Source organism: Cryobacterium sp. TMT2-17-1, from assembly GCF_004402765.1.
Lineage (GTDB): Bacteria > Actinomycetota > Actinomycetes > Actinomycetales > Microbacteriaceae > Cryobacterium > Cryobacterium sandaracinum.
Genome location: NZ_SOGC01000049.1, coordinates 56952 through 170174 on the forward strand (window position 1 = coordinate 56952; position 113223 = coordinate 170174).

General features: G+C 68.2%; 109 protein-coding genes and 1 pseudogene (2 of these 110 running past the window's edge). 53 read left to right on the forward strand and 57 right to left on the reverse strand.

Annotated elements, in window-relative coordinates; all coding sequences use genetic code 11:
* Together E3O47_RS14510 and E3O47_RS14515 are read right to left on the reverse strand one after the other, a co-directional pair.
* On the reverse strand, positions 1-10 hold the start of the coding sequence (locus E3O47_RS14510) for a tetratricopeptide repeat protein (protein ID WP_104101156.1). The gene continues 428 nt to the left of window position 1, outside the view; the window shows 10 of its 438 coding nt (coding positions 1-10); its start codon is at positions 8-10; the stop codon falls past the left edge of the window.
* Positions 7-789, reverse strand: a complete 783-nt coding sequence (locus tag E3O47_RS14515) for a dihydrodipicolinate reductase C-terminal domain-containing protein (protein ID WP_134421031.1) — start codon at positions 787-789, stop codon at positions 7-9. Before E3O47_RS14515 ends, E3O47_RS14510 begins: the two co-directional genes overlap by 4 nt.
* 44 nt (positions 790-833) lie before the next feature.
* Here E3O47_RS14515 and E3O47_RS14520 point away from each other — a divergent pair, with 44 nt between their 5' ends.
* The gene (locus tag E3O47_RS14520) at positions 834-1400 is read left to right on the forward strand and encodes a GNAT family N-acetyltransferase (protein WP_104101151.1); all 567 of its coding nucleotides are present in this window, start codon (positions 834-836) and stop codon (positions 1398-1400) included.
* Here E3O47_RS14520 and E3O47_RS14525 read toward each other — a convergent pair.
* The 3 genes from E3O47_RS14525 to E3O47_RS14535 all read right to left on the reverse strand — a co-directional run bounded on the left by E3O47_RS14525 (position 1397) and on the right by E3O47_RS14535 (position 4669).
* Complete coding sequence (locus E3O47_RS14525; RefSeq protein ID WP_104101149.1) at positions 1397-1999, reverse strand: histidine phosphatase family protein; 603 nt, start codon at positions 1997-1999, stop codon at positions 1397-1399. The genes E3O47_RS14520 and E3O47_RS14525 overlap by 4 nt on opposite strands.
* Before the next feature lie 143 nt (positions 2000-2142).
* On the reverse strand, positions 2143-3498 hold the full coding sequence (locus tag E3O47_RS14530) for a pitrilysin family protein (protein WP_104101147.1): 1356 nt from the start codon (positions 3496-3498) through the stop codon (positions 2143-2145).
* 73 nt (positions 3499-3571) lie between these two features.
* Positions 3572-4669: an aldo/keto reductase gene (locus tag E3O47_RS14535; protein WP_104101299.1), complete on the reverse strand. Its 1098-nt coding sequence runs from the start codon at positions 4667-4669 to the stop codon at positions 3572-3574.
* Between the two features lie 242 nt (positions 4670-4911).
* Between E3O47_RS14535 and E3O47_RS14540 the strand changes: the two genes are divergently transcribed.
* On the forward strand, positions 4912-6531 hold the full coding sequence (locus E3O47_RS14540; protein WP_104101145.1) for a peptide chain release factor 3: 1620 nt from the start codon (positions 4912-4914) through the stop codon (positions 6529-6531).
* 183 nt (positions 6532-6714) lie between these two features.
* Here the strand turns inward: E3O47_RS14540 and E3O47_RS14545 are convergent, their stop codons facing one another.
* Both E3O47_RS14545 and E3O47_RS14550 read right to left on the reverse strand, forming a co-directional pair.
* Positions 6715-8757, reverse strand: a complete 2043-nt coding sequence (locus E3O47_RS14545; protein ID WP_166785408.1) for a transglycosylase domain-containing protein — start codon at positions 8755-8757, stop codon at positions 6715-6717.
* 135 nt (positions 8758-8892) lie between these two features.
* Positions 8893-10581, reverse strand: a complete 1689-nt coding sequence (locus E3O47_RS14550; RefSeq protein ID WP_233191417.1) for a ribonuclease J — start codon at positions 10579-10581, stop codon at positions 8893-8895.
* A gap of 332 nt (positions 10582-10913) precedes the next feature.
* Here E3O47_RS14550 and E3O47_RS14555 point away from each other — a divergent pair, with 332 nt between their 5' ends.
* Positions 10914-11417 carry a glutathione peroxidase gene (locus tag E3O47_RS14555; RefSeq protein WP_134421035.1) on the forward strand — a complete coding sequence of 168 codons (504 nt, stop codon included), beginning with the start codon at positions 10914-10916 and terminating at the stop codon, positions 11415-11417.
* Positions 11418-11694: 277 nt separating this feature from the next.
* On the opposite strand, the gene E3O47_RS14560 is transcribed toward E3O47_RS14555, so the two are convergent.
* The 5 genes from E3O47_RS14560 to E3O47_RS14580 are packed head-to-tail and all read right to left on the reverse strand — an operon-like array spanning position 11695 to position 18014.
* Positions 11695-12558 (reverse strand): CoA ester lyase, encoded by an 864-nt coding sequence (locus tag E3O47_RS14560; RefSeq protein WP_134421037.1) that lies wholly within the window; start codon positions 12556-12558, stop codon positions 11695-11697.
* A complete protein-coding gene (locus tag E3O47_RS14565; protein ID WP_134421039.1) occupies positions 12555-13040 on the reverse strand; it encodes a MaoC family dehydratase in 486 nt (161 codons plus the stop codon). The genes E3O47_RS14560 and E3O47_RS14565 overlap by 4 nt, the downstream gene beginning before the upstream one ends.
* A gap of 11 nt (positions 13041-13051) precedes the next feature.
* A complete protein-coding gene (locus E3O47_RS14570; RefSeq protein WP_104101134.1) occupies positions 13052-14218 on the reverse strand; it encodes an acyl-CoA dehydrogenase family protein in 1167 nt (388 codons plus the stop codon).
* On the reverse strand, positions 14215-16398 hold the full coding sequence (locus tag E3O47_RS14575) for a biotin carboxylase N-terminal domain-containing protein (RefSeq protein WP_134421041.1): 2184 nt from the start codon (positions 16396-16398) through the stop codon (positions 14215-14217). Before E3O47_RS14575 ends, E3O47_RS14570 begins: the two co-directional genes overlap by 4 nt.
* An 8-nt stretch (positions 16399-16406) precedes the next feature.
* A complete protein-coding gene (locus E3O47_RS14580) occupies positions 16407-18014 on the reverse strand; it encodes a carboxyl transferase domain-containing protein (RefSeq protein ID WP_104101127.1) in 1608 nt (535 codons plus the stop codon).
* A gap of 121 nt (positions 18015-18135) precedes the next feature.
* Here E3O47_RS14580 and E3O47_RS14585 point away from each other — a divergent pair, with 121 nt between their 5' ends.
* On the forward strand, positions 18136-18747 hold the full coding sequence (locus tag E3O47_RS14585; protein WP_104101126.1) for a TetR/AcrR family transcriptional regulator: 612 nt from the start codon (positions 18136-18138) through the stop codon (positions 18745-18747).
* Between the two features lie 207 nt (positions 18748-18954).
* Here E3O47_RS14585 and E3O47_RS14590 read toward each other — a convergent pair whose 3' ends face one another.
* From E3O47_RS14590 to pdhA, 4 genes are all read right to left on the reverse strand, one after another.
* Entirely contained in the window at positions 18955-19617 is a 663-nt protein-coding gene (locus E3O47_RS14590) for a VOC family protein (protein ID WP_104101125.1), read from the reverse strand.
* 185 nt (positions 19618-19802) lie between these two features.
* On the reverse strand, positions 19803-21266 hold the full coding sequence (locus E3O47_RS14595) for a dihydrolipoamide acetyltransferase family protein (RefSeq protein WP_134421043.1): 1464 nt from the start codon (positions 21264-21266) through the stop codon (positions 19803-19805).
* Positions 21263-22357: an alpha-ketoacid dehydrogenase subunit beta gene (locus E3O47_RS14600; protein WP_134416418.1), complete on the reverse strand. Its 1095-nt coding sequence runs from the start codon at positions 22355-22357 to the stop codon at positions 21263-21265. The genes E3O47_RS14595 and E3O47_RS14600 overlap by 4 nt, the downstream gene beginning before the upstream one ends.
* A complete protein-coding gene (gene pdhA / locus E3O47_RS14605; RefSeq protein WP_134421045.1) occupies positions 22357-23466 on the reverse strand; it encodes a pyruvate dehydrogenase (acetyl-transferring) E1 component subunit alpha in 1110 nt (369 codons plus the stop codon). The genes E3O47_RS14600 and pdhA overlap by 1 nt, the downstream gene beginning before the upstream one ends.
* A 133-nt stretch (positions 23467-23599) precedes the next feature.
* Here pdhA and E3O47_RS14610 point away from each other — a divergent pair, with 133 nt between their 5' ends.
* The 8 genes from E3O47_RS14610 (at position 23600) to E3O47_RS14645 (ending at position 32005) form a co-directional block, all read left to right on the forward strand.
* Complete coding sequence (locus E3O47_RS14610) at positions 23600-24067, forward strand: Lrp/AsnC family transcriptional regulator (RefSeq protein ID WP_104101121.1); 468 nt, start codon at positions 23600-23602, stop codon at positions 24065-24067.
* The gene (locus E3O47_RS14615) at positions 24064-24696 is read left to right on the forward strand and encodes an LON peptidase substrate-binding domain-containing protein (RefSeq protein WP_233191416.1); all 633 of its coding nucleotides are present in this window, start codon (positions 24064-24066) and stop codon (positions 24694-24696) included. The genes E3O47_RS14610 and E3O47_RS14615 overlap by 4 nt, the downstream gene beginning before the upstream one ends.
* 81 nt (positions 24697-24777) lie before the next feature.
* Positions 24778-25257 carry an oxidoreductase gene (locus E3O47_RS14620; RefSeq protein WP_198411414.1) on the forward strand — a complete coding sequence of 160 codons (480 nt, stop codon included), beginning with the start codon at positions 24778-24780 and terminating at the stop codon, positions 25255-25257.
* On the forward strand, positions 25254-27272 hold the full coding sequence (locus E3O47_RS14625) for a proton-conducting transporter membrane subunit (RefSeq protein WP_134421047.1): 2019 nt from the start codon (positions 25254-25256) through the stop codon (positions 27270-27272). The genes E3O47_RS14620 and E3O47_RS14625 overlap by 4 nt, the downstream gene beginning before the upstream one ends.
* Positions 27269-28219 (forward strand): NADH-quinone oxidoreductase subunit H, encoded by a 951-nt coding sequence (locus E3O47_RS14630; protein ID WP_104101118.1) that lies wholly within the window; start codon positions 27269-27271, stop codon positions 28217-28219. The genes E3O47_RS14625 and E3O47_RS14630 overlap by 4 nt, the downstream gene beginning before the upstream one ends.
* An 8-nt stretch (positions 28220-28227) precedes the next feature.
* Entirely contained in the window at positions 28228-28884 is a 657-nt protein-coding gene (locus tag E3O47_RS14635) for a hypothetical protein (protein ID WP_104101117.1), read from the forward strand.
* Positions 28884-30458, forward strand: coding sequence for a proton-conducting transporter membrane subunit (locus tag E3O47_RS14640; protein WP_134421049.1), 1575 nt, complete (start codon positions 28884-28886; stop codon positions 30456-30458). The genes E3O47_RS14635 and E3O47_RS14640 overlap by 1 nt, the downstream gene beginning before the upstream one ends.
* The gene (locus E3O47_RS14645; RefSeq protein WP_134416423.1) at positions 30455-32005 is read left to right on the forward strand and encodes an NADH-quinone oxidoreductase subunit C; all 1551 of its coding nucleotides are present in this window, start codon (positions 30455-30457) and stop codon (positions 32003-32005) included. The genes E3O47_RS14640 and E3O47_RS14645 overlap by 4 nt, the downstream gene beginning before the upstream one ends.
* Before the next feature lie 66 nt (positions 32006-32071).
* On the opposite strand, the gene E3O47_RS14650 is transcribed toward E3O47_RS14645, so the two are convergent.
* The 6 genes from E3O47_RS14650 to E3O47_RS14675 all read right to left on the reverse strand — a co-directional run bounded on the left by E3O47_RS14650 (position 32072) and on the right by E3O47_RS14675 (position 39453).
* Entirely contained in the window at positions 32072-32407 is a 336-nt protein-coding gene (locus E3O47_RS14650) for a metalloregulator ArsR/SmtB family transcription factor (RefSeq protein ID WP_104195301.1), read from the reverse strand.
* 216 nt (positions 32408-32623) lie between these two features.
* Positions 32624-34897: a polyribonucleotide nucleotidyltransferase gene (locus E3O47_RS14655; RefSeq protein WP_134421051.1), complete on the reverse strand. Its 2274-nt coding sequence runs from the start codon at positions 34895-34897 to the stop codon at positions 32624-32626.
* 257 nt (positions 34898-35154) lie between these two features.
* Positions 35155-36132: a dihydroorotate oxidase electron transfer subunit gene (locus E3O47_RS14660; RefSeq protein WP_198411610.1), complete on the reverse strand. Its 978-nt coding sequence runs from the start codon at positions 36130-36132 to the stop codon at positions 35155-35157.
* Positions 36132-37106 (reverse strand): dihydroorotate dehydrogenase, encoded by a 975-nt coding sequence (locus E3O47_RS14665; RefSeq protein WP_134421053.1) that lies wholly within the window; start codon positions 37104-37106, stop codon positions 36132-36134. The genes E3O47_RS14660 and E3O47_RS14665 overlap by 1 nt, the downstream gene beginning before the upstream one ends.
* A gap of 23 nt (positions 37107-37129) precedes the next feature.
* Entirely contained in the window at positions 37130-38236 is a 1107-nt protein-coding gene (locus E3O47_RS14670) for an LLM class flavin-dependent oxidoreductase (RefSeq protein ID WP_104101112.1), read from the reverse strand.
* 44 nt (positions 38237-38280) lie between these two features.
* Positions 38281-39453, reverse strand: a complete 1173-nt coding sequence (locus E3O47_RS14675) for an ROK family transcriptional regulator (RefSeq protein ID WP_233191414.1) — start codon at positions 39451-39453, stop codon at positions 38281-38283.
* Positions 39454-39670: 217 nt separating this feature from the next.
* On the opposite strand from E3O47_RS14675, the gene E3O47_RS14680 reads away from it, so the two are divergent.
* From E3O47_RS14680 to E3O47_RS14695, 4 genes are read left to right on the forward strand one after another with little or no spacing between them, the layout of a single operon-like run.
* Complete coding sequence (locus E3O47_RS14680; protein WP_241986219.1) at positions 39671-40930, forward strand: extracellular solute-binding protein; 1260 nt, start codon at positions 39671-39673, stop codon at positions 40928-40930.
* A gap of 3 nt (positions 40931-40933) precedes the next feature.
* The gene (locus E3O47_RS14685) at positions 40934-41869 is read left to right on the forward strand and encodes a sugar ABC transporter permease (protein WP_134343015.1); all 936 of its coding nucleotides are present in this window, start codon (positions 40934-40936) and stop codon (positions 41867-41869) included.
* Positions 41869-42777 (forward strand): carbohydrate ABC transporter permease, encoded by a 909-nt coding sequence (locus E3O47_RS14690; RefSeq protein ID WP_134343014.1) that lies wholly within the window; start codon positions 41869-41871, stop codon positions 42775-42777. The genes E3O47_RS14685 and E3O47_RS14690 overlap by 1 nt, the downstream gene beginning before the upstream one ends.
* A 23-nt stretch (positions 42778-42800) precedes the next feature.
* On the forward strand, positions 42801-44495 hold the full coding sequence (locus E3O47_RS14695) for an alpha-glucosidase (protein ID WP_134421137.1): 1695 nt from the start codon (positions 42801-42803) through the stop codon (positions 44493-44495).
* Here the strand turns inward: E3O47_RS14695 and E3O47_RS14700 are convergent.
* Positions 44483-44944 carry a VanZ family protein gene (locus tag E3O47_RS14700; RefSeq protein ID WP_104101106.1) on the reverse strand — a complete coding sequence of 154 codons (462 nt, stop codon included), beginning with the start codon at positions 44942-44944 and terminating at the stop codon, positions 44483-44485. The genes E3O47_RS14695 and E3O47_RS14700 overlap by 13 nt on opposite strands.
* 65 nt (positions 44945-45009) lie before the next feature.
* Positions 45010-46545 (reverse strand): amino acid permease, encoded by a 1536-nt coding sequence (locus E3O47_RS14705; RefSeq protein WP_104101105.1) that lies wholly within the window; start codon positions 46543-46545, stop codon positions 45010-45012.
* Positions 46546-46653: 108 nt separating this feature from the next.
* Here E3O47_RS14705 and E3O47_RS14710 point away from each other — a divergent pair, with 108 nt between their 5' ends.
* From E3O47_RS14710 to E3O47_RS14720, 3 genes are all read left to right on the forward strand, one after another.
* The gene (locus E3O47_RS14710) at positions 46654-47415 is read left to right on the forward strand and encodes an AzlC family ABC transporter permease (RefSeq protein WP_134421057.1); all 762 of its coding nucleotides are present in this window, start codon (positions 46654-46656) and stop codon (positions 47413-47415) included.
* Entirely contained in the window at positions 47412-47723 is a 312-nt protein-coding gene (locus tag E3O47_RS14715; RefSeq protein ID WP_134421059.1) for an AzlD domain-containing protein, read from the forward strand. The genes E3O47_RS14710 and E3O47_RS14715 overlap by 4 nt, the downstream gene beginning before the upstream one ends.
* Before the next feature lie 88 nt (positions 47724-47811).
* The gene (locus E3O47_RS14720; protein ID WP_104101102.1) at positions 47812-48000 is read left to right on the forward strand and encodes a DUF1508 domain-containing protein; all 189 of its coding nucleotides are present in this window, start codon (positions 47812-47814) and stop codon (positions 47998-48000) included.
* 290 nt (positions 48001-48290) lie between these two features.
* Here the strand turns inward: E3O47_RS14720 and E3O47_RS14725 are convergent, their stop codons facing one another.
* The 5 genes from E3O47_RS14725 to E3O47_RS14745 all read right to left on the reverse strand — a co-directional run bounded on the left by E3O47_RS14725 (position 48291) and on the right by E3O47_RS14745 (position 52394).
* Entirely contained in the window at positions 48291-49379 is a 1089-nt protein-coding gene (locus E3O47_RS14725) for an LLM class flavin-dependent oxidoreductase (protein WP_134421061.1), read from the reverse strand.
* Positions 49380-49504: 125 nt separating this feature from the next.
* Complete coding sequence (gene rpsO / locus E3O47_RS14730) at positions 49505-49774, reverse strand: 30S ribosomal protein S15 (RefSeq protein ID WP_104101100.1); 270 nt, start codon at positions 49772-49774, stop codon at positions 49505-49507.
* Between the two features lie 314 nt (positions 49775-50088).
* The gene (locus tag E3O47_RS14735; protein WP_104101099.1) at positions 50089-50508 is read right to left on the reverse strand and encodes a dihydroxyacetone kinase subunit L; all 420 of its coding nucleotides are present in this window, start codon (positions 50506-50508) and stop codon (positions 50089-50091) included.
* Positions 50505-51311, reverse strand: a complete 807-nt coding sequence (locus tag E3O47_RS14740) for an HAD-IA family hydrolase (RefSeq protein WP_104101098.1) — start codon at positions 51309-51311, stop codon at positions 50505-50507. Before E3O47_RS14740 ends, E3O47_RS14735 begins: the two co-directional genes overlap by 4 nt.
* Positions 51312-51401: 90 nt before the next feature.
* Positions 51402-52394, reverse strand: a complete 993-nt coding sequence (locus E3O47_RS14745) for an AI-2E family transporter (RefSeq protein WP_134421063.1) — start codon at positions 52392-52394, stop codon at positions 51402-51404.
* Positions 52395-52587: 193 nt separating this feature from the next.
* On the opposite strand from E3O47_RS14745, the gene E3O47_RS14750 reads away from it, so the two are divergent.
* From E3O47_RS14750 to E3O47_RS14795, 10 genes are all read left to right on the forward strand, one after another.
* Positions 52588-53178, forward strand: coding sequence for a TraG/TraD/VirD4 family protein (locus tag E3O47_RS14750; protein WP_277870378.1), 591 nt, complete (start codon positions 52588-52590; stop codon positions 53176-53178).
* A complete protein-coding gene (locus E3O47_RS14755; RefSeq protein ID WP_134421067.1) occupies positions 53171-53581 on the forward strand; it encodes a DUF4913 domain-containing protein in 411 nt (136 codons plus the stop codon). The genes E3O47_RS14750 and E3O47_RS14755 overlap by 8 nt, the downstream gene beginning before the upstream one ends.
* 183 nt (positions 53582-53764) lie before the next feature.
* Entirely contained in the window at positions 53765-54235 is a 471-nt protein-coding gene (locus E3O47_RS14760) for a hypothetical protein (RefSeq protein WP_134421069.1), read from the forward strand.
* Positions 54225-54554, forward strand: coding sequence for a transcriptional regulator (locus tag E3O47_RS14765; protein WP_104101093.1), 330 nt, complete (start codon positions 54225-54227; stop codon positions 54552-54554). Before E3O47_RS14760 ends, E3O47_RS14765 begins: the two co-directional genes overlap by 11 nt.
* Before the next feature lie 238 nt (positions 54555-54792).
* Positions 54793-56028 carry an MFS transporter gene (locus E3O47_RS14770; RefSeq protein ID WP_134421071.1) on the forward strand — a complete coding sequence of 412 codons (1236 nt, stop codon included), beginning with the start codon at positions 54793-54795 and terminating at the stop codon, positions 56026-56028.
* Between the two features lie 142 nt (positions 56029-56170).
* Entirely contained in the window at positions 56171-56437 is a 267-nt protein-coding gene (locus E3O47_RS14775; RefSeq protein ID WP_134421073.1) for a hypothetical protein, read from the forward strand.
* A 67-nt stretch (positions 56438-56504) separates the two neighbouring features.
* On the forward strand, positions 56505-56969 hold the full coding sequence (locus E3O47_RS14780) for a GNAT family N-acetyltransferase (protein WP_134421075.1): 465 nt from the start codon (positions 56505-56507) through the stop codon (positions 56967-56969).
* Between the two features lie 156 nt (positions 56970-57125).
* Positions 57126-58520 (forward strand): IS1380 family transposase, encoded by a 1395-nt coding sequence (locus E3O47_RS14785; protein ID WP_134421077.1) that lies wholly within the window; start codon positions 57126-57128, stop codon positions 58518-58520.
* Positions 58521-58865: 345 nt separating this feature from the next.
* A complete protein-coding gene (locus E3O47_RS14790) occupies positions 58866-59210 on the forward strand; it encodes a VOC family protein (protein WP_134421079.1) in 345 nt (114 codons plus the stop codon).
* A 196-nt stretch (positions 59211-59406) separates the two neighbouring features.
* Positions 59407-59907, forward strand: a complete 501-nt coding sequence (locus E3O47_RS14795) for a hypothetical protein (protein WP_134421081.1) — start codon at positions 59407-59409, stop codon at positions 59905-59907.
* Positions 59908-60329: 422 nt separating this feature from the next.
* On the opposite strand, the gene E3O47_RS14800 is transcribed toward E3O47_RS14795, so the two are convergent.
* A complete protein-coding gene (locus E3O47_RS14800; RefSeq protein ID WP_134421083.1) occupies positions 60330-61574 on the reverse strand; it encodes an IS256 family transposase in 1245 nt (414 codons plus the stop codon).
* Positions 61575-61626: 52 nt separating this feature from the next.
* Between E3O47_RS14800 and E3O47_RS14805 the strand changes: the two genes are divergently transcribed.
* Positions 61627-61938 carry a hypothetical protein gene (locus E3O47_RS14805; RefSeq protein WP_134421085.1) on the forward strand — a complete coding sequence of 104 codons (312 nt, stop codon included), beginning with the start codon at positions 61627-61629 and terminating at the stop codon, positions 61936-61938.
* Between the two features lie 241 nt (positions 61939-62179).
* On the opposite strand, the gene E3O47_RS14810 is transcribed toward E3O47_RS14805, so the two are convergent.
* On the reverse strand, positions 62180-63082 hold the full coding sequence (locus E3O47_RS14810; protein ID WP_134421087.1) for an LLM class flavin-dependent oxidoreductase: 903 nt from the start codon (positions 63080-63082) through the stop codon (positions 62180-62182).
* 253 nt (positions 63083-63335) lie between these two features.
* On the opposite strand from E3O47_RS14810, the gene E3O47_RS14815 reads away from it, so the two are divergent.
* A complete protein-coding gene (locus tag E3O47_RS14815; protein WP_134421089.1) occupies positions 63336-64517 on the forward strand; it encodes a M4 family metallopeptidase in 1182 nt (393 codons plus the stop codon).
* A 10-nt stretch (positions 64518-64527) separates the two neighbouring features.
* A complete protein-coding gene (locus E3O47_RS14820) occupies positions 64528-64797 on the forward strand; it encodes a protealysin inhibitor emfourin (RefSeq protein ID WP_104101085.1) in 270 nt (89 codons plus the stop codon).
* Positions 64798-64887: 90 nt separating this feature from the next.
* Here the strand turns inward: E3O47_RS14820 and E3O47_RS14825 are convergent, their stop codons facing one another.
* Complete coding sequence (locus tag E3O47_RS14825) at positions 64888-65151, reverse strand: hypothetical protein (RefSeq protein WP_134421091.1); 264 nt, start codon at positions 65149-65151, stop codon at positions 64888-64890.
* A gap of 39 nt (positions 65152-65190) precedes the next feature.
* On the opposite strand from E3O47_RS14825, the gene E3O47_RS14830 reads away from it, so the two are divergent.
* The 3 genes from E3O47_RS14830 (at position 65191) to E3O47_RS14840 (ending at position 67172) form a co-directional block, all read left to right on the forward strand.
* Entirely contained in the window at positions 65191-65781 is a 591-nt protein-coding gene (locus tag E3O47_RS14830) for an LPXTG cell wall anchor domain-containing protein (protein WP_134421093.1), read from the forward strand.
* A 112-nt stretch (positions 65782-65893) separates the two neighbouring features.
* The gene (locus tag E3O47_RS14835; protein ID WP_104101082.1) at positions 65894-66319 is read left to right on the forward strand and encodes a pyridoxamine 5'-phosphate oxidase family protein; all 426 of its coding nucleotides are present in this window, start codon (positions 65894-65896) and stop codon (positions 66317-66319) included.
* Between the two features lie 4 nt (positions 66320-66323).
* Entirely contained in the window at positions 66324-67172 is an 849-nt protein-coding gene (locus E3O47_RS14840) for an SDR family NAD(P)-dependent oxidoreductase (RefSeq protein WP_134421095.1), read from the forward strand.
* A 1350-nt stretch (positions 67173-68522) separates the two neighbouring features.
* Here E3O47_RS14840 and E3O47_RS14850 read toward each other — a convergent pair.
* Positions 68523-68942: a hypothetical protein gene (locus tag E3O47_RS14850; protein WP_104101079.1), complete on the reverse strand. Its 420-nt coding sequence runs from the start codon at positions 68940-68942 to the stop codon at positions 68523-68525.
* A gap of 56 nt (positions 68943-68998) precedes the next feature.
* Here E3O47_RS14850 and E3O47_RS14855 point away from each other — a divergent pair, with 56 nt between their 5' ends.
* Positions 68999-69307, forward strand: coding sequence for a DUF167 domain-containing protein (locus E3O47_RS14855; RefSeq protein ID WP_241986220.1), 309 nt, complete (start codon positions 68999-69001; stop codon positions 69305-69307).
* A gap of 51 nt (positions 69308-69358) precedes the next feature.
* Here E3O47_RS14855 and E3O47_RS14860 read toward each other — a convergent pair whose 3' ends face one another.
* The 3 genes from E3O47_RS14860 to E3O47_RS14870 form a co-directional block, all read right to left on the reverse strand.
* Positions 69359-69730, reverse strand: a complete 372-nt coding sequence (locus tag E3O47_RS14860; RefSeq protein ID WP_104101078.1) for an FKBP-type peptidyl-prolyl cis-trans isomerase — start codon at positions 69728-69730, stop codon at positions 69359-69361.
* Between the two features lie 165 nt (positions 69731-69895).
* Positions 69896-71125 (reverse strand): PrsW family intramembrane metalloprotease, encoded by a 1230-nt coding sequence (locus tag E3O47_RS14865; RefSeq protein WP_134421099.1) that lies wholly within the window; start codon positions 71123-71125, stop codon positions 69896-69898.
* Positions 71126-71147: 22 nt separating this feature from the next.
* Positions 71148-72539: an FAD-linked oxidase C-terminal domain-containing protein gene (locus E3O47_RS14870; protein ID WP_134421101.1), complete on the reverse strand. Its 1392-nt coding sequence runs from the start codon at positions 72537-72539 to the stop codon at positions 71148-71150.
* 135 nt (positions 72540-72674) lie between these two features.
* On the opposite strand from E3O47_RS14870, the gene E3O47_RS14875 reads away from it, so the two are divergent.
* The 4 genes from E3O47_RS14875 to E3O47_RS16695 all read left to right on the forward strand — a co-directional run bounded on the left by E3O47_RS14875 (position 72675) and on the right by E3O47_RS16695 (position 75790).
* Entirely contained in the window at positions 72675-74360 is a 1686-nt protein-coding gene (locus tag E3O47_RS14875) for an AlkA N-terminal domain-containing protein (RefSeq protein WP_277870377.1), read from the forward strand.
* A complete protein-coding gene (locus tag E3O47_RS14880) occupies positions 74357-75232 on the forward strand; it encodes a fumarylacetoacetate hydrolase family protein (protein WP_233199212.1) in 876 nt (291 codons plus the stop codon). The genes E3O47_RS14875 and E3O47_RS14880 overlap by 4 nt, the downstream gene beginning before the upstream one ends.
* Before the next feature lie 64 nt (positions 75233-75296).
* Positions 75297-75509, forward strand: a complete 213-nt coding sequence (locus E3O47_RS16690; RefSeq protein WP_166790110.1) for a glycosyltransferase — start codon at positions 75297-75299, stop codon at positions 75507-75509.
* 107 nt (positions 75510-75616) lie between these two features.
* Positions 75617-75790 carry a hypothetical protein gene (locus E3O47_RS16695; protein ID WP_241980864.1) on the forward strand — a complete coding sequence of 58 codons (174 nt, stop codon included), beginning with the start codon at positions 75617-75619 and terminating at the stop codon, positions 75788-75790.
* 112 nt (positions 75791-75902) lie between these two features.
* Here the strand turns inward: E3O47_RS16695 and E3O47_RS14890 are convergent, their stop codons facing one another.
* The gene (locus E3O47_RS14890; protein WP_134342063.1) at positions 75903-76184 is read right to left on the reverse strand and encodes an alpha/beta fold hydrolase; all 282 of its coding nucleotides are present in this window, start codon (positions 76182-76184) and stop codon (positions 75903-75905) included.
* A gap of 438 nt (positions 76185-76622) precedes the next feature.
* Positions 76623-78170, reverse strand: coding sequence for an amino acid permease (locus E3O47_RS14895; protein ID WP_104101074.1), 1548 nt, complete (start codon positions 78168-78170; stop codon positions 76623-76625).
* Positions 78171-78390: 220 nt separating this feature from the next.
* On the opposite strand from E3O47_RS14895, the gene E3O47_RS14900 reads away from it, so the two are divergent.
* The 5 genes from E3O47_RS14900 (at position 78391) to E3O47_RS14920 (ending at position 83565) form a co-directional block, all read left to right on the forward strand.
* Positions 78391-79758 (forward strand): glutamine synthetase family protein, encoded by a 1368-nt coding sequence (locus tag E3O47_RS14900; RefSeq protein ID WP_134342064.1) that lies wholly within the window; start codon positions 78391-78393, stop codon positions 79756-79758.
* The gene (locus E3O47_RS14905) at positions 79745-80566 is read left to right on the forward strand and encodes a gamma-glutamyl-gamma-aminobutyrate hydrolase family protein (protein ID WP_198411611.1); all 822 of its coding nucleotides are present in this window, start codon (positions 79745-79747) and stop codon (positions 80564-80566) included. Before E3O47_RS14900 ends, E3O47_RS14905 begins: the two co-directional genes overlap by 14 nt.
* Positions 80563-81924 carry an aldehyde dehydrogenase family protein gene (locus tag E3O47_RS14910; RefSeq protein WP_104101072.1) on the forward strand — a complete coding sequence of 454 codons (1362 nt, stop codon included), beginning with the start codon at positions 80563-80565 and terminating at the stop codon, positions 81922-81924. Before E3O47_RS14905 ends, E3O47_RS14910 begins: the two co-directional genes overlap by 4 nt.
* Before the next feature lie 35 nt (positions 81925-81959).
* Complete coding sequence (locus E3O47_RS14915) at positions 81960-82751, forward strand: 3-oxoacyl-ACP reductase (protein ID WP_166784834.1); 792 nt, start codon at positions 81960-81962, stop codon at positions 82749-82751.
* Between the two features lie 67 nt (positions 82752-82818).
* Positions 82819-83565, forward strand: a complete 747-nt coding sequence (locus tag E3O47_RS14920) for an FCD domain-containing protein (protein ID WP_104101273.1) — start codon at positions 82819-82821, stop codon at positions 83563-83565.
* A gap of 28 nt (positions 83566-83593) precedes the next feature.
* Here the strand turns inward: E3O47_RS14920 and E3O47_RS14925 are convergent, their stop codons facing one another.
* The 3 genes from E3O47_RS14925 to E3O47_RS14935 all read right to left on the reverse strand — a co-directional run bounded on the left by E3O47_RS14925 (position 83594) and on the right by E3O47_RS14935 (position 87192).
* Entirely contained in the window at positions 83594-83899 is a 306-nt protein-coding gene (locus E3O47_RS14925) for a hypothetical protein (RefSeq protein ID WP_233191409.1), read from the reverse strand.
* Positions 83900-84017: 118 nt separating this feature from the next.
* The gene (locus E3O47_RS14930) at positions 84018-85436 is read right to left on the reverse strand and encodes an NCS2 family permease (protein WP_241986224.1); all 1419 of its coding nucleotides are present in this window, start codon (positions 85434-85436) and stop codon (positions 84018-84020) included.
* A 226-nt stretch (positions 85437-85662) separates the two neighbouring features.
* Entirely contained in the window at positions 85663-87192 is a 1530-nt protein-coding gene (locus E3O47_RS14935; protein WP_241986221.1) for a carboxylesterase/lipase family protein, read from the reverse strand.
* 102 nt (positions 87193-87294) lie between these two features.
* Between E3O47_RS14935 and E3O47_RS14940 the strand changes: the two genes are divergently transcribed.
* Complete coding sequence (locus E3O47_RS14940; protein ID WP_134400810.1) at positions 87295-88575, forward strand: solute carrier family 23 protein; 1281 nt, start codon at positions 87295-87297, stop codon at positions 88573-88575.
* 265 nt (positions 88576-88840) lie between these two features.
* Here the strand turns inward: E3O47_RS14940 and E3O47_RS14945 are convergent, their stop codons facing one another.
* From E3O47_RS14945 to E3O47_RS14955, 3 genes are all read right to left on the reverse strand, one after another.
* Positions 88841-89170, reverse strand: coding sequence for a peptidase (locus E3O47_RS14945; RefSeq protein WP_134374666.1), 330 nt, complete (start codon positions 89168-89170; stop codon positions 88841-88843).
* The gene (locus E3O47_RS14950; RefSeq protein ID WP_134374668.1) at positions 89167-90369 is read right to left on the reverse strand and encodes an inorganic phosphate transporter; all 1203 of its coding nucleotides are present in this window, start codon (positions 90367-90369) and stop codon (positions 89167-89169) included. Before E3O47_RS14950 ends, E3O47_RS14945 begins: the two co-directional genes overlap by 4 nt.
* A gap of 89 nt (positions 90370-90458) precedes the next feature.
* Positions 90459-90932: an 8-oxo-dGTP diphosphatase gene (locus E3O47_RS14955; protein WP_104101066.1), complete on the reverse strand. Its 474-nt coding sequence runs from the start codon at positions 90930-90932 to the stop codon at positions 90459-90461.
* A 61-nt stretch (positions 90933-90993) separates the two neighbouring features.
* Between E3O47_RS14955 and E3O47_RS14960 the strand changes: the two genes are divergently transcribed.
* A complete protein-coding gene (locus E3O47_RS14960; protein WP_104101065.1) occupies positions 90994-91248 on the forward strand; it encodes a mycoredoxin in 255 nt (84 codons plus the stop codon).
* A gap of 89 nt (positions 91249-91337) precedes the next feature.
* Here E3O47_RS14960 and E3O47_RS14965 read toward each other — a convergent pair whose 3' ends face one another.
* The 5 genes from E3O47_RS14965 to E3O47_RS16090 all read right to left on the reverse strand — a co-directional run bounded on the left by E3O47_RS14965 (position 91338) and on the right by E3O47_RS16090 (position 96508).
* Complete coding sequence (locus E3O47_RS14965) at positions 91338-92366, reverse strand: 6-phosphofructokinase (protein WP_104101064.1); 1029 nt, start codon at positions 92364-92366, stop codon at positions 91338-91340.
* A gap of 112 nt (positions 92367-92478) precedes the next feature.
* Entirely contained in the window at positions 92479-94659 is a 2181-nt protein-coding gene (locus E3O47_RS14970; protein WP_134421107.1) for a DEAD/DEAH box helicase, read from the reverse strand.
* A gap of 204 nt (positions 94660-94863) precedes the next feature.
* On the reverse strand, positions 94864-95199 hold the full coding sequence (locus tag E3O47_RS14975; protein WP_134342074.1) for a DUF6804 family protein: 336 nt from the start codon (positions 95197-95199) through the stop codon (positions 94864-94866).
* Positions 95199-96326: a DUF2207 domain-containing protein gene (locus tag E3O47_RS14980; RefSeq protein WP_166785410.1), complete on the reverse strand. Its 1128-nt coding sequence runs from the start codon at positions 96324-96326 to the stop codon at positions 95199-95201. Before E3O47_RS14980 ends, E3O47_RS14975 begins: the two co-directional genes overlap by 1 nt.
* Positions 96323-96508, reverse strand: coding sequence for a cation-translocating P-type ATPase (locus tag E3O47_RS16090; RefSeq protein WP_166785411.1), 186 nt, complete (start codon positions 96506-96508; stop codon positions 96323-96325). The genes E3O47_RS14980 and E3O47_RS16090 overlap by 4 nt, the downstream gene beginning before the upstream one ends.
* An 89-nt stretch (positions 96509-96597) precedes the next feature.
* Here E3O47_RS16090 and E3O47_RS14985 point away from each other — a divergent pair, with 89 nt between their 5' ends.
* Positions 96598-96876, forward strand: a complete 279-nt coding sequence (locus tag E3O47_RS14985) for a metal-sensitive transcriptional regulator (protein ID WP_104101060.1) — start codon at positions 96598-96600, stop codon at positions 96874-96876.
* Positions 96877-96983: 107 nt separating this feature from the next.
* Positions 96984-97151 carry a hypothetical protein gene (locus E3O47_RS16095; protein WP_158252085.1) on the forward strand — a complete coding sequence of 56 codons (168 nt, stop codon included), beginning with the start codon at positions 96984-96986 and terminating at the stop codon, positions 97149-97151.
* Between the two features lie 655 nt (positions 97152-97806).
* Here the strand turns inward: E3O47_RS16095 and E3O47_RS14990 are convergent.
* The gene (locus E3O47_RS14990; RefSeq protein WP_134421111.1) at positions 97807-99366 is read right to left on the reverse strand and encodes an SDR family oxidoreductase; all 1560 of its coding nucleotides are present in this window, start codon (positions 99364-99366) and stop codon (positions 97807-97809) included.
* Positions 99367-99500: 134 nt separating this feature from the next.
* On the opposite strand from E3O47_RS14990, the gene E3O47_RS14995 reads away from it, so the two are divergent.
* Positions 99501-100361: a TOMM precursor leader peptide-binding protein gene (locus tag E3O47_RS14995; protein WP_134421113.1), complete on the forward strand. Its 861-nt coding sequence runs from the start codon at positions 99501-99503 to the stop codon at positions 100359-100361.
* A 177-nt stretch (positions 100362-100538) separates the two neighbouring features.
* On the opposite strand, the gene E3O47_RS16100 is transcribed toward E3O47_RS14995, so the two are convergent.
* The 4 genes from E3O47_RS16100 to nudC are packed head-to-tail and all read right to left on the reverse strand — an operon-like array spanning position 100539 to position 104153.
* Positions 100539-100703 (reverse strand): hypothetical protein, encoded by a 165-nt coding sequence (locus tag E3O47_RS16100; protein ID WP_158250268.1) that lies wholly within the window; start codon positions 100701-100703, stop codon positions 100539-100541.
* 9 nt (positions 100704-100712) lie between these two features.
* Positions 100713-101453 carry an SGNH/GDSL hydrolase family protein gene (locus tag E3O47_RS15000; RefSeq protein ID WP_134342083.1) on the reverse strand — a complete coding sequence of 247 codons (741 nt, stop codon included), beginning with the start codon at positions 101451-101453 and terminating at the stop codon, positions 100713-100715.
* A 25-nt stretch (positions 101454-101478) separates the two neighbouring features.
* Positions 101479-103194: an ATP-dependent helicase gene (locus tag E3O47_RS15005; protein WP_134421115.1), complete on the reverse strand. Its 1716-nt coding sequence runs from the start codon at positions 103192-103194 to the stop codon at positions 101479-101481.
* Positions 103185-104153 (reverse strand): NAD(+) diphosphatase, encoded by a 969-nt coding sequence (gene nudC, locus E3O47_RS15010; protein WP_104101054.1) that lies wholly within the window; start codon positions 104151-104153, stop codon positions 103185-103187. Before nudC ends, E3O47_RS15005 begins: the two co-directional genes overlap by 10 nt.
* Positions 104154-104242: 89 nt before the next feature.
* Here nudC and E3O47_RS16700 point away from each other — a divergent pair.
* Positions 104243-105004: pseudogene (locus E3O47_RS16700) on the forward strand (phosphotransferase); the annotation flags it as partial.
* Between the two features lie 284 nt (positions 105005-105288).
* Here E3O47_RS16700 and E3O47_RS15020 read toward each other — a convergent pair.
* Both E3O47_RS15020 and E3O47_RS15025 read right to left on the reverse strand, forming a co-directional pair.
* A complete protein-coding gene (locus E3O47_RS15020; RefSeq protein ID WP_134421119.1) occupies positions 105289-108723 on the reverse strand; it encodes an ATP-dependent DNA helicase in 3435 nt (1144 codons plus the stop codon).
* Positions 108720-112034, reverse strand: coding sequence for an ATP-dependent DNA helicase (locus tag E3O47_RS15025; protein WP_134421121.1), 3315 nt, complete (start codon positions 112032-112034; stop codon positions 108720-108722). Before E3O47_RS15025 ends, E3O47_RS15020 begins: the two co-directional genes overlap by 4 nt.
* Positions 112035-112132: 98 nt before the next feature.
* Between E3O47_RS15025 and E3O47_RS15030 the strand changes: the two genes are divergently transcribed.
* Entirely contained in the window at positions 112133-112357 is a 225-nt protein-coding gene (locus E3O47_RS15030; RefSeq protein WP_104101050.1) for a DUF3107 domain-containing protein, read from the forward strand.
* Between the two features lie 6 nt (positions 112358-112363).
* Positions 112364-112672 (forward strand): hypothetical protein, encoded by a 309-nt coding sequence (locus tag E3O47_RS15035; protein ID WP_134421123.1) that lies wholly within the window; start codon positions 112364-112366, stop codon positions 112670-112672.
* Between the two features lie 25 nt (positions 112673-112697).
* On the opposite strand, the gene E3O47_RS15040 is transcribed toward E3O47_RS15035, so the two are convergent.
* On the reverse strand, positions 112698-113223 hold the 3' portion of the coding sequence (locus E3O47_RS15040; protein ID WP_241976719.1) for a ferritin-like fold-containing protein. The gene runs 182 nt beyond the window's last position; only the last 526 of its 708 coding nucleotides appear in the window; the start codon falls outside the window, past its right edge — the gene reads right to left on this strand; the stop codon is at positions 112698-112700.

Below are 113223 nucleotides of genomic sequence, written 5' to 3' on the forward strand. Positions count from 1 at the left end.
GGCCCTTCATACGGCGGCCTCACCCGGGTGGGCAGTTGTGGCCGTCGTCGGCGCACCCAGTCCGAGATCGATGATCTGGTCGAGCCCGACGGTGACGCCGACGGCCGTGCGGGTGGCCGCCAGGGCCAGCAGGAGGCCACGTTCGTAGGATGCGGCCGACAGGGTGTTGTGGCTGATCGTGAGGGTCTCCCCCGCACCGCCGAAGAACACGTCCTGGCGGGCGAGCATGCCGTCGAGGCGCAGGCTGTGCACGGGAATGCTCGACACCTGCTGGCCACGAGCGCGCTGGTCGGTGTGCGGCGCCGACACCGGCCCGATTTCGGCCCTGGCCCGCCCGATCAGTTCGGCGGTGCGCACGGCCGTGCCCGATGGAGAGTCCACCTTGCCGGCCCGGTGGGCCTCGACGATCTCGATCGAGTCGAAGAAACGGGCGACGAGCACCGACAGGCCGGTCGCGATGACCGACGCCATCGAGAAGTTGGGGATGATGACGACGCCGATCTCATTCTGCCCTGCGAGGCGGGCGGAGAGGGCATCGATGCGGTACTGCGACCAGCCCGAGGTGCCCACGAGCACGCGCAGGCCGTGGTCCACCGCGAAGTCGACCACGCTTTGACTGACCCCGGGCAGGGTCAGGTCGATCACGATCTCCGCGCCGATCATCTCGGACAGGTCGCTCTTCGAGTTCAGGCCGGCGACGAGGACGTACTCCTCGGACTGCTCGACGAGACCCGAGACCAAGCGGCCCATCGTTCCCGATACGCCGACGATGGCCACCCGTGTTTTCATGGGTCCAATCTATCAATCGCGGGGCATCGAGTTAGCCTTGGGCCATGCCTGACTCCCCCGCCCTTGCCTTCACCGCTGTGTCGGTGACGGATGCCGGCTCCATCGTGCTGCTCACCCAGTACTTCAGCGATCGGGAGTCGGGCTTCCCGGCCGCGCAGGGCCGGTACCGCACCACGTTCCCCGATCCGGTCCAGTTCCTGCCGCCGTCCGGGGTGTTCCTGTTGGTCTGCGAGCAAATGGGACCGGCCGAACGAGCGTTTGTGGGGTGTGGCGGCATCCGTCGTCTCGAGGACTCCCCGACCGGAAATGTGCGGTTCGAGATCAAGCATCTCTGGCTGCAGCCGCAGGTGCGCGGGCGCGGATGGGGGCAGTCGCTGCTGACCGAGCTCGAACGACGCGCCCGGGAGTTCGGCGCCGACGACGTCGTGCTCGACACCAACGCGAGCCTGACCGCGGCCGGAGCACTCTACGCGCGGTCGGGCTACGAGTCCTGCGCGCCGTATAACGACAACCCGAATGCCACGACCTGGTATCGCAAGAGCCTCACCCGGAAGACGGACGGAGCCGGGCCAGCCGAGAGCCGGCCGCCCGGAACCCGCCTATCCACCTAGAACAGGAGCGGGTCCGGCAGACCGGTGCGCAGCTCCACGGGGAGGTGCCCGGTGTCGTTGTGGGTCAGCAGCGTCCAGGGCCGGCCCGGTTTTTGGTGCAGCACGGTGAGGCCGCAGTTCGCCTGGTTGATGCTGATCCACCGCCAGTCCGGGGCGCCCAGTACCTCCCGCACGAACCAAGCGATGACGAAGTTGTGGGTGATCAGCAGGTCGTGGCGTTCGCCGCGGCGCGGCTGGAGGAACTCGGCCACGGCGTCGCCCATCTGCGCGCTGCCGGCCTCGATGTCGGCCTCAGTGACCCTACCGAAGAACGGCGCATAGGCCGACGGCGTCTCCGGCGCCCTGCCGGAGGGGATGCAGTCGAAGAGCAGCGGGCTGGGCACCGAGGTCAGGGCCGGCAGTCGCTGCGCGATGATTTTCGCCGTGTCGGCGGCGCGCTGCAGCGGGGAGTGCCAGGCGTCCGTGAACGGCACGCCGCCGAGACGCTCGGCGATCAGCTGAGCCTGCCGGGTGCCGCGCGCGGACAGAGGCCCGTCGGGCATGCCGTGCTCGGCATCCTGCTGTTCACCGTGACGAACGAGGTAAATGTAATGGTGCAAGGGGATCTCTCTCAGTCAGGAGCCGCACATCAGCGTGTGGCCCCGGCTTTGGGTCTCGGTGGTTCTGGGCATTCAGTATCTGGGCACTGAGTTTTTGGGCTCCGAGTTTTTGGGTACCGAGTTTCTGGGCTCGACAGTTCTGCTCAGGAGGGCACAAAGGTCGGCAGGATCGCGGCGAAGACGTCGTCGTCGAGCGCGCCGACCGCGGAGATGGAGAGCGAGCCGGCGGCCAGTTCGGCGGCGAGGTTCTGAACGTCGTCGGCCGTGACGCGCGCGAGCCGGCGGAGGGCCTCGTCGAGGTCGATGAACTCGCCGAGGGTGATTTCGGCGCGGCCCAGCCGGGACATCCGGGTATCGGAGTCTTCAAGGGCGAGAGCGGATGCGCCGGACAACTGACCCGCGGCCCGCTTCATCTCGTCGGCCGTGACGCCGTTGTCGGCGAGTCGGTGCAGCTCGCCCAGCATCAGCTCGGCCACCTGGCCGGACTTCGCCGGGGTGCAGCCCGCGTACATGCCGAACAGTCCCGCATCCGAGTAGCCGGGCGCGAAGGAGTAGACCGAGTAGGCCAGACCGCGCTTCTCGCGGATCTCCTGGAACAGGCGCGAGGACATGCCCCCGCCGAAGATCGAGGTGAGCACGCTCATGGTGACGCGCCGCTCGTCGGTGGCCAGGAGGCCGGGGAAGCCCATCAGGATGTTCGCCTGTTCGAGCGGGCGGCGCACGATGGTGACCGGATCACCCTGACTGAGGGCGGCGGGGGCTCCGGACCGGCGGCCGACCGGGGGCGCGAAAACACTGAGGTCCCAGCCGGCGAGGGCGAGGGACCGGGTGACTGCTGCGACCAGCACGTCGTGGTCGACCGCGCCGGCCACGGTGACGACCAAGTCTTGTGGGCGGTAGTTCGCCCGGTAATGCTCTAGAACGGCGGCATGGGTGGCCGCACGGATCGTGTCGGGACTGCCGCCGATCGGGCGCCCGAGCGCGTGATCTCCCATGACCGCCTCGAAAAAGCGCTCATTGGCGACGTCGGCCGGGTCGTCGTCGGCCATGGCCAGCTCTTCGAGGATGACGCCCCGCTCGTTCTCAAACTCAACCGGGTCGAGCAGCGACGACGTGAGCATGTCGGTGAGCACCTCGACCGCCATCGGCAAGTCTTGGTCTTGCACCTTGGCGTAGTAGCAGGTGTATTCCTTGGCCGTCATCGCGTTGTGCTCACCGCCGACCGAGTCGAAGGCGATCGCGATGTCGAGGGCGGTGCGCTTGGCGGTGCCCTTGAACAGAAGGTGTTCCAGAAAGTGGGTAGACCCGAAGTGGCCGGGCTCCTCGTCGCGGGAGCCGACCGCGACCCAGTAGCCGATGGTCAGGCTGCGGCTGCCGGGAACGTGTTCCGACACGATGCGCACACCGCTCGGCAGCACGCTGCGGCGCACCAGGGAATCACCTGCCGCGCGGAACGAGAGTTCGGGCAGATCCAGAGAGAATTCGACGGCACCGTTCATGACTAGACCACCTTACGTCACGGCGCCGACGCGGCCCGGGTGCCGGCACCGGTGTTCGGCCGGCACCGGTGCGTCAGGCCGAGATCCGGTCGAGGTCCACCATGTCGCTGCGGGTCAGACGGATGCCGGCCGCCGTCACGAGGGCGTCGACCTGTTCGGGCTGGCTGGCACTGGCCACCGGCGCCACGACCGGCCCCCGTGCGAGCAGCCACGCGATCGCGATCGCCGCTGGCGGCGCCTCGTGCTCCTCGGCGATGCGGTCCAGCACCGCGAGCACGCGGAATCCGCTGCGGTTGCGGTATTGGGCGCCGCGGGAGCTGCGAGTGGTCTTCTCCAGATCGGCCTTCGACCGGTACCGGCCGGCCAGAAATCCGTGGGCGAGCGCGAAATAGGGGAGCACCGCCATTCCCTGGGCGCGGGTGACGAGGGCGAGAGAGGATTCGAATGCGGTGCGGTGCAGGAGGCTGTACTGCGTTTGCAGGGCAACGAAGCGGGGCAGGCCGTTCGCCGCGAGAACCCGGGCCTCCATCAGGCGTTCGGCGGAGAAGTTGGAGGCGGCGAGGTAGCGCACCTGGCCGCGGCGCATGAGCACATCGACGGCGCCGAGGCTCTCTTCCAGCGGCACTGTCGGGTCGTCGAAGTGGAAGTGCAGCAGGTCGATGTAATCCGTCCCCAGCCGGTCGAGGGAGGCGTGCACGGCGCCGATGATGCTGCGGGAGGAGAGCCCGGGGTTGTCGAGGTTCTTGCCGATCTTGGTGGCGATGACGGTGCTGTCGCGCGTTCGGCGCGAGCGCAGCCAGGACCCGATGATCACCTCGCTGCGGCCGGAGGTGTAGCTGTCGGCCGTGTCGAGGAAGTTGCCGGCCAGGTCGCGGTGGCGGTCGAGGATGCGGTGGCTCGTGGCGCCGTCTGCCGTCCACCCGAACACGCTCGTGCCGAGTGCCAGCGGGTGCACGGTGAGGTCGGTGTCGGCAATCGTGCGGCGGAGCGCCAGGGGTGACGCCCCGGTCGCGGGGGCGGCCTGCGGGACGTACAGATCCGGGATCGCGAGCGGGGGCGGGGGCAGAAAAACCGCCTGCGGGGCGGTCGGGATGGACGTCGAGATCGGAGCCGGGCCCTGTCCGGTCGGATGAGCGGGCAGGCTGGTGGTCGTACGGCGGGAACCATGCATGCCCGGACGCGGCATCCGTCGTCTCCCTTCGGTTGAGCCGAGGTTATCCCCGGGGCCGAACGTTGCGAAGGACACGCCTGGACCGTTACCAAACCGTGCGCGCATTGGGCCTGAACCCCGCCGCCGGAAGCGGAGAACCAGTTCCCAGAGTGTGAAGTTAGAATTGGGGGAACCGATTCCTGAGTAGCGGCCGCCCAGGCAACGCCCCCCGCCTGCCCGAATCATCCGCGAAAGAAGGATCCATGACGCAGCTCGCCGGCGTGTCCACGCCCGAGGTAATGAAAGAAGCGCGCAGGCGACGCACGTTCGCCGTGATTTCGCACCCCGACGCGGGGAAGTCGACGCTCACCGAGGCCCTGCTGCTGCACGCGCGGGCCATCACCACGGCCGGCGCCACACACGGCAAGGCCGGCCGACGCGGCACCGTCTCCGACTGGATGGCGATGGAGCAGGCCCGCGGCATCTCCGTGACCAGCGCGGCGATCCAGTTCGAGTACCGCGACACCGTGATCAATCTGGTGGACACCCCCGGGCACGCCGACTTCTCCGAGGACACCTTCCGCGTGCTCTCCGCCGTCGACGCCGCAGTCATGCTCGTCGACGCCAGCAAGGGTCTCGAGGTGCAGACCATGAAGCTCTTCGAGGTGTGCAAGCAGCGCGGCCTACCGGTGATCACGGTCATCAACAAGTGGGACCGTCCCGGTGCCGAGGCGCTGGACCTGATGGACGAGATCCGGGAGCGCACGGGACTCCTACCCACTCCCCTGACCTGGCCCGTCGGGATCGCCGGTGACTTCCGCGGCGTGATCGACCGGTCCTCGCACGAATTCATCCGCTTTCACCGCACCGCCGGCGGAACGAAAGCCGCCGAACCCGAGCGCTTGAGTGTGGCCGTCGCGGCCGCCGAGGAGGGCGCAGCCTGGGTCACCGCCACCGAGGAGTCCGAGCTGCTCGCCGAGGAGAGCCAGGACCACGATGAGGCCCGCTTCCTCGCGAACGAGACCACCCCGGTGCTGTTCGCCGCGGCCGTGCTCAACTTCGGCGTGCAGCACATTCTGGACACCCTCGTGGACTTCGCGCCGGCCGCGGAAGCCCGGGAGGACGCATCCGGTGGCCACCGCCCCGTGGACAGCGCCTTCTCCGGTTTCGTGTTCAAGGTGCAGTCCGGTATGAACGCCTCGCACCGCGACCACGTCGCGTTCGTGCGGGTCTGTTCGGGTCAGTTCCGGCGCGGGATGATCGTGACCCACGCGGCCAGCGGGCGGCCGTTCGCCACCAAGTACGCGCAGCACCTGTTCGGGCGCGAGCGGGAGGTGGCCGACGAGGCCTGGCCCGGCGACATCGTCGGCCTGGTCAATGCCTCCGCCCTACGGGTGGGCGACTCGATCTTCGAGATCGAACCGGTGGAATACCCGCCGCTGCCGATGTTCGCGCCCGAGCACTTCCGGGTGGTGCGGTCGGCGGACTCCAGCAAGCACAAGCAGTTCCGTCGCGGCATAGACCAGCTTGACCACGAGGGTGTCATTCAGGTGCTGCGGTCGGAGCTGCGCGGCGACCAGGCGCCGGTGCTCGGCGCGGTCGGGCCGATGCAGTTCGAGGTTGTGGAGGAACGGATGACCCACGACTTCGGCGCCGCCATTCGCACCGAGGCTCTGCCCTACCAGCTGGCCCGGCGCACCGACCGCGCGAGCGCCGAGATCCTCGGCCACGACCGCCAGGTCGAGGTGCTGATGCGCTCCGACGGCACGCTGCTCGCCCTGTTCAGCACTCCGTGGCGGCTGCGCAACACCGTGCGCGACCACCCCGAGCTGATGCTGGAAGACCTCGCCACGGGCAGCAACGAGGTTCCCGCCGCGTACTAGGCGAGTCGGTCCTGATTCGCAGGCCAGCAGCCCGAACGAATTCGACGGAGATTCTGCCGAAAACCGGCCCAAACCGGCCGGAAAACCGGATTCAGGCCAGAATCTCCGTCGCATTGGTTTGACGCCGCGAGGGCAGCGGCCAGCACGAGGGCAGCGGTCAGGCGGATGCCGTCGGGCATGGGGTCAGCGGGTCAGGTCGCGCGGCGGCTCCGTGAACTCGTCTCCGCCGTACTTTTCGTTGGCGACGCCCATCATCTCGGGCCACATCCGGTGCCGGGCCGTGGCCGCCTGCCCGCTCTCGAAATATGTCTCCCGCTGGTCTTCGCCGACCCCGGACACGTTCATGACGCCCACGATGGTGGCGACTTTCGTGCTCGCACCGGCCATCCAGGTGTCCCTGTTCTCATCGGTGGTGCCGGTCTTGCCGATCATCGGCACCTGCGGGTCGGTGTCGTAGTACGACGGGCTACCCGAGCCTCTGGTCATCACGCGCTCCATCGCGTAGCTCATGGCCGCGGCAACCTCGGGGGTGACGGACTGCGTGCAATTCGACTGCGGGGCGGGAAGTTCGGCTCCGTCGGGGCCGGTGATCCGGTCGATCACGATCGGCGTGCAGGTGACGCCATTGTTGGCGATCCCCGCGTAGGCGGCGGCCATCGTCAGCGGCGCGATCTCGTTGGTGCCCAGCACCGCGGACGCGCCCTGTTCCAGCGCGCCACCATCGGCGCGGTGCACGCCGAAGGCTTCGGCCGTCTTGCGGATGCCGCAGAGGTCGAGTTCCTTGGCCATTCCGATGAAGCCGGTATTGATCGAGTCGATGGTCGATTCCAGGGCGGAATAGGAGGAATCGTCATCCGAGGAGGAGTCGTTGCCGGGCGCAAAGCTCTCGCCGTAGTCCTGGGGACCGTTGCAACTGTCCTCGAAGGTTCCCCACTCGTCGCGTTCCCAGGCGCTGACCGAGTCGGCGAGCGAATTACCCTGAGTGAGCCATTCGGCGAGGGTGAAAACCTTGTAGATCGACCCGGTCTGGAATCCGTTGGAGCCGCCCTGGTCGAGATCGGTGTTGTAGTTGATGCCGGTGAAGTTCGCTCCGGTGTCGGCCGGGTCCTGGCTATAGTCCTTGTTCTGGGTCATGGCCAGCACCCGCCCTGTACCGACGCCCACGCTCGTGATCACGCCGCCGACATCCCAGTCCTCGAAGGTCTTGGGCACGTTCTCGGCCATGGTGCTCTCTGCCGCGCTCTGCAGGACGGGGTCGAGGGTCGTGTACACGTTGTAGCCGCCGAGCCGGAAGTTGGCCAGGCGGGCATCGGCATCCGCCCCGAAGGCCGGATCGTTCCGGAGGGTCTGGAGCACCAGGTCGCAGAAGTAGGCGCTTCCGCCCGCGGTGCGGCACCCCGTGCTCGGTTCGGTGATGGTCGGTTCGATCGGAGCGCTGATCGCGGCGTCGTGGTCCGCCGTGCTGATCTTCTCGTTCTCCTGCATCTCGTCGAGGATGTAGTCACGGCGTTCTTTGTTGGCCGCGTACCCGTTGGCGGCGCCGTTGGTCGTGCTGTCGGGTTCGTCGAGCTGGAACTTGACCGGGTTGTTCACGATCGCGACGAGGCTCGCGGCCTGCGGCAGCGTCAGCGCGGCCGCGGTCGTGTTGAAATAGTAGTTGGCGGCCGCCTCGATGCCGTAGACGGATCCACCGAAGCCGGTGATGTTCAGGTACTGCCGCAGGATGTCGTCCTTGGAGGACTTCTTCTCCAGACCGACGGCGAGGCTCATTTCCTTGAGTTTGCGCCACGGGCTGGTCTCCGTGGCCGCGTCGTAGCAAATCATGCGCTCGGCGTCATCGGAAAGGGCCTCGCACTGCTGCACGAGCACATTTTTCACGTACTGCTGGGTGATCGAGGATCCGCCGCGGACGTCGCCGGTGAACAGCGTGGTGACGGCGCCGGTGAGGCTGCCCCAGACGTTCACGCCGCCGTGCTCGTAGAATCCCGGGTCCTCGCCGGAGGTCGCCGCATCCTTCACGTACTGGCTGATCGCATCCGAACTCACTTCGACCCGGTTCTGGTCGTAGAAGGAGGCGAGCAGATAGGGCGAACCGTCACTCGCGGTGGCGTAGATGTTGCTCTTCTGCGACAACCGGCCGATTGACAGGTCGTCGGGCAGATTGACCACGGCCACGATCGCCGTCGTCGCCAGCAGGGCCACGATGACACTGAGCGCGATCAGCACACGCGAACGCCGTCGGGACCGACGGGCGTTTTTCCTACCGGACATTTCAGGGGTCATGAGCGCCGAGTCGTTTCTGGTTGCGAAGGAAGCGGGAGGGCCACCGGGCCGAACGGCCCGGCGGCCCGGCGGCTACAATCAGGCGTCGACGACGACCGAAGTGATGACCGGGATGCGGCGGTACTTGCGCTGCATCCAGCGGGTCAGACTCTGCGTGAAGATGTCTTCGAGCTCTGCGCCGTTGACGATCTTGACCTTGTTCGCGGCGCGCAGGGCGTCATCGATGGACTTGGTCGCGCCCTGGATCCACTCGTTGTCCTGCACGAAGCCGCGGGCGATGAACTCGACCGGCTCGGTGAGAAGCCCGGTTCGGGTGTCGAGGATGCCGAGGATCGTGACCGCGCCGTCGTTGGAGAGCTGCACGCGGTCGGCGAGAGCCTCCTCGGAGCCGCCGCCGCCGACCGTCATACCGTGCACGAAGACGAGCTCGGCAGCCACGCGGCCGGTGACTTTCGCGACACCGTCGACGAGGTCGACGACCACGCCGTCTTCGACGACGAGGACCTGGTCCTCGGGGACGCCCGTGCGGATGGCCAGATCGGCATTGGACTTGAGGTGGCGCCATTCGCCGTGGTACGGGATGACGTTCTTGGGTTTGACGATGTTGTAGACATAGACGAGTTCGCCGGCCGACGCATGGCCGGAGACGTGCACCTTGGCATTGCCCTTGTGCACGACGTTGGCACCCCAGCGGGTGAGGCCGTTGATGACCCGGTAAATCGAGTTCTCGTTTCCGGGGATCAGCGAACTGGCCAGCAGAACGGTGTCGCCCTCGCCGATCTTGATGGTGTGCTCGCGGTTGGCCATGCGGGCCAGCGCGGCCATGGGCTCACCCTGCGAACCGGTGCAGATCAGGACGACCTTGTCGTCCTTCATCCGGTCGAAGGCCTTGACGTCAACCAAAAGGCCCTTGGGCACCTGCAGGAAGCCCAGTTTCTCGGCGATGCCCATGTTGCGCACCATCGAGCGGCCGACGAAGGCCACCTTGCGGTTGTGGCGGGCGGCGGCGTCGATGACCTGCTGGATGCGGTGCACGTGACTGGCGAAGCTGGAAACGATGATCCGGCGAGGAGCGGTGCGGAAGACGGCGTCGATGGCCGGGCGGATGTCTTCCTCGGTCACCGTGAACCCGGGAACCTCGGCGTTGGTCGAGTCGGTCAGAAACAGGTCGACGCCCTCTTCTCCGAGCCGGGCGAAGCCGGGGAGGTCGGTAAGGCGGTTGTCGAGGGGGAACTGGTCCATCTTGAAGTCGCCGGTGACGAGCACGAGGCCGGCCTCAGTGCGGATCGCGACGGCGAGTCCGTCGGGGATCGAGTGGTTCACGGCGAGGAACTCGAGGTCGAACGGGCCGGCCTTGCGGCGCTGACCCTCCTTGACCTCGATCAGGCGCGGCGTGATGCGGTGCTCTTCGAGCTTCGCTGTGACGAAGGCCAGGGTCAGCTGTGATCCGATGACGGGGATGTCCTTGCGCTCGCGCAGCAGGTACGGCACGCCGCCGATGTGGTCTTCGTGGCCGTGGGTGAGCACGATGGCCTCGATGTCCTGGAGGCGGTCGCGCAGCGACGAGAAGTCGGGCAGGATCACGTTGATGCCGGGCTGGGTCTCTTCGGGGAAGAGAACGCCGCAGTCCACGATCAGGAGCTTGCCCTTGTGTTCGAAGACCGTCATGTTGCGGCCGATCTCGCCGAGACCGCCGAGCGGGGTGACGCGGAGGCCGCGCCTGGGCAGCTGCGGCGGCGTGGACAGGTCGAGCGGGTGCTTGGTCAAAAAAACTCATTTCTCAGTGTGAAAACGCGCGCGTCGCGGGCGTGTCTCGCGTAGTGGACCGTGGTCGGGTCCTGGTGAACGGATGTTCTGGTGAACAGATCGTGCAAAGTCTGGATTCGGGCGGCCGCGCCCGGGGCGGACGCTAATGTCCGATCGGGTCGGAGTCGAGGCTGAGTCCGAAGGCGGTGGCGTCAGGTCCGTGAAGTCATCGACACGGCAGTCGAGAGGGCACGGATGATGCTCATGACGCCTCATTCTATCGCAGCCTGGTCAGCCCCTTCACCGCTCCCCTGCCCAGCCTTCTCGAAGGCAGCACCGGTAGCGTCAGCCGCATGTCTGCCTCAGAGCTGTATTCGACCCCACTCACCCTCATCGACGGCACGGAAACGACCTTCGGCCAGTTCGGCGGCAAGGCCGTCCTGGTCGTGAACGTCGCCTCGAAATGTGGGTTCACTCCGCAGTACGCCGGTCTCGAAGCGCTCTACCAGAAGTACCAGAACGAGGGACTCGTCGTACTCGGCCTTCCCTGCAACCAGTTCATGGGACAGGAGCCAGGGGCCGAGGCGGACATCGAGTCGTTCTGCCAGAAGAACTACGGCGTCACCTTCCCGCTGAGCGTGAAGGTCGACGTGCGCGGCAGGCACCAGCACCCGCTCTACGCTCAGCTGACCAAGTTCAAGTCGGGCCTGCTGCCCGGTCTGATCAAGTGGAACTTCGAGAAGTTCTTGGTGAGTCCCGAGGGTGAGATCGTCAACCGCTTCGCGTCGACGGTCGAGCCGGAGTCCGACGAGATCGTGCAGGCGATCGAGAAGACCCTCGCGGCCAACGCCGCCTAAGAGCCCACCGAGCCGGTTGACGCCCCTGGCTCCCCCGGGGTGGATGGGTCCAGGACGAGCCCGCGCGTGTGGTCAACTCAGGACATCCGTCGCCCTCGTGAACCTGCCGCCCCGGACCAGTGCGGAACCGGCGTGGATGCCCGGCGTGGCCAGACGTATCTCCTGACTAAGCCACAAGGCGCCACGGATATGCCGCAGGGCTTACGCGGTTCGGGCAATCATCGGTCGCCCCACCCCGCGCTGCGCCGTGAACGAATTCGACGCCGAACAGAGGCAGCTAGTGGTCCACCGAGTCGGCCGGAGCCGATCCCGTCGGAAATCCCGGTTCCGGCGGGACGGTCGCCGCCCGCCGCAGCACCGCTTCGGCGTGGCGCAGCAGGGGTGCGTCGATCATGCGCCCCTGGTAGGCGAACACGCCCCCCTCTCCCGCGGCCGCCTCCAGGATCTGCCACGCCGCCGTGACCTCGGCAGGCGTGGGCCGGTAGGCGGCCCGGATGACGGGCACCTGGCTGGGGTGGATACAGGCGGTGGCGCGAAATCCGCTCGCGACCGCATCCACCACCTCGGCCTGCAGACCCTCGAGGTCGGGGATGGCCAGGAACACGCCGTCCACGGCCGCCTTGTCGTTGGCCCCGGCCGCCAGGAGCACAGCGGACCGAGCATGGCGGGCGATGGCGCGGTAGCTGCCGTCGGGGAACCGGCTCGAGCTGCCGCCGAGCGAGGCCACCAGGTCGTCGGCGCCCCACATCACCGCCACCACATTGGGCTCGGCCGCAATCGAGGGGGCGGCGAGCACCCCCGCGGCGGTCTCGCAGAGTGCGATCACCTCGAACCGGGCGAGAGCGGCGAGGTGAGCGGCGCTCACGGTTTTCGGCAGCATCACGTAGCGGTACAGGGTGTCGTCGAGGGCGGCGAGGTCAAGCTGGAAGTCGGGCGTGTCGGCCGGGTTGACGCGCACGACAGTGCGTTCGGGGTCGAGCGGATGGCTGACCAGCAGGCCGCGAGCGCGTGCCCGGTTGCCGGGCAGGAGCGCATCCTCCAGGTCGAGGATCACGGCATCCGCCCGCTCCGCCGCCTTGCGATACCGGTCGGGGCGGTCGGCCGGGCAGAACAGCAGCGCGGGTCCAAGGTCGAAGCTCATTGGACGGCCGCCCGGCACCAGACCAGCACCGTGCGCTCGGCCGTGGCCACCACGTCGCCCTCCTGGTTACGACCGGTGTGCCGAAGCGTGACCAGCCCCTGGCCCGGCCGGGACGCCGACAGCCGGCGGGCGGTGACGATCGTGTCGGAGTAGAGGGTGTCGCCGTGGAAGAGCGGATGCGGGAACGTCACCTCCCCGAAGCCGAGGTTCGCCACGATCGTGCCCTGCGTCAGCTGCGCGACCGAACTTCCCACCAGCGTCGCCAACGTGAACATCGAGTTGACCAGGCGCCGCCCGAACGGCTGGGTGGCCGCCCACGCCGCGTCGAGGTGCAGTGCCTGCGAGTTCATGGTCAGCGTGCTGAAGAGCACGTTGTCGGCCTCGGTCACCGTGCGACCGGGGCTGTGCCGGTAGCGGGCCTCGAGGTCGAATTCCTCGTAATACAGCCCGCGCTGCTCGATCGTGCGTCGTTCGTCGCTCATTTTCCTCCCGCCTAACCGGTGAACCCAAGCGCCCGCGAGATGACCATCAGCTGAACCTCGGTAGTGCCTTCACCGAGCTCGAGCACCTTCGAGTCGCGGTAGTGCCTCGCCACCGGGTTCTCGTTCAGGAACCCGTAGCCGCCAAAGATCTGGGTCGCGTCGCGGGCGTTGTCCATGGCGGCTTCGCTTCCCACCATTTTGGCAATCGAGGCCTCCATTTTGAAGGGGTGTCCATGCACCATTTTCATGGCCGCGTCGTAGTAGGCGAGGCGGGCCGTGTACACGCGAGCCTGCATCCGTGCGATCTTGAACGCGATGTGCTGGTTGGAGCCGATCGACCGGCCGAACACATTGCGGGTGTTGGCGTAACGGATGGACTCCTCGAGGCAGCCCTGCGCCGCACCCGTGCACAGCGCGGCGAAGGCGATGCGCCCCTCGTCGAGGGTCTGCACGAAGTTGGCGAAGCCGCGGCCGCGTTCGCCGAGCAGGTTGGCCTCGGGCACGCGCACGTTCTCGAAGAGCAGCGGATGCGTGTCGGAGGTGTGCCAGCCCACCTTGTCGTAAGCCGGCAGCGCCGTGAACCCCGGGGTCGGGGTGGGCACGAGGATGGCCGTGAGCTCCTTCTTCACCGAGCCGTCGGGGCGCTCGGACTCGCCGGTGACGGCTGTCACGGTGACCAGCCGGGTGATCTCGGAACCGGAGTTGGTGATGAACTGCTTCGTGCCGTTGATCACCCATTCACTGCCGGAAAGCTCGGCCGTGGTCTTCGTGCCGGCGGCGTCGGAGCCGGCATCCGCCTCGGTCAACCCGAACGCGGCGAGCGCACGCCCGCTGGTCAGCAGCGGCACCCACTCCTGCTTCTGCGCCTCGGTTCCGCGCCGGTAGACGGGCATGATGCCGAGCCCCACGCCGGCCTCGAGGGTGACGGCGATGGACTGGTCGACCCGGGCAAGCTGCTCGACCGCGAGGCAGAGCGCGAAGTAGTCCTGGCCCTGGCCGCCGTACTCCTTCGGGAATGGCAGGCCGAACAGGCCCAACTCCCCCATCTGGGCGATGATGTCATAGGGCAGGCTGCGCTTGGTGTCGTACTCGTAGGCGGCCGGCGCTACGACCATGTCGGCGAAGTCGCGCACGGTGTCGCTGAGCTGCTGCTGCTGCTCGGTCAGTTCCTGTTTCACGTTGGGTCTCCCTTGACTGGCGTGGCTGGTGGTGTGGCTTCCGTCCCGGTGGTCACGGCGGTGGCGGCGACTGTGGCGACGATCTGGTCGAGGCGCACGAGGTCACCCGGGCGCACGCCGATGGTGAGCCGGCCATCCGTTTCGGCCAGCAGATGGTGCTCCATTTTCATGGCCTCCACGGTGAGGATGCGCTGGCCGGCGACGATCAGGTCGCCCGTGGCGAGGTGCACGGCAACCACGGTCCCGGGCATCGGCGAGCGCACCTCCGGCCGGGCCGCCCCGGCCTCTCCCCCGGCCCGGTCGAGGCCGGTGAGGCGGTCGACGAGCTGCTCGGCCCGGGAGCGGTGCACCAGCTCGGTGCCAAAACCGCTCTGGCCGAGCCAGAGGCGCGGGCCGTCGGACACGAGCTGCAGCACCTCAAGGCGGCCGCCCAGTTCACAGGCGAAGGTATCGGCGTGGCCGGTGACGGGCGCGAGTCGGCCGGGAACGGGCATCCGTTCGTCGACGGCCACGGTCAGGCCGTCCGGGCCGGTCAGCACGGCAACGTCGACGGTTTCGGTGGCGCTGACCCGCAGGCTGTAGTGCACCGGCCGGGCCGGACCGAGCCGCCAGCCGCTCGGCTGTGCCCACAGGCCGGCGGCGGCGCTCGTTGTGCCGGTGCCCGCGGCGTCGGCGCCCGCGGCGGCAGTGCGGGCGGTGGCGGTGGCGCGCGCGTGCAGGAACAGGGCCGCGGCGGCCGGCAGGTGGTCGGGCAGCGGTTGCCCGGGCATCCCCCGGAGTCCGAGACCGGGCAGGCTGCGCTCGATCAGGCCGGTATCGAGGCGACCGACACGCACGTCGGGGTTGTGCAGCAGCAACCGGAGAAACTCCACGTTGGTGTGCACCCCGAGCACCACGGTGTCGGCGAGTGCCCGGTCGAGGCGGGCGAGGGCCTCGGCGCGGTCAGCACCCCAGGCGATCACCTTGGCGAGCATCGGGTCGTAGACCCCCGAGATCGGCAGGCCCGGACGCAGCGAGCTGTCGACCCGGATGCCCTCGCCGACCGGTTCGGACAGGCTGCGCACGGTGCCCTGGCTGGGAAGAAAACCGCGCGCCGGGTTCTCGGCGTAGAGGCGCGCCTCGATCGCGTGCCCGGTGAGCACCACCTCCGCCTGGGTCAGCGGCAGCGGTTCCCCCGCGGCGATGCGCAGCTGCCACTCGACCAGATCGAGGCCGGTGACCAGCTCGGTCACCGGGTGCTCCACCTGCAGCCGGGTGTTCATCTCCATGAAGAAGAACTGGTCCGGGGCCGCATCGGAGACCAGGAACTCCACCGTGCCGGCGCCGGTGTAGCCGACGCTCCGGGCGGCCTGGCAGGCTGCCTCGCCGATGCGTGCACGCGTGGCCGGGTCGAGCAGCGGCGACGGAGCCTCCTCGATCACCTTCTGGTGGCGGCGCTGCAGGGAGCACTCGCGCTCACCGAGATGGATCACGGCGCCCGAAGCGTCGGCGAGCACCTGCACCTCGATGTGCCGGGGCTGATCGATGAAGCGCTCGAGCAGCAGCGTGTCGTCGCCGAACGCGCCCTGCGCCACGCGCCGCGCCGTGACGAGCGCCGCGGCGAGCTCGCCCGCGGCGTCGACCCGCAGCATCCCCTTGCCGCCGCCGCCCGCGGACGGTTTGATCAGGAGCGGGTAGCCCACCTCCACGGCGGCGGCGATGAGCTGGTCGTCGGTCTGGCCGGGCCGGGAGAACCCGGGAATGACGGGCACACCGCTATCGGCGACATGGTTCTTGCCGCGGATCTTGTCGCCCATCACGGCAAGGGCGTTCAGACCCGGTCCGACGAAGACGAGGCCGGCGGAGGCGCAGGCGCGGGCGAAGGCCTCGTTCTCACTGAGGAATCCGTAGCCGGGATGCACGGCGTCGGCGTCGGTGGCCGCCGCGGCCGCCAGGATCGCGTCGATGTTCAGGTAGCTCGCCTGGGGCGCGGCCGGGCCGAGGCGCACCGCGGCGTCCGCGAGGCTCACGTGCAGCGCATCACGGTCGGCGTCGCTGTAGACGGCCACCGAACGGATGCCCATCGTGCGCAGGGTGCGGATGATGCGGCAGGCGATCTCGCCGCGGTTGGCGACCAGCACGGTCTCGAAGAGTGTCAAGCGCGGTGTCAGTGCGTTCGGTGTCGGTGCGTTCGGTGTCATGGTGCGCCTCACATCCGGAAGAGGCCGAAAGCGGTCTCAGGCAGGGGTGGCCCGGAAACGACGTCGAGGGCCAGGCCCAGCACGGTGCGGGTGTCGGCCGGGTCGATCACCCCGTCGTCCCAGAGCCGGGCGGTCGAATAGTAGGGGCTGCCCTGCCGCTCGTATTGGGCGGTGACGGGCGCGGTGACCTCCTCCGCGGCATCCGTCGACCAGGGCAGGCCGGCCTTCTCCCGCTGCTCGCGTTTAACGGTGACGAGAACGGATGCGGCCTGCGGGCCGCCCATCACGGAGATGCGGCTGTTCGGCCACATCCAGAGGAAGCGGGGCGAGTAGGCACGGCCGCACATGGAATAGTTGCCGGCGCCGAACGACCCGCCGATCACGACCGTGAGCTTGGGCACGCGCGCGGTGGCGACGGCGGTGACCATTTTCGCGCCGTTCTTGGCGATGCCGCCGGCCTCATAGTCGCGGCCGACCATGAAACCGGAGATGTTCTGCAGGAACAGCAGCGGGATGCCGCGCTGATCGCACAGCTCGATGAAGTGTGCCCCCTTGAGGGCGGATTCGGAGAACAGCACACCGTTGTTGGCGATGATGCCGACCGGATGGCCATGCAGATGCGCGAAGCCGGTGACCAGGGTAGTACCGTACTCCTTCTTGAACTCATGGAACTCGCTACCGTCAACCAGACGCATGATCACCTCGTGCACGTCGTAGCGGCCCTGCGGGTCGGTCGGCACCGCGCCGTAGAGCTCGGCCGGGTCGGCAACGGGGTCGACGGCCGGCAGCCGCGGCCAGGCCGGCGGCGGAGGCGCGGGCAGGTAACGCACGATGTCGCGCACGATCTGGAGTGCGTGCTCGTCGTCCTCGGCGAGGTGGTCGGTCACCCCGGAGGTGCGGGCATGCAGGTCACCGCCGCCGAGCTCCTCGGCCGTGACGATTTCGCCGATCGCGGCCTTCACCAGCGGCGGGCCGCCGAGGAAAATTGTTCCCTGGTTCCGCACGATCACGGTTTCGTCGCTCATCGCCGGCACGTAGGCGCCGCCCGCGGTGCAGGATCCCAGCACGGCGGCGATCTGCGGGATCTTGGCCGCCGACATCCGGGCCTGGTTGTAGAAGATGCGGCCGAAGTGGTCACGGTCGGGGAAGACCTCGTCCTGCAGCGGCAGAAAGGCCCCGCCCGAATCGACCAGGTAGACGCACGGGAGCCGGTTCTCGAATGCGATCTCCTGCGCCCGGAGGTGCTTCTTGACCGTCATCGGGTAGTAGGTTCCGCCCTTGACGGTGGCGTCGTTGGAGATGACGAGCACGTGGCGGCCGTGGATCAGCCCGATCCCGGCGATCAGGCCGGCACCGGGGCTGTCGTCGCCGTAGAGTCCGGTGGCGGCCAGGGGCGCGATCTCGAGGAAGGGGCTGCCGGCATCCAGCAGCCGGTCGATGCGTTCGCGCGGCAGCAGTTTGCCACGGGCGAGGTGGCGCTGGCGGGAGGCCTCGGGACCGCCGAGGGCGACGACGGCGAGGCGGCGGCGCAGGTCGGCGACGAGCTCGCGGTGGGCGGTGGCGTTCGCGTCGAAGGCCGGACTGGTCGAGTCGATCAGACTCGCGAGTGTCTCCATCGACGACTTCCCGCTTTCCCGCTTGAGTGTTCAGCCGGTACAGTTAGCGTGCACTAACCGAAAGTCAGGTTAGCGGTTCATAACTGAGTTGTCCAGAGTTTCCGCGTGAACGGAGCACCGAATGGGAGTCCTCCCGTCCTCGCCGACGGCTCGGAGCCAGGCCAAGGCCGACCGGCGGCAGGCACTGCTCGGGGCCGCCGCCACGCTGTTCGCCCGGTCGGGCTACAACGGGGTCTCGATCGAGGACCTCGGCGCGGCCGTCGGCGTGAGCGGACCGGCCGTGTACCGGCACTTCAGCGGCAAGCCGGCCGTGCTGGCCGCGCTGCTGGTGGAGGTCAGCGAGACGTTGGTGGCGGGCGGGCAGGCCGTGGTCGCGGGCACTCCGGATGCCGCGGGCGCACTCCACGCGCTGGTGCGCTTCCACACGGACTTCGCCCTCTCGCATCCGAACGTCATCCGCGTGCAGGACCGGGACCTGGACAGCCTCGCCGCCCCGGACCGGCACCAGGTGCGCGCCCTGCAGCGCACCTACGTGGAGCTGTGGGTGAGCGTGCTCGGGCAAGTGCACCCCGAGGTTGATGCGCAGCTGCTGCGCATCCGTGCCCAGGCGACGTTCGGACTACTGAACTCGACCCCGCACACGCTGCCGGCGTCGCCGAGCGGCAAGGTGCGGCCGCTGCTCGAGGAGATGGCGCTCGCGGCGCTCGGGGCCGGGGGGCTCGCGCCCGCCTAAGCCTCGCGGGCGGGGGGCTCGCGCCGGCGTGAGCCGGGCATCCGTCGACGTCGACCGTTCTGGTCAAGATCAACCGGTGTGCCTGTCGACCTCGACCGGAAGTGTCGATCTCGGCGGTAGCCGGGGCTTAGCGGCTCAGTCCACGACCCGTCGACGAGCCATCAGACGAATATATTCGCGGGCTCAGAAGACGGCTCAGTCGCCAGCTCAGGAGACGGTGGTGCAGACGCAGAGCTCGTTGCCCTCAGGGTCGGCCAGGACCCACCAGTCGGGGGCGTGCTCGTCGGTGAGGAGATCGCCGCCGGCGGCGATGACGTCCTGCACCCGGGACTCGGCGTCGATCGTGGGCAGATACACGTCGAGGTGGATGCGGTTGCGCTCGGTGCGCGCGATATCCATCGTCTGGAACCAGACCCGCGGGCCCTGGCCGTGTGGATCGACGAGTTCGATCTCGCCCTCGCTGTCGACCTCCACGTAGCCGAGACCCACCCGCCAGAACGGCCGGATCGCTTCGGCGTCGGTGCAGTCGATCGCCACGTCGTAGCGGGCCGGCCGCACCGGCGCACGGTCGGCGCCCTGCGCATCCGCGAGTTCCTGGATGCGCAGCGCAAGCCGCAGGTCGCGGTCGGTCACGCCGCCGGCGTCGTGGGACGAAAGGCGGAAGCCGACTTGGCCGTAGCCGAGCCGCACGTCGGGGTGGTGATTCATCGCATCCGCCGCCTCGGCAACCTGGTCGACCAGGCGCACAGCCGAGGCGAAGTCCCGGGTCGTGAACGAGCCGTGCAGGGCGCCGTCGAGGTGGACGAAGGCTCCGCCGGCGAGCACGGACTCGGTGTCGAGAGGGGTGAGGAGGGTGCCCGGTGATTTCATCCCCCCACTCTGCTGCGCGGTCCGAGCCCCGTCAAGGCGCGCTCGGGGGCATCCGTTGCCGGCCGGCTCCCGCAGGCTGCGAACCAATTCGACGGAGATTTTTGGAAAAATGCCCGTCTTTACCCAAATTTCGGGCTGTGGGAGCAAAATCTCCGTCGAATTCGTTAGGGGCTGACCACTGACTCCTAGAGGAGGGCGAGGGCGCGCGCGGGGTTGGCGAGGATGCCGGCGACGTCGGTCAGGAACCGGGCCGCCTGCTCTCCGTCGACGAGACGGTGGTCGAAGGCGACGCTGAGAGTGACCACCTGCCGCAGCGCGACCTCGCCGCGATACTCCCACGGCCGCGGCGCAATCGCTCCCAGCGCGAGGATCACGGCCTCCCCCGGAGGCAGGATCGGCGTGCCCGCATCGATGCCGAACGAGCCGATGTTGGTTATCGAGATCGTGCCGCCGTGCAGGGCGGCCGGGCTGGTCGCTCCCGCCCGGCCGGCGCTGGTCAGCGCGGCGAGCGCCGCGGCGAGGTCGGCGAGAGCCAGCCGGTCGGCATCCGGGATGTTGGGCACGATCAGCCCGCGCGGCGTGGCAGCGGCGATGCCGAGGTTCACGTAATGGAACTGCACGATCTCGCCGGCCGCCTCGTCCCAGCGGGTGTTGACCTCGGGCGTGCGGGCGACGGCGAGGCAGAGCGCCTTCGCGACCACGGCAAGGACGCCGATGCGCGCGTCGGCGAACCCCCGGTCGCGTTTCAGCGCGTCGATCAGCTCGATCGTCGGCGTCACATCCACGGTCAGGAACTCCGTGGCGTGCGGCGCGGTGAAGGCGCTCTGCACCATGGCGGCGGCGGTCTGCTTGCGCACACTCCGGATCGGGCTGCGGGTTTCCCGGGCACGGGGCACGGATGCCGGGGGCCGGTCATCCGGTTCGGCGCGCCCGAGCTCGAGTCCCGGTTCGTTCGGTGTGTGGCAGACGCCGAGGGCTGCGGGGGCGGCGTACGCCGCCACGTCCTCCCGGATGATGAAGCCCGTCGGACCGGTCCCGGTCACCTGGGTCAGGTCGACGCCCAGTGTGCGAGCCAGCGCGCGCACCGGCGGCGTGGACCGCGGGCGCTCCCCGGTAGCCGGCACCTCCCGAGCCGCGGGTGACGCGGCCGACGTTGAGGCCGGCGTCGACGTCGAGGCAGGCGCCGACGTGGACCTCGCTGCCGGAGTAGAGACCCCGGCCCGGCCCGGCGCATCCGTCGCCCCCGCGCGGGCCCGTCGCTGCGGCCGCCCGCCACGCTCGGCCGCTGCGCCGTACCCCACGAGCACGGCCAGCCGTTCGGGCTCGCCAGCAGGAGCCGTAGGACCAGCAGGAGCCGCAGGAGCCGCATCGGCGGGAGAAGCGGCCGAAGGAACTGAGGGAGGCTCGGCGCCGGCGACCTCGAAGGAGACGATCGGGTCACCCACGTGCACGGTGGTGCCGGGCTGCTGGTGGAGTTCGGCGACCACACCCGCGAAGGGCGACGGCAACTCGACGACGGCCTTGGCCGTCTCGACCTCGGCGATGAGCTGGTTGAGCGTCACCGTGTCGCCGGGCGCGACCCGCCAGGCAACGATCTCCGATTCGGTCAACCCCTCGCCGAGGTCGGGCAACCTGAAAACCTTGATCATCGTCGTCGTCCCAGCACTCGGTCGACCCCATCGAGCATGCGGTCGAGGTCGGGCAGGTGGTGGCTCTCCAACTTCGCCGCCGGGTACGGGATGTCGAAGCCGGTGACCCGCACCGGTGCGGCCTCGAGGTAGTCGAAGCAGCGCTCGGTGACCTCGGCGATGATCTCGCCACCCAGCCCGCCCGAGCGGGCGGCCTCGTGAGTGACGACGAGCCGGCCGGTTTTGCGAACGGATGCCTCGACGGCGGCGTAGTCGATGGGCGAGAGCGAGCGCAGGTCGATGACTTCGACCGAGATGCCCTCGTCGGCGGCGGCGAGCGCGGCATCCGTCGCCGTGGTCACCAGCGCTCCGTAGGCAATCAGCGTGACGTCGGTGCCGGCGGCCACGACCCGGGCACTCTCGAAGGGCTCGCCGAGTTGCGGGGTCACCGGGCCGGCAACGTGGTAGCGGCGTTTGGGCTCGAAGAAGAGGACCGGGTCGTCGGAGGCGATCGCCTGGCGGATCAGGCTGTAGGCGTCCTGCGGGTTCGAGACCGCGATCACGCGCAGGCCCGAGGTGTGCGTGAAGTAGGCCTCGGGCGATTCGGAGTGGTGCTCGGCGGCGCCGATGCCGCCGCCGAACGGCACCCGGATGGTGATGGGCATGCGCAGGGCCCCCTGGGTGCGGTAGTGGAACCGGGCCACCTGGCTGACGATCTGGTCGAATCCGGGGAAGATGAAGCCGTCGAACTGGATCTCGCAGACCGGGCGGTAGCCGCGGTACGCCAGCCCCACCGCGGTGCCGATGATGGCGGACTCGGCCAGTGGGGTGTCGACGACCCGGTTCGGCCCGAACTCGGCGAGCAGGTCGCTGGTCACCCGGAACACGCCGCCGAGGGCGCCGATATCCTCGCCGAGGAGCACCACCTTCGGGTCGTCGAGCATGGACTGGCGCAGCCCGGCGTTGATCGCCTTGGCCAGGGTCAGGGTCTTCGTGTCCGTCAGCGCCGCCTCGATCGGCGACACCGGCGTCACAGGCACCGGCGTCACAGGCACCGGCGTCGAGCCGTTCGCGCGTGTAGCCGGAGCACTCCGGATGGTTTCGATTGACATCAGACCTTCTCTCCGGTCGGCTCGAAGCTCGCCAGGTAGGCCGCGTACTCCGCACGCTGGCGGTCGACCCCGGCGTGCGGGGTGGCGTAGACGTTGGCGAGCACGGTCAACGGCTCCGGGTCAGGCAGGCCGATGCAGCCGGCGCGCAGCTCGGCGGCCGTGGCGTCGGCCAGAGCCTGGGTCTCAGACTCCAGCTCGGGGGTGAACAGGCCGAGAGAGTCGAGCAGCCGTCGCAGTCGCAGGATCGGGTCTTTCTTCGCCCACTCCTCGAGTTCGGCCGCCGGCCGGTAGCGAGTGGGGTCATCCGCGGTCGTGTGCGGGCCCATCCGGTAGGTGACGGCTTCGATGAAGGTGGGGCCTCCCCCGGTGCGGGCCCGGTTCAGGGCCAGCCGGGTCGCGGCCATCACGGCCAGGACGTCGTTGCCGTCGATTCGGAGGCTGGGAATGCCGAACCCGGGGGCCCGGCCGGCGATGCCGAAGCGGGTCTGTAGTCCGACCGGCTCGGAGATGGCCCAGTGGTTGTTCTGGCAGAAGAAGACCACCGGCGCCTGAAAGCTCGCCGCGAACACGAGCGCCTCGCTGACGTCGCCCTCGCTGGTCGCGCCGTCGCCGAAGTAGGCCACGGCCACCGAGTCCGCGCCGTCGAACACGGCTCCCATCGCCCAGCCCGTGGCGTGCAGGGTCTGCGCCCCGATGATGATGCTGGGCGTCGCCATTCGGTACACCAGCGGGTCCCAGCCGGATTGCGCGGTGCCGCGCCACACCCGGAGGATGTCGGTGGGCGCTATGCCCCGGCACCAGGCGACGGCGTTCTCACGGTAGCTGGAGAAGACGAAGTCGTCGGCGCGGAGCGCGCGGCCCGAGCCGATCTGCGCGGCCTCTTGGCCGAGCAACGGCGGCCAGAGCCCCAGCTCTCCCTGACGCTGCAGCGCCGTGGCCTCGGCGTCGATGCGGCGCACCACCACCATGTCCCGGTAAAGCGCCGCGAGGTCGGCCCCGGTCACGTGCGCGACCCAGGGATCCAGATCGGCGTCGGCCAGCCGCATCCCCTCGGGGCTCAGCAGCTGCAGAAGAATGTCGGGGGTCTCCCCGGTGTGGACAGTGTGCATCAGATGCGCTCCCAGCGTCGTTGCCGAAGTTGTTGAGAGCGTACGATTCCGCGACACGGAGCACAACCATGACAATGAATTTTGAGCAATTTGCCCTATTCATGGGGCACCCTGCCTGCTACCTTCGAGCAGTATGCACAGTCTGGACAAAGTCGACTTACAGTTGCTCCGCGCTCTGTGCGCCGAACCGCGCAGCACGTTCGTGGCGCTCGCCCAGCAGCTGCGCCTCTCCCGCAACACGGTGCAGGCGCGCATGGCCAGGCTTGAGGAGTCGAACGCGTTCCTCTCCTTCGACCGCCGCATCAATCCGGTCGCGCTGGGCTATCCGCTGACGGCCTTCATCGAGGTGCACGTGCAGCAGAAACGCCTCGCCCAGATCGTGGCCGAGCTCGCCCGCATTCCGCAAATCGTGCAGGCGCACGGCATGAGCGGGGCGACCGACATCCTGGTGCGCGTGGTGTGCGCGGATGCCGACGACCTGTTCCGCATCGACGGCACCATCCTCGCCTGCGAGGGTGTCGATCGCACCGAGACGTCCCTGGCCATGGGCGAGCTGATCCCCTACCGGATCACCCCGCTGCTGGAGCGTACCCGCCCATGACCGCGCTGCCGGTGACGTCCCTGCCGATGTTCCCGCTCGGGTCGGTGCTGTTTCCCTATATGCCGCTGCAGCTGCGGGTGTTCGAGGACCGCTACCTGGTCATGCTGTCGCGCATCCTCAAGGAGGAGCCGGCCGAGTTCGGCGTGGTGCTGATCGAACGCGGCCAGGAGGTCGGCGGCGGCGAGCGGCGGTTCCACTACGGGACCGTGGCCCAGATCACCGAACTCGAGGCCTCCGAGGGATTCGTCGGGGTGACCGCCCAGGGCGAACGCCGGGTCGAGGTCATCGACTGGCTGACCGAAGACCCGCACCCCCAGGCCACGGTGCGCGACCTTGCCGAGCTGGACTGGGACGACGACCTGCTGCCACTGCGGGACCGGGCCGAGCAGGCCGTGCGACGCGCCCTGGCCCTCGCAAGCGAATTCGCCGACCAGCTCTGGCCCTCGACGGTGGAGCTGTCCCGGGATCCGACGGCGGCCGCCTGGCAGATCGCCGGCATCGCCCCGCTGGGCCCTCTGGACCAGATCGAACTGCTGCGGTCCACCTCGATGGAGCAGCTCCTCACGGCGGTGATCGAGTACACCCAGGAAGCCGTGGACTCCCTCAGCGCGCCCTGGCCCGAAGAATAACCCCAATCTATTTGATAAATTCATCATATAGGTATATAAAGAAGTAATGATGTATCGTGCCACACGGAGCCTGAGTTGAGCGTGAAACGACTCCTGAACCTCATCCGAACCAGTGGCCGCATCGCCGAAGCGGCCCCACCGGCCCCGGCCCTGTTCCCCGGCGCCGAGGTCTTCGGCGGCAGCGTGCAGGTGCGCTTCATCAACGCCGGCAGCTGCAACGACTGCGCGATGGAGGTGCAGAGCGCGTTCGGCCCGGTCTACGACGTCGAACGCTACGGCATCCGTCTGGTCGCGTCGCCGCGTCACGCCGACGTGCTCGTGATCACGGGTGCCGTGACCCGCAACCTGATCGAGCCGATGCGCCGCACCATTGACGCCACGCCGACCCCCCGCTTCGTGATCGCGGTCGGCGACTGCGCCATCACCGGCGGCGTCTTCGCCGAGGGTTACGGCGTGGCCGGGCCGGTGTCGGACTTCGTGCACGTCGACCTGTCCGTGCCGGGCAACCCGCCCGAGCCGGCCGTCATCGTCGAAGCACTGCGCCGGATGACCGGTCGATGACCGCCCTCGAAGCCGGCCTGCTCGGCCAGACCCTGCTGCTCGTGGTCGCCATCGCCGCGGCCCTGCTCACACCCACCTCATGGCGCTCGCGGGTCAGCGGATTTTTCTGCACCCTGCTCGCCGTGGCCGGCGTCGTCACCGGTGCGATCGCGCTCTCCGGCGGCACCGGGTCGCTGAGCATCCCCACCGCCCTGCCGATGGACCCGCTCGTGCTCTCCCCCGACCGCCTCGGCGGACTGGTCATGGTGGTCGTCTCCGTCGTCGGCGTGCTCGCCTCCCTGTTCGGGATCGGCTCGGCCCGCGTGGCCTCGGCCTCGCGCACCTCGTGGCTGTCGATGGCCGTGTTCCTCTCCGGCATGCAGCTCGTGCCGGCCGCAACCGACGTGGTGTCGTTCCTGCTGTTCTTAGAGATCATGACGCTCGGCTCCACGGCGCTCCTGCTGGCCCATCACGCCACCCGCGGCACGGTCGCCTCCGCCCTGGTCTGGTACTCGGCGATGTCGCAGCTGAGCTTCTTCTTCGTGCTGGCCGGCTTCGCCATGCTCGCCGGCCTGGCCGGCGGCACCGGGTTCGCCGACCTCGCCACCATCGATCCCTTCACCTGGCAGGCGAGCGTGGCCTTCCTGCTGCTGCTGCTCGGCTTCGGCGGCAAGGCTGAGCTCGTGCCCCTGCACGTCTGGGTTCCGCGGGTGCTGCCCGAGGCCCCCGGCCACGTCGCCGCAGCGATGAGCGGCGCGATGGTCAACATCGGCGTCTACGGCGCACTCCTCGTCGTCGTACGGCTGCTGCCGAACGGCCCGGCCTGGTGGGGAGTGCTGATCATGGTGCTCGGCGGGGTGTCCGCGCTCTACGGGATTCTGCAGGCCTCCGTGGCGAGCAACCTCAAGGTGCTGCTGGCCTACTCCACGACCGAGAACATGGGGCTGGTGTTCCTGGGGCTCGGGGCATCCGTTTTGCTGCGCGCCGACAACGCAGCTGCCGCGGCCGACGCGGCCCTTGTCGCCGCCCTGCTGCTGATGCTCAGCCACTCCGCGTTCAAGTCCACCCTGTTCCTCGGGGCCGGCGCCGTGGCCCGCGCGGCCGGCGAGATGAATCTCGACCGGCTCGGCGGCCTCGGCAGCCGGATGCCCTGGACCGCTGCCGCGTTCGGCGGGGCCGCCATGGGCGCCGCGGCCCTGCCCGTCACGAGCGGGTTCGTCGCCGAGTGGATGCTGCTGCAGGCTCTGATCCACGGTTCACGGGTCGACGGGGAGGTCGTCTCCGTCGCGGCATCCGTGGCCATGCCACTCGCGGTCGCCGTGATCGCCCTGACCGCCGGGCTGGCCCTGCTCACCTTCGTCAAGGCCTACGGGATCGCCTTCCTGGCCCGCCCGCGCTCCCGGAAGGCCGCACTGGCCGACGAGGTGCCCGTCATCATGCGCATCCCGCTCGTGCTCGGCGCCCTCCTCGTGGTCGGGCTCGGCCTGCTACCGGGCCCGCTCGCCGTGGCCATCGGCTCGGCCGTGGGCCCGGCGTTCGCCCCCGACGTGCGCACCATCGGCCTCGCCGGCCTGGACGCCCGCGGCATTGACGCCGTACTCGACCCCACCACCTTCATCGTGCTGGCCGGCCTGCTGCTCGCGCCCGTGCTGATCACGCTGTTTATTTCCGCCCGGCGCCACCCCACCCGTACCTCGCCGCTCCCCTGGGCCGGCGGCGGGTCACGGCTGCGGCCGCGGATGCAGTACACGGCCACCTCGTATGCCGAGCCGCTGGTGCGCGTCTTCGACGACGTGCTCCGGCCCACCCGCGACGTGGAGGTCACCCACGTGGGTGAATCCCGCTACCTGGTGGAACGCGTCCACGTGGAACAGACCGTGTCCGACGTGGTCGAGACCCGGCTCTACCGCCCGGTGCTGAACCTCATGCAACGGTTCGGCATTCTGGCCCGACGCGCGCAGAACGGCAGTATCCATCGCTACCTGTCCTATTCCTTCGTCGCCCTGCTTTCCGTTCTGATCGTGGTGTCCCTGTGACCGGCGCCGCGGCGATCATCATCGCCCTGGTTCAGCTGGTGCTGTTCGTGTTCCTCGCCCCCCTCCTGATCGGCGTGATCCGCCAGGTGCGGGCCCTTCTCGAAGGCCGGGCCGGTTCCGGCATCTGGCAGCCGTGGCGCGATGTACGCAAGCTCCTGGCGAAGAACCCGGTGCGCGCCGCCGACAGCAGCTGGATGCTCGCGGCCGGTCCGGTCACCCTCCTGGTCTCCAGCCTGCTGCTCTGCGCACTGCTGCCGCTGGTCGGCACCCTGCCGCTGCCGCTCATCCCCAGCGACCTGTTCGTGATCGTCTCCATCATGCTGGTCGGCGTGGTGGCCCTGGCCCTGGTCGGCCTCGACGCCGGCACCGCGTTCGGCGGAATGGGTTCCAGCCGTCACATGACCGTCGCCGCTCTGGTCGAGCCGACCCTGCTGCTCGCGGTCTACGCGCTCTCCATCCCGGCCGGCACCTCCACCCTCTCGCTGATCGTGGAGACCCGGCTCCTGAATCCGGCCGTGATCATCTCCCCGGTCAGCCTGCTGGCCATGGTCGCCCTGGCCATCGCCATCATGGCCGAGACCAGCCGTCTGCCGGTCGACAACCCGTCGACCCACCTCGAAGTGACCATGCTGCACGAGGCCATGGTGCTCGAGGCCTCCGGCCGCGACCTGGTCTGGCTCGAACTCGGCTCCTGGCTCAAGCTGGCCGCCCTGCTCGGCCTGCTCAGCAACCTGATCGTGCCGTGGGGAATCATGACCGACTTCTCGGTGCTCGGCGTGATAGTCGGCGTGGGCGCCGTCACCGTGAAAATCCTGCTGCTGGGCGTTGTGCTCAGCGTGGGTGAGGTCTTCCTGGCCAAGGCGCGGCTGTTCCGCGTGCCCGAGCTGCTGGCGGGGTCGTTCGCCCTCGGCCTGCTGGCTGTCACCGCTTCCTACCTGGTCGCTTAGGAGCATCCGTGTTCACCACCATTTACCCGCAGCTGATCGGTCTCTGCACCGGCACCCTGCTGCTCACCAGCGCCCTGATGGTCTGGCGGCACTCGCTGCTGGCGTCGATCCGGCTGCTCAGCGTGCAGGGCTTCGCGCTGGCCGCACTGGTCGCCGTGATCGGCCTGGAGGAGGGCGAGGTCGAGGTGATCCTCGTCTCGCTGCTCGTACTGCTGGTCAAGGGTATGGGCCTGCCGTGGGTGCTCGCCCGCGAGACCCACGCCACCACGCGAACGGATGAGGCGCCGCGCCTCAACCCGACGGCGGCCCTGCTGACCGTGGCGCTTCTGACCATCCTCAGCTACGTCGTGGCCAGTCGGGTGCTCGCCGGCGACATCAGCATCTCGGCACACGCGGCTCCGATCGGCCTGGCCATGGTGCTGATCGGTTTCCTGCTGCTGGTCACCCGCCGGCAGGCCGGATCACAGCTGATCGGCTTCCTCGTGCTCGACAACGGCATCGCCACCGTCGCGTTCCTGACCTCGGGCGGTGTGCCGCTGTTCCTCGAGCTCGGCATCTCCCTCGACGTGCTGCTGGTCGTCGTCATCCTCTACGTCTTCGCCGGCCGTATGCGCACCAAGTTCGGCAACACCGAGATCGATCAGCTCAGAAAGTTGCACGACTGATGTCATTCGCCCTCTGGACCCCTCTGGCCATTCCGGCCCTCCTCGCCGTACTGAGCCTCGGCGTGCCCTCCCCCGCACTACGCCGGCTCAGCCCCATCGCCTCCAGCGTTGCCGTGCTCATCTCGGGCCTGCTCCTGGTGAGCGTCGTGCTCGCGGACGAAGTTCCCACACTGGGCGGCGGGCTGCTCCGCGCCGACGCGCTCAGCGCCTACATGCTCACCGTGGTCGGCGCCGTCGGGCTTGTCTCCACCTGGGGTGGGCTCGGCCACGCGACGGCCGAGCCCGCGCGGTTCACCGGCTCCTACGACGCCCTGATCTCGATCTTCCTGGCCGCGATGAGCCTCGCGGTGCTCGCCGACAACATCGGCCTGATGTGGGCCGCGGTCGAGGCCACCACCATCGCCACGGCCTTCCTGGTCGGCCACCACCGCACCCCCCGATCGCTGGAAGCTGCCTGGAAGTACGTCATCCTCGGCTCCGTCGGCGTGGCCATCGCCCTGCTCGGCATCGTGCTCATCTACGCCGCCTCGCGCGGCACGGGCGAGGCAACCCTGTCCTGGCTCGTGCTCAGCCAGGCCGGCCTGCCACTCGACCCCGCGTTGATCCGCGCCGGCGGCGCCCTCGCCGTGCTCGGCTTCGCCACCAAGGCCGGGCTCGCCCCCATGCACAGCTGGCTGCCCGACGCGCACAGCCAGGCGCCCGCGCCCGTCTCAGGGCTCATGTCCGGCGTCCTGCTCGCGGTCGCCCTCTACGCCATCCTGCGCATTCAGACCATCACCGACGCCGTGATCGGGCCGGATTTCCTGCGCATCATGCTCAGCGTCGGCGGGCTGCTCTCCCTCTTCGTGGCGGCAGCGCTTCTGATCCGCCAGCGCGACTTCAAACGGATGCTGGCCTACTCCAGTATCGAGCACATGGGCATGATGGCCGTCGGCGCGGCCATCGGCCCGGCGGCCCTGCCGGCCGTGCTGCTGTACGTGCTCGGCCACGGGCTGACCAAGGCCACCCTGTTCGTGATCTCGGGCCGCATCCTCGAGGTCGAGGGCACTCCGAAGATCGACGACGTGCGCGCCCTGCTCGTGCGGCGGCCGGGGCTGGCCGTGCCCTGGCTGATCGCCATGGCCGCTCTGATCGGGTTCCCGCCGTTCAGCATCTTCTTTTCCGAGGTCGGCATCATCGTGGCCGGCTTTTCCACCGGCCTGGGCGTGGTGGTCGGCATCGCTCTGGTACTGCTGCTCGTCATCTTCGCCAGCCTCACCCGGTTGACGGTGGCCATGACGATCGGGGCGCCTGCGGCCACGGCCGTCCCGGTCGTCCCGGCTGCGGCCGTCCCGGCTGCGGGGGCCGGGGCATCCGTCACCGGAGCCGTCCCGGTCTCCGTTCCGAGCGCATCCGTCACCCCGGCGGACGCCGAGCCGCACCCGGACGACCCCCTCGTGCCGGACCGGTCGGGGCACGGGCCGATGCTGCCGCTCATCCTCGCCCTGGGCACCACCGCGGTGGTGGCCTTCATAGCGGAGCCGGTCGGCACACTCCTGACGCGTGCGGCCGAGGTTCTGGGAGGAATCCAATGACGACCCCGAATCCGGTGCGAGCCGCCACCCCCGAGGTGCGCACGCTCACGCGCGACGAACTCCGGGGCGAAGCCGCCGCCTTGCTGACCGATGGAAACCGGCTCGCTTTGGTCGCGGGCCACGACGACGGCGACCGGCTGCGCGTGGTCTACTCCTTCGTCGCCGTCTTCCCCCGGCGCCAGATCGACCTCGTCGTGCCCGTCCCCTATGACGACGCCTGGATTCCGAGCCTGGCCGACCTCTCGTTCCCGGCCGGCAACTTCGAGCGCGGCACCCGCGACCTGTTCGGCGTGCGGCCGGCGAACCACCCTCAGCCCCACCGGTTGGTGCGCCACGGCCACTGGCCCCGCGGCTGGTACCCGATGCGGAAGGACGCCACGGCCACCCCCGAATTCGAACCCGACGTCGAGTCGTTCCCGTTCGTGGAGGTCGAGGGCCCCGGGGTCTACGAGATCGCCGTCGGCCCCATCCACGCCGGCATCATCGACCCGGGCCACTTCCGCTTCTCCGTGGTCGGCGAGACCATCGTGCGGATGGAAGCCCGCCAGTGGTACATGCACCGCGGCGTCGAGCGGCTCTTCGAGGGTCGTCTGCCTGCGGACGGCATCGATATGGCCGAGCAGATCGCCGGCGACACCGTCATCGGCCACACGCTGGCCTACACGATGGCGATCGAGGCGGCCTCCGGCATCGAGATCTCCGAGCCCGACCGCCTGCTGCGCGCCCTGCTGCTCGAACTCGAACGCCTCTACAACCACGTCTCCGACCTCGGTTCGCTGGCCAACGACGTGGGGTTCGGCGTCGTGAACTCGCACACTCAACGGCTCCGCGAAACACTACTGCGCATCAACAAGACCGTCACCGGCCACCGCTTCCTGCGCGGGGCGCTGTCGGTGGGCGGGGTACGCGTTCTCGCCCTGCCGGATTCCGCCGCCCTCCGCGGCGTCGCCGCCGACGTTCAGGAGATCATCGCGATCACCCTCGGGCACGCGATCGTGCGGGACCGGTTCACCGGCACGGCCCCGTTGCCCACCAGCCAGGCCGAGGCCATGGGCACGCTGGGCTATGTGGCGCGGGCATCCGGTGTCGACGCCGACGCCCGCCGCGACCATCCCTTCGTCGATCTGGGTGAGCACTTCCACGTAGTCACCGACACCGGCGGCGACGTGCTCAGCCGCTACCGGGTGCGCGCGGGCGAGTTCGAGGTGTCCATTGCGGTGGCGATCGACCTCATCGCCCGGCTGGGCGCGCACCGTGGTGGTGCGGCCGCGGCGTCATCTCCGGTGGCGGCGACGACGGTGGCGGCGACGACGGTGGCGGCGACGACGGTGGCGGCGAGCGGCCTTGCCCTCGTCGAGGGCTGGCGCGGAACCATCTGCCACCGGGTCGAACTAGGGCCAGACGGTGCCATCACGCGGCTGAAGGTCGTCGACCCGTCCTACTTCAACTGGCCTGCGCTGCCCGTGGCCCTGTCCGAGACGATCGTGCCGGACTTCCCCCTCGTGAACAAGAGCTTCAACCAGTCCTACGCCGGCAACGACCTCTAGCGGCGCGTCCGCTATAGCCCGGTGTCGAACCAATTCGTCCGGGACGGAGCAGGCCTAGGGCTCGGGCTACTGCGAGTCCTGCTCGATGGTGCGGAGCAGGGCGTGGGAGTCTTCAAGGCTGGACACCAACATCCGTTTGGAGATGGCCAGGAGCTCGGCGACACCCGGGTCCCGCAGACCGTAGAAGATGGTGTTGCCCTCTCGTCGGGTGGCGACAACGCCGGCGCGGCGCAGGACCCCCAGCTGCTGGGACAGGTTCGACAGTTCCGCCCCGAGCACCTCGGCCAGACTTCCGACGGAGCGTTCCCCGCCGGCCAACTGCTCCAGAACCTGCACCCGCAACGGATGCCCGAGAGCCTTGAAGAGGTCAGACTTTAATTGGGCCATGGGTAGTCCGGTCATCGACACAGTCTGATCATATCGCTAACCTGTAATACTTTCAAATAGGTGCTGGTCTTGAGCCGCGGGGAACGGGATCGGCCGCCGGATCGGGAACACGCGCGACATCGGGCGGGCACTCGACCACCGCGGGATGCAAAAAGCCCGCCCTGCCGGAGCAGGACGGGCTTTCCGTCTAGCCGACTGACCTGGCGAGAGGTTGTCGGTAGATCTAGCGGACTACGCCTCGGTCGGAACCGGTGCGTCCTCGGTGCCGGCCTTGGCCGACTCATCGAGGACCGGGGCGAGCGAGAGCTTGCCACGGTCGTCAATCTTGGTGATCTCCACGAGGACCTTCTGGCCCACGCCGAGCACGTCTTCGACGTTCTCAACCCGCTTGCCACCGGCGAGCTTGCGCACCTCACTGATGTGCAGCAGGCCGTCCTTGCCGGGGAGCAGGGAGACGAATGCGCCGAACGCGGCGATCTTGACGACGGTTCCGAGGAACTGCTCGCCGATCTCCGGGTTGGTCGGGTTCGCGACGGCGTTGACCATGGCGCGAGCGGCCTCGGCCGACGGTCCGTCAACGGCGCCGATGTACACCGTGCCGTCTTCCTCGATGGAGATGTCGGCACCGGTCTGGTCCTGGATCGAGTTGATCATCTTGCCCTTCGGGCCGATCAGCTCGCCGATCTTGTCGACCGGGATCTGGACGCTGATCACGCGGGGCGCGGTCGGTGCCATCTCGTCGGGACGGTCGATGGCGGCGTTCAGCACGGCCAGGATGGTCGCGCGAGCGTCCTTGGCCTGGGTGAGCGCGCCGGCGAGAACGGATGCCGGGATGCCGTCGAGCTTCGTGTCGAGCTGGATCGCGGTGACGAACTCGCTCGTGCCGGCGACCTTGAAGTCCATGTCGCCGAGGGCATCTTCGGCGCCGAGGATGTCGGTGAGAGCCGCGTAGCGGGTCTTGCCGTCAACGGTGTCGGAGATGAGGCCCATGGCGATGCCGGCGACAGGTGCGCGCAGCGGCACACCGGCGTTGAGCAGTGACAGGGTCGAGGCACAGACGGAACCCATCGAGGTGGATCCGTTGGAGCTGAGCGCCTCGGAGACCTGACGGATGGCGTAGGGGAATTCCTCACGCGTCGGCAGCACGGGGACCAGGGCACGCTCAGCGAGCGCTCCGTGGCCGATCTCGCGGCGCTTCGGCGTTCCGACGCGGCCGGTTTCACCGGTCGAGTAGGGCGGGAAATTGTAGTTGTGCATATAGCGCTTCTTGGTGACCGGGCTCAAGGAGTCGATCGTCTGCTCGAGCTTGAGCATGTTCAGCGTGGTGACACCCAGAATCTGGGTCTCGCCGCGCTGGAAGATCGCGGAACCGTGCACGCGCGGGATGATGGCAACCTCGGCGTCGAGCGGGCGGATGTCCGCGAGCCCACGGCCGTCGATGCGGATGCCCTCGTTGAGAACGCGCGAGCGCACGACGAGCTTGGTGACCGACTTGTACGCGGCGGAAACCTGGTTGTTCGCGCTGGCGTCGAGTTCGCCGGCGGCGACCTTGGCCGCGATGGCCTCCTTGACGGATGCCTTGAGCGCGTCATCCGCATTCTGGCGCTCGATCTTGTCGGCGATCTGATAGACGGCCTTCAACTGGTCGTTCGCGAGAGCGGCGACGGCGTCGTAGGTGGCCGGCTGGTAGGACGGGAACACCGGGTAGGCGCCGGTCGGCTTGGCGGCCGAGGCGGCAACCTTCTGCTGCGCCTCGATGAGCTGCTTGATGAAGGGCTTCGAGGCTTCGATGCCCTCGGCGATGACCTCTTCGTTCGGCTTGATGGCGCCGCCCTTGATGAGATCCCAGGCGTTGTCGGTGGCTTCGGCCTCGATCATCATGATCGCGACGTCCTGCGCGCCGTTGGCGTCGGTCACCACGCGACCGGCGACGACCATGCTGAACACGGCGTCGACGATCTGCGAGTGCTTCGGGAACGCAACCCACTGGCCGGAGCCGTTCTCGTCGGGGATGAGGGCGACGCGAACGCCACCGATCGGGCCCGAGAAGGGGAGGCCGGCGAGCTGGGTCGACATCGAGGCCGCGTTGATCGCGAGCACGTCGTAGTACTCATCCGGCGCGATGGCCAGAACGGTGACGACAACCTGGATCTCGTTGCGGAGTCCGTCGACGAAGGACGGGCGCAGCGGCCGGTCGATCAGACGGCAGGTGAGGATGGCCTCGGTCGACGGGCGACCTTCGCGACGGAAGAAGCTGCCCGGGATGCGTCCGGCAGCGTACATGCGCTCTTCGACGTCAATGGTAAGGGGGAAGAAGTCGAAGTTCTCCTTCGGCTGCTTGCTGGCGCTCGTGGCGGAGAGAAGCATGGTCTCTTCGTCGATGTAGGCGGCGGCAGAGCCCTGCGCCTGCTGGGCGAGACGCCCGGTTTCGAAACGGATGGTGCGTGTGCCGTACTTGCCGTTATCGATAACGGTTTCGGCGAACGTGATTTCTGGACCCTCCATATGGGGGTTCTCTCCTTTGGTTTTTGCTTCTCGCCATTCTGGCGATGAAGACTCGGTTGCCCGTATGGCGCGCGAGCTGGACGCGGAGAAGCAAGGTGCGAGAGCTGGCCACCAGTAGAAATTCACCAACTGCGGATGTTGCCGGCAAGTTGGGAAACCACCACCGAGGACCAGCGCGCTGCCGGTCTGCTCCGTACTGAGCGTGATTCTGCGTGGCCAATCCAAGGATTAACCTCCTCAAGCCTAACAGAAGACGTTCAGCCTGCTGGTTTCTCGCGCCCGGCCGCGCCCCGGTCCGGCAGCACGGCGTCGAACACCGGGCCGTCGACGCAGACCAGCGGCCCCTCGACGGCGGGATCCGTGGCGACGGGCGCGGCGCATCCGTGGCAGTAGCCGAGGCCGCAGGCCATGTGAGCCTCCAGCGAGACCTGCACCGGCGCGCCCCACTCGGCGCCGAGATCGGCGGCGAGGCGGGCGAGAACTCCGGCGCCGCAGGCCAGGATGACGTCGGGCGGAGCCCAGGCGAAAAGCCCGCGCAGCCGTTCGCCGAGCGCCGGCAGCGCGCTCGAGCCGTCGTCGTCGGTGACGGGGATGACCGTGGCGCCCAGCTCGGCGCAGTCGGCCAGGCCGATCAGATTGGCCGGCGACCTCCCGCTGAGCACGACCGTGGCGGCGATGCCGAGCCGGGCGGCGTCTTCGACCGAGCCCATGATGGCGCAGACGCCGACACCGCGGCCGATCATCAGGGCCGTGCGGGGCGCCTCTGGACCAGTCTCAGTCGGGAGGGCGGCATCCGGGAACTCGAAGCCGCGGCCCAGCGGGCCGGTGACCAGGAGGCTCTCGCCCACGAGTACGTCGGTGAGCGCGGTGGTGCCGCGGCCGGCCGAGCCGTAGATGACCTCCACGGTGCCCTGGTCGGGGTGGCGGCGGTGGATGGCCATCGGGCGTGGGAGCAGGATGCGCTCCCCGCCTGTGGGGGGCACGGTGATCATCAGGAACTGTCCGGCGAGGGCGGTCGTCGCAATGGTGTCGGTGGCCAGTACGAGCCGGCGGTACCGCTCTCCCACGACCTCGTGCACGAGAACGCGGGCGTCGTCCCAGACCGGGTCGGGCCGAGGCATCCGCTCGGGCGGTCGCACCGCGATGAGGCCGTCCAGCGCGGCCTCGTCGGCCGCGGCGAACGCCTGCTGGCGGCGCAGGGCGGCGAGGGCCCCGAGGGCGGTCGTAACGGTCATCAGGCCCTCCACAATTCGATCAGTCCGGTGATGTCGGCCGCGGCGACGCCCTCGCAGCGCTCCTGCAGGGCGCGAACGATTTCGACCATGGCGAACGGGCGTCCGAAGCTGGCCGTGCCGACCTGCACGGCGTGGGCGCCGACCGAGAAGTAGTCGAGGGCGTCGTCGGCGGTTTCGATCCCGCCGCAGGCGATCACCGGGATGTCGACCGCTCGGGAGGCCAACCAGACCAACCGCAGCACGACCGGGCGGATATTCGGGCCGGACAGACCGCCGATCACGTTGCCGAGAATGGGGCTCCGCGTAGCGGCCGTGAGCGGCAGCGCCGGGATCGAGTTGGCCACGCAGACGGCGTCGGCGCCGGCCGCCTCAGCGGCCTGGGCACAGTCCGCGATCGAAGAGACGAGCACCGGCAGCTTGACGATCAGGGGCTTGTCGGTCTCCAGGCGCACAGCATGCACGACCTTCCCGATGGCGTCGGGATCGGAGCCGATGTCGGTGCCGTGGCGGTCGAGGTTCGGACAGGACACGTTGAGCTCGTAGGCGTCGCCCGCTCCCCGCAGGCCCCGCACGACGGGGGCGTACTCGCCCGAACGGTGGCCGCCGACGCTGACGATCACGGGCACGCCGAGCGCCAGGTAGAGCGGGTGTTGCGACGCCAGGTAGCCGGCGGCCCCGCGGCTCGGGATGCCGACGCTGTTGACCATCCCGGCCCGGAGCTCGGTCAGCCGGTGCGCCGGGTTGCCGCCGCGCGGGGTGCCGAACACGGTCTTGGTGACCACGGCGCCAAGCTCGGCGACCGGGATCAAGCGTCCGAGCGAAGGCCCGAAGCAGCCCGAGGCCGGCATGACCGGGTTGGCGAGGGTGAGGCTGCCGATTCGCACGGAGAGGTCGACCGCCACGGAGGCGGCGGGACGGGCGTCGAAGAAGGCGCGGCGCGCATCCATTGATGGCTGAGGCGGCGCGATGGTCATGGTGTCTGCTTCCGCGGGAGAGGTCACGGGCGGGCGACGGATGCCGCGAGCAGACTTATCGCGGCGTCGGCCTTCAGCGAGGCATGCGTGGGTGCGTCGGGAACGTGAGCGGGCCGGTTCACGGCCAGCTCCGTGCGGAGCACGGGCACCACCTCGCCGCCGAGGATGTCGAGCTGATCGAGCACGGTTTTCAACGGCAGTCCGGCGTGGTCGATCAGGAAGAGCTGACGCTGGTAGTCGCCGAAGTAGTCGCGCATGCCGGCGTAGCGGTCGATGATCTGCTGCGGGCTGCCGACGGTCAGCGGCGTCTGCTCGGTGAACTCCTCGAGGCTCGGGCCGTGGCCGTAGACCGGGGCGTTGTCGAAGTAGGGCCGGAATTCGTCGACGGCGTCCTGCGAGTTCGTGCGCATGAAGACCTGCCCGCCGAGGCCCACGATGGCCTGGTCGGCTCGACCGTGGCCGTAGTGCTCGAACCGGGCCCGGTAGAGCCCGATCAGCTTGAGGTAGTGCTCCCTGGGCCAAAAGATGTTGTTGGCGAAGAAGCCGTCACCGTAGAACGCGGCCTGCTCGGCGATCTCCGGGCTGCGAATGCTGGCGTGCCAGACGAACGGCGGCACCCCGTCGAGCGGGCGCGGCGTCGACTGGAACCCCTGCAGCGGGGTGCGGAACTGGCCCTCCCAGTCCACGACGTCCTCGCGCCACAACCGGCGCAGCAGCGCGTAGTTCTCCAGCGCCAGCGGGATGCCCTGGCGCACGTCCTGGCCGAACCACGGGTAGACCGGGCCGGTGTTGCCGCGACCGAGCATCAGGTCGACCCGCCCACCGGAGAGGTGCTGGAGCATGGCGAAGTCTTCGGCGATCTTGACCGGGTCGTTCGTCGTGATCAATGTCGTGGCCGTGGAGAGGATGATGCGCTCGGTCTTCGCGGCGATGTAGCCGAGCAGCGTCGTCGGCGACGAGGGCACGAAGGGCGGGTTGTGGTGCTCACCGGCGGCGAAGACGTCGAGGCCGACCTCTTCGGCCTTCTCGGCGATGGCGACCATGGCCGTGATGCGCTCGTGCTCGGTGGGGGTGTGGCCCGTCGTGGGGTTGACCGTGAGGTCACCGACGGTGAAGATCCCGAATTGCATGTGCAGCCTCCCACTCGCGCGGCGCGCAGCGCGCATGGACGATTCTATTCGCTGGCGGCAGCGGCCAATCGGCCGAGCGAGCGCTGGATGGCAACAGCCGCGGCCCCGCGGGCCCAGGAGGAGACCCCGCTGTCGTCAACGACGATTGTCAGCGGTGTCGCATCCGGGTCGCGGTCGGCTCGGGCAGCGGCGATGACCTCCTCGGATGCCAGCGCCCACAGTGGCATCCCCTCGCCGGAGAGCACGATCGTGTCGAGCATCCCGATATTGGCGATCACCGCGATCAATCGGCCCAGTCCGCGACCGGTGGCGGTGACGACGGATGCCGCAGCCCGGTTCCCCTCCACCGCGAGCCGGAGCACCTCGTCGTAGTCGACCTCGCGGCCGAGGGCCACGCTGACCTGGGCAGAAACACTCTGGCTCGTGAGCATTGCCTGCGAGCAGCCGCGGTGTCCTTCCGGGCAGAGCGGCCCGTTCGGGTCGAGCGGGATGTGCCCACCGAGGCCCAGGCCGCTGTCGGCCGTCACGATCACCTGGTCGTTGACGACCAGTCCGTAGCCGACGCCGACGCCGATGGTCAGAACCGCGAAGGTCGGGACACCCCGGACCGCTCCGAACCACTGCTCGGCGGAGGTGAGCGCGACGACATCGTTCTCGATCGTGACCGGAATTCCGAGCAGTCGCTCGAGCCGCGTGGCCAGGTCCACGTCGTGCCAGCCCAGGAACGGCGCCCGGGTCACGACCCGGGCGCCGGTGACATGCCCACCCACGCAGACGCCGAGTGCCGACAGCCCATCCGGGCCGCCGAGCTCGCGCACGACCTCGTCGATTCGGGCCACAACGTGCTCGACAGTGTGATCGGCGAGCACCCGCCGGGCCGAGCCCACCTCGTTGGCCCGCAGGTCGGTGAGCACCGCGAAGACGTCGTCGCCGGTGAGTTTCACCCCGACGAACCGACTGGCATCCACCCGGACGTCCAAGGGCCGGGCCGGGCGCCCGACGGTTCCGTCGCGGTCTTCGCTGCCCTCGACGAACAGGCCACAATCGAGGAACGGCTTGCTCAACCGCGTCAGGCTGGCCGGTGACAGTCCCAGGCGACGGCCGAGGTCGCTGCGGGAGATCGGGCCGTGGATGAGCACGGCTCGCGCGAGTTCCCGGGAGGTCTCGCTCACTGTCGACGCCGCATCCGTGGTCATATCCGCCCCCTGAGGTGCCATTTATTCCATAGTGGCATCAATACTCTGGCCCGAGCGGACTTTTCATCTCGCGGGAGCGGCAAATTTCCCGAATTGACGTCCAATTCTTTTTGCCGTAGAAAGATTCATGCAGCGACATGACGGCCCAAGGAGCCCCGCAATGACGGATACGACGACGTACCAGACACCCGCCCGGCGACGCCATCGGTCGAGGAGGTTGCGGACGCTCCGGCGACCCGTGGCACTCCTCCTGGCCGGTACGCTCGGGCTCGGCGCCCTCAGCGGCTGCGCCCCGGGTCAGAGCGACGTCGTCACCCTCGATTTCTTCCAGTTCAAGTCCGAGGCCATCGCGGACTTCGACGGCATCATCGCCGATTTTGAGGCAGAGAACCCCGGCATCCGGGTAACCCAGAACGCCGTCCCCGATGCGGACACCGCCATCCGCACCCTACTGGTCAAGAACAAGGTGCCCGATGTGATCAGTCTGAACGGATCGGGGAACTTCGGCCAGCTGGCGCGGGCCGGTGTCTTCCACGACTTCAGTGGCGACCCCGTTCTCGACCGGATCAACCCGGCCGTTCAGGACATCGTCGGGGCCCTCGGCTCCTACCAGAACGAGGTGAATGCCCTCGGCTTCGCGAACAACGGCAACGGCGTTCTCTACAACCGTGACATCTTCGCCGCGCAGGGCATCGAGATTCCCACCACCTGGGACGAGTTGATCGCCGCCTGCGACACGCTCCAGGCGGCCGGTATCGCCCCGTTCTACGGCACCGCGGCCGACGCATGGACAGTGCAATCCTCCCTGAACGGTATCGGCGCCCAACTCGGCGGCGACGATTTCTTCCCCGATCTCCGCGCGGAGGGTGAGGAGGTGGGTCCCGACTCGGCCGTCTCGTTCGCGAAGAACTACGACGAGACGTTCGAGAAGCTGCAGACGCTGTATTCCTACGCGCAGGACGGCTACCTCGGCCGCACGTACGAAGACGGCAACCTGGCTTTCGCGAACGGCGAATCGGCCATGCTGATGCAGGGGATCTGGGCCCTCAGCCCGATCCTGGCCAACAACCCCGACATCAGCGTCGGCGGTTTCCCCTACCCTGTGACGGATGACCCGGCCGACATCGAGCTCGTCTCCGGTGTCGACGTGGCCATTGCCATCGGCCGCGACACACCGCGCCTCGCCGAAGCCCGACTTTTCGTGGACTTCCTCTTTCAGGAGGATGTGCAGAACTCCTTCGCAGCCTCACAGAACATGTTCTCGACGGCCCGGGACGCAGCCGAGAACACCAACCCGGCCCTGGCGGAACTGCAACCGTACTTCCAGGCCGGCCGGATCACCGGTTTCGTCGATCACCAGATCCCGGCGAGCATCCCGCTCGGGCCCATCGTGCAGCAGTTCCTGACCGACGAGAACAGCGCGAAAGCGCTGGCGACCCTCGACAACGAATGGCGCAAGGTCGCGTCACGCACCACCTCGACACGAAGCGGAGACTAACTGATGGTTACTTCCGTCCTGACCCGGCCCCGGCCGGAGCAGACGCCCCGAGCGTCGCGGCCGAGCGCGGCGCGGCGACGCGTCGGCGCCACCCCGCGCGCCTTCTACTGGATGGTCGTCCCCGCGGTCGCCGTCTTCGCGCTGCTGCACACCGTCCCGGTACTCATCGGCATCTTCTTCTCCTTCACCAACTACGCAGGCTTCGGCTCGTGGGACTTCGTCGGGTTCGGCAACTTCATCGCCCTGTTCCAGGACGACCGGGTACTGAAGGCCTATGGCTTCACCTTCGGCTTCGCCATCGTCGCCACCATCCTCACCAACGTGATCTCGCTGGCCATCGCGGTCGGACTCAACGCGAAGATCGCGTTCCAGTCCACCTTTCGCGGCATCTTCTTCATCCCCTACGTGCTGGCGATCCTTGTCGTCGGTTACGTCTTCCAGTATTTCTTCGCCAATTCGCTCCCCCGGATCCTGTCGAACGTCCCGGTGTTCCGTGACAACATCCTCACCAACCCGGACTGGGCGTGGACGGCCATCGTCGCCCTCGCGGTCTGGCAGGCCTGCGCGTTCGCGATCATCCTCTACCTGGCCGGTCTGCAGACGATCCCTCGCGAACTCTACGAGGCATCCGCCATCGACGGGGCCACGCCGGGACGGCAATTCCGGTCGATCACGTTCCCCATGATCAGCGCCTTTTTCACCATCAACATGGTGCTGAGCCTGAAGGGGTTCCTGCAGACCTTCGACCACATCGTCGCCCTCACCGCCGGCGGGCCGGGCACCTCGACCGAATCGATCACCCTGCTCATCTTCCGGGGCGGTTTCCAAGGCGGCGAGTTCGCCTACCAGTCCGCCAACGCGGTGCTGTTCGTCATCGTGATCATGCTCGTCTCGTTCCTGCAGTTCCGAGTTCTTCAGCGCACGGAGGCCGACTTCTAATGGCTATCACCATCGACTCCCCCGCCACGGTCGAACCCGCATCCCCCCGGGCGGCCCGTGACTCGCGCGGTGTCCGGCGCATCAAAGACAACCGCACCCGGATCAACTGGTGGGCCACCATGCTGATCGCGGTCTGCGCGATCACCGTGCTGGTGCCGCTCTACTTCGCCGTGATCACCGCGCTGAAGACCCCCGACCAGCTCGGCGGCACCGGGTTCGCGCTCCCCACCAGCGTCCACTGGGAGAACTTCGCCGACGCCTGGACGCTGACCAAATTCCCGCAGGCGCTGATGAACACAGCCCTGATCACCGTAGGCGCCGTCATCCTCACCCTGCTGACGAACTCGCTCGTGGCGTACGCGATCGCCCGCAACCTGCACAAGCCGTTCTTCACGGGCGTCTACTTCTACCTGCTGTCCGCCATTTTCATCCCGTTCCCGATCATCATGCTCCCAGTCGTGAAAGAGACGGCCCTGTTCGGTCTGGACAACCAGGTCGGGTTGATCTTGCTCTACGCGGTGTTCGGGCTCTCGCTCAACGTCTTCATTTACGTCGCGTTCATCAAATCGATCCCGATCGAGCTGGAGGAGGCGGCCTACACCGACGGGGCGACCACCTGGCGGGTTTACTGGCAGATCATCTTCCCCTTGTTGACCCCGATGAACGCGACCGTCGGCATCCTCACCTGTGTCTGGGCGTGGAATGACTTCATCCTGCCTCTCGTCGTTCTCTCCGACCCGGCGGCACGCACCCTGCAACTCTCCCAATTCGTGTTCCAGGGCCAGTTCAACACCAACTACTCGGCCGCGTTCGCCTCATACCTGATGGCCATGGCCCCGCTGCTGATTGTGTACATTTTTGCCCAGCGCTGGGTTATCTCCGGCGTGATGAGAGGATCGATCAAATGACGACACCCGCACCAACGTCCGGGATGACCGCCCCCGCGACCACCCCCGCGACCGGCGCCTCCTGGTGGACCAGCGCCGTCGTCTACCAGGTGTATCCGCGCAGCTTCGCGGACTCGGACGGCGACGGGATCGGCGACCTCGGCGGCATCCGTTCGAAGCTCGACTACCTCGCCGAGCTCGGCGTTGACGCGGTCTGGCTCTCTCCGGTCTACCCGTCGCCGCAACATGACAACGGCTACGACATCAGCGACTACCAGGACATCGAACCGGTCTTCGGCAGCCTGGCGGAGTTCGACCTGCTGCTGGTCGAGGCCCACGAGCGCGGCATCAAGATCGTGATGGACCTGGTGGTGAACCACACCAGCGACGAGCACGCCTGGTTCCGGGAATCACGCTCGTCGCTGACGAACCCGAAGCGCGACTGGTACTGGTGGCGCAAGCCCCAGGCCGACGGTGGCCCGCCGAACGGCTGGGGCAGCGCCTTCAGCGGCCCGGCCTGGTCGCTCGATCCCGCCACCGATGAGTACTACCTGCACCTGTTCGCCAAGCAGCAGCCGGACCTCAACTGGGAGAACCCCGAGGTGCGCCAGGCCGTCTACGCGATGATGAACTGGTGGCTGGACCGCGGCGTCGACGGCTTCCGGATGGACGTGATCAACTTCATCGCCAAGCAGGTCGAGCTGATCGACGGACCGGCCCCGGCCACCGGCGGCGGCTCGCCGATGGGGGCGCAGATCCATGAGTTTCTGCAGGAGATGCACCGCGAGGTCTTCGACGGCCGCGGAGGGCGGCACCTCACCGTCGGCGAGATGCCGGGCGTGAGCACCGACGACGCCCTGCTGTTCACCGACCCGGCCCGGCGCGAGGTTGACATGATCTTCCAGTTCGAGCATGTGGGCCTCGACCAGGGCGAGCACAAGTTCGAGGTGCTGCCTCGCAGCCTGACGGCGCTGAAGAAGAGCCTGTCACGCTGGCAGGAGGGTCTGGCCGAGACCGGCTGGAACAGCCTCTACCTGAACAACCACGACCAGCCCCGATTGGTGTCGCGCTTCGGCAATGACACCTCCTTGCGCTACGAGTCGGCAACTCTGTGGGCCCTGGTGTTGCACCTGCACCGCGGAACGCCCTACATCTACCAGGGCGAGGAGATCGGCATGACCAACGTGCGGTTCGACTCCATCGACGACTACCGTGACCTCGAATCCCTCAATCACTACCGCGAGGCCGTGGAAGAGTTCGACCTGGACCCCGGCACCGTGCTCGCCGGAGTGCAGACCATGGGCCGCGACAACGCGCGCACGCCCATGCAGTGGGATGCCTCGCCGCAGGCCGGTTTCAGCACCGGCACGCCGTGGCTGGCCGTGAACCCGAACAGCGTCACGGTGAACGTGGCCGCCGACCTCGCGAGCGAGCGGAGTGTGTTCCGCTTCTACCAGCGCCTGATTGCGCTGCGGCATGAGAGCGAGGTGGTCGCCCTCGGCGATTTCACCCTGCTCGAACCCGACCACGACGCGCTCTACGCCTTCACTCGCAGCCGGGGTGAGGAGACGCTGCTCGTCGTCGCGAACGCATCCGATGCCCCATTCACCGACCTGCTTCCGATGGACGTCTCCGGCGCCGATCTGATTCTGGCCAACTATCCGGCCACAACGGATGCCGCCGCACCGTCCTCGAATCCGGTGCTGCGCCCCTGGGAGGCGCGCCTCTACCGGCTGTAGGTCGGCGCAACCCGCCTCGACCGGGGCTCCTCACGGCGCACCAGTTTGAAGGCTGTAAGGACGAGGCCGACGATGACACCGAGCACGGCGCCGCTCCCGTTCGCGACCAGATCGCGCACATCCGGGACCCGGGTCGGCAGGAACTGCTGCGTGAACTCGATCGAGCCGGTGAGTAGGACGGCCACGACGATCGCCAGCCACCAGAACCGGCGTCCGAGCAGGAGCAGCAGAAACACGCCGATCGGGATGAACATGGCGATGTTGGCCGCGAATTCGACCCGCCCGTAGGTGATCCAGTCGGTGGAGTCGTGCCGATTGAAGAATCGGAGCGCCCGGAGCAGCAGCTCGTTGTTCCCACTGTCGAGCGGCTGCGGCCCGAGCGTCACCCAGCCCACGAACGCCAGATAGGCGAGCGTGACCAGGGACAGGACGGGATGGCGGTGCAGCATGGCTCCATCCTTCCCGATGGATGCTGGGGGTCACCCCAGTGACGGCCCCCGACCGCGAAAGCGCGCTACTTGCCCAGCGCTGCCTTCTCCTCGGCGATGACCTCGTCGCGGAGGGTTTCGTCGAAGACGCGCTTGGCCTCGATACCGACGACGGAGTGACGGCGGCCGTAGAGGAAATACACCGCGATGCCGATCGCGAGCCAGACCGCGAAGCGCACCCAGGTGAGCGTCGTGAGGTTGAGCATCAGCCAGAAGCAGAGCGCGGCCGACAGGATCGGCAGGAAGGGCGAGAAGGGCACCTTGAAGGCCCGGGGCAGGTCGGGGCGCTTCTTGCGCAGCACGACCACGGCGATGCTGACCAGCACGAAGGCCGACAGCGTGCCGATGTTGATCATTTCCTCGAGCACGCCCACGTCGGTGAACCCGGCGATCAGGGCGACCGCGGCGCCGGAGATGATCTGCACCCGGGCGGGGGTGCCGCGCTTGGACGAGGTGACACTCAGGCCGCGCGGCAGCAGGCCGTCGCGGCTCATGGCGAAGAGCACGCGGGAGAGGCCGAGGAGCAGCACCATGATCACGGTGGTGAGCCCCACCAGAATGCCGACCGAGATGACCTGGGCAGCCCAGCCGGCGCCGACCGAGACGAACGCCGTCGCGAGTGAGGCATTGGGGTCGTCGGCGAGAACGGTGTACGGCACCATGCCGGTGAGCACGAGGCTGACGCCGAGGTACAGCACCGTGACGATGGCCAGACCGGCGAAGATGCCGCGCGGCAGGGTCGTCTGCGGGTTCTTGACCTCTTCGGCGCTGGTGGCGACCACGTCGAAGCCGATGAACGCGAAGAAGACCAACGAGGCGCCGGCGAGCAGACCGAACAGTCCGTACTGGGCCGGCTGGGCGCCGGTCATGAACGAGAAAAGGGACTGCATCCAGACGTCGCCGTCGCCGCCCGCGGAGGGCACGGCCTCGGGGATGAACGGCGTGTAGTTCTTCGGGTTGATGAAGAAGGCACCCACGACGATCACGAACACCACGATCGCCACCTTGAGAATGGTGAAGATGCTGGCGACGCGCGCCGACAGCTTGGTGCCCAGCACCAGGAGGGTGGTGAAGATTGCGACGATCACGAACGCGCCCCAGCTGACCTGCAGTCCGAAGACCGCGATCGTGGCCGGGACATCCCAGTTCCAGAGTTCGAAGACCTCACTCAGGTAGATGCCCCAATACTTGGCGATCACGGCCGCGGCGGTCAGCATCTCGAGGATCAGGTCCCAGCCGATGATCCAGGCGAGCAGCTCGCCGAGAGTCGCATAGGTGAAGGTGTACGCCGAGCCGGCCACGGGAACCGCCGAGGCGAACTCCGCGTAACACATGATGGCGAGCGCGCAGGTGACCGCGGCGAGGAGGAACGCCAGGGTGACGGATGGCCCGGCGTAGCTGCCGGCCGCCTTCGCACCGACCGAGAAGATCCCGGCACCGACGGCAACCGCGACGCCCATGATCATGAGGTCCCAGGTGCCCAGCGTGCGCTTGAGGCTGTGCCCCTTCTCGAGGGAGTCGGCCATGGAGGCCTCAATGCTCTTGGTGCGCCAGACGCTCATAACTGGGTGCTTCCGTTCCGTTGGGTATCGGTCAATGCTAGGCCCCCGCGGGGCTTCCCCGACCCCGGACCCCGCAGACCCGGGGGCCGCACCCCCTAGCATTGAGCGGTGCCCACCACCCTCCGCCACTCCCCCGGGGCCAGGGTCGGCCTGTCGATCACGGTGGCCACCGGCCTCTACGGCATCTCGTTCGGCGCCCTGTCGGTGTCGTCGGGGCTCGACATCTGGCAGACCTCGGCGCTGAGTCTGCTCCTGTTCTCCGGGGGCTCCCAGTTCGCGTTCATCGGGGTGATCGCCGGCGGCGGCAGCGGTGCGGCAGCCGCCGGCGCGGCGGCGCTCCTCGGCATCCGTAACGCGGTCTACGGGATGCAGTTGAACGCCCTGCTGCACCCTCGTGGCTGGCGCCGCTTCGCCGCCGCCCAGGTCACCATCGACGAATCGCTTGCCACGAGCACCGGGCAGACCGTGCTCGTCGAGCAGAAGCGGGGGTTCTGGGTCGCCGGTCTCGGCATCTTCGTGTTGTGGAACGTATTCACCCTGATCGGGGCTCTCGCGGGCGACGCCGTGGGCGACCCGAAACAGTGGGGTCTCGACGGCGCGGCGGTCGCGGCGTTCCTCGGGCTGCTCTGGCCGCGGCTGCGGTCGAAGGAGGCCGGGGCGATCGCCGCGGTCTGCGCGCTGGCCACCGTACTGACCGTGCCGCTCGTTTCGCCGGGCGTGCCCATCCTCGTGGCGGCTGTCGTCGCCGGTGCCATCGGCTGGTTCGGTTTTCGGCACGGGCCGGCGGGCGAGGGTCTCGAGCCCGACGTCGACCCCTATCCCGGTCCACCCGATGCACTCGGTTCGACGGATGCGCAGGCTCCCCGATGAGCGTCTGGTTCTGGATCCTCGTGGCCTGCGCGGCGGCGTTCCTCACGAAGCTGCTCGGCTATCTCGTGCCGCAGAAGTGGGTCACCAACGCGCGCATCGCCCGCGTCGCCGGCGTCCTCACGATCGGCCTGCTGACTTCCCTGACGGTCGCGAACACCGTGGCCACCGGCCAGGACCTCGTCGTCGACGCCCGGCTCGGGGCGCTCGTCGTAGCGGCGATTGCGCTCTGGTTCAAGGCCCCGTTCTTGGCGGTGGTCATCGCGGGCGCGGTAGCGGCCGCCGGGCTCCGGCTGCTCGGTCTGGGTTGAGGGTCTCGCGCGCCAACGGGGGCGGTAGGGTTTTTCCAACGGCAATGCGTCCGTCGACGTTTTTCGATGATGAAGAAAAGAGTGTGTGATGTCCGGGAAATATGAGCTCTACGCGGAACGATCCGGCGGATACCAGTTTCGGCTGAAGGCCAACAACGGCGAAGTGATCGCGACCTCCGAAAGCTATCACTCCAAGGCAGAGGCCCTCAAGGGCATCGAGGCACTGAAGGCCCACGTCAAGTCGCACGTGGTCGACATGACGGAACCGGACGCCTGAACGAATCTCGGTTCTGCCGAGTGAGTCACCGTTGATTGGTCCTGTAGCTCCCGGAGAGTCGAAGCTGACTGCGCCGTGTGGACGCTGGTCATCCGGCGGGGCACCGTGTGCGGCGTCGAACCAATTCGACGGAGATTCTGGCGTAAAACGGCTTTATCGGAGTATTCGGGGCCGATACGGCCACAATCTCCGTCGAATTCGTTCTGGACGGAGTCACTGCACCGCGGCAACCGCCCCCGAACCCCCAGCCCTCGACGCCATCCCGTTCACGGCTGTGAGGGTTCACTCGTCTAGACCGCCGCGAGTTCCTCGGCCGCGAGTTGCTCTTCGGTGAAAAGCTCGGCGGCGAGCAGTTCCAACGTGCGCGCACGCCCGGGTGAGGTCGCCGCGTCGGCGCCCGTGTGAGCGGAGGCGATCGGCTGCAGCATGACCTCGTCGACCCCGAACTTCGCCGCGAGGGCAAGGATGCGCGCGGCCGCGGCGCCGGGCTCGTCGATGATCCAGGCCGCGGCCATCCGTTCGATCATCTGGAGCAGCGCCGGCGCCATCGGTGCGGCGGCGGCCTCTTCGACCGTCGCGAGCGGGCCGAGCGGCAGGCCCGATCTCAGGCGCGCCATCTGCTGCATCTGCGGCAGGGCGAGGGCGAGGGCCTCGACCCGGGTCTCGGCGACCGACACGTTCAGGGTGAGGATGGTGCGGGGGGCGTCGAGGGTCTCGCTGGGGGTGAACCCGCGTCGGTACAGCTCGAGGGCCGCTGTGGTGCCGTCGCCGGCGAAGTGGTTGGCGAACACGTAGGGCATGCCCTGCCGGGCGGCGAGCCGGGCCGAGTAGTCGCTGGAGCCAAGCAGCCAGATTTCGGGCATCCCGGTGGCGGCGGGAGTCGCGTGCAGGGTGTAGTCCTGACCGGAGGTGAGGCTGAGCGAGGCCCCGTCGGGGTGCAGCAGCGCCGCGATGTCGGCGATGTTGCGCGGAAACGCGTCGACCTCGCTCACTGCTCCGCTCGAGCGCAGCAGTGCGGTGATCATCGGGTCGCTGCCGGGCGCACGGCCCAGCCCGAGGTCAATGCGCCCGGGGAAGGCCGCCTCGAGGATGCCGAACTGCTCGGCGATCACGAGCGGAGAGTGGTTTGGCAGCATGACGCCCCCGGAGCCGACCCGGATGCGTTCGGTCTGCGCCGCGAGGATACCGATCAGCACGGGCGGGTTCGTCGACGCGACCGCCTGCATGTTGTGGTGCTCCGCGACCCAGTATCGGGTGTAGCCGAGCCGGTCCGCGCTCTGGGCGAGGTGCACGGCTGCCGCGATCGCCTCAGCGGAGCTTTGCGAGGTGCGGACGGGGATCAGATCGAGCACGGAGAGGCTTAGCGCGGAGGTAGACATCGGTGGGGGAAACCGCGCCGGGCCCGGAGATATTCCCGGTTCCCCGCTCCGGACACACAAACGGGCCGCCACCCGGAAGGTGACGGCCCGCTTGTAAGAAGATCGCGGTGTCTTCGAAAAGTGCCTTAGCGGCGCAGTCCGAGGCTGCCGATCAGTGTGCGGTACCGAGTGATGTCGACATCCGACAGGTAACCGAGCAGACGACGGCGCTGACCAACCATGAGGAGCAGACCACGACGCGAGTGGTGGTCGTGCTTGTGCTCTTTCAGGTGCTCCGTGAGGTCCAGGATGCGCTGCGTGAGCATTGCGATCTGAACTTCGGGGGACCCGGTGTCGCCTGGGTGGGTAGCGTACTTTTCGATGATCGCCTTCTTTGCATTAGCTTCGAGTGCCATAGATGGGATCCCCTTTCTCTCACTGCGCGGTGCCCGGGGCCGAATGCCTGGGCTCTCTTGATCCGCGGCCGTCAAACGGCAACCGTTCGAGTTTAGCAGAGTCCGAGAGGTCGGCTGGAGCAGCAGGAGCAACGGCCAGAAGATGCGGGCTGCGATCTCGGCCGGGGCGCTGACCAGCTGCTCGTGCGCCCTCCCGAACCGGATGTAGAGCTCACTGAGAGGGTGCCGCCGAGGCCGTTGATCATCAGGGCCACCCGGTCCCCGACACGTCCGGCAGGTCCCCGACGACCGCGTCGCGCATCTCGTCGGTCATCTCATTCGCGGTGGTCAGCTTCGCGCGGCGTCGGCCCGGTTCGCCATGGATGCCCACGCCCATCCACGCGTGTCGAGGTTCGCGGCGGCGATCCCCTGGTGCATGTCCGGCACGAACTGCTTCGGGCTCCGGGATCGGGCGAACCGATGCTACGTTCTCCGGTGTAGCTGGCCCTGCCGCGACGGGCCTGCAGCATGCTCGTGGCGTCCGCGCTCGCCCGCGCAACCAGGGACATCCGGGCGAGGAGGGTTTCCGGGTCACGGCCGGCGGCCACCTCGGCTTCGAGCGTATCCGTGGCCGGCACGAGGGCGTCGAGCAGGGTCTTGTCTCCCAGGTCGGACTTGCCGCGGGCCTTGATCCCCTCGGTGGCGGCCCGGAGCATCGCCACGAATTCGGTGTCGAACAGGGCTGAGCGGGTCATCGGCTCTCCAGATCGGGGGCCGGGCGGTCGGGGGCACTGAGGATGGTGGCGAAATCGGACAGGTCGACGAAGAATTCCGGCTCCAGACCCAGCGGGTCGCGCAGCGTCACGGTGGTGGGGCCGCCGGGGTCCCCAAGCGACGACACCACCAGGGCCGCCCCGGTGAAATCTTCGTCCGCGGTGTAACCGCTGATCGTGATCACGGTGCGCAGGCCCGCGGCGAGCGCCGACCGGAGGCCGTTCGCACTGTCCTCGACGACCACGGCGTCGGCGGCGTCGATCCCGAGTTCCCGCAGGGCATGCAGGTAGATGTCCGGGGCCGGCTTCTTCCGGTCCACGATGTCGCCGGCGAAGACCCGGAATTGCGCGGCCAGCTCGGGCCCGATTGTTTGCGTGAGCACGGCGCGCACGGATTCCTCGGCCGAGGTGGAGGCCACGGCGAGGATCCAGCCGGCGCCCGCGGCTTGTGCGACGAGTCGACGGATGCCCGGGCGGGCCGTCAACGCGCCGCTCGCCACCCGCTCGGTGTAGATCGCGCTCTTGCGCCGGTGCCAGCCGGCGACGGCCGAGTCGAGGGCCGCGGGGTCGTCCGCCGGCAGACCGAGCACGCCGGCCACCTCCGGGGTAAGGATGCTGCGCATCCGTTCTTTTCCTCCCCCGATCGTCACCTTCTGGACGTAATCGGAGTCGCTCCACTGCACGGGCACCGAGAATTCCTCGAAGGTCTGGTTGAAGGCCGGCAGGTGGCCGTCGCGTTCGGTGTCGGCCAGCACGCCGTCGCAGTCGAAGATGAGAGCGGGCATCGCCTCAGGCCTTCCTCGCGTTGCCGATGGCGGCGAAGGCTCGGTCGATGGCTGCTTTCAGCGGTGAAATCGCCACCTGTGCCTCCCCGGTCAGATGCCGCCTATCGTAGGCTCGCCACCCCGAGCCGACAATGGGGCGGCCTCGGCGGGCTTCGCCGGCTGAGGCCGGTGCCGGATGGAGAACTTCGCCCGCTGGGTGATCGACTGATCCGGCCTGTCCCAAACCTTGATCATCGCCCAGCCCACGGCGACGAGCGGGACCGCCAGAACGGCCCCGGCGATACCGCCGAGGATGGTGCCCACGGTCAAAGCGACGAGGATCACCAGCGGATGCAGTTTCAACGCCCCCGCCATCACCACCGGGTTGAGCAGGTCGCCCTCGATCTGGTTGACCACGATCACGATGGCCACAACGATCAGCGCCACGAGCGGCCCATTGGCCACCAACGCCACGAGGGCAGCCAGGATGCCCGCGACGGTCGCCCCGATCAGTGGGATGAACGCCGTGAGGAACACGATCACAGCCAGCGGCAGGGCCAGCGGAACTTGCAGGATGGCCAGCCCGACGCCGATCAGAACGGCGTCGAAGAGGGCGATGATCGCCGTTCCCCGCACGTACTGGCCGAGAACCGTCGGGGTGACGAAGCCCACGATCGCATCACGCACCGCGTTGAACTGCTCCGAGTCGAGCGCGATCGGGCCCTCGACCAGCAGCCCCTGTAGTTCGTCGAGCCCGTCGCCAGCCGCCACCACCAGCGCACCCCACTGGTTGCGCACCGCGAAGACGATGAGCGTGACGATGCCGCCGAGGATGAGTGCCCCTGCCAACAGGGTGATCCAGGTCGCGAGAATGACCGGGAGGCCGCGCGTGCGCAGCCAGCCGACCAGCGGTGCCAGCGCCGATGCCAGGATGAGCGCCACGAGAACGGGGATCACCACGAGTTGCACCTGCACCAGAGCGTAGACGGCGCCGGCGGTCAGCACGACCACGACGACGATCTGGGTGGAGCGGATGGCCCACCGGCCGAGCCGGCTGGTCAGTAGGGTCTGCAGGGACGGGGATGAGGGGTCCTCGGCGCGCATGCTGACACCATAGGCACCTGTTGCAGCATCGGTAAACGGCTGCCCGGCCGAGTGCCTCTTAACCGATTCGGGCGGAACCCCGGCCCGGCGTCGAACGAATTCGACGGAGATTCTGCCAGGAGAGCGCTCTTTCCCGGGTTTCCGGGGCGTTGCGGGCAGAATTTCCGTCGAATTCGTCGCCCTCATCCGCGCCATCTGCACAACCGCCGAAACCGCCGCGCAGCGAAACGGCGGCCGGCTCCCGGTCCCGCTGGTGATGGAGCTCGACGAGTGCGCGAACATCGTCCGCTGGCCCGAACTACCCTCCGTGTACTCGTTCTACGGGTCGATGGGCATCATCCTCAACTCCTACTTCCAATCCCGCGCCCAAGCCATCGACGCGTTCGGGAAAGACGGGTGGCAGACCCTCTGGGACGCCGCCGCGACCCGGGTCTTTGGCGGCGGGTCCGGTGACGACGACTTCCTCCGCTCGCTGGCCGCCCTCATCGGCGAACACGACGAAATCACCTACGGCAGCTCCACCAGCAAAGACGGCCACCAATCCACCTCCACCAACACCCGCAAGGTCAACACCCTCGACATCGCCGCCCTCGGATCCCTACCCGAATGGCGCGCCATCATCTTCAGCTCCAAATGCCGCCCCGTCATGGTCAACACCGTCCCCTGGTTCCGCGACAAAACACTCACCACCACCATCAACCGCACCCCAACCAGGACACCGAACCGCGCGCCGACACCGACACCCGACGACACCACTGCAGCGGAGGTAGCAGCCCATGGCTGAGCATGACGACTACGACTCAACCGGCCCTGAAGAGGACGCGGTCGACGTTCGCCAAATGTTTCTTGATTTGCTGATCGGTCACCTCGCCACCGTCGAGGTCGTCGGCACCAGGCCCACGCCGTGGTGCACCCAATGGTGGCTACACCCTGAGATCGTCGCCCGGTTCAAGGCCCTCTGGCAGGCCAGCATGCAAGCTGACGCCAGCGTTATGGACGGCGACGCCGACGCCGTTTCGTTCTGGTGGATCAACCACTGGGACCGCCACGCCGCCGTCATCTTCGACAAAGGCAATGGGCCGTTCCGCGACTGCGATCCTGACCAGGGTCATCTCTACCCTCGCACGGACACCACCGCCAGGATCGTGCCTGCGTCGATGCCGCCCGACGACGTGGAGCTCCAATAAAAGGGGACGCCACGCCATTCTTAGAGCGTGCCCCGCTAGAAATTGATTATTAATCGAAGATTTATCTACGCGAGTGGAGCTGTTCGACGGGGGATCAGCCCACGCACCCGTATTACTGGGTAGTGGCCATGTCCAGCCCTAGTTACTTGCAGTTGCGGAAAATGACTTGATAGACTTACCGCCATGGAAAACAACTTGGTGCCGAGCGGGCCGGATGACGCTCGAATTGTCGCGGGGCTCCTTGAGGAACTCCAAGCTGACCGGGCCCGTCTTGTTGAGAAGGTCCGGACCCCGAAATGGCTCGCCCCTGGATTCGGACTCATCGCGGCCAGCTATGTGATGACACCCGCTTTCCCTGGCGAGGGAGCCGGAGGATTCGTGCTGATCACGGCACTTGTTGCCGGAATTCTGTTGGTGGGCCTGTCATACCGGGCGACAGGCATCAAATTCACGCGGTTTGGGGTGCAGGCATGGGCGGCATTCGCCGCGGCAGTGTTGGGCTCGCTCGCGCTCTTCAGCGTCTCCTTGGGATTTGCTGCCAGCGGCCTATTTTGGTGGATTGTGATTCCAGCAGTCGTGGCCTTTGTATTGGTCTTCTGGCTCGCGAGCCTGATCTTCTCGTCGATGCGAGAGCGTCTTCACCATGTCCGCTGATGGCACCTTCAACGAGACCATTCATGCACCGCTGCGATTGCGGATATGCGGACTCCTCCGCTCAGTCGACGAGCTTGACTTCGCCGTGCTCCGCGACACGCTCGGCGTCAGCGACGCCACGCTCTCGAAACAATCGAAGGCACTCATTGACGCCGGCTTCGTCAGCATCACCAAGAAAACGTCAGCATCGCGCGACGACTCCCGCCGCCTCACCTGGCTCCGCCTCACCGCAACAGGTAGAAACGCGTTCGACGACCACATTCGTGCGCTGAGGAAGATTGCAGTTGGCTTCGATCACCTCGATAACGCGGACTCTTGATCCTGAGGCGTCCTACTGAAAGCCTTAGACCACTAATCCTTCGCGGAACGGTCTGCGCGGCATCTCCGGTCGCCAGCCGGGTCGGTCAGTGTTGGAGGGTGGACGTCGGTCTGGCCACCCGTCCGCTATCGTTACGGCATGCTCCCCATCTGTGATTGAAGACCGGGCTGACTTCTTCAGCTAGCAGGTCCTCATTCACTGCGCGCAAAAGCCGCGCCATTTCTCACGGAGCTCAACCATGCCCGCAACGACTCTGTCCGCGACCTACGCGGATGTTCTCAGACTCAAACACGTCCCCTTTGTTTTCTCGAGTACCCTGACCGGACGCTTCGCTTATCCTCTCGTCGGTCTGCCTCTCCTCTTCGCAGTTGAACAAGTGACCCAGTCCTTCTCCGCCGCCGGTATAGCGGTCGGCGCATACGGGGCTGGTGCCGGTTTCCTCGCACCAGCCAGAGCCCGCCTCATCGATCGATTCGGACGCCGCCTTGTCCTCCTCCTGCTCAGCAGCGTTTTCGGGTTGAGCTTGGTCGCTCTCGCACTGCTCACGAGCTCGGGCGCACCAGTCTGGTTATGCGTGACGTTGGCCGGCCTCCTCGGCGCGTTCGCTCCACCGTTGGGCCCGACAATGCGGGTCGCCTGGGCGTCGTTGACCCCGACTCCAGTTCTGCTGAAAAAGGCTTTGAGTCTGGACGCAGTCCTCGAGGAGTTGCTCTACCTTGTCGGCCCCGCCTTGTCCGGCCTGCTCTTGGTCATCATCGAGCCGAGTACCGCCCTACTCATCCCTGCCGCACTGATCCTGGTCGGGACAACACTGATGATGTCTTCCCCCACGATGGCCGCGACCCCGGTCGACGCGTCACGCAGGGACGCAGCCAGCGCTGCGCCCCTGCTCACAGAACCGCGATTCATCGCACTGCTCCTGCCGGTGCTGGCAGCCGGCCTTGTGGTCGGCACCGTCTACGTTGCGGTCCCGGCCATGATTGCTACCCTCGGTAATGCCGCAGCGGTGGGGGTTGTCCTCGCCCTGTTCGCGGCCGGCAGCGCCGTTGGAGGCCTTGCCTATGGCGCTCTTCAGATCACGGTGTCCTCGCAGCGCCAACTCGTGATCCTGGCGATATTGTTCATCATGGCCTCTGCCGGTGCTGGCCTCGCAACGTCGACGATCTCCCTGGGACTGGTCATTTCGGCCGCTGGACTCTTCCTTTCCCCGGTCATGATCGTGGCGTATTTTGCAGCCAACGATTTTGGTGGGACGACCCGACAGACCGAGTCAACAACGTGGGTGAACACCGCTCACAACGTCGGTGCTGCGGCCGGGAGCGCGCTCAGCGGCTTCCTCGTCGAGAGCTGGAACGTGAGTTCAACTTTCCTCACCACAGCTGCGGCAGCCGCCGTCTTCGTCGCTCTCAGCGCCGGCATCTCCGCGAGNTCGGCATCTCCGCGAGACTCTGGCGACGACCCTCCGCCTAATTGAATGATTGCAGGAACCCTTTGCGGATCGCGGGAACGATTGCGTCGTCTGCAGGGGCGAGACCTGCGAGACTCACCGCATGACAACCCAGACAAGTACTCAGACACGACGCGCTGTGTCTCCGGTGCTCATCGGATTCGTGGGGATGATCATCGTTCCGTTCTGTATCGTTCTCGCGATCAACTCCTGGGGTGCTCCAGACGCAGCTGACTTCGTCCGGATGGCGTTCGGTACCGTAATCGCCTCCACCTTGGCGACGGTGGCGGCTTGGTGGCTGGCGCTCAACCGGATGAAAGCGGGTCGGAGTGACCGTTACTGGTTCTGGGGAGTGGCTGGTATCTTCACCGTCTCCGCAGTCGGCAGCATCACCGGCGCAGCCGAGACTCTGCTGACGCAATTGACTAATCTCTAGGTCGCCGATCCGCGGCCGGGCAATTAGCCTTCCTCGGGAACAGAATGCGGGCCGCTACTCTGGGGCGATGAGTACAGACGACACGGTCTCGGTTCGCGGGGTCCAGGCATCAGATTTCGCCGAGTGGGCGGGGCTGTATGGGGAATATCGAGCGTTTTACGCACTTTCCCCTGATGAAAGCATTGTTGAACGTGTGTGGACTTGGATCAACGACGGCGCGCATGAAGTTAATGCCTTCGTTGCCAGTTCCGGGGATCGCCTCGTGGGACTCGCGCACTATCGACGATTTGCCCGGCCCTCCACTGGCAGCGTGGGAATCTTCCTCGACGATCTGTTCACGTCCCCGAACACTCGCGGTTCCGGCGTCGGGCGGGCGCTACTCAGCGAACTCTCCTCATTGGCCGACGGTGAGGGCAGCTCAGTCGTCCGCTGGATCACGGCGGAGGACAACACTCGTGCCCGGCGCCTTTATGACTCGACCGCCACGTCGACAAAATGGGTGACATACGATCTGAAGCCGGGATCGCTCTGAACGCCTGATAGCCGAACCTTCGGCGCGCAGTCTTAGCCTCGATCCACCGGTCGAGTTGAGGAGTTAGCGGCGCGTTAAACAGAGAATGCCCTTTTGATCAGGAAAAATAAGGCTTACCACGGCGTTTATTCACCACATCAAGAGGACATCTCGTAGATGCAACTGTTCCATAGATCCACGTCCCTGTCAGCGACCTTCGACGACACCAATCTCGTGTCGGCTGCCGGGCTCATTCCGGCGATGGCCTTGGCGGTCTCGACGGGTCTGGCCGAGCTGGCTAATCGGTGGTTGACGTTGCCCGGCTACTTCGGTGCAAACGCCGGGTTAAAGGTCACCGCTTTGGTCGCGGGGATGCTCGCCGGCGCCGATTCCATCGACGATATGGCCCTGCTCTGGCACGGCGGGATGAAGAAACTCTTGGTCGGCACCTACGCACCCTCCACTCTGGGCTCGTTCCTGCGTGCGTTCACTTTCGGCCACGTCCGCCAGCTCGACGCAGTCGCCAGGCGGTGGCTGGTCAACGTCGCCCAGGTCGCACCGATCGTAGCCGGGATCGATGACTACGCCCTGGTCGATATCGACGACACCATCAAAGAAGTCCACGGTTACAAGGAACAGGGCTCCGGCTACGGATACTCCGGAGTGCGCGGGCTGAAGGCGTTGATCGGAATCGTCTCGACGACATCTGCCGCGCCGGCCATCATCGGCGCCCGGCTCCGGAAAGGCGCCGCCGGGTCCCCGCGCGGGGCGGGGAAGTTCGTGGCCGATGTCCTGGCGACCGTGACACGGTTGCGCTCAGGGACCGCGTCCGGGCTGGTGCTGCTGCGCGCCGACAGCGCGTTCTATGGCCATGCTGTGGTCTCGGCCGCGCACCGGGCCGGCGCGAAAGTCTCCATCACCGCCCGCATGGATCCGGCCGTGAAACGCGCTATCGCCACGATCCCTGATGACGCCTGGACGACGATTGATTACACCGACGCGATCCGGGACGAGACCACCGGCACCTGGATTTCCTCCGCCGAGGTCGCCGAGGTGCCGTTCACCGCGTTCAGCTCGAGGAAGATCAGCGAACGCATCACGGGACGCTTGGTCGTGCGGCGGATCCCGGAACTGAACCCGTTCGAAGGCGCCGGACAACTCACCCTCTTCGACACGCACCGGTTCCACGCGTTCTTCACCACCAGCACCCTGGACACCGTCACCGCAGACAAAACCCACCGGCAACACGCGATCATCGAGCAGGTCAACGCCGACCTCAAAGACAGTGCGCTGGCGCACCTGCCCTCCGGGAAATTCACCGCCAACGCCGCCTGGCTGGTGCTGGCCACGATCGCGTTCAACCTCGCCCGCGCCGCCGGCACCATCGCCGGCAGCACCCTCGGCAAGGCACGCACCGAAACCATCCGCCGCAAACTGATTCAGATTCCGGCCCGTATCTCGACCTCGGCCCGGAAACACGTCCTGCATCTCCCGGCCAGCTGGCCCTGGGAAACCGGATGGACAGCCCTGTTCGCGGCGGCCTGCGGCCCGCCACGAACAGCCACCATCTGACCACCCAGCCCCACGGCGCAACCAAACCAGGAACACCACCGGCAGCAAGGCCGCCCGCACCGCCATGCCCACCACCAGAAACCTCAGATCAAACGCCGGTCACCCGGATCAGCCAGGCTGACCGGTGGATCGAGGCTTAGGCGGGGGGTGTCGGGGAATTCGAGCTCGCACCGAACGCCGGAGCTGGGGACGGGCAATTCCCGGGTTGGGCGCCGCTGACGGCTAGGCTGGCCGCAGCCAGCGCTTGTCTGCAAGGCCCTGTGGAAGTCGACCTTGGTTTATCACTGTCGTCGTGATGCAGGATCGGAACAGTAGAGCCAATGCGTCAGCGGCCATGGAGGAACTGTGAACCTCAATCAAATCGACCTAATCGTTTCTGACGTTAAGTCTTCGGCTCTCCTGGTGAGCAAGCTCCTGAACGTTGACCCAGATGTCTTGGACGACGGTTTTGCTCGGGTTTCGATAGGGGCTACGGCGCTCATGTTTTCCACTACCGCGCTAATCCCTATGCAGCGCGCAGAAGGTGTCATTCTGCATTTTGAGACAGTGGATGTGGAGCTCGCTGCCCAAAATGCGCGAGCAAACGGCGTTGAGATTCTCCTCGGACCCGTCACTACCGATTGGGGGACGACCTCGGTACTGGTCCAAGGGCCGGAAGGAATCGTCTTGGACTTCTATCGAAATGCGTGAAACGAAGCTTCATTTCGTCACTCCAGAGTGGAGTTGGCGTTGCAGGCGAGTGGAACGAACACGTTAGAGTCCGGATCGAAACCTCAGGAGGAGTCCTACCAGTGCACGCATGGTTCATCGCACTCACGCCGGGCACGCCGGGGACCACCACGAACCTCTCGGCGTCAGTTCGAGCTTCGGCACCTAACGTCGTGAAGTGACGGACCCAAAAGTGGACGCTCGCTCGCGATTCAGCGTCGTCGCCGGAATCCTCGTTGGTGTCGCGTTCGTATCTTCCTATTTCGCAAGCTGGGCATTGCTTTCGCCTGCCTCGCGGGCGGCGAAATGCTGGGTGCAACTTGAAGAGGCTCGTACTTCTGTGCCAATCGCAGCCATTCTGGGATCTGCGGGATTCTTGCTCTGGATTGCTGCGCGGAGAATCACTCGTGGCCAGCCAGCCGCCCGCGGGATATCGATCGCCACCTTCTTCACCGTGCCGGTACTCGTGATCTGTCTGCTGCCATTCGTTGTCGTGGGCGCGTTTCCGCTCAGTGCTGCTGGCCTTGAAAGCGATTGTGACAGGGGCCAACCCTCTGGAATCATCATTTCGTCTGCTGCGTTGCTGCCTCTAATTGTTATTTTGATCGTCGCGATCGTGTTTCGCCCAGCCACCAAACCGACGTCGCGTGTCCACGCGGACCCAGAACAGGATCAATAGTGCCGATCTAAGCCAGAGGCATGTTTCTACGATGCCGCACCAAACGCGGATCGCTGGTGGGGCGCCATTGAGACCATCGTGCGAATCGCTTCACCGGCGCACTTGAAGGGCATTGCAACATGGAACTTTCACCGCGCAGATCTTGGTCGTCTGGACGGAAGCCAACAGACCCGCGCAAGCTCTGGGTCGGACCCTGACCGTGCAGCAATGCCTGAGAATCGGCGTGATAACGAAGGTCGGGCCTTCGTCGGAAACTCGAAGCCCAGACTCGGCCATTCGCTGACCACTTCGCTGTGCTCACCGTGAGGCAGCTAGGGAAAGCCCGAGTCAACTGCGAAAACTGCGTTACGTTTCCTGAAGAGAGGGTCACGTCCCGCTGAGTGGTGGAATTTCTCAACACCATGCAGGTCAGTAGTTCTAGTTTAGGCGGCGGCGAGTTCGGGGAGGATCACCGCCTCGTCGAGGACCTCGATGGGGTTGTTCATGACGGCCAGCTCGAGCATGGATGCTTCGGAGAAGTAACGGCGTTCGCCGGCTTCCCACTCGTCATGCTGCTCGATCAACACCGACCCGGCCAGGCGCAACAGGGCTGCCGCGTTGGGGAACACTCCGACGACGTCGGTGCGGCGTTTGATCTCTTTGTTGACGCGTTCTCGCGGGTTGGTCGACCAGATCTGGCGCCAGTGCCGCCGCGGAAACCCGGCGAAGGCGAGTAGGTCGGGTTGCGCGTCGACGAGCATCGCCGCGACCTTCGGGTGCGAGCGGGAGAGCATCGTGGTCACCTCACGGAACTGTTTCTCGATGTGCTCGCGGTCGGGCTGGGCGAAGATGGTGCGGATGATCGAGGCGACCATCTCCTGCGATCCCTTCGGCACCACGGCGAGGACGTTGCGCATGAAGTGCACCCGGCAGCGCTGCCAGCCGGCGCCCTGGAACACGGTCCCGATGGCCTTCTTCAGGCCGGTGTGAGCGTCAGACATGACCAGCTTGACCCCGTCGAGGCCGCGAGTCTTCAACGACCGCAGGAAGCTGGTCCAGAAGCCCTCGTTCTCGCTGTCGCCAACGTCGAAGCCGAGGACTTCCCGGCGTCCGTCGGCCGCAACGCCGACCGCGACGACGATGGCCTGGGACACGATCCGGTGCCCAACGCGCGCTTTGCAGTAGGTCGCGTCGAGGAACACGTAGGGGAAGTCCTGCACGGCGAGGGTGCGGTCGCGGAACTCGGCGACTTCGGCGTCCAGGCCCGCGCAGATCCGGGACACCTCCGACTTCGAGATCCCGGTGTCAGCGCCGAGCGCTTTGACGAGGTCGTCGACCTTCCGGGTCGAGACGCCGTGGACGTAGGCCTCCATCACCACCGCGAACAGGGCCTGGTCCACCCGCCGGCGGCGCTCCAGCAGCGCGGGGAAGAACGACCCGGCGCGCAGCTTCGGGATCTTCAGGTCGAGGTCCCCGGCCGTCGTCGTCAACGTCCGCGGCCGGGTGCCGTTGCGGTGGGTGGTGCGGTCGCCGGAGCGTTCGAACGGGGCGGCGCCGATGAACGCGGTCGCCTCCGCATCGATCAGTTCTTGGTAGAGAGTTTCGGTCGCGACGCGGATTCGGTCGGTGACATCGGTGAGTTTGAGTTCTCCCAGCAGGTCGAGCAGGGCAGACTGGTCTAGAGCCATCGTGTGGTGTCCTTTGTGAGTTCTTTGATCGGTACTCACTGACCATCCCACGGTGGCTCTTCACGTTGACGAAGCAACACTCAAGAGCGGGAAACCACACCACTCACGGGGACGTAACCAAGTCGTCCACGACCACTTGGAAACAGGCGCCATTTGGTACGAGTACGCCACGGGAAAGGGTGAATGGGTTCACGTCATAACCCTCCTCGGCGATAGGGAAGTGGATGAAGCCGTGCTTGCGGAAGACTTATACAAACAACATCGGGCAACAATTGCGAGTGTTGAGTACTTGTCAGTCGCGGCCGGCTGGAAAGAGCAAATACGAGCTGAATTTGAGGCAGAACGTGAGGAAGGCCAGCCATGAACCAACTAGTGAGTTGGATGCTCTAAGCGAGTTCATCAACCGTGCCCCAATATCGAGGAGGCGTTGCCGGTGCTCGCATAGCCAAGATGGCAGAATCGCACCCCCGCACGGCAGGTCAAGCAGCCAATCCGTGCGAGGCTCAGTGCTTCCCTGCACCGCGCACGAGGGCAGCTAGGACTGCTCTGGGAATCGTTTATGTTAGCTTTTCTGCGCCGGCTCTGCGGGGTCGGTTCTTCTCAAACTATTTTCCGGCCCGGGCGCGCTGCCGGCTGATCACGGCCGCAGCCCGGTGCAGAACGGCCTCCGTTCCGGCGTAGATGCCGGCCGCTCGCGGCCAGTGGCTGATCACGTCAGTGAAGCCGAGTTCGCCGGCCCGACCTACGGCATCCTCGAACGCTCCGATGCTCTGCAGGGAGTAGCAGCCGCCGCTGTCGAGGGACAGGTAACGGTCGATGGTGGCCGGGTCCCTGCCCGCGACGACTGCCGTGTCCTCCAGCCGGTGCAGGAGGCCGGCTACCGCTGCCCACCAGTCCTCACCCACGACGCCGTCCGCTCCCGTCGTCACCCAGCCGGAACCGAACGTCGTGACGAGGCGCAGCCCTTTGGGCCCGTTCGCGGCGATGACGAACGGAACCCGCGGCTCCTGGGCCGGCACACCGACCATTCGCGCGCCGACCGCCCTCGCCCACTCCCCCTCGAAGCTGATGCCGCCGCTGCCCGGTTCCTCGTGGCGCAGCAGCCGGTCGAGGGCCGTGACGAACGCGGCGAAGCGCTCGGACCGCTGCTTCGGGGTGTACTCGGGCTGCCCGAGCACGGTGGCGTCGAACCCGGTACCGCCTGAGCCCACCCCGAGCAGGAATCGCCCGCCGGCAATGTCGTCGAGGGTGGCGATCTCCTTGGCGAAGGTCACCGGATGCCGGAAGTTCGGTGATGAGACGAAGGTACCCAGCCGGATCCGCGAGGTGACGACCGCCGCGGCAGTCAGCGTCGGGACGGTCGCATGCCAGGGCTGGTCGGCCAACGACCGCCAGGACAGGTGGTCGTAGGTCCAGGCGTGGTCGAAGCCGAGCTGCTCAGCGCCCTGCCAGCGACGGCGGGCCTCCGGCCACGAATCCTGCGGGAGAATGACGATTCCGAAGCGCATGCTGAGAGTCTACGGAAGGCCTCCCACCGGCACCTTCTCGCCCGGCGCGCACGGTGCTATTAATGATTCTCGACCGGCGTTCCTGATTTCTCAGGCAGCGGGTCGGCCGCTGATGACACCAGACCCCCGTGGCGGCACCCGGCCCACGTTCCGGATGCCGCCGCGGGCCTTCGCTCGGGTCTCAGGGTCGCGGCACACGGGCTAATCAGGAATTTCTGTGGTGCGCGTCACCGCCGAGTGCCACACTCGACCCATGACAGGCTCATCGCACGGCTTCTCCCGGTGCACTATCGTGCCGCCGTATCTGCTGGTGCGGCTGGCGCGGGTCGACGATCCCCGGCTCGCGGCCGCGGCCGAGGCAGCCAGACGGTCTCTGATGCGGGACGTGCCGATCCGGGAACTGCGCGCGGCGGCGCATCCGACGCCGTCGTCGTCGGTCCACTCCGGTGTGCGCGGCGGAGCGGCCGCCCGGGTGCGCGGGCACGTGGACCGGGCCGTGTCGGATGCCGGCGGCCTGGAACGACTGCCGGGCCGGCTGGTCCGCCGCGAGGGCCAGCCCACCGGGGCCGATCTCGCGGTCAATGAGGCCTGGGCGGGGCTCGGAGACACGCATTCCCTGTTCTGGAACGTGTTCGAGCGCGACTCGATCGATGACCGCGGTGTGTCGCTGGAGGCGACCGTGCACTACGGCCGCAACTACGACAATGCGTTCTGGGACGGCGAGCGCATGGTGTTCGGCGATGGCGACGGCCTGGTCTTCAACCGTTTCACCGCGTCGCTGACGGTGATCGGGCATGAGCTCACGCACGGGGTGACCCAATTCACGGCCAACCTCGCCTATGAGGGGCAATCAGGTGCGATAAACGAGTCCCTGTCGGACGTGTTCGGCTCGCTGGTGGAGCAGCGCTCCCTGGGCCAGTCAGCCGCCAAGGCCGGCTGGTTGATCGGCGAAGGTCTCTTCACCGACCAGGTGCAGGGGGTCGCGCTGCGCTCGCTGAAGGCTCCCGGCACCGCCTACAACGACGATGCTCTCGGCAAGGACCCCCAGCCCGCGGACATGACCGGCTACATCGAAACCGAAGACGACAATGGCGGGGTGCACTTGAACTCGGGCATTCCGAACCGGGCGTTCTACCTCGTGGCCACAGCTCTCGGCGGAAACGCCTGGGAGACGGCCGGCCAGATCTGGTTCGACACCCTCACCTCCGGCACGCTGGGCCGCACCGTGGACTTCGCCGGGTTCGCGCGGGCGACCTCGCGGGCGGCGGTCACGCGCCACGGCGCCGGTTCCCGAGAACACGAGGCCGTGATCGCCGGCTGGACCGCCGTCGGCCTCGGCGGCGGGCTCGGCACCGGATCCCGGCCCCGGTCCGGCACTGGCCCAGGGACCGGCGTCGGTCGCGCCACCGTCGTTCCTGCCCCACGGCCGGAGTAATATCGGCCCCATGAAGGTCGTCGTTTCGCGCAGCGGTGGCTTCGCCGGCATCCGAACCACCTGGGAGGTCCAGGTGGAGGAACAACCCGACCGGTCCGCCTGGGCGGAACTTCTTCGTGGGCTGCCCTGGGACGAGGTATCCGCGACGGCTCCGCAGCCGGACCGCTACGTCTACCGCATCCGTTGCGCACCCCACGAGGTCGTGCTCAGCGAGCAGCAGGTCTCTGGGCCGTGGAAAGATCTTATTGACCGGGTCAGAGGCGTGAATGAAGGGCACTGACCCGTTCTCCGTTGTCCTGGCCTGAGAATCCCCTGTTAGAGTAGACCAACTAAGGGGGCCTCCATCGCAAATCTGCTGGCTGTTAAAACTTCACGTTCTTTCTTCAGTGCTTCTGCACTGAACCGTTCGCTTGTTCTGGCCCTCGGCCTTTTCCTCGCGGCCTTCGTCCTGACAGCTTCGCCGGCGGTTTCCGCTTCGGCTGCTCCGGTCGACGGCACCGTCGAACAGTGCAACGATGTCGCCGGAGTCGGCGGCGGCACCGGCGCCGTCGAATGCAGCGTCACGGTCGACAATTATCTCAATCTGGCCACCGGTGCGACCAGTTCGACCACCAGCACCGTCGTCAGCATCCACGCGGCGAACACCGAGGTGCAGCCCCCCGCAGCGACGGTCGTGAACTCTTCGAAGCTGATCCACACGATCACCCAGTGCAACGGCTCGATCAACGTCGGCGGCGGTAACACCATCTGCACGGTGACCGTGAACAACCACATCACCGGAGCGACCACGGAATCCCCGGCCACGGTCAACCAGTGCGTCGGCTCCGGAGCCAGCACGGAACTCGACTGCGTGCCCCTTGAGAACACCACTTACGCGACCGTCACCCAGTGCAACAACGCCGGGAACGGCGGCGGCGCCGATGTGCTCTGCCGGGTGAATCCCTCGGCGATGGTGACGATCGACGTGCCCATCACTGTCAACCAGTGCAACTACTCCAGCAACGGCGGTGGCTCGACCGTGGAGTGCGCGACCGAGCTCAACACGATCGTGCATGCAGCCGAGGTCACGCCGACGCAGACACCGACACCGACCGAAACGGCCCTCCCGGCCGCCGCCGACACGATCACAGTCGCTCCCGAGCTGGCCGCGACCGGCGTCGACTCGGCCTCCCTGCTGATCTCCGCGGCTGCAGGCGCCCTGCTGCTGGGACTCGGCGCGCTCCTCGCGCTTCGACGCACCGTCGTACGCCTCCGTCGGGACTGATCCGACTCGCTGTCAGACCGAAACGCGCCTACCGCCCCTCGGGGAACGGTGGGCGCGTTTTTCGTTGCCGGCACCTGCTCGCGCCGGGCCGGACCGCGTGGGACTATGAGTCATGGAAACCAACGACCTGTATCCGGTTCAGAACCTCAGCGAGGACGACTGCTGGGATCTTCTGATCTCGTCCAGTTTCGGAAGACTCGCGATGAGCATTTCCGGTGAGCCGGACATTTACCCGGTGAACTTCGTCTCCGCAGACCGGCGGCTCGTTTTCCGCACGGCCGAGGGTACGAAGCTCCTCGAGCTCACGGTGAACAACCGGGTCGCCTTCGAGATCGACGGCATCGGTCGCAGCGAGGCGTGGAGCGTCGTGGCGCGAGGCGAGGCCCGAGTTCTCGACAAGCAGGCCGAGATCGAGGCCGCGGATCAATTGCCGCTGCGCCCGCTCATCCCGACCCTGAAGTACATCTACGTCGAGATAACGCCGACCAGGATCACAGGCCGCCGGTTCCAGCTCGGCCCGGAACCCGACCGGTACTAGAAGCGTGACTCACGCACCGGACTCCAGCGTCGTTCTGATCACGGGGACCTCCTCCGGTATCGGACTCCACGCCGCCATCGCCGCGGCTCGCGCCGGCCACACGGTGGTAGCCACCATGCGCAACCTCGAAGGCGCCCGCGCTCTGCGGGACGCGGCCACCGACGCGGAGGTGAGTCTCGACATCCGTCGCCTGGACGTGACCGAACCGCACGCGGCCACGGATGCCGTGGCCGGGACCACCGACCGGCACGGCCGGCTCGACGCGCTCATCAACAACGCCGGGTCGGGGAGGCTCGGCACCATCGAGAACTCAACGGTCGATGACGTTCGCGCCGTGATGGAGGTGAACTTCTTCGGGGTGGTTGCCCTCACACGGGCCGCGCTCCCCCTTCTCCGGGGCAGCACGGGCCGGCTGATCACCGTCTCGAGCGTGGGTGGAGCCATCGGCCAGCCCTTCAACGAGGCGTATTGTGCGGCGAAGTTCGCGGTGGAGGGATTCATGGAGAGCCTGGCCCCGGTGGCCGCCACGGCCGGTGTGTCGGTGACGGTAGTCGAACCCGGCGCCGTGACATCCTCGTTCGTCGCCAACGTCGGCCGGGACCTCAACCAATCCGGCTTGGCCAACGACCCGTACGCCGCGGCACTGGAGGCGTACCTGGCCCGCGCGGCGTCATCCTTCGGCTCGGCCCAGTCGGCCCGGAGCGCCGGCGAGATCGTCGCCGCCCTGCTCGACGGCGACCGCCCACCGTTTCGGGTGCAGACATCGGAGGCGGCGCGCCAGTTCGTGGCGGCCAAGCTCGCCGACCTCGACGGCGGAGTCGTGCAGCGGATGACGGCGACCTGGCTGGTCTGACGTCGGTCCCCGACTGATGAACGTGCGCCCGATCGAGAGCACCACCCCGGTCTCCGGATGGGTCAGGATTCGGATGAAGCCGGGCGTCCCGGCCGCAATCTCGCGTGCGGTATCGGGGTCGATCGGCCCGGACCCTTCGAAGTGGCTGGGTTGCTCGGGGTGGCCGAGGAGTGTCATCACCGGGACGGTGACGTGCACCGAGCCGCGGATGCCCTGGCCGACCCCCGATGCGGTCACCCCGTCGAGGATGAGGTCTTCGAACACGTCCGCCCGAAGCTGGGTCAGCGTATGGGTGTCGTTCGGGCCCTGCAGGCTCATCCCCATCACGGTGAGGCGGTCGTAGCCGGCCTTCACTTTCTCCGCCGAGTCGTACCAGGAGCGGGATGCCATCCCGTCGGCCTCGGGCTCGAAGATCACCGTCCGGTCCGCCACCGACTTCTGGTGCCGGGCCGTGATCGACCCCGGGTGCAGCCGTTCCCGCATGATCCGGGCCTCGTTCTTCAGGTTGGCCACCGTCAGGTGCGGGGCCGACTTCAGCAGGGTCTCCTCGAACCCGGCCAGGGCCTCGGCGTGGAGCGACCAGGCCTGGTTCATGATCGCCTGCGCATGCCGGTAGGTGATCGACCCGTCCTGCAGGGCGGCCCGGGTGCCGGGCAGTTCATTTATCAGGGTGCGGCTCTCGGCGATCAGGGTTTCGGTCGAGCGCACCGGCAGCCGCAGGGTGCAGGACAGTTCGGTCACGAACTCGCGTTCGGCGACCTGTGCAGCGTGCCACCGGGTGCGGGGCATCCCGGTCGCGACCCCGGCCACTGCCGGGGGTCCCTCCCTGGCCTTGTCCTCGGCTGCCCGGGCCGCGTTTCGGGCCAGGGCTTCGGCGAACCGGCGGGCCTGATCGACCTGTTCGGCCAGGCGGGCGTCAACCCGGGCGGCGTCCGCCTGGGTCTCCCGGATGGCGTCGAAGTGACGACCCAGGCGTTCTCGCCGCTCACTGTAGGAGGGCTTCATGAGACACACGTTACGGCTGACCACTGACATTCCATGCTCCAGATCGGCACCCGTCAGCGCCCCGTGGATAACTTGATCAAACCCTTATTGTGGAGGAGTAGAAGCAGCCGTTGCCGGGCCCGCAGCGGGCATCCGTCAATGGGCGCGCAGCACGCATCCGTGTCTCGTGAACTCGGAGATTTTCGGGAAACGCCGGTTGTGATGGCCTGGGGTGCCCGTCGTGTCGCGAAAATCTCCGAGGCTGGCGACTTCGACCGCCACGGATGCCCCGGGCGAACCTCTGGAGGTCGACGCACCGGGTCTCGACAGGCTCGACCACCGGCGGAGCCGGCGAGAGGGTGGGTGTCAGGCGAGGGAGTCGGCGGACAGGCTGATCAGACGCAGGAGCGCGTTGCCGTAGGCATCCGCGGGGTCGGCGGCGTCGAAGAATTCCGGCGCCCCGTTCAGCGCCACCGTCACCCGGTAGCTGTCCTCGCCCTGACGGGTGAGCGAACGGAAGGTGCTCCGCAACAGGTCGCGCAGCTGGTCCTCACGCGGCATCCACAGGGCATCCTCGAGGGCCAGTGAATCAAGGGCCCACTCGGTGGTGCCGTTGAAGCCGAGGATCGTTCCCGTGTCGAACTCGTGCGGCTCGATCGTCATGTCACTGACCGTGAACACGTCGCTTTCGAAGCCGGAGCGCTCGATGCGGAAGGCGTCACCGGAGACGGGACGCCACTGCAGACCGGCTTCGGCCAGGGCCCGCGCACTATCGATTGAGATCATGAAGACGACTCCGCCCACTAGCGTTGTGAAGAAAACTATATTCCCGGAGGACCGGCGTGACGCGAACGGTGAACCTGACGGTGCATGTGAAGCCCGGTAGTCGGAAGGGACCGCTGGTCTCCGGGGGAGAGCCGGGCCGAGAGCCGGGCCGAGAGCCGGGCCGGGAGCCGGGCGACGACGCGTCCCATGCTCCGACGGATGCTGCGCTCACCGTGTTCTTGCAGCAGCGGGCCGTTGAGGGTGCCGCCAACGATGCGCTGGTGAAGCTGCTGGCCAAGCACTTCGGCGTGTCCAAGAGCGCGGTGACCATCGTGCGCGGCCACGCCTCCCGGATCAAGCACGTGCGAATCGAACACGACTCGTAGCAATGCGCGACTCGCGTAGCGACTCGCACGTGCTTCCGGCACTGCGGGTTTCTAGCGGGTTCCGAGCAGGTCGATCACGAAGATCAGGGTCTGGCCGGAGAGCTGGTGTCCTCCGCCGGCCGGTCCGTAGGCCAGGTGCGGAGGGACGACCAGCTTGCGGCGTCCGCCGACCTTCATGCCGGGGATGCCCTGCTGCCAGCCCGCGATGAGCTGAGCAAGCGGGAAGTTGATCGACTGCCCGCGGCTCCAGGAGGAGTCGAATTCATCTCCGGTGTCATAGGCGACGCCGAGGTAGTGCACGTTGACGGTGGCGCCGGGGGTTGCTTCGGCTCCCTCGCCGACCACGATGTCGGTGATGGTCAGTTCGGTAGGCGCGGGGCCCTCCGGAGCGTCGAGTTCGGGCTTGGTGTTTTGATCAGTCATTCCTCTATCCAATCGGATTGCGCGCTCGCCCGCACACCAAAAATTCCCCCTTGCGCGAACGCGGCCGTCGGGCGCACCATGGGAACAGAACTCGCCGCTCCGGGAGAGTTGTCGGCACTGCCACACCACCGGGGCGGCGAGTCCTTGTTCGTCAGGGCATCAGAGTCAGTTGATCACGCCGGCACGGTCGCGCTGGATCAGCCCCAGCAGCTCCGATTCGTCGGCCCGGTCGACGTTCGCGGCCGTACCGTTCACCATGCGCTGTCGGGCGAAAGCCAGGCGGGTGGAGTTGTGGATGAAGTGGTGCATGGCCCGCTTCCGGGTTTGGGGCTGCCGCGCGGCCCAGGATCGAGCCTGCCGACGGCCATCGCGGGTGGCGAGCATACCCACCTCGGCCGGGCTGAACCAGCCGGCCGCGGCATACTCGCTCAGCCGGAGCACGGTGACGCGTTCTTCCTGGCGCCGCAGCAACACGACAACCATGATCGCGCCGAGGAACAGAGGCACCTGCACGGCGAGGTAGTACGCCACCAGCGAGCCACTCTCGACCAGGTAGAACGCCCCGTTCCAGACGGAGTGCAGGAAGATCGCCGAGACAAATCCGAGCAGAATCGTGGCGAAGGCCGGGAACGGCCGGAACCGGACCGCCAGCCCGCACGCAATGCCGATGCAGGCAGTGAACATGACATGGGCGAAGGGCGACAACACCCCCCGCACCAGGAACGTGAAGCCCAGGTTCTCGGAGCCACCCTCCATCATCGCCACACCGAAGTATTGGATGTTCTCGGTGAAGGCGAATCCGGCCGCGACCGTCGCGGCATAGACCACGCCATCGACCGGGCCGTCGAATCTCCGACGCAGCACCCAGAAGAGCAGCAGCACCCCGGCGCCCTTGGCGGCCTCCTCGGCGAGGGGCGCCTGGAGGACGGCGGCGGCGAAACCGTCATCCGTTTCGGTGGCCCCGGCGCCGGCCCGGGCCAGCTGCACGCCCAGGTCGAAGAGCAGCGCGGTCACGATGGAGACGCCGGCGCCCCAGAGAAACGCGAACCAGAGGGCCGGGCGGGGTTCGGGCTCCCACCGATCGATCCAGCCCACGGCGAGCAAAATCCCGATCAGTGGGATGAGTGCCAGGATGAGGCCGACCAGCAGCGTGCCGGCACCGAGGAAGGTGGCCAGGTAGACGAACACCAGCAGCAGCGCGGCGCCCCCGATGACGAGGCCGGTGACCGTGAGCGTGACGATGCCCGCCCGGGTGCGACGAACGGGGGCGGTCCAGACGGGCTGCACCGGCTGGGCCGCGGGCTGCACCGAGGCAGGCTGGGCCGCGGGCTGGGTTCCGGCCGGATGAGAGTGTGGGGCGGCGGCGGAGTGCTCCGGGGTCGGCTCGTGGGACATGCCCAACAGACTAGCCGCGCGCTCACGCCTCGAACATGGTGCCCGGGTTGAGGATGCCCAACGGGTCGAACGCCGCCTTGATCCGGCGCTGCAGGGCGAAGCCCGTGTCGCCAAGCTCCTCGGCCAGCCAGCGCCGCTTGAGCACGCCGACCCCGTGCTCGCCGGTGAGCGTGCCGCCGAGTTCGAGCGCGGCACGGAAGAGCTCGTCGGCCGCCAGCCAGACCGCCTCCGGCACGACCGGCTCCGCGCCGCCCCGGGCCGGATCGAACGGGATCAGGAAATTGGGGTGCAGATTGCCGTCTCCGGCGTGGGCCACCGTGGGGATGGGCAGGCCCGTGCGGGCGCTGATCTCAGCGATCCGCGCGAACATCTCGGCCAGCCGGGAGCGGGGCACGCAGACATCCTCGATCAGGACCTCGCCGTAAGCGGCCAGCGCCGGATGCGCGGCCCGCCGCACGGCCAGCAGTCGATCGGCGGATTCGGCGTCGGTGGAGACGCGCACCTCCCCTCCCGCGGCCCGCAGCACGGCCACCGCCTGGTCCGCCTCCGCCTGGCTCGCCGGCCCATCCGTCTGCACCAGCAGGAACGCTCCCCTAGTCGGAACTCCCTCGAACAGGTTCGGCCCGAGGTACGCCGCGATCAGGGCCACGGCCACCGGGTCGATGAGTTCCATCACGGCCGGGCGCAGCCGGGCCGCCGTGACGAGACCGGATGCCGCGGCCGCCTGGGCCACGTCGGGGAACGTCGCGCCGATCGTGACGGTCTCACCCAGGGTGATGGCGCGCGCCCGCACGGTGGCCTCGACGATCACGCCGAGGGTGCCCTCCGAGCCGGTGAGCAGGGCGGTCAAATCGTAGCCGGTGACGCCCTTGACGGTGCGGTGCCCGGTCTCCAGCAGGCTCCCGTCGGCGAGCACCACCGTCAACGCCAGCACCGCCTCCCGGGTGACGCCGTACTTCGCGCAGAGCAGCCCACCCGCGTTGGTGGCGATGTTGCCGCCGACCGAGGAGATCGCCCGGCTTGCCGGGTCCGGCGCGAACCACAGCCCGTGCGCGGAGAGGGCCGTGTTGAGGTCGCCGTTGAGCACGCCCGGCTCGACCACGGCCAGTTCATCCTCCGGGCGGATCTCGAGGATACGGTTCATCCGCTCGACGCTCAGCACGATGGCGCCGTCCGTGCCGCACGCTCCCCCGGCCAGGCCCGTTCCGGCTCCGCGGGTGATCACCGGCACGCGAAACTCGGTCGCGATGCGCAGCGTGGCCTGCACCTGGTCGACGGATGCGGCGTAGACGACCGCCAGCGGCATCCCCGGGGCAACCCAGCCCGATTTGTCGCCCCGAACGGCCGCGAGCCGGCGCGGATCGACGCTGACGTGGGTGCCGAGTTCGGCCTGCAGACGCTCCAATGCGGTCATGCGCCCAGAGTACCGGGCCGGGTGCCGGAGGGCAGGCCCGGACACAGGCCGGCATGGCCCGCGGCCGCTGCGGCCGGCACCGGCGATGGCCGATTCCCGCTGGTGCGCCCGGGCTCGCGGTGGCAGGCTGGCCGGGTGACCATCCCTCCTGCCGGGCTCGATCCGGTCTTCTTCGAGCGCTACCGGGCCATGTCCTCCCGAGACTCCCGCTTCGACGGTCAGTTCATCACGGGCGTGCACTCCACCGGAATCTACTGCCGCCCCAGCTGCCCGGCGGCCACACCGAAGCCGGCCAATGTGTCGTTCTATCTCACCAGCGCGGCCGCGCACGAGGCCGGCCTGCGGGCGTGCAAACGCTGCCTTCCTGATGCCGTCCCCGGGTCGCCGGACTGGGACATCCGTGACGACCTCGCCGCCCGCGCCATGCGCCTGATCAGCGACGGCACGGTTGAGCGGGAGGGCGTGCCCGGCCTCGCCCGCCGCCTCGGCTACAGCGAACGGCACCTGACCCGCGTGCTCGTGACCGAGCTGGGCGCCGGCCCGCTCGCGCTCGCCCGGGCGCACCGCGCGCAGACCGCCCGCGTGCTGCTGGCGAGCACGGATGTCCCGATCACCGAGGTCGCATTCGCCGCCGGTTTCGGCAGCGTGCGCCAGTTCAACGACACCATCGCCGTCGTCTACGAGCGCACCCCCACCGAGCTGCGCCGCGCCCGTCCCGCCCGCGCCCAGCCCCGCGCCCAGCCCCTCGGCGTCGGCGGGGTCGGTGAGGCCGGCTTCGGGGTCGGTGACGGGACGGGCATCGACCTGCTGCTGCCGGCGCGCGCGCCGTTCGACGGGGTGGGGGTGCTGCGGTTCCTTGCCGCGCGAGGCCTCGCGGGGGTGGAACAGGCGACGGATGCCCGTTACGCGCGCACGCTGCGCCTGCCACACGGACCCGCGACGGTGGAACTGACCCTGTCGGGAACGGCGGCCGCGCCAGCCGTCGCCTGCCGCGCCCGACTGGCCAGCCTCGCCGACCTCGCGCCGCTCGTCAGCCGGGTGCGGCGCCTGCTCGACCTGGACGCGGACTCCCGGGCGATCGACCTGGCGCTCGGGAGGGACCCGCAACTCGCGGCCGGAATCGCGGCCACCCCCGGCATGCGCGTGCCGGGCAGCGTGGACCCCGAGGAGACCCTGTTCCGCGCGCTCATCGGCCAGCAGGTCTCGGTGGCCTCCGCCCGAACGGCACTCACCCGGCTGGCCGCTGCGCTCGGCGACGACGTGTACCCGGGTGCAGGGGACAGCGACAGCAGCGCCACCACTGGCACCAGCGGCACCAGCGCCACCACCGGCACCACCGGCACCAGCCAAAGCCTCTTCATCCACGACTCCACCGCCGCTCCCCTGACCCGGCTGTTTCCCACCGCCCAGCGGATCGCAACCGAGGGCCGCGGCGTGCTGCGCGGCCCGGCCGCGCGCATCGACGCGATCATCGGCGTGGCGGAGGCGCTCTGCTCCGGCGATCTGGTGCTCTCCTACGGGCAGACCCGGGAGGATCTTGAGTCCCGTCTGACCGCCCTGGCCGGGATCGGACCGTGGACGGCCGGATACGTGGCCCTGCGCGTGCTGGGCAGCCCGGACATCCTGCTGACCAGCGACCTGGCCCTGTTGCAGGGCGCCGGGCGGCTCGGCCTGCCCGCGGAGGCCCGGCAACTCGCCCGCCACGGTGCCGCCTGGGCGCCGTGGCGCAGCTACGCCGGCATGCACTTGTGGCGCGCGGCAGGCGCCGCGGCTACCCCGCGCACCGCGACCCCTCCCGGGCCAGATAGCCTGAACAGGTGAAATTCGCCCACCTGAGAGTTGAAGGTCAATCCACTCCGCGGCTCGCCGCCGTCTTCGACGACGCAGCGCTGTTCCTCGACGAGATCATGGACGACGCCCCCCGCGATCTGCAGGACCTGATCGAGAAGGACTCTGACGAGTACAACCGGGTGCGCGCCCTGAGCCAGAACGCCGCCGCGCAGGGAGCAACGCTCACCCCGCTGGGCGAGCTGCGCTACTCGTCGGCCGTGCTGCGTCCGCCTCAGATCATCGCGATCGGCGCCAACTACGCCGCCCACTCCTCCGAGCTGGAACTACGCGTCGAAACGGCCGCGACCGTGTTCTCGCTCTGGCCCAACTCGCTCACCGGGCACGAGTCCACGATCACCTGGCCGACCGATCTGACCAGCCAGGTCGACTACGAGGCCGAGCTCGGCGTGATCATCGGCACGGCCGCACACCACGTGTCGGTGGCGGACGCTCTCGACCATGTCTTCGGCTACACGGTCGTCAACGACATCACGGCGCGCGACCTGCAATTCTCCGAGGCGCAGTGGTCGCGCTGCAAGTCCTTCGACGGTTTCACGCCCACCGGGCCGGTCGTCATCACGGCAGACCAGATCGCCGACCCGCAGGACCTGTGGCTGACCACCCACGTCGACGGCCGCATCCTGCAGGACGCCTCGAGCGGCGACATGGTGCGCTCGGTCGCCGAGATCATCTCCTACCTCTCTAAAACCTCGACCCTGCTGCCGGGCACGCTCATCTCCACCGGCAGCCCGGGCGGCGCCGGCTACAGCCGCAAACCTCCGGTGTTCCTGCGCGACGGCTCGACGGTCACGATCACCATCGACAAGATCGGGTTCCTCACCACGCATTGCCGCGCGATCTGACCGTGACCGCCAGATGGAGGATCAATGCGACAGCTCGCTGCGGGCGGGAAAGGAGGCAGCGACGATGACGATCTCGGTCGTGATCCCCTGCTACAACGACGCCGCCCTTCTCCGAACCTGCCTCGCGGCTTTGGCGCGGCAGCAGCGGGTGCCCGACGAGGTGATCGTTGTCGACAACGCGAGCACGGATGCTTCGGCAGAGATCGCTCTCTTCGGGGGTGCGCGGGTCGTGCGGGCGACCCAGCGGGGCATCTGGCCGGCGGCGGCAGCCGGCTAGGATGCGGCATCCGGTGACGTGATCGCCCGTCTCGACGCCGACTCCGTGCCGCCAGCCGACTGGCTGGCGCGGATCGAGTCCGCGCTGGCGGAGTCCCCGGGAGCGACATGGTCACCGGCCCCGGCGATTTCTACGGCTGCGGCACCCTCGTGGCCTGGTTGGGCGGGACCTTCTACATCGGCGGATATTTCTTCTGGATGCCGTTCTGGCTGGGGCACCGGCATGCCGCCCGGTGCGCGGTGCGGCGCCACCGGGCCGGGCGTCCCACGATCGGGCACTGAGCTGTTTCGCGGGGGCATCGGATCAGCCCGCCGGCCTCCGGTTCAGCCGGCCGGCCAACCTCCGGTACAGCCTGCTACCAGCCGGATCAGCCTGCCGAATCGGCCCGCCTGATCAGCCAGCCGCCCGGTAAAGCGCGGCGAGGGCCAGCTCCGCGACGATCCCGGCGATCGAGTAGCCGAGCACGTGCACCGGGGTGGGCCCTGCGTCGGGGAACACGATCAGGTCGGCCACGAACGGGGCGTAGTCCCAGGGCTCGGTGCCGCCGGGCCCGGCCGCGCACGCCTGGTAGTGCCCGGCCAGGTCGTGGCTCTGCACGAAGTAGCCGGCGTCGGCCAGCAGCGGGGCCAACAGCACGAAGTCTTCCTTGGAGCCGGTCGCGCCGGGCAGCAGCACGATTCTCGGAGCGGCCGGGGTCGCCCAGCTCGAAGGCGGCGAGGTTCCCGCTCGGCGCCGGGAACCAGAAGGCGCGGCTGCCTGCGGGCAGCACCGTCCAGTCCCGGTCGGGGAGGGTGTGGTCGCGCAGCACCATCACATCGGCCGGGTTCCCTGCCGGCCGAGCGGCCGGCGCGGAACCCGGTCGGCCGCGGGAACGCCGCTCCCAGACGCACATGGCGTCACGGTAGCGCTCCCGCCCCGCAGCCCGAACGAATTCGACGGAGATTCTGCCCAAAACGGACCTCACCACGTCGAAATGGCCGTTTTCCTCGAGAATCTCCGTCGAATTGGTTCAACACCGGCAGGTCGCTCCGCCTGTGCTGAACAGCGTCCACGCGGGTGCGTCAGCTCTGACCCGCGGAGGGCGACCCAACCAATCGATCGAAACTCGTTCGGCTACGGCGCGCGCTGGTCGTCCCGACCGTCGAGCGCGAGCAGTTGCTCCTCCACGGCGCCGCCGTAGCCTTCCTTCTGCGGGTCGCCGTGCAGGCCGCCGGACACCGCGTATTCTTCCTCCGGGGAGAGCACGAGGCGCTTGCGCCCGTAGAGCGCGAAGATCAGCAGCATGACCACGTAGACCACGGCGATGGCCGCGATGGCCGGGCGGGCCGGCTCGTTGATGAAGAACCCGAAGAAGATCGCGAGCGAGAGGATGCCCGCGATCACCGCCCCGGGTACGCCCCACGGGCTGCGGTAGGGCCGGTTCGCATTCGGGTACTTTCGGCGCAACACGACGAACGAGATCATCTGCAGGATGTAGGCGATCACGGCTCCCCAAACGGCGATGTTGAGCACGATCGCCCCGGCCACGCCGCCGGCGCCGCCGAGCGAGTCGACGAGGATCAGGGCCACGAAGCCGATCAGGGCCCCCACGAGCAGCGCCACCGCCGGAGTCTGGCGGCGGCCGGTCAGGGAGAGGAATTTCGGGTAATAGCCGGCCCGCGACAGGGAGTACATGTTGCGCCCGTACGCGAACATGATGCCCTGCAGGGAGGCCAGCAGTCCGACCAGGGCGAACAGGGCCAGCACAGCGGCCGCCTCGTCGCCGACCATCGCCCGAAAGCCGTCGAGCAGTGGCTCCCCGGCGGTGGCGATGTTCGAGGCCCCGACTATCCCGGTGTTGAGCACCAGCACCAGGAGCCCGGTCACGATCAGGGTCGTGCGGGCGATCAGACCGGCTCGCGGGATGTCCCGCACCGGGTCGTGGGATTCCTCCGCGGCCAGCGGCAGCTCCTCAATTCCGAGGAAGAACCACATGGCGTAGGGCAGGGCGAACAGGATCGGCACCACGCCGAAGGGCAGGAACTCGGACTGGCCGGCCTCCGGGGCGATATCGAAGAGGTTGTCCACACTGAAGAGCCCGGAGAAGGCCGCCATTGCCGAGAACACCAGCAGGATGCCGATGGAGATGATCGAGACCACGATCGCGAATTTGAACGAGATCGCGGCGCCGGCCGAGTTCAGGCCGATGAATACGGCGTAGAGGATGGCCCACCACGCCCAGGCGGGCAGTGAGACTCCGAGCAGCTCACTCGTGATGCCGTCTGCGTAGGACGCCGAGAAGTACACGATCACCGCGGTGGTCGCGACATACTCGATGGTCTCGGCCAGGCCGGTGACGAAACCGCCCCAGGGCCCGAGCGCCGCCCGGGCGAAGGAATAGGCGCCGCCCGTGTGCGGCATGGCCGACGCCATCTCCCCGATCGCGAAGATCATGCCGTAGTACATGACGATCAAGAGGGCGAAGGCGATCAGCATTCCGCCGAATCCAGCGAAATCGATGCCGAAGTTCCAGCCCGAGAAATCACCGGAGATGACCGCGGCGACGGCGAGTCCCCACAGCCCCCAGATCCCGGCGCTGCGGCGGAGCTTGCGTTTCTCGAAGTACCCTGCCTCTGCCGTCGTGTAGGTCACGCCCGAGACGTTCAAGGTGTCTTTGGACATCCTGGATTCCTTTGCGTTCTGGTTGCGCAACTCAGCGATCGAGCGGCAACTCCGGGAGTTTACGTTGGCATGACTATAGGGCTCCAATGGTGGCTTGTACATACCTTTACATGCCCGATTCCTGAGTCGAGCGAAACAAAAATTGGCCGTCACACAGCGCTCGATCTGTGGTCTAATGGTCGAATGTTCACCCTTTGACCGGCTCGATGAGGAGAAGTTGATGACACCCCGCTCCGGAAATCTCTCGCTTGAGGACCTCACCTCCCTGGTTCGCGGCGGCGACATCGACACCGTCGTCGTCGCATTCACCGATATGCAGGGGCGGCTGGTGGGCAAGCGGGTTTCCGCGCGGCTCTTCCTGGAGGACGTGGCCGGCCACGGCGCGGAGTGCTGCAACTATCTGCTGGCCGTCGACGTGGAGATGAACACGGTGGACGGCTATGAGATGTCGAGCTGGCGACGCGGCTACGGCGACATGGCCATGATCCCCGACCTCGCCACACTGCGACGCGCGCCCTGGCTACCCGGGGCCGCCCTCGTCACCGCGGACCTGCGGTGGCTCGACAAGTCACCCGTCGTGGCGTCACCCCGCCAGATCCTGAAAACCCAGCTGGCCCGGCTGGCCGACCGCGGGCTGGTGCCCTATGTCGGCACCGAGCTGGAGTTCATCGTCTTCGACGACGGCTACCGGGAGGCATGGAAGAAGGGCTACCGCGACCTGACACCCGCCAGCGATTACAACATCGACTATGCGCTGCTCGCATCCACCCGGATGGAACCGTTACTGCGGGACATCCGTAACGCCATGGACGGCGCCGGTATGTACTGCGAGGGCGTCAAGGGTGAGTGCAACCTGGGCCAGCAGGAGATCGCGTTCCGCTACACCGACGCCCTGGCCACCTGCGACAACCACTCCATCTACAAGAACGGCGCCAAGGAGATCGCGGATGCCCACGGCAAGAGCCTGACCTTCATGGCCAAGTTCAACGAGCGGGAGGGCAACAGCTGCCACATCCACATCAGCCTGCGCGGCACCGACGGATCCGCGGTCTTCGCCGACAAGGATGCCGATCACGGCATGTCGACGCTGTTCCGTCACTTCCTCGCCGGCCAGCTCGCGGTGATGCGCGAGCTGACCCTGTTCTCGGCACCGAACATCAACTCCTACAAGCGCTATGTCAGCGGCAGCTTCGCGCCGACTGCGATCGCCTGGGGGCTCGATAACCGCACGTGCGCCCTGCGCGTGGTGGGGGCCGGCCTCGGCCTGCGGGTGGAGAACCGAGTGCCCGGCGGCGACGTGAACCAGTACCTGGCCGTGGCCGCGCTGATCGCGGCCGGCCTCTACGGCATCGAGAACGAACTCGAACTCGACGATGCCTTCGTCGGCAACGCCTACGAGAGCGGCGCCGAGCGGGTGCCGGCCTCGCTGCGGGAGGCCACAGCGCTGTTCGCGACATCCACGATCGCCCGGGAGGCATTCGGCGACGAGGTCGTCGATCACTACCTCAACAACGCGCGGATCGAGCTGGAAGCCTATGACGCGGCGGTGACCGACTGGGAGCGGGTGCGCGGCTTTGAGCGCCTCTGACCCCGGCACCGCACCGCGCCCCGGTGCCGACCCGCGCCCCGTGATCGGCCTGACCACCTATCTCGAGCAGTCCCAGACCGGTGTCTGGGACGTGCCGGCCGCCTTCCTGCCCCAGGCCTATTTCGACTCGGTCATCCGCGCGGGCGGCATCGCCGTGCTGCTGCCGCCGCAGCCCGTGGACGCGGCCATTGCCGACCGGGTGCTCGACGGCCTCGACGGCCTGGTCATCACCGGCGGCAAGGACGTCGATCCGGCGCGTTACGGTCAGGCCGCCCACACGAAAACCGACGAGCCGCGGCGGGACCGTGACGCCTGGGAGCATGAGCTGATCCACCGGGCCATCGACCGGGAGCTGCCGCTGCTCGGCATCTGCCGCGGCGCCCAGATGCTCAACATCGCACAGGGCGGCACCCTGCACCAGCACCTGCCCGACGTCGTGGGCCACGGCGGCTACCAGGCCGGCGGCGGCGTCTTCAACATCGTGGACGTGCACGTGGAACCCGAGTCGCGGCTGCACGGGCTGCTCGACGCCCTGGACGTGCCGCTTCCCGTTCCCGTCTACCACCACCAGTCCATCGACCGGATCGGCGCCGGCCTCACCGTGTCCGCACGCACTCACGACGGGGTCGTGCAGGCCGTGGAACTCACCGATGTCCCGTTCGGGCTGGCCGTGCAGTGGCATCCGGAACAGCACGACGACCTACGTCTCTTCGCGGGCCTCGTCGACGCGGCCGCCCGCTACCGGGCGGCCCGTGACCACGACCACGACCACGACCACGACCACGATCAGGAAAGGGACACCCTGTGAGCAGCTACACCGTGATCAACCCGGCCGACGAGACCCCAGTATCCGTGGTCGAACACCTCGACACGGATGCGACCGATGAGGCCGTCTCCCGGGCGGTGGCCGCGCAGCGGCTCTGGTCCCGGGTGGCGCCAGCCGACAAGGCTGCCGTTCTGCGCCGCTTCGCGGAGGCCGTGGACGGGGACCGGGAGAACCTGGCCCGCATCGAGATGGCCAACTCGGGGCATCCGATCATGCAGGCGCGCTGGGAGGCCGGCCATGTGCGCGACGTGCTGACTTACTACTCGGCCGCCCCCGAGCGACTCTTCGGGCGGCAGATCCCGGTGTCCGGCGGTCTCGACGTGACCTTCCAGGAACCGCTGGGTGTGGTCGGCATCATCACCCCGTGGAACTTCCCGATGACGATCGCGGCCTGGGGTTTCGCTCCCGCCCTCGCGGCTGGCAACGCGGTGTTGCTGAAGCCGGCGGAGTGGACGCCGCTCTCCAGCATCCATCTGGGCGTACTCGCCCGGGAGGCCGGCCTGCCCGAGGGGCTGTTCCAGGTGCTGCCGGGCCGCGGATCGGTGGTCGGCGAACGGTTCGTGACGCACCCCCAAGTGCGGAAGGTCGTCTTCACCGGGTCGACGGATGTCGGCAAGCGGATCATGGCCGGCTGCGCCGCCCAGGTCAAACGGGTCACCCTGGAACTCGGCGGCAAGAGCGCCAACATCGTGTTCGCCGACTCCAACCTGGAGAAGGCCGCCGCCACCGCACCCTCCGGGGTGTTCGAGAACGCCGGCCAGGACTGCTGCGCCCGTAGCCGCATCCTGGTGGAGCGGAGCGTCTACGACCGATTTCTCGAGCTGCTCGAGCCGGCCGTCGCCGGTGTGCGGGTGGGTGATCCCGCCGACGAGAGCACCGAGATGGGCCCGCTCGTCTCGGCCGCGCACCACGCCGCGGTCTCGGCCTATGTGCCGGAGGGCTCCCCCGTGGCCTTCCGGGGCAGCGCCCCGACCGGACCGGGTTTCTGGTTCCCGCCGACCGTGCTCACCCCGGACTCCCGCACGGACCGTTGCGTCACCGACGAGATCTTCGGACCCGTCGTCACCGTGCTGCCGTTCGACGGTGAAGACGACGCCGTGAACCTCGCCAATGACACCGACTACGGCCTCTCCGGATCGATCTGGACCCGCGACGTGGGCCGGGCGATCCGAGTGGCGCGGGCCGTGGAATCCGGCAATCTGTCCGTCAACTCGCACTCCTCCGTGCGCTACACGACTCCATTCGGCGGCTTCAAGCAGTCGGGCCTCGGCCGGGAACTGGGCCCGGACGCCCCGTTGTCGTTCACCGAGACCAAGAACGTCTTCATCGCCGTCGACTAGACGCCACACCCTCAGACGAACCCCAAGGAGCCAGCATGAGCACCCTCACCCCCATCGACCTCACCCAGCGGCTCGCGGGCCGGGTCGCCGTGATCACAGGCGGTGCCAGCGGCATCGGCCTGGCCACGGCGAAACGGTTCGCCGCGGAAGGAGCAACGGTTGTGATCGGCGACCTCGACGAGGCGGCGGGGCTCGCGGCGGCCGACCAGCTCGACTGCCTCTTCGTCAAGGTGGATGTCACCGACGAGGGCGAGGTCAACAACCTCTTCGACACCGCCTATCTCACCTACGGCTCCGTCGACATCGCGTTCAACAATGCCGGGATCTCCCCGCCCGACGACGACTCGATCGAGACGACCGAGCTACCGGCCTGGCAACGGGTGCAGGACGTCAACCTGAAGTCGGTGTACCTGTGCTGCCGGTCCGCCCTGCGCTACATGGTGAAGCAGGGCCGCGGGTCGATCATCAACACGGCCTCGTTCGTGGCCGTGCTCGGCTCCGCGACCAGTCAGATCTCCTACACCGCCTCGAAGGGCGGCGTGCTCGCGCTCAGCCGCGAGCTGGGCGTGCAGTTCGCGCGCCAGGGCATCCGGGTCAACGCCCTTTGCCCCGGCCCGGTGAACACCCCGCTACTGCAAGAGCTATTCGCGAAGGACCCGGAGCGCGCGGCCCGGCGGCTGGTGCACATCCCAGTCGGCCGGTTCGCGGAACCCGAGGAGCTCGCGGCCGCGGTCGCGTTCCTGGCCAGCGATGACTCCTCGTTCATCACGGGCTCCACGTTCCTGGTCGACGGCGGCATCAGCTCGGCCTACGTGACGCCGATGTAGCGGTGCGGGAGGGTGCGGAAACCGTGATGGACTGGAAGTTCGACCAGGAGCCAGGACCAGAACAGTGATCGACGACGAACAGCCCGGGCTCGACAGTGGACTGCTGCTGCGCCCCGTGCACAGTGGCAACGCCTTCGAGGAGACCGTGCAGCGGCTGCTGCAGACCGTGCGGCTGGGACTCGTCGCGCCCGGCGAACGACTGCCGGCCGAACGCGAACTCTCCGCCATGCTCGCCGTGAGTCGGGACACGCTGCGGGATGCGATCGCATCCCTGGCCGAGGCCGGCTATCTGGTCTCCCGACGCGGCCGCTACGGCGGCACCTTCGTCAACGATTCGTTGCCCCAGCAAACGCCCGGCCGAGGCCACGAGCGTGGACTGCCGGCGCGCCGGGACATCTCCGTGGCCGAGATCGAGGACGCGCTCGCGCTCCGGGAAATCTTGGAGGAGGGCGCCGCCCGGCATGCCGCCGCGCGCACCCTGTCGCCCGGCGAACGGGAAGTGCTGTGGAACAGCCTGGCCGACTCGATCGGCGCCACCGGCGAGGACTACCGCCGACTGGACTCCAGGCTGCACCTCACCATCGGCGAGCTGGCCGGCTCACCGTCGCTCGTGCCGCTGCTGGCCGAAGTGCGGATGCGGATCAACGAACTGCTCGACAACATCCCGTCACTCGGACCGAACATCGCACACTCGGACCGGCAGCACGAGCAGATCGTGACCGCGATCCTGACCGGTCGGCCCGACGCCGCCGCACAGGCGATGGCCGAGCATCTGGCCGGCACCGCCCTGCTCCTGCGCGGCTTCCTGGAGTAGCGCGAGGCCGCGCCGGGCCAGATCGAGGTCAGATCAAGAACGCGAACGGCAGCGCCAGCAGGCCGAGGGCCAGCGCCAGCAGCACGAGCAGCAGCGAGCCGGCCAGCAGCACCGCGTTGAGCACGATGCCCCAGATCGCCAGGGTGCGCGCCTGCGGTTCCCGTCCGAGGGCGAGGATGCCGACGACCAGGCCGGCAATGGGCACGAGGAAGGTCCAGCCGGCGACGATCGACACGAGGCCGAGCACGAGGCTCGACACGGCCAGAGTGCTGCTCCGCGGGGGTACGGGCTCGGCAGTGTAGACCGGGGCCTGGTCGGGAGCGATGGTTGACATGGGCGGTTCTCCGTTTCGATGGGGAGCGACGGATGCCGCTCTCCCAACGACACTACGGAGCATCCGTTCTGGCACCCATGGGGTTAGCCCCCGAATCGGGCCGGGGGCGGCCACACGGTCACGCGCCGAACAGAACCTCGATCGGGCCGCGCACGAAGAAGACCAGGAAGCCGGCCGCGACCACCCAGAGCAACGGGCTGATCTCGCGCGCCTTCCCCGAGAACGAACGCACCAGCACCCAGGTGATGAAGCCGGCCCCGATTCCGTTGGCGATCGAGTAGGTCAGCGGCATCACGATGATCGTGAGGAATACCGGTAGCACGATGGAGAACTCCGTGAAGTCGATGAACCGGATCTGGGACACCATCATCGCGCCGACGATCACGAGGGCGGCCGCGGCCACCTCCAGCGGCACGATCTGGGTGAGCGGGGTGAAGAACATGGCCGCGAGGAACAGCAGTCCCGTGACGATGTTGGCCAGTCCCGTGCGAGCACCCTCACCGATGCCGGCACCGGACTCGATGAACACCGTGTTCGACGAGGCAGAGGTGGCGCCGCCGACGACGGCGCCGACGCCCTCGACGATCAGGGCGGATTTCAGGCGCGGGAAGTTGCCCTTCTCGTCGGCCACATCGGCCTCGCTGGCCAGGCCGGTCATGGTGCCCATGGCGTCGAAGAAGTTCGTGAAGACGAGCGTGAAAACGAGCATCGACGCGGCCAGAATGCCGATCCGGTCGAAGGCGCCGAAGCTGACCTGTCCGACGAGGCTCAGGTCGGGCAGCGAGACGATGGAGGTCGGCAGTACCGGCGCGTTCAGGTTCCAACCGTCGGGGTTCTGCCCGAATGACGGCCCGACCTTGAAAATCGCCTCGAGGACCACCGCGACCAGCGTGGTGGCGACGATTCCGATCAGGAGGGCCGCCTTCACCTTGCGGGCGACCAGGATGCCGAGAATGATCAGGCCGAGCACGAACACGGCGGTCGGCAGGCTCACGACGGAGCCGTTGTCGCCGAGCTGCACGGGCGGCGACGCGGCGCCGCTCGCGCGCACGAAGCCGGAGTCGACCAGGCCGATGAAGGCGATGAACAGGCCGATGCCGACCGTGATGGCGATCTTCAGCTGGCGCGGCACGGCGTTGAAAATGAGCTCGCGTAGGCCGGTGGAGGCGAGCAGCACGATGATGAGCCCGTTGATGACCACGAGGCCCATGGCCTCCGGCCAGGTCACCTGGCCGACGACGCTCACGGCCAGGAAGGAGTTGATGCCGAGGCCCGCGGCGAAACCGAAGGGAAGCCGGGCGACGGCGCCGAACAGGATGGTCATGACGCCGGCGGTGAGGGCGGTGACCGCGGCAACCTGGCCGTTGGGCAGCCATCCGCCGGCCACGTCGACCGCGGCCTGGTCGGCGCTGAAGCCGCCGAGGATGAGCGGGTTGAGGATCACGATGTAGGCCATCGTGACGAACGTCACCAGACCGCCGCGGATTTCTCGGCCGTAGGTGGAGCCGCGCCGGGTTATTTCGAAGTACCGATCGATGCGGGACTTGAGCCCCGGGTTCGTGCCCGCCGGGGCGTCCGGCTTGGGGGCAGGCGTGGATGACGTGTGGGTCTCTGTTTCAGAAATGGGGTGCTCCTGGTGTCCGACTCAGCTGATTCTCAGTTCCTCAGTTTACGGCCCCGGAGCGCGGGCCGATTCCGCGGGGCTGGGCGAGGACGGCCCGCGGAGGCAACCGGCCGGGCTTCCGGGCTGTGGCACGCCGAGCTCAGATGTGCGGCACGAAGGCGTCCCAGGCCCGGCGGCGGTCCCCGCGCGGGTCGGACTCGACACGGTCGACGGCGTCGATGACCAGGGTCAGGCGCTCGGCCTCGTCGTAGAGCGGCCAGGCCGCATCCGGCACCCCGGAGGCCGCGAAACTGAGCCACCAACCCTGCATCCGGGCACCGATCCGCTGGAAGTCGCGGCGACCGCCGAGCGCGGTCATGCCGCGGCCGAACCAGCCGTCGAGCCGGTCGAACAGCGGGAACAGCTCGAGGCCGTGCGTAGCGTCGAGCCCCATCAAACGCACCAGGCGCGGCGCGGCATCGAAGCGGTAGAAGCGCACCGGGGCATACCGGGAGTGCCGTTCGCCCACGCGCACGCTCGGGTACCAGAAAGAAAAATCACCACCGAAATCGAGGGCGGGCCGCAGCGCGGGTATCCCGGGGTACTGCGCCCGCAGGCGCGTGCGAGCCTTCTTCTTGGTGTTCGCGAACACGGCGCGGATGCGCCCGGGCGTCGTGGCGAGGATGTCGATGCGCCCACTGAACAGCGAACCTTCCCGCGAGTTGGTGCCGATGATCAGCGGAATCCGGTGGGCACGGCCGTCGCGGAAGGCGTCGAGAGGTCGTTCAGGCAGGAAGTCGCCGTCGATCACGGGCGAGAGCGGGATCGTGCCGGGGTACCGGTCCGGGGCACGCCGGGTCAGGTCGCTCGTGGCCTCGGCCAGATGTGCCGGGTCGGCCTGCAGAAGCAGGGCAGCGGCATCCGTCGCCGTGGTGGTCGAGTTCGTCGGGTCGGCCTGCCCGGTGCGCCGGGCCAGGAGCCGCACAAAGTCCGTGGCCCACTCGGCGGTGACATCGGGGGCATAGACGGCGTTCGGTGGGGCGCTCTGCGCGATCGCGCGCTGGAAGAGTCCGGCGGCGGCCGGGACGGTCATCAGGGTGGTCACGGCGTTGGCTCCGGCCGATTCGCCGAAGAGGGTGACGGCATCCGGGTTGCCGCCGAACGCGCGAATGTTGCGCCGCACCCAGCCGAGCGCAGCCACCTGGTCGCGCAGCCCGAGGTTGCTCTCGAAGGCATGCTCCGCGGTCGAGTAACGGCTGAAGTCGATGTAGCCAAGCGCCCCCAACCGGTAGTTGAGGCTGACATAGACGATGCCGCCGCGCCGCACGAGCCCCTCACCCTGCCGGGGCACCTCCCGCGAGGACCCGACGCTGTAGGCGCCGCCGTGGATGAAGACCATGACGGGCCGCAGCCTCCGCGGGTCGACCGGTTCATCGGGAGCGATCACGTTGAGGTTGAGGCAGTCCTCGCTTTGCGGGATCGTCGGTTTCGCGCCGATGAACTGGCCGCGGTGGCTCTGCGTGGCGACCGGGCCGAAGGAGCTTGCATCCCGTTCGCCCGGCCAAGGCGCGGCCGGCTGCGGAGCGCGGAATCGGAGCTCGTCCACGGGGGCGGCCGCGTAGGGAATCCCGCGCCACTGGCGCACCCCGCGCACCCGGATTCCGTGCAGCAAGCCGGTTTCAATCCTCACCGAGAGTGGCTCTGCTTGGGCAGGCTGAACGGATGGTCTCACCGTCCGATCTTAATTGTTCACTACCATCGGGATTACGTACGACACGGAAACGAGAAACACATGGCTCTGCCCTGGACCCTGCACGGTGACGGAAAAACGGTCGGAGCCACGGATGTCGTCGGCCCCGGCGAGCGCCTGAACTGGCCGCTGACCATCGGAATCGGCACCCAGCACGTCATCGCCATGTTCGGTGCCACGTTCCTGGTACCGCTGCTCACGGGCTTCCCACCCAGCACGACGCTGCTCTTCTCGGGCATCGGCACCCTGCTTTTCCTGGTCATCACGCGCAACAAGCTGCCCAGCTACCTCGGCTCCTCGTTCGCCTTCATCGCGCCGATCACCGCCGCGACCGCGAGCGCGGGCATGGGCAGCGCCCTGTTCGGCATCATCGTCGTCGGCTTACTCCTGGCCCTGATCGGCGTGATCGTGCAGCTCACCGGCACCGGCTGGATCGACGCATTGATGCCGCCCGTCGTCTCCGGGGCCATCGTCGCCCTGATCGGCCTCAACCTGGCGCCCGTCGCCAAGTCGAACTTCGAGCTGGCCCCGCTCACCGCGCTGATCACCCTGCTCGCCGTGATCCTCTCGACCGTGGTGTTCCGCGGCATCCTGGGCCGGCTGTCCATCTTCATCGGCGTGATCGTGGGCTATGTGGCCGCCGTGGTGGCCGGCGAGGTCGACTTCAGCGGGGTGGGCGAGGCTGCCTGGATCGGCCTGCCCCAGTTCACCGCGGCGATGAACCCGTTCGCGGATCCGTCCGCCGCCCTCGGCGTGCTCCCGGCGTTCCTGCCGGTCGTGCTCGTGCTGGTGGCCGAGAATGTGGGCCACATCAAGGGCGTTGCCCAGATGACGAATGTGACGGTGAACCGCTTCACGGGTCGCGCCCTGATGGCCGACGGCCTGGCCACGATGCTCGCCGGCTTCAGCGGCGGATCGGGCACCACCACCTATGGCGAGAACATCGGCGTCATGGCGGCCACCCGCATCTACTCCACGGCCGCCTACTGGGTCGCGGGCATCACCGCGGTGCTGCTCGGGCTCTCCCCCAAGATCGGTGCGGTCATCAACACGATCCCGGCGGGGGTGCTCGGCGGCGTCACCACGGCCCTCTACGGCCTGATCGGCATCATCGGCGTGAAGATCTGGCTCGACAACAAGGTCGACTTCAGCAAGCCGGTCAACCAGTTCACCGCGGCCACCGCGCTGATCATCGGCATCGCCGACTACACCTTCACGGCCGGCAGCCTCAGCTTCAACGGCATTGCGCTCGGCACGGTCGCCGCCATCGTGATCTACCACCTGATGACGTGGGTGGCCCGGGTGCGCGGCACCGCACGGTAGCATCCGCGGCCCTCTGCAGCGCCGCAGGTACTGGCTCGCGGCGCATGTTCTGGCTCGCGGCGCACGGTCTACCGTGCGCCCAGCTCCACAGGGTGCGCCGCCAGCCTGACGGACCAGGTCGCGCAGTCATCCGGCGTTGCGAGCGTGCAGCGCCGTTCCGCACGTGGCGTGCCACCAGCGCAGCGGCGCAGCTACCGCGCGGCAACCGAGAGCGCCCGTTACGGCACGGAACGCTGCGAGGGAAGCGGAACAGGGACGCAGCGGGTCAGCGGTGCAGGGCCGGCACAATCAGGTAGACACCGTAGAGCACGGCCGCGCTACAGAGCACGAAACAGGCGTAGGCGCCCATCAGGGCGACCTGCTTCTGCAGAGGGCTCAGTGGGCCGGCGGCGGCCTTGCGCGCGCGCTTGGCCTCCTTGGCCGCACGCTTGGGGGTGAGCACGGTGATGGCTCCCGTGAATTCGGCCGGTTCGACCACGGGTACACGGCCGGAGGTGGTGAGCAACCGCAGCCCGAGCGAATACAGGCCCACCACGACCGCGGACGAGAGGAGCGAAGCGAGCGCGACGACGAGGAACGCAGACCAATCGATCACAACGCGACCTTCTTCTGATCCTTGCGAGAGGCCGTGCGGGAGGCCTTGCGGGGGGTCTTCCGGATCTTCACGACCCGCCCGGCGTCGTCGATGTCGTGCAGGTTGTCGTGCGTGACCCGGCTCTGGCGGGACCGGCGAAACAGCACGGCGATGACGAGGGAACCGATCACCAGGTCGAGCACGATGCCCATCGGTCCGATCAGGGCGAGTCCGGCCGCGAAGGCACCCATGATGGCCGCCGCCGGCAGGGTGAGCACCCAGCCGAGCGCGATCTGGCCGGCCATCCCCCAGCGCACGGTCGAGCCGCGGCGGCCCAGGCCCGAGCCGATCACCGACCCGGACGCGACCTGCGTGGTGGAGAGCGCGAAGCCGAGTTGGCTGGACGCGAGGATGGTGGCCGCGGTGCTGGTCTCCGCAGCGAAGCCCTGGGCCGGCTTGATGTCGGTGAGGCCGCGACCCATGGTCCGGATGATTCGCCAGCCGCCGGTGTACGTGCCGATCGCGATCGCGATCGCGCAGGTGGTGATGACCCACAGCTGCGGGCCGGTGCCCACGTCCTGCATCCCGCCGGCGATCAGGGTGAGGGTGATGACGCCCATGGTCTTCTGGGCGTCATTGGTGCCGTGTGCGAGGGCAACGAGCGACGAGGAGATGATCTGCGCGTAGCGGAAGCCGCCCCGGCCATCCGCCTTGCCGGAATCCCGCCGGGTGATGAAGTAGGCGAGCCTGGTGGCGAGGTAGGCGACGATGCCCACCGTGAGCGGGGCGATCAGTGCCGGCAGGATGACCTTGGCCAGCACGACGTCGTAGGCGACCGCCTGCGAGCCGACGCCGATGATCGTCGCGCCGATGAGTCCGCCGAACAGGGCGTGGCTCGAGCTGGACGGCAGGCCACGCAGCCAGGTGATGAGGTTCCAAACGATGGCGCCGATCAGGCCCGCAAAGATGATCTCGGGAGTGATCTGAACTCCGGCGTCATCCTTGTTGATGATGCCGCCGGAAATGGTCCTGGCGACCTCGGTGGAGAGGAAAGCCCCGACCAGGTTCAGAATGGCGGCGAGTCCCACCGCGACCTTCGGGCGCATGGCGCCGGTCGCGATGGGGGTTGCCATCGCGTTCGCGGTGTCGTGGAAGCCGTTGGTGAAGTCGAAAATCAGTGCGAGCGCAATCACAAGCGCAACGATCAGGGTGAAATCCACCGGCGTCTTCCTCTGAGTGTACGACAGCCGGGGTTATCTCAAGCTGCACCGCTGTGATAAGCCTGACACTCCCGGGGAAGCAGGTCAATTCAAACCGGGTCGACCACCGTGGCCAAGTCGGGGCCGAAGGTGTAGGTGGCCCGCACCGGAATGCCGGCGAGCACCCCCGGCAGCCAGTGCCGGGCGTCGTCCCACATCTCGTCCACCGGTAGCGCGGCCACGTCGAACCAGACTGGGTTCAGCTCGTCGGACTCGCGCGGGGTGCCGCTCCACTGCGTGCAGACGAACACGCTCGATTCCTGGCTCCAGGCCTCCCGGTGCGGAAACAGGTAGGTCAGCAGACCCAACGGGGTCAGGGCGGATGCCGCCACGACCAGGCCGGACTCCTCCTCGATCTCCCGCACCATCGCCTCCACGGCCGACTCCCCCGGCTCGAGCTTGCCGCCGAGGCCGACGATGTTGCCCCGGCCCAGTCCTTTCTTCTTGCGGCCGAGCAGCACCTGCAGGTCCCCCGATGGAGAACGCCGGGTGAGGTAGCCCACGCAGACCTGAGGAAGAGACATGAACCAATGGTAACGAGGTACGGTCCTGCTCCCGTTCAGGCCGGTTTGTTAGGATCCAAGTATGAACTTTGTGCCGGAATCCGGAACCATAACCATGTTCACGACGACCTGGTGCGGCTATTGCACCCGCCTGAAGACCCAGCTGGTCAAGGCCGGCATCGCCTACACCGAGATCAACGTGGAGGAGGTCGACGGCACGTCCGAGCTGGTGATGAGCCTGAACAACGGCAACCGCACGGTTCCGACAGTCCTCTTTCCGGACGGCTCCAGCGCGACGAACCCGTCGCTGGCGCAGGTTCAGGCCAAACTCGCCTGAGTCGGTCCCGGAACTCACGAAGGGGTCCCGGTCGAACCTCCGCCAATCGGCGGAAATCGATCCGGATCCCCTCAGCGCCTGGTGCGGGTTTAGCCGAAGAGCACCGCGGCCTCGTCGTAGCGCGCCTGCGGCACGGTCTTTAGACCGATGGTCGCTTCCGCGATGCTGACGATTTCCATGTCGGTGCCTCGCAGGGAAACCATGGAGCCCCACTGGCCGGCGTAGACGGCGTCGACGGCCGCCATGCCGAGGCGGGTGGCGAGCACCCGGTCATAGGCCGACGGAGCGCCGCCGCGCTGGGTGTGGCCGAGGACGGTGGCGCGGGATTCGATGCCCGTGCGCTCCTCGATCATCGGGGCGATCATCTCGCTGATGCCGCCGAGGCGGGGGCGGTTGAACGCGTCGAGGCCCTTGGTCGAGAGCGCCTCCTCCATGCCGGCGAGCTTGAAGCCCTCGGAGACGACGAGCACGGGTGCGCGGCCGCGGTCGCGCACGTGCATGACCCAGTCGCAGATCTGCTCGATGGTCTGGGGCTGCTCCGGGATCAGGATGGCGTGGGCGCCGCCGGCCATGCCGGAGTGCAGGGCGATCCAACCCACGTGGCGGCCCATGACCTCGACGATCATGCAGCGGCCGTGGGATTCGGCCGTGGTGCGCAGTCGGTCGATGGCCTCGGTGGCGATCTCGACGGCGGTGTTGAAGCCGAATGAGTAATCGGTGGCTTCGAGGTCGTTGTCGATGGTCTTGGGAACGCCGACGATCTGGAGTCCGGCATCCGTCAGTCGGCGTGCCGCGGTGAGGGTGCCCTCGCCGCCGATGGCGATAATCGCGTCGATTCCTTCCGCGTCCATCGTCTTCTGAATGTTAATGGGGCCGCCGTTTTCACCCTCGAACGGGTTCGTGCGGGAGCTGCCGAGGATGGTGCCACCCTGACGGGAGAGACCGCGCACGCTGTGCCGGTCCAGAGTCATAAAGTCGCCCTCGACCAGGCCTTTCCATCCGTTGCGAATGCCGACGAATTCGGCATCGAGGACGCGGATGCCTTTAAGGACGGAACCGCGAATAACCGCGTTCAGGCCGGGGCAGTCTCCGCCGCTGGTGAGGATACCAATTTTCATTTGTCGTTGCTCCTTGTTGCACAAGTGATCAGATTGGCGCCCACACCGCCGCCACTCAATGATGGACCCCAAACGAGGCCCGGTTCAAATCCACGCCGGTGAGGGGCGCGTTCTACAACTCCCCGTCGAGTGCCAGGGTCAGCAGGTAGATCAGGGCGCTGGCCTGCACGGAATCGGCGGACGAGATCTCGTCGACGGTGCCGTCCAGGGCGCGGGCCGCGAGGCCCTGCTTGCTGCCGATGAGTTCGGCGATGCGCGCGTCAATGGTGTGGGCGGCGATGATCCGCCACGCGGTGACCGGCTCGTCCTGGCCGATGCGGTGCACCCGGTCGATGGCCTGTGTCTGCTCGGCGGCAGTCCAGCTGAGCTCGGCGAGCACGACGTTGGAGGCGGCCTGGAGGTTGACGCCGACTCCGGCGGCAGAGAGGGAACAGACCACCACGGCCACCCCCTGGTCATCGTTGAAGGAGTCGATGGCGGCCTGGCGGGCCAGTGCGCTTTGGTCGCCGCGCAGGGAGACCGTGCGCAGGCCGCGCTTGGCGAAGATGTCCTCGGCGGCATCCATCACGTCGATGTGCTTGGCGAAGAAGACGACCTTGCCCACCGAGTGCGCCAGCTGCACGGCGTAGTCTGCCGCGAGGGCGGCCTTGGCCTGGCCGATCTTGCGCACCATGGTGAAGACGTTCTCACCGGTCGTCTGCCCCTTCGACTCCTCGAGTTCGGCGTGGGCAACCGCGCGGATGAACGCGGCTCGCTGCTCTCCCTCGAGGACGGGCGGCGTCTGGCCCGGATGGCGGGCGGCGACGAGGGAGTGGTACCGGGTGACCAGGCGGGCGGCGAGCTCCCGCTCGGCCTGGCGGATGGAGCGGCCGAGGTCGTCGTCCAGCTCGACCGGGATGTCGGCGATGCGCTTGGCCGGCAGGTCGGCGGCGACGTCGACCTTGCGGCGGCGCACGATGCCAAGGTCGATCACCGCGGCACGCGCGGCGCTGTAGAACCCGGAGTCGGCCGGGGTCAGCCCGATCGCTTCGAGCTTCTGCATGAGTCTGGGGGCCGGCTTGTCGCCGTCGAGCCAACCGAGGAACTGCCAGATCGCCCGGAAGTCGTCGACGTCGTTGATCAGCGGGGTTCCGGTCAGAGCCATCAGCAGCGGGTTGCCACCGGGCGTGCGGCGCCGGATCTGCTCAGCCAGGGCCAGCACGTGCTTGGAGCGCTGCGACTGCAGGTTCTTGATGAAGTGCGCCTCGTCGACGACCATGCCCTTGAAGCCCAGGGTGCCCAGCCAGGTGCGGTGCCGGTCGAGCACGTCGTAGTTGACGATGACCACATCGGCGAAGGCGTCGAGCGTGTCGCCGTCGCCGTGGATGACGGTGGCCCGGCGGTTCGGCGTCCACAGTGCGACCTCGCGCACCCAGTTCATCTTGACGACGTTGGGAACGATGGCCAACAGCGGGTAGGCCCCGCTGACGGATGCCGCGAGCAGGCTCTGCGCCGTCTTCCCGAGCCCCGGCTCGTCGGCAAGCAGGTAGCTGCGGTGGCCCAGGCGCGCGCTTTCGACGAACCGGGCCTGGTGGCGCATCAGCTCCATGCCGCGAGGCGAGAGCCGGTCGACGCGGGGTGCCTCGGGCAGGTCCATGCTGGCGGCCTGACCGCCGGAACCATACTCGAAGGATTTGAACAGCGGGCCGATGAGTTCCCAGTTGGCCAGGCGACGGCCGGAGACGACCGGCTGGGCCGTCGCGGCGCTGAAATCGGGCGCGAGGAACGGGTTGGCGAGCTGGCGAGCCTTGACCGACTGAGGGATGACCTGGTTGACCGGAATTTCCGGCTTGGCCTCGGCCTCGCGGGTGATGATCAGTTCGTCGGGGGTGAGTTCGGCGCCGGACTCAAGCAGCCAGTCGCGGCGGAACCGCTGCGCGACCGTGGACACGCCGGCATCCGGTTCCAGCAGGGTGATCAGGCTGGTGTCGCGGGCCGCGGTCTTCGCCAGGATCTGGGCGATGCCGTCAAGGCGTTTCAGCAGTTCCGCGCGGTTCGCGTCGGTGAGATCCTCGTCGCCCTTGACCCGCGCACGTTCCTCGCGCATGAGCAGCGCGATGACCTGGTACTTGGTGCGGTTGGTCGGGCCCAGCTTGGCGCCGACCTGCGCCTTCGCCTCCACCTCGCGCACCTTGCGGGCGAGGATGGGAATGATGGGGGCGTCATCGTCGCGGGAACGAGGTCGCTGCCGAGCGCGACCTTCGGCGGCAACACGGTTGTTCGAACCGGCGGCCTGGTGGCGGGTGTAAGCCATTCTTCTCCAACTTCACAGCAGCACAGCAGACAAAGGCCGTGCTCGACGTGGTGCGGCATCCGTGGACACCGGTGCGATCGATACGTCGAAGCCTGAATCGAGCAACGTGCCAACCCTATTTGCGCCACCGGCATTTGGGATGCAGCGGCACGGTCAAGACGGTAATCGGGCTTTTTCGACGCGAATACAGTCTACGCCCGCTGGTCAATCCCGATGCACCGGCACCTTGGTGACGACCCCGACGAGGATGAAGACCAGCGCGGCGATGAACTGGGCGGACACCCAGCCCCGGCCGGATAGGTCGATGACCACGATCGGGTTCCAGAGCACCGCGATCGGCACGAGACCGATCAACCACAGCCAGACCTTCGCCTGGATGGCGAAGACGCAGAGGATCATCGCGAGGATGCTGACCGCGTAACGGATGATGATGAAGCTTTCGGAGTCCAGCAGCGCGAGCCCGCCGAGCAGGATGACCGCCCCGAGCAGACCGGGGGCCAGAGCGGAACGTGTGACTGTGGGTTCGACCGGGGTGCCCATCAGACGCCTCCTCCTCCTCCTCCGCCGCCGTCTCCACCGCCGCCGACCGAGCCACCTCCACCCGAACCGGAACTGGAGGAACTCGACGCGCTTCCCGACCAGGAGGCCGAGGTGGAGCTCGTGAACGAGCTCAACCCGGCGGCGAACCAGACCGGGTTGAACGGAGCGAACCCAGCGTACCAGTCCGGCTGCGCGTCACTCCGGGCGTAGTGGTCACCGAGAACCTGGGCCCACTCCTTCTCCTGACCGAACAGCACCGCGAACGGCAGCAGGTGCTCATAGAGCTTCAGCACCTGCCCCGGCTGCCCCGGATCGGGCAGGCCGAGAACGGATGCCGGGTCCGGCCGGTAGGGCGACCTCAGCGCTCCCTCGGGGCTCTGCAGCACTCGCAGGCGTTCGGCCTGGGCTATATCGATGTACAGCTTCACACCGACCAGAGTCAGAATGCCGGTGAGCACAGCGACGACGAGCAGCCAACGGGGCAGCCGGCCACCCTTCCTCTCCCGCAGCCCGTCGGTCAGCACCTGCTCGGTGACCGCCTGGAGCTGCTTGGCCAGCCCGGCGCCCAGCTTGGTGTCCTTCGTCTTGAGGTCGCGGCTCGTGCCCGCGTGCAGCCCCGGGAACAGCAGCCGGAGCACCGCCTGCTCGGCCGGGTCGAGGTCTCTGGTGTGCAGCAGCTCGAGCAGGTAGTGCTTTGTGCCCTCCCCCTCCAGGACCCGCACATTGCCACGCACAGCGAAGCTGAGCAACTGGGCGGTCATGGCCTTGGCGCTCGTGCGCATCACGTTTCCCGCCATGAGCAGGTTGACGCCCTGCGGCCGCAGGTACTCGGCGACGACGGTCGGCCGACCCGGTGCGTTCCGCCAGCGGGTGGCCCGGGAGGCGACGGCGAGACCGGCGCCGAGCAGGCCGATCAGGGCCGCTGCGAGGCCGATACCCGGGAAAGGGTTCGCCGTGAACGACTGGTCGCGGGGCACGAAGGTGCCAGGTTCGAACCCGACGGCCAGAGTGAGCCCCTCGGCCGAGCCAAGTGCCCCGGCGGTGACGTCGAGCGTGACGTCGACCTGTTCGCAGGTGATGACATAGGTCTGCGCGCCATGCACGAAGACATCGGTGGCGATCGTCACCGGCGCAGGCTGTTGAGCACCACGAACAGGCTGGAGAACACCATCAATGCGGCGGAGATCAACGGGTTGATCAGGTTGAACACGACCAGCGGCAGCACCGCCCGGCCGTAGCAGAAGGTGCATACCAGGGTACCCCTGATCACGCGCAGGGTGCGTCGGGACAGCCGGATGACGTCGGGCATGGTGCCAGGTGGTCGCACACGATGGTGACGTCGCTGGCAGACGACAGAATACCCCTCCGGGGTATGTGAAATCGCGATACTGTAGACCCATGATTGACGACATCAAACGGCGTGCCCTGCACCGTGCCCGCATCCTCGAGGGTCAGATGCGTGGTTTGGAGAAGATGATCGAGAACGAGGATTACTGCATCGACATCCTCACGCAGTCCCTGTCAATCCAGAAGTCGCTCGGCTCGCTCAACAAGCTCCTGGTGGACAATCACCTGCAAACCCACGTGACCGAGATGTTCGAGGCCGGGGGCGAGGCTCGGGGGACCGCCATCGCGGAGCTGCTCAAGGTCTTCGAACTCAACAACAACCGAGGCTGAAGCCGGCAGCACCCGCCGCGTTGACATCACCGGTGGAATCAATTAGCGTCTCTGAATGCTCCAAATCCGGGCATCGGTCGTTCCCCCGAGACGAATTGGTTTTCCCATTGACTTCAGAATCTGCATCCCTGCCTAACCTTCCCGGCCACACCGAACACCACGACATCACGAATCTGGTCGGCGAATACCGCCAGCGCCAGCTCAATCTCTTCCGTGAGCGCCAGCTGGAACTCGAGCCCGACGAGCAGATCTCTGCGCACCTTCCCACGCACTAGCCACTGCGCCCGAGCCACTGCTTAGACTCGCCCCACATCAGATCTGCGGGATCGGCATCGCGTTGCTCGCAACTTTTTCATGGTGCCTCGCCGTGACCGCACCGGCCCCTGAGTGAGTCCTCATCGCTTCGCGGCGTCGCGCGCCCACGATCGGGTCCGACGGCACCGCGTGCACGCGGGTCATCACCGGCGAGGCGGCGAGTGCCCTTGTCAAGGCCCGAGCCGCACGAGTCATGCGGCGCCTCCAGCGATCACCGTTTGGTATCCGGCAGATGGTGTGGCCAACTCAGGAGATCCGCTCGGGGCATGCCGGGCATCCGCGCTGGTTCCGCACTAGTCTGCGGCGGCTGGCGGACCCAGGCGGCGGATGTCCTGAGTTGGCCACACGCGCGGGCTCAGCCGGGCCTGACCGACGTAAGCGTTCGGGGCGCCAGAATCGCCGTCGACTCCGTTCGGGCTGAGTGGCCCCAGGGCCTCGGACTCGGAAAACCGGGCGGTTGGAACGCGGTTTCATACCGCGTCGAGGGCCCGGTCAGGTCAGGGGCCGGTCAGGTCAGAGGCCGGTCAGGTCAGGGCCCGGTCGGGTCAGGGCCCGGTCAGGTCAGGGCCCGGTCGGGTCAGAGCCCGGTCAGGTCAACCTCGGTGAACTCACCGCTCAGGCGGCGCGCTCGGCGACCGGCCGGCCCGATCCGGGGGCATTCGGGGCAGTCGTGGCGTTCGCGTTCGTCACGGCCACCTCCACGGCAGCCTCCCCTACGGCGGCCGCCGTGATCCGATTGGCCATGCCGGTGAAGATGACGCCGTGGAAGGGCAGGATCGCGAACCAGTACAGCCGACCGCCCAGTCCCCGTGGGAAGAAGACGGCGCGCTGACGGTACACGGAGCCGCCGCCCGGCGCCGGATCCGCCGTCATCTCCAGCCACGCCCGGCCGGGAACGCGCATCTCGGCACGGAGACGCAGGAACCGGCCGGTGTCGATGCGTTCGACCCGCCAGAAGTCCAGCACGTCGCCCGTATGCAGGTGGTCGGGGTTACGACGGCCGCGGCGCAGGCCGACCCCGCCGACGAGCTTGTCCATCCAGCCGCGGATGGCCCACGCCAGCGGGAATGAGTACCAGCCGTTGTCACCGCCGATGCTCTCGATCACGCGCCACAGGGCTTCCGGCTTCGCGGCGGTGTGCTTTTCCTTGAGGTCGGTGTAGACGAGGTGCCCGGCCCATTCGGGGTCGCTGGGCAGCGGGTTGCTCGAAGCGCCCGCGATCGACGCGTTCCGCCAGCTGGTCTCGACGTCGCCGTCGCGCATGCGACCGAGGGCCAGGCGCACGGCGGTGCGATACCCGGTGAGGCCCTCTTTCGGCTGGGGAATGTACTGGTCGATGTCGCGCTCGTGAACCACACAGTCGTTCTGCAGACTCGCGATGATCGGCACGGCAAGGCTGCGCGGGATGGGCGTGACCAAATTGACCCACTGCGATGCGAGCCAGGGCGTGAACACGGGCAGGGACGCGATGGGGCGCTGGCGCAGGCCGGCCTCGAGGGCGTACCCGTTCATCATCTGGCCGTAACGCAGCACGTCGGGGCCGCCGATGTCGAAGGTGCGGTTGACGTCGGCGGGAAGCTCCGCCGACGCGACGAGGTAGTAGAGCACGTCACGCACGGCGATCGGCTGGATCTTGTTGCGCACCCACTGCGGCGCCGGCATGTACGGCAAAACGTCGGTCAGGTGCCGGATCATCTCGAACGACGTGGAGCCGGACCCGATGACCACCCCGGCCTGGAGGGCTGCTGTCGGCACACCGGACTCCACCAGGATGCGGCCGACCTCTGCCCGGGAGCGCAGGTGCTGGGACAGCTCCTCGGTGTCCGGGTGCAGCCCGCCCAGGTAGACGATGCGGGAGACGCCGGCCGCGGCGGCGGCCGTAGCCACATTCGTGGCCGCGAGGCGTTCCGTGCTCTCGAAGTCGCCGCGGGTGCCCATCGAGTGCACCAGGTAGTAGAGCATATCGACCCCGGTGACGGCGGATCGCACACTGGCCAGGTCCCCGAGGTCACCCTCGGCGACCTCCACCTGTTCGACCCACGGGACATCCTTCAGCTTCTGGGGTGTGCGCACGAGCACGCGCACGGCGTAGCCGGCTTCCAGCAGCAGGGGAACGAGCCGGCCGCCGATATACCCGGTAGCGCCGGTCACAAGTACACGTCGTTGCGTCGTCATAGCGAAAGCCTAGGGGCGGATGCTGGACTGACGCCGAGGATCGGGCAAACAGCCGCGCCGTGCCGAGCTGCGGCTGTGGGCCAGGGCTGTGGATGACTCGCGCGGGCGCGCGCAGAGTGCGGCATCATCGCCGAATGACACTCCGACTCGATCCCCGGTATCCGGTCGTCTGGCGCTCGCCCGACATCATCCAGGTCGGCGTCGACCGCCCGTTGGTCGTGATCACCGCCCTGAGCCCGGGACTCGAGCGGGTGCTCGCGGCCCTGTTCGTGGGGGTGCCCCGCTCCGGAGCCCTGATGATCGGGCGGGAGGGCGGGGCCTCCGACGAGGCCATCCTGGCGCTGCTCCGCGCCCTGCGGCCGGCTCTTCTGGTCACCGCCGAGAATGTTCCGGGCCCGGCCCGGATGCCCGAACCGGTCGCCGTGGCACCGCCGCCCAGAATCTGCGTCGACGGGTGCGGGCTCACGGCGGACCTGATCCGCACCCTGATCGGCACCCTGGGTCTGACCCTGGCCAAGACCGACGACCCCGGCACCGGGCTGGCCGTGGTCCTGGGTCACTACGCCCTGGAACCGGAGCGGCACGGGCGCTGGCTGCGCCGGGACATCCCGCACCTGCCCGTTGTCTTCAGCGACAGCGAGGTGCGGATCGGACCCCTGGTCGAGCCGGGGGTTGGCCCCTGCCTGTACTGCCTGGAGCTGGCGCACATGGATTCCGACCCGTCGTGGGCCGCCCTGGCCTGCCAGCTGCTCAGCCGCCGGGCACCCACGGAGACCCCGCGGGCCGGCATCGATGTGGCCGCCCTCGTCGCCGGGATCGGCCACGACCGGCTGGTCCTCCGGCGCTCCACCCTCACGGAGACCGCGCTCGTCTTCGACGTGGCGTCCGGCACCCTCAAACGTCGTGGCTACCGGCCGCATGAGTCGTGCGGCTGCCGCACCGTTCCCGGGAACGTGACCGCGCTGCCCGGGGCCGGGCGCCCCGTCCGCGACTGACCGGACAGGTCCAGGTCAGACCCGGTCGCAGACACGGGCCCAGATCAGGCTCGGGCGAGCCGGATGCCCCGCTCCGGCCCCACGACCAGGGTCAGGTCGAGCAGCGGCCGGGCTTCGGCCCAGCCGCCCTCACCGTGCAGCAGGTAGTTGCCCTGCACCACCACGAGGCGCCGGCGTTCAGCCGGGCGACCAGCGCCTCCCCCACGGTCGACTTTCCGATCCCGGGGCGCCGGCCAGGCCGACGAGGGTGCGCGAGCCGGCATCCGTCGCCTGCCGGGTGCGTTCGAGTTCGACCGCCCGGACGACCGCGACAACCTCGTCCAGGCTACGGAGCAGGGCCATCAGGTGCTCTCAGCCGACCGGGCGGTCGAGTCGGAGGCCGGGCGCGGAGTCGAAGACGAACCGGGCCCAGAGGCGGTAGCCGAGCGCGCTCGGGTGGAACTCGTCGCTGGCGAAGAAGCCCTCGACGTAAGGCGGCGGGGTCGGGATCGCGACGACCCCGTCGAGACCCACGACGGCCAGGCGGGCGCCGGTGTCGAGGCTCGCGGCGTGCCGCGCGAGGGTGGCGCGCAGGGGTTCGGGCAGCAGCGCGAAGCGGTCGAAGCGCGGCATCAGCGACACGAGCACGGCCGCCTGCGGCGCCGCGGCCCGCAGGGCGAGCACGATTCGACGCACATCGTTCGTGAAGGCGTTTCGGGAGCGCAGCCCCAGCGCATCGTTCGCGCCGATGGTCAGCAGGGCCAGGTCGAAGGGCACGGCGGCGGCGTCCGTCAGGAAGCGCTCGCGCACGTCCCGGGCCGTGGCGCCGTTCTCACCGATCGCCCGCCAGGTGCTGCCGCGGCCCCAGCGCTCGGCCACCTCGTGGGCGATCCAGCCCGGCAGGGCCTCGCTTTGGGTCTCGGCGCCCACGCCGGCGGCGGTCGAGTCGCCGAGCACGAGGATGCGCAGCGGGTCGGGGCCGGGCCGGGAACCGGTCCACGGGAGGGCGGCGTCGGGCAGCCGGGGCGTGTCGCGGCGCAGCCGGCGTGCCTGCGTCACCAGCAATGGCGCGTAGGGCACCGCAGCCAGGCGGGTGAACGGAAAAGTGGGCACGCCCCGAGGCTACCCCGCGCCGGTCTCAGGAGCCGCGGGCGGCGGGCGCACGCACGCCGCGGGCGCCGATCTCGGACAGGAACCGGGAACGCTCTCTGGGGCTGCGCTGCTGGTGGCCCGCAGCAGACCAGCTCAGGGACAGCCGTTTGCGTGCCCGGGTGATGCCCACGTAGAGCAGCCGGCGTTCCTCGTCGATCTGCTCGAAGGTGCCTGCGTAGCTGATCGGCACGAGTCCCTCGGACAGACCGATCAGGAAGACGGCGTCCCATTCGAGGCCCTTCGCCGAGTGCAGCGTCGCCAGGGTCACCGCGGACACCGTGGGTTCGTGCTGGCCGGCCTGGCGCTCCATCAGCTCGTCGGTGAACTGGCGGAATGTGGTTTCTGGGGCTGCCTGGTCGACGAGGCCCATGATCGCGTTAAGCGACTCCCACCGGTCGCGCACCGCGCCCTGGGCCTCCGGCGCACTCTGGCTCCAGCCGAGGGAGCGCAGCACGTCACTGACGGATTTGAACAGCGGTTCGCCGATGATCGAGACGGATGCCGCGCGCAGCTGCATCACCGCCTGCTTGACCTCAGCCAGGTCGAAGAAGCGCTTCGACCCGCGGATCTGATAGCTCACCCCGACGTCGCCGAGGGCAGTTTCGAGGAAGGCGGCCTGCACGTTCACCCGGAACAGCACAGCGATGTCCTCCGGGCGGGTGCCGCCCTCGATCAGCTCGACGATGTTCTGGGCGACGCCGCGGGCCTCGGCCATGTCGTTCGGGTACTCGCGCACACCCGGCTCGGTGCCGATTTCGCTGGCGTGGGCGCGCAGGGTGAGGGCGCCGGTCCGCCCGCGCATGAGCTGGTTGGCCGTGGCGACGATCGACCCCGTCGACCGGTAGTTCTGCTCGAGGCGCACGACGGTGGCGTCCTCCCACCGCTTGGGGAAGTCGAGCAGGTAGTCGCTGCGGGCGCCCGCGAAGGAGTAGATGGTCTGGCTGGCGTCCCCGACGACGCAGAGGTCGCGGCGCTGGCCCAGCCAGAGCGAGAGCAGGTCGTGCTGAAGCGGGGAGACGTCCTGGTATTCGTCGACGACGAAGAAACGGTACTGCTCGCGCACCTGTAGGGCGACGGATGGCTCGGCCTCGATCATCCCGGCCATCGCCAGGAGCACATCCTCGAAGTCGATCTGCTTGCGGTCGTCCTTGAGGCGCTCGTAGGACTCCATCATGGCCAGCACCTGGTCCACGTCGAGCCGGCCGGGCAGGCTGCGCTTGGCGATGCCGGCCCCATACGCCTCAATGCCGATTCCGGAAATCTTTCGCCACTCGATCTCCGCGGCCAGGTCGCGCAGGGTGGCCGTGTCCAGCTTGAGCTTCAGGGTTTCGGCGGCGTGCCCGAGCAGACGGCCCTTGCCGTCGAGGATGCGGGGCGCCTGGCCGCCGACGACGTGCGGCCAGAAATAGTTCAGCTGCGACAGGGCCGCCGAGTGGAACGTGCGGGCGGCGACGCCCCCGGCGCCGAGTTGGCGCAGCCGGCCGCGCAGCTCCGCGGCGGCGCGCGCCGTGAAGGTGAGGGCCATCACCCGGTTCGGCGAGTACGCGCCGGTCATCACGCCGTAGGCGATGCGGTGGGTGATGGCCCGGGTCTTGCCGGTGCCGGCGCCGGCGAGCATGCACACCGGACCCACGAGCGCCTCGGCCGCCACCCGCTGCTGGTCGTCGAGGCCGGCCAGCAGGGAACCGGCGGTCAGCGCCATCCGTGCACCTTGTCGGGGCCGAAGTCGAGGGGTTCGCCGAGCCAGTGCTCGATGATCACCCGGGCGATCGAGGAACGGCCGGGCAGGATGATGACGTCGCCGGAGGCCCGTAGCTCGTCGCGGCTGAACCAGCGCAGGTCGAGGATCTCCTCCCCGTCGGGGAGCAGGGCCGCCGGAGCCTGGCCGTCGGCGAGCCGGGCCGTGAAGCCGAACATGATCGAGGCCGGGAACGGCCACGGCTGGGAGCCGAGGTAGACCGGGTCGGCCACGCGCAGGCCGGATTCCTCGAACATCTCCCGGATGACGGCCGCCTCGAGCGACTCGCCCGGTTCGACGAAACCGGCCAGGAGCGAGTAGCGGTTGCCCTCCCAGAGGGCGTTCGAGCCGAGCAGGATGCGGTCGTCGGCGTCGGTGATCAGCACGATCACGGCCGGGTCGGTGCGCGGGAACACCTGGCCGCCGCAGTCGGGGCAGCGCCTCGTCCAACCGGCGTTCTCGATCAGGGTGGCCGTGCCGCAGCGCGGGCAGTGGGCGTGAGAGTCGTGCCAGTTCACGACGCCGAGCGTCTCGGTGAACAGTCCCGCGTCGCGGTCGGACAGGGTGGTCGCCACAGGGCGCAGGGACACCCAGAGGGACTCGTCGGGTTCGAGCGCCAGGGCCTCCTCGTCGGTCAGCACGGCCGCGACCAGCGGGGTGCCCACGGGCTCCGGCGCATCTTCGGCCAGGGAACGGCCGAGGTAGAGCCGGAACTCGCCGGCGGGAACTCGGTCGGGAGCCAGTAGGCGCAGTCGGGCGGGGGCGGCGGCCTCCATCAGCGCGGAGCCTCGCCACAGCACGAGCAGGCGCGTGCCGGCATCCGTCTGCAGCGTGTTGAGCAACCCGGGGGTGGCGCGCGCCTCGCCGTCACGGTCGACCGCGTGACGGGAAAGCGGCAGACGGGAGGTGAACGCAAACGACATGGTGCTCCTCGGTCTCGGACAGACTGCCGAAGTTGTGTCGAGGCGTGGCGAACAACCGCGCCGAGGGGAAGTCGACCTAACCTAGAAGTATGGTCAGATCACCTCTCACTCTAGCCGCGCTGGCCACTGCCGCCGTCCCCGGTCTCGACGTCGTCCAGGTGCGTCTGCACGGCACCGTCGCGCGTTCTCGAGGAGCCAGCGGCGCGTTCGAATCCGCACTGCTGATCGACCGCGACGACCGTGCCCTCATCATCCGGGTCCCCGCCTCGCAGGCCGCCGAAACCGAGCAGTCCGCCGATCTGGTAGCCCTGCGCGCGCTCACCGTCGGCAACCGCAGCCGGCTCCCCTTCGACGTGCCGCAGTTCGTGGGCCAGGCGCCGCTCAGCGGCACCCGGGCCGTCGTCTACGAGTTTTTGGAGGGCGATTCCTTCGACGCGGATGCCCTCACCGGCCACGCGGGCGTGTCCGGTTCGATCGGCCGCGCCATCGCCGCGGTGCACTCACTGCCGACGGCCTTCGTCGGCACCGCCGGGTTGTCTCAGCAGAGCGCTCAGGAATGCCGTACCGGAACCATCGCCTTGATCGACCGGGCGGCCACCACCGGCTACCTGCCCGCCGCGATCCTGCGCCGCTGGGAACAGGCCACCGACGACGACGGGCTCTGGCAGTTCGCGCCCTGCGTGGTGCACGGGTCGTTGTCGGCCGACTCGTTCCTGATCACCGACGACTCCGTCTCCGGGGTTCTCGGCTGGTCCGCCCTGAGCGTGGGCGACCCGGCCCGCGACCTGCACTGGCTGCTTTCCTCCCGCGGGGCGGCCGGCGAGACCGCCGTCGCGTCGTACGCGTCGGCCCGCCAGGGCAACGACCCGAGGATCACGCAGCGCGCGATGCTCTACGCCGAGCTGGAGCTGGCCCGCTGGCTGCTGCACGGCACGGACACGCGCAGCCAGGGGATCGTCGACGACGCCGTGGCCATGCTCGACGGTCTGGTGGACAACGTGCACCAGGCTACGTCGCATCCGTTGTCACCGGCCACCGGCCCGATCCTCGATGTTGCCGGGGTGGAGAGCATGCTCAAGTCCACACCGCGCGGCATCCCCCGCCGCGACCTGGGTGGTTCCATGCACACCGACGCCTACAACCTGTCGGAGTTCGGCGGCGAGTTCGAGGACGACGACGAGACCGGCTCCGGTTCGGGTCCAGGCTCGTCGTCATCGTCATCGTCATCGGCCGACGATGCCACCACCGGCGCGCTCGACACCGTGGGCGATACCGCCTTCAATCGAACGGACGACCAGGCCCGCACCAGGTCCTCCTCGGAGTAGAGCCGGTCCGGGGCGACGATCGTGTCGTCCGCGACGAAGTAGAACACCGCGTCGACGATCTCCGGGTCGATGCCCTTCCAGCGCGCATAGGCGAGCCGGTACAGGGCCAGCTGGGTCTGCTTGAGCTCGAGGTCCGCGGCGCTCGAAGGCGCCCGGCCGGTCTTCCAGTCGACGACCTGGTAGCCCGTCTCGGTGCGGTAGACCGCGTCGAGCTTGCACACGAAGACCTGCCCGGCCAGCACGTGGTGGATCTCGATCTCGACCTCTTCGGGCTGCACCGACGCCCACGGCGAGTGCTCGAAGGTGCGCTGCAGCCGTTCGAGCTGGGCCTGCTCCAGCGGCTGGTTCTGGTCGAGGTCGAGGTCATCGGGGCCCTGGTCACCGAGGTCCAGTTCGCTCTCGTCCGCGTCGATCAGGTCGCCGCCCGACGCCCCGCCGGCGCGCTGTTCCACCCAGGAGTGGAACAGGGTGCCCAGCCGGGTGGCCCGGTACGGTCGCTCGGGCATGGGGCGGCGCAGGGCGGCGGCCACCCCCACCGGGTCGTCGATGTAGTCCTTGAACCGGGAAGCCGGAATGCGCGTGGGCAGCGGGACGGCGCCCGCGCCGGCGAGGCGCAGCATCCGTTCCTCGAGCAGCAGGGTGACCGCGTGGGACCACCGGGTGTCGCGTTCGCTCTGCGCTTCGGCGCGCACCCGGGCGGCCGCGGCCTCGACGAGGGGCCGCCGCGTGCCGAGCGGGTCGAAGGGCCAGTGCTCGTCGACGCCCTCCCCGGTGTCGGGTTTCTCGTCGTGCTCGCTGCCCTCCGGCAGCGCGGCGATCAGCCCGGCCTCGGCGAGCTCTTCGAGGTACCGACTGGGGGCGCGCACGGTGCTGCCGCCGCCCCAGTACGATCCGGTGAGCAGCAGCTCCTCCTGGGCGCGGGTCGTGGCCACATAGATCAGGCGCCGCTCCTCGTCGTCGTGGCGGGCGGCGAGCTGCTCTTTGTAAGCTTGAAATTCTGTGTCGAACGACAGCTGGGTCTCATGCTCCTGCCAGGCGAGCTCGGGCAGCTCGGCCCGGTCGCCGCGGAACGGGTAGGGCAGCTCGCCGAACTTCAGCCAGCCGGCCCCGTCCCGGGTCTGAGCTGGCAGGCTCTTCTCGGTCAGGTTGGGGATGGCCACATAGTCCCACTCGAGCCCCTTGGCCCCGTGGATGGTGAGCAGTTGCACGGTGCCGCTCTCGCCCGGCTCGATCCGCGGGCCCAGGTCGTCGTAGGCGGCGGCCCTGCCCAGCCAGCGCAGGAAACCGGCGAGGCTGCCGACCTCGTCGCTGGCAAGGAAGGCGGAGACCGTGTCGTGGAAAGCGTAGAGGTTCGCGAGGCCCAGGCCGTTGGCCTCGTTGGCGACAAGTTCCACGTCGAGCAGGAGCTCCTGCTCGATCAGCCGCACGAAGTCCAGCAGCGGCAGGCCGGCCCGCGCGCGCAGCCAGGCCAGCTGGCGGCCGGCGGCCCGCACCCGGGCCCGGCCGGTGTCGCTGAAGCCCGCGAGCTGCCCGTGGGTCTCGGGGGCGGCAGCCACGAAGTCGAGGGCGTCGACGAGCGACGCGCCCTCGTCGACGGCGACGGATGCCCGCATCTTGTCTTTGAGTTCCTGTGTCACCGCCTGCTGGGCCCAGTCGTGTGCCGCCAGCCAGCGCGCCACGGCCGCGAGGTGCTGCAGGTCGCGGGGGCCGACCCGGTAGCGACCGCTGGCGAGCAGTCGCACCAGTTCGCTGCCGGCGGCGGGATCGTGCACGACCCGCAGCACGCAGATGACGTCGGTGACCTCCGGGGTGGAGAGCAGGCCGCCGAGGCCGAGCACGTGGGCGCGGACGCCTTGCTCCCGCAGCACCTCGGCGAAGAACTCCATCTCGCGCCGGGCCCGGAAGAGCATCGCGCCGGACTTGTCAGTGCCGCTGGTGAGGCGCGTGGCGAACCAGTCCGCCACGACCCGGGCCTCGTCGGCGATGGTCTCCAGCATCGACGCCTCGACCCGCCCGTTCGCCTTACCGGCCGGCACCGCGAGGGTGTCGACCTGGATGCCGTCGGGCCGGGCCCGGAGCGCCTCGCTCAGCGGCGCCACCAGCGCGTTCGCGGTGTCGAGCACCGTGACCGGGTTGCGCCAGGTGACGGAGAGGCTCATCGACGGCGACTGGCGGTTGGAGAGTCCGGCGAAGCTCTGCGAGAAACCCAGCAGGTTCGCCGAGCTGGCCCCGCGCCAGCCGTAAATGGACTGGTGCGGGTCACCGACGGCCATCACCGGATGCCGGCTGAAGAGGGTGTGCAGCAGCTCGGTCTGCAGCACCGAGGTGTCCTGGTATTCGTCGAGCAGCACCACCCGGTACTGGTCGCGGTAGCGAGCGACGACCTGCAGGGTCTTCTGGCAGACCTGCAGGGCGAGAGCCACCTGGTCGGAGAACTCGATCAGCCCGAGCCGGCGCTTCTCCACTGCGAAGCGTTCGGCGAGCTCGAACAGAACCGGCAGCGGCTCCACCGCCGCGAGTGACTCGGCGACCGAGGCATACGGGATCTTTTTGCGCGGGTTGCCGTAGGGCAGGTCTCGCAGATAGCCGAAGCCGGCGGAGAGGCCGGTCAAGTCGTGCGGCGCGGCCGGAACGCCTGGAACAACGGGCGGGGGGTTCTCGGCGAGGGAACGGCTGAAGGCAAGCACGGCATCCGTCACCGCGTCGAGCTTCTTGCCGAAGGGTACGAGCCGGCTGTCGCCGTGCTCGATCACCACTCGGCGGGCCAGCAGCCAGGCGCTGGTCTCGCTGAGAAGCACCGACTCGGGTTCGCGCCCGAGGAGCAGGGCGTTGTCGGTGAACAGGCGGCTGGCGAACGAGTTGTACGTCGACACCGTGGGCATGTTGAACAGGTCGGAGGAATCGATCGTGACCACCCCCGCCGCGGGCGCCGGCGGCTTCGGCAGCAGCCCCTGCGCGTCGAGCTGGTCGATGCGGTCGCGGATGCGCTCGGACAGTTCGCCGGCGGCCTTGCGGGTGAAGGTGAGGCCAAGGATCTGGTCGGGCCGGGCGTGCCCGTTGGCGAGCAGCCAGAGCACCCGGTTGGCCATGGTCTCGGTCTTGCCGCTGCCGGCCCCAGCCACCACGAGGGTGGGCGTCAACGGCGCCTCGATCACGGCCTGCTGTTCATCCGTGGGGGGGAACATGCCCAGCGTCGCAGCGATCTGGCGGGCCGAGATGGGCGGCGGGGTGACGGACTGGTTCATGAGCTGACCTGCTTGATGACGTGGATTCGGCAGGACCCGTGCGAGCGCGGGTCGAGGCAGTGGGAACTGATTTCGGCGAGGAAGGTGGCGCCGCCCATGCCGGCGGCGTCCCAACCGACCCGGCTGCGGAAGGCCGCAAGCTCCTCAGGGGTGAAGGTGGACTGGGTGGGATTGCGGTAATTCTGCTTGACCGTGCCGCTGGACACGATCAGGAGGCGAGCGCCGGCGAGCGGCATTCCGGCGGGGATGCCCTCGATGGCACCCTCGCTGAACGCGAGCTGGTAGGCGCCGAGCTGCGGGTGCAGGGCCACCCCGGCGTCGCTGATCGGGTCGCCGCGGCCCGTCTTCAGGTCGACGATGACCGCCCGCCCGTCGCCGAGCCGCTCGACCCGGTCGACCGTGCCGGACAGCACGGCGCCGTCGACGTCGAGCTGGAAGGTGCCCTCCGCGCTGAGCAGGCTGCCACCGCCGTGTTCGAAGTCGAGCAGGTAGGAGGCGAGCCGGTCGGTCAGCGCGCGCGCCTCGACTTTCTGCACCCCGGACTGCCAGTCGGCATCGAACTGAAGCTCACCCCAGCGCGCCTCGACGCCCTTCCAGAGCGCGTCGGGGCTATGAGTGGTGGAGTCCTCCATCACCTTGTGGATGATCGTGCCGAGGTTCGCGGCGGTGTTGGACGTGCCGCCGCCGACCTGCCCGATCACCCAGTGCAGCGGGCAGGTCTCGAAGGCCGCCATCCGCGACGGCGAGACGCGCACCGGGGCGTCGCCGGCCTCCCGGTCGTTGAGCGGGCGCACGGTGCTGGGCTCGTTCAGGCCGTACCACTGGTCGGGGGCGGCACCGACCACGTTCTCCCGGGCCAGCCGGGCCAGGGTCGCTGCGGCATCCGTGGCCCGGCTCGCGGCCTCGTCGCCGTGGGCCGCGGTGCCCCGGGTCAGATCCCGGCGGAGCCGGCCCACCAGGCCGCGCAGGGAGAGCGGGTAGCGGCTGATGTCGCCGGGCTCCGGAGCCGTGCGCGGTGCGGGCTTCGGCAGCAGCCGTAAAAACACCGACGGCTGGTTCTCCTCGTTGTCGATGGCAGTCACCAGCAGTTCGCTGCGGGCGCGGCTGGCCGCCTGGGCGAACATGCGCAGCTCGTCGTGCAGCACGGTGGTGCGGGCGCCGGCCTCCTCCGGGCGCCGGCCGGCGGCGAGCGCGGCCAGGTCGCCGGCTCCGAGCAGCGAACCACGGATGCGCAGGTCGGGCCAGACGTTCTCCTGCACCCCGGCGATGACGACGACGTCGAATTCGCGGCCGATCAGGCCGCTCGGGGTGGACACGATGACCGCGTCGCCCAGCGCGCGCGGGGCGAGGGTGTCTTCGGGCACGTCGGTGTCGACAAGGTGTTCGAGGAACAAAACCGGCGGGGCGGTCGGGGTGCGCTCCACGTAGCGCTGCGCGGCGGAGAAGAGCTCCACCACGGCGTCGAGGTTGTGGTTGGCCTCGTCGGCGACGATGCCCGTGCCGGTGGACTGGTCCTTCCACTCCCGGGCGAGGCCGCTTCGTTGCCAGAGACCCCAGAGCAGTTCCTCGATCGTGGCGCCGGCAGCGTATTCCACGGCGGCCGCCCGAAGGCTCTCCCCGCAGCTGGCGGCCCGGCGGGCCGTGCGGTTGTCGATGGCGGCGAACAGGCCGGGGTCGCCGAGGGCCTCCACCAGGAGCTCGTCGGCGGAGCGGTTCCGGTCACTGCTGAGTTCCTGTTGGCGCAGCGCGGCACGCAGGCGCCGCAGGGTGATCGGGTCGAGGCCGCCGAGCGGGCCGCGGAGCAGCAGGGTCGCCTCCTCGGGCCCCAGGGGTGTGCGGCCCAGGGTCACCTCGAGCGCGAGGATGAAGGCCCGCACGGCGTAATCGTCGCGGAGCGCGGTCTGCGCCGACGACACCTGGGTGGGCACCTCGAGCGCGGCGAGCCCCTTGGACAGGGCGGGCACGAGCGAGCCGCTGCGCACGACGACCGCCATCTGACCCCACGGAATGCCGCCGAGCACGTGCCGCTCCCGCAGCCAGCGGGCGATCACGGCGAGCTGGTCGGCGGGGCTGTCCGCGAGCATGGTCTGCACGGGGTTCGGCTCCCCGGCAGGCTCGGCCTGGTCCGCCTTCCCTCCGGGCTGGACTGCCTGCGCGGCCGGGTCAGCCACGCCGACGGCGAACCGTTGCGTGCCGGCCGAGGCCGCGCCGATGCGGTGCGTGAGACCCCGCACCACCCCGCGGATGGCCGCGTCGTGCCGGTACACCGTGCTGAGAACCAGGGACGGCAGCACGGCGCCGGACAGGTACGCGCCCAGCCGGCCGAGGGCATCCGGGTGGGCGCCGTGGAAGGAACCGGTGCTGATATCGGGGTCGCCGAACGCAATGACGCCCACGCCGCGCGCCGCGAACTGGGCGAGGAGGGTCAGGTTGGCCTGGGTAAGTTCTTGCGCATCGTCGAGCAGGATCAGGCGCAGGCTGCCGAGCGAGCCGAGCGCCGCGGAACCGGCCGGGGCCCGGGCCACGATGGCCGCGGCGAACTGGGCCAGTTCGGTGGAGTCGTACTGGCCTGGGCGGGACTGGTCTTTCACGTCGTCGTAGCCGCGGATGAACTCGGCCGCGGCCACCCACTCCGGGCGCTGCTCGCTGCGGCCGAGAGCCGCGAGCGCCTCCGGGGTGACGCCGTATTCGACGGCGCGCATCATCAGGTCGCGCAGCTGCGTGCGGAACCCGCGCAGGCTGCGCACGTCGGCGCCGAGGCTGTCGGGCCAGTCCGGTGCGGCGTGCCGCGACTCAGGGTGTGACTCGATGTGCTGCGACCCGCCCTGCGCTTCGGCCTGCTGCGCTTCGGCGTGGTCCTGCCGGTGCCCCTCGAGCAGCTCCGCGATGATCTGGTCTTGTTCGCCGCCGGTGAGCAGGGTGGGAGCCGCGCCTCCCGCCCGGGCCAGGGCATCCCGCACGATCTGGAACGCGACCGAGTTCGCGGTGCGGGCCAGCGGGCCGTTGGTGGGCACGCCGAGGCGCAGCGCAAGCCGGTCACGCAGGGCCGTCGCTCCCGTGCGAGTGGGCACCAGCACAAGCACCTCGCTGGGCGAATACCCGTGGCCCCGCACGCACTCGGCGACGAGTTCGACCAGCGTGGTGGTCTTGCCGGTGCCGGGTGCGCCGATCACGGAGGCGCTGACTCCCGAGGTGTGGCGTCGACCACCGGGCAGGGCAGGCTGCGCTACCAGCGCAAGAACGGCGCGTTGCGAGTCGTCGAGAACGACCGTTTCTTGCTCGGTACGGAGCGGGAGTCCCAGGGTTGTCACGTTTTCAAACGTAACGGGTTGCGCCGACAGTGAACGATGTCGGCCCGGTGCGCGGTTCTGTCGTAATCTGGGCGCTTAGGCAACGAAAGGCGCATCTGGTGGATATCCGCATTGGCATCTTCAATTCTCCCCGTGAGATTGGCTTCGAGACCTCACAGCCCGCGAACGAGGTCGAGGAAACGGTCGCTGCCGCCCTCGCCGGGCAGACCGGGTACCTGAAGCTCTCCGACAGCAAGGGCAAGGTCTACATCGTTCCAACCGTCGGGCTCGCGTACGTGGAGCTGGGCTCCGAGGAGTCCCGCCGCGTCGGCTTCGTCGCCTGACCAATCGTGGAACTGCTCTTCATCGCCCTCGGCGGTGCGGTTCTGGGGATTGCCGCACGGTATGCCATTCCGGGGCGCCGCGCACACGGCGCTGTCCTCGTCCCGGCGATCGGCACCATGGTCGCGTCCGTCGTCTGGGTGGCGCTGAGCTGGCTCGGCGCGCCCTGGGACGGTGGCTGGATCTGGTGGGTCACCCTCGGGGTGACCGCACTGGCATCCGTCGCAGCCGACCTGGCCCTGGTGCGCACGCGCACCGCCGGCGACGAGCGGATGCTGCATACCCTGATGCGCGACGGGCACCCGGCCCGCGCGTGACGAAGGCTCCCCGTGCGGCCGGCGGTCAGGCGGTCAGGCCGAGTCCGTCCATGCGCCGCGTGTGCGCGGCGATGAGCTCGGTGAACACGGGTTCGATCCGGGACTCCGCTGCGGTGATGCCCTCCATCGGCAGAGCCGAGCGGGCGACCAGCAGGGTGTCCCCGACCAGGCGTCGTCCCCACAGGGCCAGGTGCGACCCGAGCGCCGGGGCGGCGCCGATGGCGGCCTTCAGGTGGGTGACGAGAACCTCCGTGCCGGCGTCCTGGCCGAGCAGGTGCGCCACCCGCGGGCCCACATCGCCGGGCAGCCCGTCGGACAGCCGGATGAAGAAGTCGTCGAGCAGTCCCCCGGCGAGATAGCAGCTGAGCAGCAGTTCGTTCCAGTCGGCGCCGGCCGTCTGCTCGCGGAACGCGTCGAGGTGGGGCGCGAACGGGGCCATCACCTCGGACGGCTCACCGCCGCGGCGGCGGATCTCGGCCACGAGCCCCTGGTGCTTGGCGAGGGCCCGGCCGGCGGCGACGCTCAGCGCCTCCTTCGCGGTGAGGTCCGGA

Bases quoted from the DNA above. Each gene is read 5' to 3' on its own strand.
- E3O47_RS14515 (WP_134421031.1), bottom strand. From the start codon at position 789: ATGAAAACACGGGTGGCCATCGTCGGCGTATCGGGAACGATGGGCCGC.
- E3O47_RS14520 (WP_104101151.1), top strand. From the start codon at position 834: ATGCCTGACTCCCCCGCCCTTGCCTTCACCGCTGTGTCGGTGACGGAT.
- E3O47_RS14530 (WP_104101147.1), bottom strand. From the start codon at position 3,498: ATGAACGGTGCCGTCGAATTCTCTCTGGATCTGCCCGAACTCTCGTTC.
- E3O47_RS14535 (WP_104101299.1), bottom strand. From the start codon at position 4,669: ATGCATGGTTCCCGCCGTACGACCACCAGCCTGCCCGCTCATCCGACC.
- E3O47_RS14540 (WP_104101145.1), top strand. From the start codon at position 4,912: ATGACGCAGCTCGCCGGCGTGTCCACGCCCGAGGTAATGAAAGAAGCG.
- E3O47_RS14555 (WP_134421035.1), top strand. From the start codon at position 10,914: ATGTCTGCCTCAGAGCTGTATTCGACCCCACTCACCCTCATCGACGGC.
- E3O47_RS14560 (WP_134421037.1), bottom strand. From the start codon at position 12,558: ATGAGCTTCGACCTTGGACCCGCGCTGCTGTTCTGCCCGGCCGACCGC.
- E3O47_RS14565 (WP_134421039.1), bottom strand. From the start codon at position 13,040: ATGAGCGACGAACGACGCACGATCGAGCAGCGCGGGCTGTATTACGAG.
- E3O47_RS14575 (WP_134421041.1), bottom strand. From the start codon at position 16,398: ATGACACCGAACGCACCGACACCGAACGCACTGACACCGCGCTTGACA.
- E3O47_RS14580 (WP_104101127.1), bottom strand. From the start codon at position 18,014: ATGGAGACACTCGCGAGTCTGATCGACTCGACCAGTCCGGCCTTCGAC.
- E3O47_RS14585 (WP_104101126.1), top strand. From the start codon at position 18,136: ATGGGAGTCCTCCCGTCCTCGCCGACGGCTCGGAGCCAGGCCAAGGCC.
- E3O47_RS14590 (WP_104101125.1), bottom strand. From the start codon at position 19,617: ATGAAATCACCGGGCACCCTCCTCACCCCTCTCGACACCGAGTCCGTG.
- E3O47_RS14595 (WP_134421043.1), bottom strand. From the start codon at position 21,266: ATGATCAAGGTTTTCAGGTTGCCCGACCTCGGCGAGGGGTTGACCGAA.
- E3O47_RS14600 (WP_134416418.1), bottom strand. From the start codon at position 22,357: ATGTCAATCGAAACCATCCGGAGTGCTCCGGCTACACGCGCGAACGGC.
- pdhA (WP_134421045.1), bottom strand. From the start codon at position 23,466: ATGCACACTGTCCACACCGGGGAGACCCCCGACATTCTTCTGCAGCTG.
- E3O47_RS14610 (WP_104101121.1), top strand. From the start codon at position 23,600: ATGCACAGTCTGGACAAAGTCGACTTACAGTTGCTCCGCGCTCTGTGC.
- E3O47_RS14615 (WP_233191416.1), top strand. From the start codon at position 24,064: ATGACCGCGCTGCCGGTGACGTCCCTGCCGATGTTCCCGCTCGGGTCG.
- E3O47_RS14625 (WP_134421047.1), top strand. From the start codon at position 25,254: ATGACCGCCCTCGAAGCCGGCCTGCTCGGCCAGACCCTGCTGCTCGTG.
- E3O47_RS14640 (WP_134421049.1), top strand. From the start codon at position 28,884: ATGTCATTCGCCCTCTGGACCCCTCTGGCCATTCCGGCCCTCCTCGCC.
- E3O47_RS14645 (WP_134416423.1), top strand. From the start codon at position 30,455: ATGACGACCCCGAATCCGGTGCGAGCCGCCACCCCCGAGGTGCGCACG.
- E3O47_RS14650 (WP_104195301.1), bottom strand. From the start codon at position 32,407: ATGACCGGACTACCCATGGCCCAATTAAAGTCTGACCTCTTCAAGGCT.
- E3O47_RS14655 (WP_134421051.1), bottom strand. From the start codon at position 34,897: ATGGAGGGTCCAGAAATCACGTTCGCCGAAACCGTTATCGATAACGGC.
- E3O47_RS14660 (WP_198411610.1), bottom strand. From the start codon at position 36,132: ATGACCGTTACGACCGCCCTCGGGGCCCTCGCCGCCCTGCGCCGCCAG.
- E3O47_RS14665 (WP_134421053.1), bottom strand. From the start codon at position 37,106: ATGACCATCGCGCCGCCTCAGCCATCAATGGATGCGCGCCGCGCCTTC.
- E3O47_RS14670 (WP_104101112.1), bottom strand. From the start codon at position 38,236: ATGCAATTCGGGATCTTCACCGTCGGTGACCTCACGGTCAACCCCACG.
- E3O47_RS14675 (WP_233191414.1), bottom strand. From the start codon at position 39,453: ATGGCACCTCAGGGGGCGGATATGACCACGGATGCGGCGTCGACAGTG.
- E3O47_RS14685 (WP_134343015.1), top strand. From the start codon at position 40,934: ATGGTTACTTCCGTCCTGACCCGGCCCCGGCCGGAGCAGACGCCCCGA.
- E3O47_RS14690 (WP_134343014.1), top strand. From the start codon at position 41,869: ATGGCTATCACCATCGACTCCCCCGCCACGGTCGAACCCGCATCCCCC.
- E3O47_RS14695 (WP_134421137.1), top strand. From the start codon at position 42,801: ATGACCGCCCCCGCGACCACCCCCGCGACCGGCGCCTCCTGGTGGACC.
- E3O47_RS14700 (WP_104101106.1), bottom strand. From the start codon at position 44,944: ATGCTGCACCGCCATCCCGTCCTGTCCCTGGTCACGCTCGCCTATCTG.
- E3O47_RS14705 (WP_104101105.1), bottom strand. From the start codon at position 46,545: ATGAGCGTCTGGCGCACCAAGAGCATTGAGGCCTCCATGGCCGACTCC.
- E3O47_RS14715 (WP_134421059.1), top strand. From the start codon at position 47,412: ATGAGCGTCTGGTTCTGGATCCTCGTGGCCTGCGCGGCGGCGTTCCTC.
- E3O47_RS14720 (WP_104101102.1), top strand. From the start codon at position 47,812: ATGTCCGGGAAATATGAGCTCTACGCGGAACGATCCGGCGGATACCAG.
- E3O47_RS14725 (WP_134421061.1), bottom strand. From the start codon at position 49,379: ATGTCTACCTCCGCGCTAAGCCTCTCCGTGCTCGATCTGATCCCCGTC.
- rpsO (WP_104101100.1), bottom strand. From the start codon at position 49,774: ATGGCACTCGAAGCTAATGCAAAGAAGGCGATCATCGAAAAGTACGCT.
- E3O47_RS14735 (WP_104101099.1), bottom strand. From the start codon at position 50,508: ATGACCCGCTCAGCCCTGTTCGACACCGAATTCGTGGCGATGCTCCGG.
- E3O47_RS14740 (WP_104101098.1), bottom strand. From the start codon at position 51,311: ATGCCCGCTCTCATCTTCGACTGCGACGGCGTGCTGGCCGACACCGAA.
- E3O47_RS14745 (WP_134421063.1), bottom strand. From the start codon at position 52,394: ATGCGCGCCGAGGACCCCTCATCCCCGTCCCTGCAGACCCTACTGACC.
- E3O47_RS14755 (WP_134421067.1), top strand. From the start codon at position 53,171: ATGGCTGAGCATGACGACTACGACTCAACCGGCCCTGAAGAGGACGCG.
- E3O47_RS14760 (WP_134421069.1), top strand. From the start codon at position 53,765: ATGGAAAACAACTTGGTGCCGAGCGGGCCGGATGACGCTCGAATTGTC.
- E3O47_RS14765 (WP_104101093.1), top strand. From the start codon at position 54,225: ATGTCCGCTGATGGCACCTTCAACGAGACCATTCATGCACCGCTGCGA.
- E3O47_RS14775 (WP_134421073.1), top strand. From the start codon at position 56,171: ATGATCATCGTTCCGTTCTGTATCGTTCTCGCGATCAACTCCTGGGGT.
- E3O47_RS14780 (WP_134421075.1), top strand. From the start codon at position 56,505: ATGAGTACAGACGACACGGTCTCGGTTCGCGGGGTCCAGGCATCAGAT.
- E3O47_RS14785 (WP_134421077.1), top strand. From the start codon at position 57,126: ATGCAACTGTTCCATAGATCCACGTCCCTGTCAGCGACCTTCGACGAC.
- E3O47_RS14800 (WP_134421083.1), bottom strand. From the start codon at position 61,574: ATGGCTCTAGACCAGTCTGCCCTGCTCGACCTGCTGGGAGAACTCAAA.
- E3O47_RS14810 (WP_134421087.1), bottom strand. From the start codon at position 63,082: ATGCGCTTCGGAATCGTCATTCTCCCGCAGGATTCGTGGCCGGAGGCC.
- E3O47_RS14815 (WP_134421089.1), top strand. From the start codon at position 63,336: ATGACAGGCTCATCGCACGGCTTCTCCCGGTGCACTATCGTGCCGCCG.
- E3O47_RS14820 (WP_104101085.1), top strand. From the start codon at position 64,528: ATGAAGGTCGTCGTTTCGCGCAGCGGTGGCTTCGCCGGCATCCGAACC.
- E3O47_RS14835 (WP_104101082.1), top strand. From the start codon at position 65,894: ATGGAAACCAACGACCTGTATCCGGTTCAGAACCTCAGCGAGGACGAC.
- E3O47_RS14850 (WP_104101079.1), bottom strand. From the start codon at position 68,942: ATGATCTCAATCGATAGTGCGCGGGCCCTGGCCGAAGCCGGTCTGCAG.
- E3O47_RS14860 (WP_104101078.1), bottom strand. From the start codon at position 69,730: ATGACTGATCAAAACACCAAGCCCGAACTCGACGCTCCGGAGGGCCCC.
- E3O47_RS14865 (WP_134421099.1), bottom strand. From the start codon at position 71,125: ATGTCCCACGAGCCGACCCCGGAGCACTCCGCCGCCGCCCCACACTCT.
- E3O47_RS14870 (WP_134421101.1), bottom strand. From the start codon at position 72,539: ATGACCGCATTGGAGCGTCTGCAGGCCGAACTCGGCACCCACGTCAGC.
- E3O47_RS16690 (WP_166790110.1), top strand. From the start codon at position 75,297: ATGACGATCTCGGTCGTGATCCCCTGCTACAACGACGCCGCCCTTCTC.
- E3O47_RS16695 (WP_241980864.1), top strand. From the start codon at position 75,617: ATGGTCACCGGCCCCGGCGATTTCTACGGCTGCGGCACCCTCGTGGCC.
- E3O47_RS14895 (WP_104101074.1), bottom strand. From the start codon at position 78,170: ATGTCCAAAGACACCTTGAACGTCTCGGGCGTGACCTACACGACGGCA.
- E3O47_RS14900 (WP_134342064.1), top strand. From the start codon at position 78,391: ATGACACCCCGCTCCGGAAATCTCTCGCTTGAGGACCTCACCTCCCTG.
- E3O47_RS14915 (WP_166784834.1), top strand. From the start codon at position 81,960: ATGAGCACCCTCACCCCCATCGACCTCACCCAGCGGCTCGCGGGCCGG.
- E3O47_RS14925 (WP_233191409.1), bottom strand. From the start codon at position 83,899: ATGTCAACCATCGCTCCCGACCAGGCCCCGGTCTACACTGCCGAGCCC.
- E3O47_RS14940 (WP_134400810.1), top strand. From the start codon at position 87,295: ATGGCTCTGCCCTGGACCCTGCACGGTGACGGAAAAACGGTCGGAGCC.
- E3O47_RS14955 (WP_104101066.1), bottom strand. From the start codon at position 90,932: ATGTCTCTTCCTCAGGTCTGCGTGGGCTACCTCACCCGGCGTTCTCCA.
- E3O47_RS14960 (WP_104101065.1), top strand. From the start codon at position 90,994: ATGAACTTTGTGCCGGAATCCGGAACCATAACCATGTTCACGACGACC.
- E3O47_RS14965 (WP_104101064.1), bottom strand. From the start codon at position 92,366: ATGAAAATTGGTATCCTCACCAGCGGCGGAGACTGCCCCGGCCTGAAC.
- E3O47_RS14970 (WP_134421107.1), bottom strand. From the start codon at position 94,659: ATGGCTTACACCCGCCACCAGGCCGCCGGTTCGAACAACCGTGTTGCC.
- E3O47_RS14975 (WP_134342074.1), bottom strand. From the start codon at position 95,199: ATGGGCACCCCGGTCGAACCCACAGTCACACGTTCCGCTCTGGCCCCC.
- E3O47_RS16090 (WP_166785411.1), bottom strand. From the start codon at position 96,508: ATGCCCGACGTCATCCGGCTGTCCCGACGCACCCTGCGCGTGATCAGG.
- E3O47_RS14985 (WP_104101060.1), top strand. From the start codon at position 96,598: ATGATTGACGACATCAAACGGCGTGCCCTGCACCGTGCCCGCATCCTC.
- E3O47_RS14990 (WP_134421111.1), bottom strand. From the start codon at position 99,366: ATGACGACGCAACGACGTGTACTTGTGACCGGCGCTACCGGGTATATC.
- E3O47_RS14995 (WP_134421113.1), top strand. From the start codon at position 99,501: ATGACACTCCGACTCGATCCCCGGTATCCGGTCGTCTGGCGCTCGCCC.
- E3O47_RS16100 (WP_158250268.1), bottom strand. From the start codon at position 100,703: ATGGCCCTGCTCCGTAGCCTGGACGAGGTTGTCGCGGTCGTCCGGGCG.
- E3O47_RS15005 (WP_134421115.1), bottom strand. From the start codon at position 103,194: ATGGCGCTGACCGCCGGTTCCCTGCTGGCCGGCCTCGACGACCAGCAG.
- nudC (WP_104101054.1), bottom strand. From the start codon at position 104,153: ATGTCGTTTGCGTTCACCTCCCGTCTGCCGCTTTCCCGTCACGCGGTC.
- E3O47_RS15020 (WP_134421119.1), bottom strand. From the start codon at position 108,723: ATGAACCAGTCCGTCACCCCGCCGCCCATCTCGGCCCGCCAGATCGCT.